Source organism: Streptomyces sp. NPDC049597 (assembly GCF_040675505.1).
Classification (GTDB): domain Bacteria; phylum Actinomycetota; class Actinomycetes; order Streptomycetales; family Streptomycetaceae; genus Streptomyces.
Map to the genome: position 1 here is coordinate 56,642 of NZ_JBFAOY010000011.1, position 114,949 is coordinate 171,590.

A 114,949-nucleotide genomic window follows, 5' to 3' on the forward strand; every position below is an offset into this window, starting at 1 on the left:
GGCCGGTTGCCCACGACCGGCCGGCGGTCGCCGGGGGGGGTCGTTGCGGCAGCCCCCCGGCCTGCCGCTGTCAGGCGAGTTGCAGAGGGATACCGGCTGCACGACATGGCCCTGTATGCCCCGCCGGCGAGCGGACGCGCCTGGTCTCGTGCATGAGAAGCTGATCTGTCACGGGTCTTCGGCGACATCGCGGCGGCCGCCGACCGGGAGCTGCCCGACGACGAGGACGTGAAACTTGACGGCGAGTTTGGTGATCTTTTGCGGGCAGCGGCTGGCACGCCTGTTCGGCGGACGTCGGGCACTGCAGATCTCTCTTGAGGGGACGCCCATCAGCCCGACCGAAGCCCATGAAATGGGGCTGGTGGGCAGGGACGTACCAACCGACGCGCTGCTCCAGGAGGCCATCGAGCACGCCGCCCGGCTCGGCCGGCGGCCGAAAGCGGCCGTCCGGGCTGTGAAGCGAGCCGTCCGTGAGGGAGGCTCCCTCCCGCTTGAGGAAGGGCTGCGGTTCGAGGGCGCCGAGTGGTTGTCGACCACTACGACGGCGGAGTCGCTGGATGCCCAGCGTGCGTACCTTGCCCGTACCAAGGAGCTCCGTGACGTTCCCGCCCTGGCCCCTGAGACGCTCGAAGAAACCGCGGCGCGCGGACGGTTCGCCTGACGTCGGGCTGGGTCGTACTCCTGCAACCCATCACGCCGGCCGTTCGCGCGCTCGGCACGGGGGATGTGACCTCATGTGCTGCACCAGCGTTCCGAGGAGCTGCCCGGCGATATCTGGACGGCCAAGGTGGCGGCGATGGTGGTCCCGGCGCCCGGCGCCGGTGCGCGGCTGATCGGTGCCGTCTTGCATGCTTCCTCCTGACAGGGCAGGGGTGACGCCCTGTGGTGTGACGGCGACCGTGGCGGCCTCGGTGTCGATGTCGCGGACAGCCACCACCAACTCGGCAATGCCGACCTGCTCGCAGGCGACCTCGGGGGCGGCGCCGCCGGAGATCTGTCAGGCACTCGAGCTCCGGGCCAGCCGGGCTGACCGGTGGGCCTGGTGCCGGGCCCTGAGCGCGGGGTCCGTCACCTCCGCCACGGATGTGCACCAGGTCCTGAGCACGCGCTGAGCCGGATGACCGTCACGGCGGACTGCCGGGACGAGGGCCACTCCGGGACGGCGACTTACGCGAACCACTGGTGGGCGCCGGCGTTCCGCGGGGCCGGATCAGGCGGTCCATGTCCGGGGCGACGACAATGGGAAGCCGATTCTCACTCGTCACAGAACTTCGAGGACTGCTTCTGAGGCTGGGCGCACCGAGTCCCGGTGCGGGGTGTCGGGCCGCCGGGAGTTCCCCCTGAACCAGAGGGCCGACGGACCGGAAGGGCATTCTTCCCGGTCCGGACGCCGACCTGCCGGTCAGCATCCGGACCCGTCGGTGCGGCTCAGCCGTTGGGCAGGCTGTAGGTCTTCGCCGCGGGGACCTCGTGGGCCGGTTCGACGTTCGCGAGGCCGCCGGGAGCCGTCTTCGAGGGCTTGTGGATGAAGGACTGGTATGTCGCCGGCTTGGCACGGTCCGAGAAGTTCAGGGGCACGCCGAGCACCGTGAGCTCGGACTGCTTGCGGTGGGCCGCCGCTATGCCTTCGCGGGTCAGGTCCTTGGCCTTGCAGGCCGCCTTCAGGTCTTCGCCGAGGACACTGATCGCGTTCCAGCCGCTGACGACGCCGGAGTCGAGCAGGTCCTTCGGGTACTTCGCCTTGTAGTCGTCGGCGAGCTTCTTCATCGCCGGGTTGTCGGCGCTGAACGCCGGGGCGGGGCTCACCACGTGGAGCATCTTCTCCAGGGCGGGGCCGACCGGGGTCGCCAGCAGCTGCGGAGCGAAGCCCGGCGAACTGGTGAGGACCGGGACGGCGAAGCCCGCGGCGGCCGCGGTGCCGACCAGGGCGGCCGTCTGGCGCGGGCCGGCGCTGATCAGAATCGCCTTGACGCCGGCCTGCTTGAGGGCGGTGAACTGGGCGGTCAGGTCCTGGTCGGTGGGCTTGATCTTCTGCCCGACGACGGTCAGCTTCTGGTTCTTGGCGGCGTACGTGGCACCGGCGAGCGCGTTCTCGCCGTACTCGCCCTCGAAGTAGACGTGGCCGATCTTGTCGCCCGCCTTCAGCTTGGCCGTGCGGACCACGAAGTCGACGCCATTGATCACGTCGACGTCGTAGGTCGAGCCGACGACCTGGACGTACTCGCGGCCGAGCAGGGTGGAGGCCCAGGCCATCGGGAACGTGAGCAGGTGCTTGGCCTCCAGCTCCTGTTCCAGCGAGGACACCACGGGAGAGCCGACCACCTGGGACAGCGCTGCCACGTTCGGCTCGGTCTCCGTGAACGCGGACACGGCCTTCTGCACGTCGTAGCCGTGGTCCTTGACCGTGATCTTGACGGTCCGGCCGCAGATGCCGCCGGAGGCGTTGAGCTGGTCCGCGTAGAGCTGCTGGGCGTTGACGATGCTCTTGCCGAGAGAGGCGTACGGGCCGGTGAGGTCGGTCAGCGCGCCCAGGGTGATGGTCTTCTCCGTCACTCCGGGACCGGTCTTGATGCCGTCGCTGCCGGCGCCGTTGGCGTCGGCACCGCTCTTGGTGCTGCAGGCCGTGGCGCTCAGGGCGAGTGCGGCGATGACGGCTGCGGCCGGGGCGAGTCGGGTGTGTCTCACGAGGTGTGCTCCTTCGGGGTGGTGCGGGTGCGGCGAGGGAAACGCCGGGTGCGGGGGGATTCGTCGCCCTTGCGGCGCGGCCGTCTGTGGGCCAGTCCGGCCAGGCCGCCGGGGGCGAAGATCAGGACCAGGACGATCGCGGTGCCGTAGAGGTAGCGGGCCGCGTCGCCCGGGGACACGCCCGATCCCGTGGTGCCGGGAGCGGTGAGCAGGGGCAGGTCGTCGGCGTACTTGGTGAGCAGGTGCGGGATCAGGGCGACGAAGACCGCGCCGCAGGCCGCGCCGCCGACCGAGCCGAGGCCGCCGATGACGATCATGGCGAGGTAGTCGATGGACAGCAGGAGCCCGAAGTGGTCGGGGACGACGCGCTTGAACACCAGGGCCAGCAGGGCACCCGCGGCGCCTGCGTACATCGAGGAGACGATGAACGCCGAGGCGCGGTAGCGGGTGAGAGGGACTCCCATGACGGCCGCGGCGACCTCGCTGTCGCGTACGGCGCCGAGTGCGCGGCCGGGGCGCCCGCGCAGGAGGTTGTGCGCGGCGAGCCAGGCCACGGCGACCAGGGCCAGGCCGACGTACCACAGGCGCTCCAGCCCCCCGAAGGGGACGCCGATGACGGTGAGACCGTCGGGTGAGCTGTCGGTGAAGGAGAAGCCGAGGATGTCCAGCGGCGGTACGGAGCGGCCGTTGAACCCGCCGGTGACCTGCGGGGCGTTGAGCATCATGTGGTGGCCCAGGAAGACCAGGGCGAGGGTGGCGATGCCCAGGTACATGCCGCGCAGCCGGCCGGAAATGGGGCTGAACAGGCCGCCCGCCGCACCGGCGAGGACGATGGCCAGCCCGAAGGCGAGCAGGGGCGGGAGCCCGAGGCCGTACAGGCTGCTGGGGCCGGTGCCGGACGGCTCGGACGCCAGCCACACATAGCCGTACGCGCCGACGGCGAGGAAGAAGGCGTGGCCGAGGGAGAGTTGTCCGGTCGTCCCGGAGAGCAGGTTCAGCCCGATGGCGCCGATGACGGCGGCCATGGCGAACAGGCCCGTCTGGAGCCAGAACGAGGTGACGTAGAAGGGCAGGGCCAGCAGGACCAGCACGCCTGCGGCCAGGGTGGCCGCACGCCGCCCGCGCGGGGAGACCGTGCCGGACCGCCTGCCGGGGGCGGACGGGGCACCGGGGGGAGCGGCCGAGGCCGTCACGGTGCGGGTGGTTTCGGCGGTGCCGGTGGCTTCGGTGTGACCGGCCGTGCCGGCGGTGTCGGTGGCGTCGGCGGTGCCGGTGGTTTCGGTGATGGCACGGGCGTCAGACACGGGTCAGCTCCTTCGATCCGAAGAGACCGGTGGGCCTGACCAGGAGCACGAGCACCATCACGAGGTAGGGGGCCACGTCGGAGAATCCGGCGCCCAGGACGCTAAGTTCGTTCTGGTAGCCGGCGGCCATCGCCGCCGTGAGGCCGATCACCAGGCTTCCGACGAGCGCACCGACGGCCGAGTCCATGCCGCCGAGGATCGCCGCGGGGAAGGCGCTCAGGGCTATGTGACTGGTCGTACGGTCGAGTCCCGGTGCGGGGAAGGCGGCGAGGAACACGGCGGCGACGGCGGCCAGTGCCCCGGCGACGCACCAGGCGATGAGGCGTACGCGGTCCAGCCGTATCCCCATCAGCGCCGCGGCCTCCGGGTCGGCGGCCGCGGACCGCATCGACAGGCCCCAACGGGACCAACGGAAGGCGGCGAAGAAGGCGGCGATGACGACGACCGCGACGACGATGCCCGCCATCCGCGCGTCGGCGACGGTGATGCTGCCGAGCCGGGTCACATCGGCGCCCCAGGGGTCGCCCATGGAGAGGTAGTCGGCGCCGACCTGCCGGTTGAGTTCGGTGCTGAGCAGGACGTCCACGCCGATGGTGAGGATCGTCAGCGTGTGGATCTCCGCGCCGCGCAGGCCGCGGGTGGCCAGAAGCTGCACCAGGCCGGCCAGTGCTGCGGCGAGCGCGGCGCCCACGAGGACGGCGGGGACGAACCCGATGACGTCGTGGAGGCGGGCCGTGACATAGCCGCCGAAGAGCAGCAGGGAGCCGTGCGCGAAGTTCATGACGCCGGACGCCTTGAAGATCACGACGAATCCCAGGGCTATCAGCGCGTAGACGGAGCCGAGCGCGAGTCCGTTGAGGACGGTTTCAGTGAGCTTGATCATGACTCTTCCTCCGAGGCGCGCTCGGTGTCCTTCGCGGGGTCCGGGGCGGCGGTCGTGGCAGGTTCCGGGCCCGGCCCGGTGTCCGGTTCGGTCTCCTCCACCGGCTCGGGTGCCGCGACGGGCTCTGGATCGCGTGCCGGACCGGGTTCTGGTTCGCGTGTCGGACCGGGCTCCGGACCCGGCTCTGTTTGCTGGACCGGGGTGCCGAGATACGCGCTGATGACCGCCGGGTCGTTCTGGATGCGCTCGGGCGGTCCGTCCGCGATGAGGCGGCCGAAGTCGAGCACCGTCACCGAGTCGGCGATCCGCATGATCAGGCCCATGTCGTGCTCGACGATGAGGATCGAGATGTCCAGGGCGTCACGGACCCGGGCGATCGTCTCGGCCATCGCCGAGCGCTCGGTCGGGTGCATGCCGGCGACGGGCTCGTCGAGCAGCAGCAACTGCGGCTCCATGCACAGCGCGCGCGCCATTTCCACCCGCTTGCGGTCGCCGTACGCAAGCCCGCCGACCGGCTTGTCGAACGCGGGACCCAGACCCAGGAAGTCGGCGATCTCAGCCGCCCGCTCCCGGTGGCGGCGCTGCTCGCGCACCGTGTGCGGCAGTCGCAGCGCGCTCGCCGTGAAGCCCGCCCGGGTCAGCCGGTGGCGGCCCAGCATGAGGTTGTCGGCGACGGTCCCGTGGGTGAGCACGATGTTCTGGAAAGTGCGGGCGACACCGAGCTGCGCGATGCGGTGGGGTGCGAGGCGGGTGAGGTCCTTGTCCGCGTACCGGACGCTTCCGGCGGTGGCCCGGTAGACGCCGGAGATGACGTTGAAGCAGGTGGACTTGCCCGCGCCGTTGGGGCCGATGAGGGCGTGGATCGTGCCGGGCCGGACCGTGAAGGACAGGTCGTCGAGGGCGACGAGGCCGGAGAAGCGCACGGTCAGGTTCTCGACCGTGAGGGCCGGGACCGGGCCGTGCACCGTGTCCGGTCGGGGGGCTGTGGCGGCCTCGGGGGTGGTGGCCGTCGCGTCGATGCTCATCCGTTCCACCTGCCGAGCTCGGTCAGGCCCGGTCCGGTCACGGACGCAGTGCCCGCGGACGTCGCGCACTGCGCGTCGGCGTCGGGCGCGCCGCAGCCCGTCTCGTAGGTCTCGCCGAGATACAGCCGCCGCACCTCGTCCGCCGCGGCGAGATCGGCCGAGGCACCCTCCAGCCGCACCTGGCCCACGTCCAGCACCGACGCGCGGTCGGACAGTTCCAGCGCCATGGCGGCGTTCTGCTCGACGAGCAGGATCGAGGTCCCCTGGGCGTTGATCTCGCGGATGATCTCCGCGATGCGCCGGACCATCAGCGGCGCGAGGCCCAGCGAAGGCTCGTCGAGGAGCAGCAGGCTCGGCCCGGCCATCAGCGCGCGGCCCATCGCGAGCATCTGCTGCTCTCCACCGGACATCAGCCCGGCAGCCTGCCGCCGGCGTTCGGCCAGTACCGGAAACTGCGTGAAGACACGTTCACGGGCGGCTCGCAATTCGGCGCGCGAGCGGCGTGCCGACCCGAGGAACCCCGCCTTGAGGTTGTCCTCCACGGACAGGGCGCCGAAGATCCGCCGACCCTCGGGCACCTGCACCACCCCGGCGGCGACGGCCCGCGCGGCGTCGCCGCTCAGCCGTACGCCGTCGAAGTGCACGGTGCCGCTGTCGACCGTGCCGCTGTGCAGCGCGAGGGTCCCGGAGACCGCCCGGAGCAATGTGGACTTGCCCGCGCCGTTGGAGCCGAGCACGGCGACGATCCGGCCCTGCGGGACGGTCAGCGACACCCCGTGGAGCGCCTGGACGGACCGTCCGTAACTGACGTGCAGATCGGTGACCCGGAGGGTTCCGGCCTCGGTCTCTGGTGGGCTCATCAGGGCGTTCTCCTTGCTGCTCGGCGAGCGGACGCCGGTCGGGAGCGCTACGAGAACACGGCGGGGGCAGGGCGTCCATGGACTGGGAAGGAGCCGCTGTCACTTCCCAGCCGGCGCGCGGCCCGCTTGTGAGGGGGCACAATCCGTACCTCCTGCTGTGCGCGGATCATCACGATTTGGCGGAGGTCTCGCTCCAGGGATGACCGACTGCTTAGCATGTGGACCTCGAAGGGTGCGCCGCCGCCACACGCCGATCGCCGACCGGTGGACCACCCGACCTGCGCCCCGCGCAGCACACGACATGGCGACCCGCCGTGGTGTCCTTGCACGCCCCGTCCGTCTGGAGGGTCCATGCACACCAGTTCCGTCGGTGGCGCGGTCCGCCCCCGCGTCGCCACCGTCGGTCCGCTGCCCCAAGCCGCCGCCGATTCCTCGTCGTCGCTCCAGCTGTTCGACCACGCCTGCCGGCGCCTCCTTGGGCGGGGCACCTCCTTCACCGACTCAGTGGTGCACCAGATCCGCACCGAAGTGCCGCACTACGCCGACCCGGTGCTCTCGCCGCCCGACCTCAAGCAGTCCACGGACACCGGCATCCGCTTCGCGCTGGAGGCCGCCCTCGACCCGGGCCGCATCGTGGACATCGAGCGCTACACCCGTGAGCTCGGCATACGCCGTGCCGAGGAGGGCCGCCCCCTCGACGAGGTGATGCGCGCCTTCCGGGTCGCCGGCTCGGAGGTCTGGAACGGGATCATCAGCGTCGTGGAGCGGGACGGGCTCGGCGACCAGCGTCACCTCGTGCACGTGGCGGCGCTGGTGTGGAAGATGAACGACCGCGACGCCGCCCTGGTCGCCGACGCCTACCGCCAGGTCGCCAAGGGCGTGGCCAGCCGGCACAGCGAGCGGGTGCGCCTGATCCTCGCCGCCGTCCTGGAGAGCCGTAGCGACCCGGCGTTCATCCAGGACGCCGCGGCGATCCTCGATCTGCCGCCCGACGGACGCTTCGCGGTGGCGGAGCTGCGGGCCACGTCGCCCTTCGACCGTGCACCCGACGCCGTCCCGGAGATCCGTGGCATGCGCGTCCTGCGCCACGTCGGCGCACAGCGCGATGTGCTCGTCGCCCACCTCGGCGACCGTCCGCTCGACGCGCTCGCCTCCGCCCTCGAGGCCGGACCCGGCATGCGCATCGGCATCAGCCCCGTCGTCCGCGGCCTGGAGAACCTGCCCCGGGCGCGGGAGATGGCCGGACTCGCCCTGCGCACCTGCCGCGCGAACGGGGAGGTCGCCCGGCTCGACGCCCGTCTGCCCGACGGTCTGCTGGTCTCACGGCCGGACCTGTCCGCCGAGCTCGCCCTGCGGGTGCTCCGGCCGCTGTACGCCCTGGATCCCGCCGACCGCGAAACGCTGATCGACACGCTCGGAGTGTGGATCGAGAAGGGCGGCTCCGCGGTCCAGGCGGCCCGGCACATGCTGTGCCACCGCAACACGGTGCTGAACCGGCTGCGCCGCTTCGAGCAGATCACGGGTCTCGAACTGTCCCGCCCCCGCGATCTCGTACGGCTCACGCTCGCCTTCGACACGCTTCAACTGCTCGGGCCGGCGGCCGTCCTCGGCTGCGGGGATGCCTGGGACTCCGACACGGAAAGCTGAAGCCGCACGGCAGTACGCCCGTCCGGCACACGTAGTCCGCACGGGAGTACGACCACCTGACACGCGTACGGCTTCACGTGGACAACCCCGGGCATGCGTATCACCGGGCCGGATTCCTTGCCGCGGATGGCCGAATGGGCATCAGCACAGTCGCGCCACCACGGCGTTGGGAGCGGACAACGGGGTGCTCGAAGCGCATGGACTGACCGGTCGGTACGTGCTCTGGTGAGCCCTCATCAGGGGCAATGCCGTCAGGGGCAATGCCCTCGCCAGGCATCGCCCGAGCGAGGCGATGCGCGCGCGTCCTCGCCCGCCAGGAGAGCTCCATGGCCCATCAGCACGCCCATCCGCACATCCGTTCATTCCGTCAAAGACCCCGGCCCCACCGGCCGGGCAGATCCTTCGCGCTCGTCAACGGACTGACCTTCGCGGTCCATCTCCTGCTTGCCTGCGCCGCGGAGGACCTGCTGGCCACCCGTGTCGCCGGACAGATCAACCTCGGCGTCGTCGCTCTTCTCGCGCAGGGCTCGCTCCTGTTGTGGTCGGCGGCGCGTTACGACCGCGCCGCCCAGGAGGAGGCCGCGCGCGAGCCGGAGGAGGAGCACTGATGCTTCCTCAGGTACTGCTCGCCGCGGGGCATCCCGGCACCCTCGACCTGGACACCGGCACCCGCTCCTGGGTTCTCGTCGGCTTCCTCGCCTTCGTCGTCCCGATCCTTTTCATCTGCGTGCTCAACGGCCCCGAGCGGGACCGGGTCGACGACTTCTACACGGCGGGTCGCACGATGCGGCCGGTCCAGGGCGCCCTCGTCCTCACCGGCGTCTATCTCTCCGCCGCGACCGTGCTCGGCACGACGGGAGCCGTCGCGGTCTTCGGCTTCGACGGCCTGTTCATCGCCCTGTGCACCGTGCTGTCGCTCGGTGTCCTGCTCCTGCTGTCCGGCCCGCTGCGGGAACGCGGCACCTACACCCTCGGCGACACGTTCGCCCTGCGGGCCCCGGGGCCCGCGGTGAGGATCGCGGTCGCCGTCGTCACGCTGAGCGCGTGCGTCCCGTATCTGATCGTCCAGCTCTCCGGTGCGGGCAGGACCACCGCCATGGTGGTCGGCCTGTCCGGTCCCGGCGCCGAGCAGACCGCCATCGTCATGATCGGCACCCTCGTCGTCTGTGCCACCGCCTTCGGCGGGATGCGCGGCATGATCGCGATCCAGGTGATCAAGACGGTGCTCCTGCTCGCCATGGCCGTGGCCGTGGCGGCGGTGCTGCTCCACCGCTTCCACTGGAGTGCCGACTCCCTCATCGAGGCCGCCGGGCGAGGCAGCGGCCGTCCCGAGGGCTATATGCGTCCGGGCCTGCGGTTCGCCGCCGGCAGCCCGGTCGAGGGGACGCTCGACTTCATCGGTCTGATGATCACCGTGGTGCTGGGCGTCGCGTGCATGCCCCATGTCGCCACCCAGCTCAACACCGCGCCCGACGCCGCCGCGGCACGCCGCACGGTCCGCCACACCATCGCCATCGTCGGTGTCATCTGCCTGCTCACCACACTGCTGGGATTCGGGGCCGCGGCGCTGATAGGCGCCCCCAAGATCCTCGCTGCCGATCCCGGAGCCACCAGCAGCCTGCTGATGCTCACCGCCGATCTGACGGGCGGCTCGTCGGCGCAGACGGGCGAGGCATGGCTCGTCGTGCTGGTCTCCTGCGCGGTGTTCCTCACCACCCTGGCAGTCGTCGCGAGCGTGACGCTGGCGGCCGCAGGCTCGGTCGCCCACGACCTCGTCACCAGCGTCGTCCGCCGCGGGCGCACGACCGAGGGCCGGGAAGTGGCCGCCGCCCGCATCGCGTCCGCCTCGGTCGGGGTGCTGAGCATCTGCCTCGCGGTGTGGGTGCAGGGGTGGAACATGGGCTTCCTGTCCACGATCTCCCTGGCGGTGGCGAGTTCCTGCCTGCTCCCGGCGCTGGTGTACTCGCTGTTCTGGCGCGGCTTCATGCGCAGGGGGCTGCTGTGGACGCTGTACGGAGGGCTCGGCTGCACCATCGGACTCCAGGTCCTGAGCCCCGTCTTCTCCGGCAGCCCGATGGCGCTGTTCCCCGAGTGGGACATCTCCTGGTTCCCGCTGCAGACGGTCGCCCTGGTGTCACTGCCTGCCGCATTCCTGTTCGGCTGGCTGGGGAGCGTCACGGGACAGCGGCGTGCGGCCGCGTTGCCGGAGCAGCCCGTCAGGGGCTGACGCGCGAATGTGGCGGCCGGGGAGCTCCCTCACACGCTCCACCGGCCGCCGCCTCCTGCCGAGTTCGGCCGACGGCGACGACGTCGACACGCCGGTGCGGCGCCGCATCCCGCGCAGCCACCGGTCGGTGTCAGTCGCGCGGTGGGCGTAGTGGCCGGGTATCTCCACGTGGGGAACGATCGGGAAGCGCCTGTCCGCGAGGCCTTCATCACCTCGTCGGCCACGTCCTCCGGGTCGGGCACCGAGGACCCGAGTGGCGGTTGACGACCGCTCAACGAACCGGCCGGATGCCGGGCGGATGAAGGCACCGGAGCGGCGTCCGGCCAGGTCGCACACATGAGCATGGTCATCGACCACGTCACCACAGCCTGGTGCTGTGACCGGCAAGTTCACCGGGTGGGGGTGGGGCCGGTCTGCTGGAAGCGCGCACTGCTGAGCGGAGTACTCGGCTGTCGGCGGCGACCATTACGATCGGCAGCCATGCAACTTGAAGCACAGATATCCCGGCTGGCAGAGCTCGGCCTGCCGCTCGCAGCCGACAGAACCGTCGACGACCTGCTTTACTCCCTGCCCCGGGACCTGTTCGAGCGCAGGCCGTACGAACTCCTGCTGTCCATCATGGGCGTCGAGGTAGAGCGGGAGCCATGGGGGCGGTGGTTCTGCGACCGGGTGTGGAGCTTCGACACCGAGTGCGTCCACGGGCCCGGCGCGTACGTCAGGATCGCCCGCGAGCTGTGCCGGATCGCCGGCCGTCCGGACGCCTTCACCGACCTGCGGGACCACGTCGACCTCGAATCGGGAGAGGCGTGGATCGAGTACACCATCGACGGCCGACGGCAGCGCTGGACCGCCGAAGTGCACGACGACTGGGCGGACACGCTGGTGGTCAGCTACCTGATGGACGACCTGCAGCAGGACGGAGGCCGCTTCTGGACGAGAGGCCATGGCCAGTGCATGAACCTGTACTTCCTCGACGAGGCCGCCGCGCACGAGATCAACGGGCTGCTCACCGACGGGCGACCGCTGGTACCCGTCCTCGGCGGGGACGGCTGACCGCAGGAAGCGGCAGTTGCCCGTGGCCGGCCTCGGCGACATGTGCCCGAGGTCTTCACCCTCTGTGCGTCCACCACGGCCGCGGACGGTTCCCCGCTGCGGCCCTGCGCGCGCCGGGCCGGCCGTGCTGGTCTCCCCAGCCAGGGGACCCATGCAGCACAGCGTTGACCGAGTCGAAAGGGCGTCGCCGGCCTCTGCGCGATCTCGGCCCGCCCGAACATCTCCGCGGTCCCGGGTCAGCAGGATCCGGCTGGTCTACAGGCCGAGCATCGACTGTTCGGTCCAGACAGTCTTGCCCTCGCGGGTGTAGCGAGTGCCCCAGCGTTCGGTCAGCTGGGCCACCAGGAACAGGCCGCGGCCGCCCTCATCGGTGGTGCGGGCGCGACGAAGGTGAGGTGAGGTGTGGCTGGCGTCGGCGACCTCGCAGACGAGGCATCGTTCACGGATGAGTCGCAGGGTCACGGGGCCGCTGGCGTAGCGGTAGGCGTTGGTGACCAGTTCACTGGCGATCAATTCGGTGCTGAATGCCAGGTGCTCCAGTCCCCATTGAGTGAGTTGGGCCGTGGCGAGCGCTCTGGCCTGGGCGGCGGCGGTTGGCTGCAGCGGAAGTTGCCAGGAGGCAACGTTCTCCGGTGGCAGCACACGGGTGCGCGCGATGAGCAGGGCGATGTCGTCAGCGGGCTGTGCGGGCACGAGGGAGTCGACAACCGCCTGGCACGTCTTCTCCAAGGCGTCCGCGGGGAGCGTGAGCGCTGTGCGCAGCCGTTGCAGGCCCGTATCGACGTCCATGTGACGTTCGCCGATGAGTCCGTTGGTGTAGAGCGTGAGCAGGCTGCCCTCGGCCAGTTCGATCTCCCGGGTTTCGAACGGCAGACCGCCCAGGCCGAGCGGCGGGCCGGGGGGCAGGTCGAGCAGGTCTGCCTGTCCGTCTGGTGTGGTCACGACCGGCGGAGGGTGACCAGCGCGCGCTGCGGAGCATTGCCGGGAGACGGGGTCGTAGACGGCGTACAGGCAGGTGGCGCCGACAATCTGCTCGCCCGCCGGTCGTTCGCCGGCTGTCTCTTGTTCCGCGGCAAGGAGGTTGACCAGGTCGTCCAGTCGGGAGAGGACCTCGTCCGGTTCCAGGTCGAGGGTGGCGAGGGTGTGCACGGCCGTACGCAGCCGACCCATGGTGGCAGCGGCGTGCAGTCCGTGGCCCACCGCGTCGCCGACGACGAGTGCCACCCTGGCCCCGGACAACGGAATGACGTCGAACCAGTCACCGCCGGGACCGGGGGCTGTACTGGCCGGGAGGTAGCGAGGAACCACTTCGACGGCCAGCTGGTGCGGAACCGTCCTTGGCAGCAGGGCCCGTTGCAGGGTGGACGCGGTCTGCTGCTGCTGGGTGAAGCGTCGGGCGTTGTCGATGCTGACGGCGGCGCGCGAGGCCAGTTCGTGGGCCAGTGTGAGATCGTCGGCCTCGAACGGCTCGGGGTGTCGCGATCGCCACAGGCTCATCACGCCCAGTACCAGACCGCGCGCGGCCAGTGGCACCACGATCAGGGAATGAGCCGAGAGATCCGGGGCGTGCTCGCCCTGGCGCGGTTCCGCCAAGAACCAGTCGGGCGAAAGCACCGGTTCGAGGAGGGGACGGCCGTCGGCCAGGCATCTGGCCTGTGGTGTGCCGGGTGCCAACTCCACCAGCGCCCCTTCCGGCTGCGCCGGATCAGGCTGCCGGGCCACGAGGCCGCTGACCGCAACCCGTGCGACGGGCCCCGCCAGCGCCTGCGCCGGCTCCTCACCGCGCATCACCGGTTGCAACAGGTCCACCGATACATGGTCGGCCAGGTGAGGGACCATCACCTCCGCGAGTTCGCAGGCCGTCTGTCGCACGTCGAGCGTCGATCCGATGCGGGCGCCGGCCTGGTCGAGGAGCGCCAGGCGAAGTCGAGCCCGATGGCGTTCGGTGACGTCCTCGACCGTCTCGGCGACCCCCAGGACCCGGCCGGATGGATCTTCCAGTCGGAAGGCCGAGACGGACGCAGCCCGAACGCGTGTCGGATCCCGCTCCAGGCGGGCGTACTGCTCCGTGGAGACCAGTGATTTTCCGCTCTTCATCACCTGGCGCACCCGGTCCACGGCCTTCCGCGCGTCCTCGGCGACCAGCAGGGCGCCGGTTGGCATTCCCCGAAAGGAGGCGGCCGGGACTCCGGTGAACCGTTCGATCGCCCTGTTGACCCGCAGAATCGTCATCTCGGGGCTGTGGACGGCCAGACCGATCGGGCACCGGCGGAACAACCCGTCGAGGACCGCGCGGTCCCTTTGCCACTCGAGGACCTCCGCCGCGGGTGCCCCGACGAGGAACCATTCGCGGACATGGTCACCGCGCAGCAGCGCACGTGCCCGGAAACCCATCTCCACGAGCCGCCCGCTGCGATGCCGCACAGCCAGCACGCCGAACCAGCCTCCGTCTCTCCTGCACGTCGCCGCCGCGTCCTCGGCGGCCGGCAGGTCGTCGGGATCGATCAGGACATCGAAGGCCGGACGGCCGATCACTGCAGACTCGGGGTAGCCGAGCAACTCCTGGGCCCGCAGGCTCCAGCCCACCACGACTCCCCGATCGTCGAGCACCGCCGAGGCGGCGTGGTGCAGAGCGAACGGATCGTCCCCGCTCTCGCTGAGCACCGTCATCCGCTTTTCCACCCCGGACACCACCTCGTATCGGATACCGATGTTCCCCCAGGCTCTTCGCACGCGGCTGGCAACGGCGTGCCCCGGGCCCGGGTGGGTCGCTCCCTGCTCCAACGCTTGGTGCGGGAATCAGGCTGATGCCATGCGACGTATTGAACTCGGTCAGGGCCGACAGCCCGCAGGGCGCCGGGTCGCGGCGTGGCGGCCATCACCCGCACGGTCCAAGATGGATTCCTCCTGCCCTCCCACGCCACAGGGGCTCGTACTCCGGCGGGAGTTCGCCAAGCGGCTCACGTGACGTACGGCATTCAGCGCACGCCCCCGTAGGACCACCCGAAGGTCGACCCGCAGACCATGGCGGGACGAGCAAGGCCGGTACGACGACCTGGGTGTCGCGGTCGGAGCCATCTCGGCCTTCGGTACCGGAACGGTGGGGTTGACCGCCGGCTCGACGGGGGTAGGCCTGGTCCGCACGCCGTAAGACGGACTCCTGGGGTGGACGCCTGGTCGACGAGGTTTTCAGCCGGCCTGCCGATCGGCCGGCCCACGGCACAGCCCCGGCGGTGGTCAGCCGCGTCAGTGCGCGTGCTTCCGTGCGGCAATCGCCAGGCCTGAGGGAGGCCGCCCGCGGGTTCGGCCGCCGTCCGCCCGAAGCGTGGCAGCGTTAGCCCTCCAGTGTGCTCGGGCGTAGGGTCGGTGTGTGGAGGGTTGGGATCGACTCAGCGTCGACGACGTCCGGCTGCTTGAGCTCGAGTCGGCGGCGATCGCCGGACACACGCTGAAGATGGTCATGCTCGAGCCGAGCGACGCCCCGCTCGACATCGACCGACTGCGTGAGAACGTCGACATGAGACTCGAGGCCGGATCACGCGGCCGCGAGCGCGTGGCGCTCTCCGATCCCCGCTGGGTGACCGACGACGAGTTCGACATCGCTGCCCACGTGCGCCGCCGCAAGGGCACCACGGGGATCGACGAGCGTGGCGTATGGGCGGTGGCGGGTGAGCTGATGGCCGAGCGCCTCGACCACGGACACCCGCTGTGGGCGTTCGACGTCATCGGCCCCCTCGCCGACGGCCGGGAGGCAGTCGTTTCGCGTATCCACCACGCAATGGCCGACGGGATCAGCTGCCTGCGGTTCCTCGACGAGGTCCTGTGGGAGCCGTCGGGCCACGGGCAGTCCCGGCCTTCTGGCGCTGCGGTACCCGCGGCAGCCGCAGGACCACGCGGTCACGAACTGCGTCGACTTCCGGCCACGCTGTGGCGCGAGCTGGGACACCGGGCAAAGGAGTCGGTGCTCGATCGCAGGATCGGGGCCGCGCGCGAGCTTGCCTTCACCACTGCACCGCTTGCCGAGCTGAAGGCGATCGGCGCTTCGCGGCCCAGCCGGGCCACGGTCAACGACGTCCTGCTCGCTTCGGTCTCCGGTGGGTTGCGGGCCTGGCTGGCGGCTGCCGGCGAACACGTCGGCGGGCTCCGGGCGCGGGTGCCGGTAAGCCTCCACCACCGTGACGAGAATCCGTCAAAGCTCGGCAACCGCGATTCCTTCCTCAACGTCGACCTGCCGCTCTCCGAGCCCGATCCGCTGGCCCGCCTCGATCGGATCAGCAGCAGGACCGCCGCGTGCAAGGTCGCCGGCGACGCCCAAGAGCTCTACGACCTCTTCCACGCGCTCGCCCGCTGTCCGCCGCTGGAGCGCGCCCTCGAGCGCATCGCCGCCCACCCACACGAGTTCAGCCTCGCGGTCTCCAATGTGCCCGGCCCCCGCGCAGTTCTCACGGTGAGCGGCCGACCGGTCGAGCGACTGTATTCGGTCGCCGAACCGTCGCAGCGCCACGCGCTGCGGATCTCGGCGATCTCTTATGCGGGGACGGTCGGTGTCGGGGTCTGCACCGATCCCGAGGCACTGCCGGGAATCGCGGGACTCGCCGACGCGATCAGCAGCTCGATCGCCGAACTGCGGCACGCAGCGCTCGCATAGCACCCGCGGCAAGGTCCGTCACAGAGCCCCGCGGCAAGGTCCGTCCCGGAGCGGCGATGAACCTTGCTTTCCGGCGCTTTGAGATCCGGTCGGCGCAGGCCGGCAGCACACCAGCCAGCAAGGACAACGGCGGGCGGGGGCGAGGCACGGCCTCCATCCCGAGCGTCGCGGCCGGCGTTCTCATCTTGTGGGAGCTGACGCTCGCCTGTGGGGTGCCGGTCACCTGGGCATGGGTACCCCTCGCGACGTGGATGCTTCTCCAACTGCAGGCATGGCACAGGCCGACGGAAAGCATGTTCGCGCGCTACATTCTCCGGCTCCGTCGGCCGAGTGGCTGTGACCAGCCCCGTCGCAACGACCTTCACACGACGTCGAATTCATTGCCCTCGGGGTCCTGCATGGCGGCGGCGTAGAGCCCCGTGTCCGGCTCATCCTTGATCCGCAGCACGGTGGCACCAGCCTTGACCAGCCGTTCCACCGCAGCCTTGACCCGCTGTATACGGACGTCCAGTGGGACGTCACGGCCCCCACCGACCTTCAGGTCGAAGTGCCACCGGTTCTTGGCGACCTTCGGCTCCGGAACCTGCTGGAACCACACCCTCGGTCCACGCCCCGCAGGATCGATGATCGACTCCGGAATGTCCCCGGCACCGGCCGGCAACTCTGCCTCGGGCACCCCCATGGCCGCCCAGTAGGCACGCCAGGTGGCGTGCCCGCCCGGCGGAAGCTCAGGCACGTAGCCCAGGGCCTCGGCCCAAAAGGCCACCATTCTCTGCGGATCGGAGCAGTCGATCGTCAACTGCACTGTCATCTCCATGCTCAGAGCATCCCAGGCAGGTCTGACAGAAGATCCACTTTCGCCACAGGCCAGAGGTTCCGTCATCGAATGTCACGCCCACATCAGCAATGAGGCGAGGGTGACGGCTGCTTCGTAGGACTCGTCCCCGCCGGTCGACGGCCGACGGGTGAGGTCGCGGACCCCGGCGGGGCCGGGGTCCGCGGCTTCAGCACGCCGGCGGCCTCACTCCGCCGCGGCGACCCAGTCGACCAGCTGGATGATCACGCCGTTCGGGTCGGTCACCTGGAAGAGCCGCTCACCCCACGGCTCCTCCCGCAGCGGCATGGTGATGTCGACCCGCTCGTTCCGCAGCCGCTCGTACTCGGCCTCCAGGTTGGCCACGGTGAAGGCCAGGATCAGTCCGGCGGCGCGCTGGTCCCGGAAGCCCTCGGGCAGGACCTCGATCCCCCGCCGCAGAAAGATGACGTTGGCCGCGTCCTCCCGCGTGAGCGAGGCGAAGCCGTCCGCCGCCATGGCCTCCTTGAAGCCGAAGTGCTCGACGAGGAATCGGGCGGAGGCGGCGACGTCGTCGACGTTCAGCGATACGGCGGTGGCAGTGATCTGCATGTTTCTCCTCCGAAGGTGACGGGACCGGGACGACCCGGCGGCAGGAGCTGGCGGCCTCTAACTCTATACGTTGTACATTGTACTGCGTATAGAGTTTCTGGGTCGGGTCCCGACCTGCCTGACACCGTGCGGAAGAATGGGGCCATGGCGAAGGCGAAGGACCGCACCGGCGTGGGCGACCCGGCCCGCACCCTCGAACTGCTGTGGCGCGAAGCGGCGCCCAAGCCCCCCAGGCGCGGACCGAAACAGCAACTCAGCGTCGACACCGTCGTGCGCACCGCGATCGAGCTCGCCGACCGCCAGGGGCTGGACACGCTCACCATGCGGGCGATCGCCCAGGAACTCGGCGTCACGCCGATGACGCTCTACACCTACGTCCCCGGCAAGGCCGAGCTCCTCGACCTCATGCTGGACACCGTCTACCAGCAGATGCCCCGCACCGAGCACGCCCCGGACGCCTCCTGGCGCACCCGCGTGACCGCCGTCGCCCACGACAACCGGGACCTCCTGCGACAACACCCCTGGGCGGCCACCCTGCCCCTCACCCGCCCCGTACTCGGGCCGGGCCACATGGCCAAGTACGAACACGAACTGTGCGCGTTCGACGGGACCGGTCTCGACGACGTGGAGCGGGACGCCGCGCTCACCCACCTCCTCGCCTTCGTGCAAGCCACTGTCCGCAGCGCACTCGACACCCAGGCCGCCGAACGGGACAGCGCCATGTCGGACGAACAGTGGTGGGCCGCCAATGCCCCGCTCCTGGCGCGCGTCTTCGACCCCGCCCGCTATCCGCTGGCCACCCGGGTGGGCAGCGCGGCCGGCGCGGCCCACCAGGGCGCCTACGACCCCGACCACGCCTACGCGTTCGGCCTGCGGTGCACGCTCGACGGCTTCGCGGCCCTTGTCGACGAGCGCAGCACTCGGCCTCCGGCTCAGGACGGCTAGGCAGTGTCTTCGAATCGACCGCTCGGCGATGGCGTGATCCCGGATGGGGACCAGGGCGCCGTCCACGACGAGCACGGCGCCTTGGCAGACCGCCTGCGGGTCAGCAGGGCGAGCGCGGGACCGAGGTGTGCTTCGACGCCACCGGGACGGAGCTCTTGGCGTGCAGCGGTGTCAAACGCTCTGTGAAGCCCAGCAGGAAGGACTCGTTCGAGCCCTGAGTGATCCACGGTGGAGCCGAGCATCAAGGGGCGTAGCGAGGATCTCCAGCCGGGACGGTCCCCGGTCCATGAGACGTCAGGTCGTCGCCTCAACCTCCCGCAAGACCCACCCCATGAACGCCGTCACATCGGCTGCGGGCAGATCGACGGCCGATTGCCTGGGCAGGGAGAAACTGTGCAGCGCAGCTGTGAGGAGGCCGGCGAAGGCGTCGGCGGACGACAGGACCTGTTCTGCCGCAGCCCTCTTCGACGTCCAGCGTCCCGTGCGGGCGTACACCAGCGAGCGGCAGCCGTTCAGGACCCGGTTGTCCGGCAGATGGCCGATGCCCGCGGCGTGGTCCCGCACTGACGACCTCACCGCAGCGAGCAGGTCTTGCCGGGAGCCGGGGGCGATGACGTCTCGTGGATGCCGCCCGAACAGAGGCCGTCCCGACTGGTGGGCGATCGAGCGGTCGATGACGTACCAGAACGCCGGCGAGTCCGCCGCGTCGAAACTCGTCTTCTCCGGCAGCAGGGGACCGGTGTTCAGGTCCAGGAGGTATCCGGCGTCCTGCGAAGGGATGGCGACGAACTCCGCTGGATACACCACCAGTTCCAGCCCCGCCGCCGGGCACCGCAGATCCGGGTGGCGCAGCACGGCGGCCAGCTTCCGCAGGGAGAGCGCAGGTGTCTCGTCGCCCACCACAACCATGATGTCGACGTCGCTTCGTCCGTGACGGTAGTCGCCGAGGGCGACGGATCCGACCGCGGCCACGGTCACCAGATCCCTTCCGCAGACGGCCTCGATCCGAAGACTCAACTCGTCCAGGTACGGCTTGAGTCCGGGGAACAGCCAGTCTTCTCCTGCAGTGGTTTCCTCCACCACGCCTCCTCGCGTGTTTTGTCGTTGGGGCCCCAACGGTGCGTACGCCGGTTCGTACACGCGGCAGCTGCTCTACGGCCGACGGCCCAGGAAGGGGTGTTCTCTGGATTCCCTGTTCACAGGGTTGCAGCCCCCAAAGCCAGGGCACAGTGGCGCAACTGCCAGGGTCCGGGAAGTTCGCGCCCTTTCCGCCGGGGCATCTTGTCCGGGGGCGTGAACGATGCGCTTCTGACAGCGCCCGGTTCGGTTGAGTGCTTCGTCGAAGCGTGGCGGCGGCGCACGCGGTCGGCGCAGGCCGTGACCCGCGACGGTGCGAGAGTGCCGCGAAGCGCGCGGTACCGCGGTGGGGTCGGAGGCCGTGTCGGGCGGCGAAGTGGTGGCCCAGGTCCTCGACCGCCGGGCTCGGCGGTACGGGCGGTGTCCAGCAAATTCCGGCACCCTGGCAGTTCTGCCCGTCCTCCTTCGGCTCTCCGTCCGGCAGGCTGCAACCCACGACCCGCCGTGATCACTCCGGGGTCATCGGCTGGTGTCAGTGATCGGCAGTTGACCACCGGGACCGCCGACCGGCGCAGGCGGATACAGACCAGGAGGCGCCGTGGCCACACATCCACGTTCCGACGGCGAGGGGCGAGTTGCGCTGGTGACAGGCGCTGCCCGCGACTGACGCCGGCAAGGGCGGGTGCATGAGCCCTTCTCTGTGCAGGCTCACCCTTATCGATCACACAGAAAGGACGGACGATTGCGATGACGGATGAAATGCGCGTCATTGACACCGTCAGGAAACAGGGTTACATCCTGGAATTCGATGAATCCTTCGATGACGCCAACCTGAATGACTCCCGATGGCTGCCGTATTATTTGCCGCACTGGAGTTCACGCGAGGCAGCGCGCGCCAGGTATCACATCGAGCAAGGTGCTTTGAATCTGCTCATCGAAGAAGACCAGAAGCCGTGGTGTCCTGAGTTCGACGGCGGCCATCAGGGTTTCTTCATTGCAGACCGGCCTGTTCGCCGGCCCCGTCGGTAGCCCGATCGGACAAATGCGTTTCAAGCCGTCCCTTCGCGTGCGGGAGGCGCAGGAGCCCAGCAAGCTCTACACCCCTCAGTACGGGTTTTTCGAGATGCGGGCCAAGGCGACCGCCGATCCACACTGCATGGTGGCTCTCTGGATGATCGGTCATGAGGATGTGCCGGAGCATTCAGCGGAGATCTGTATTTTTGAGATCTTCGGCCGCGAGATGACTCCGGACACGGCAACTGTCGGCATGGGACTGCACCCGGGGGGTGATCCCACCATTCAGGAAGAGTGGTCCGCAGAACGCCTCGCCATCGATGCCCGCAGTACCACACGTACGCCGTTGAATGGACTCCGGATCACGTGGCGTTCTTCGTCGATCACGAGCTGATAAAGATTTCGAACCAGTCCCCCCATTATCCCATGCAATTCATGCTCGGCATTTACGAGTTCCCTGAAGGTCGACAGGTCGCCGGCTCCTATCCCAAGCGGTTCACTGTGGACTGCTTCCGCGGCCATCGCCCCGCACCTGCCCCGGAATGACATGCCGCACGGGATGGTGTGCAGGTGGGCGACGCCCGTTCGTTGAGGCGGTGGACACGGAAGCGGTGGCGACCAAGGTGCCGGCTCCGTCGACCACTGCCCGGCCGGCGAGGGAGTCACCCCCCGTTCGGAGCCGCTCGAGTGCGCCGACGGGTGTTCCGTGCAACCAGGACGCCGCGAGCGCTGGTGGCTCGACTCCTGCGGGCGGGAGGGTGGCCGTGAACTGCCTCTCGTCGCCCCGCCGGACGATGTCGTGGCTGACGGTGTCGCCCAGGACGTGACGCTTGACCGACGAGTCGCGGACGCGTCGGTCCAGGCAATCTCGGGGCCGGACGCCTGATCGACTCTGACCACGCGCCGGGCCCCCGGCAGCCCGTCCATCAGACGCAACTCACTGATGAGTTGGGGTAGGCGGCGCTTTGCCGGGGAGCTGTCGCGATACGGGTTCTACGTGGAGCGGAAGGTGCGTCGGTGGGTCGCGGGTCCGACGCCGCGTCGGGCGGCGAAGTGGTGGCGCAAGGTGTCGGCGCTGCCGAAGCCGGCGCGTCCGGCAACTGCTTCGACGGGCAGATCGGTGCGCTCAAGGAGCTCCTCGGCGAGCTGAAGCCGCTGGTCCAGCAACCAGCGGTGTGGCGTTGTGCCGGTGACCGCCTTGAACCGTCTGGCGAAGGTCCGCGGCGACATCGCCGCCTGGGCGGCGAGAACCTCCACCGTCAGCGGCTGGTCGAGATGGGCCTGCATCCAGTCGATCAGATCGGAGAGGTGGTAGTCGGCGCTGAGGGCGGGGACGGGCATCTCGACGAATTGCGCCTGCCCACCGGAGCGGTGTGCCGGCACCACCATGCGACGGGCGAGAGCATTGGCTGTCGCGGCACCGTACTCACGACGCACCAGATGGAGGCAGGCGTCGATTCCGGCAGCTGCTCCTGCGCTGGTGAGGACCGGGCCGTCTTCGACGTACAGCACGTCGCGGTCGACCTGCACCTTGGGGTACAGCTCGGCCAATCGGTCGGTGAACTGCCAATGCGTTGCCGCTCGTCGCCCGTCGAGAAGGCCTGCCTCGGCCAGCAGAAACGCCCCCGTACAGACGGAGAGCACGCGGGCCCCGCGGGCGACCGCGCTCCGCAGCGCCTCCAGGAGCGGCGGCGGGGCGGCTCGGTCCAGCTCCGGCCAGGCCGGAACGGTGACCAGGTCGGCCTCCGCGATCCGCTCCAGCCCGTGGTCGACGTGGATCGGGAACCCCGACGTGGTGGGCACGAAACCCGGGTTCGGCGAGCACACCGCGAAGTCGTGGTTCGGCAGGACGGCGGCGTCACCGGAGCGGTCGAGGCCGAACACCTGACACACCACGCCCAGCTCGAAGGCTGCGGCCTTGCCTCCCACCACTGCGGCCACGTTCCTGATCACAGAGACCATTGTGGCAGAAACTGCCCGGATGGCAGCAGTCGTGCCACTGCTTCTTGGCCCCCCTGGGCGGCCACGCTGCTTTGCATGAGGTCGGGGCCGACAGCGGCCGGGGAGGTGAACCGCCCCAGGTTCAGCGCAGGCGCTGCCGGGCGATGGCCTCGAGCTCCCGCTTCATCCGGGCAATGGCCTCGTCGGTCGTAGCACGCTGGGCCATGGCGTCGTGCACCACGGCCTGGATCACGAGGTTCACCTGGTCGTACCGCGGGCTCTTGGGGCGCGGCTTCGCCGCGAGCACGGCCTCCCGGAGCGTGGGCAGGTAGGGGAACTGCCGTACCAGCGCGGGGTCGTTGTAGAGGTCGGCCCGAACTGGTGGCAGGCCGCCGTCGACGAGGACCCGCCGCTGCACCTTCTGGCTGGTCAGGTAGACCAGGAGGTCGGTTGCCGAGTCGCGGTGGCGTGAGTCCGTGTTGATCGCGAGATTGGAGCCGCCGAGGATGCCCGCCGCGTTCCCGCCCAGTCCGGGCAGCGGCGTCACACCGAACTTGCCTGCGACCTTGGAGTCCTTGCCGCTGGCCAGGGCGTGCACATAGGGCCAGTTGCGCAGGAAGAGGAGGTGACCGTCCTGGAAGGCCTTGCGCGACTCCTCCTCCTTGTAAGTGAGCGCTTCCTTGGGGATCCAGCCGTCGCGCACACCCCGGGCGAGGAGTTCGAGGCCCTGTCGTGCGGCGGGAGAGTCGACGGTCACCCGCCTGCCCTCGTCGACGAGGATCGTGCCGCCTGTGGACTGCACGGCCTCCGCGGCGTTCACGGTGAGACCCTCGTAGGGAAGGAACTGCCCGGCGTAGCCGCCCAGGCCGTACTTCGGTGCCACCGTCTTGGCCAGTCGCTCGAGCTCTGCCCATGTGCGCGGCGGTTTCTCCCCCTCCTTCTCCAGCACATCCTTGCGGTAGTAGAGCAGGCCGGCGTTGGTGACATAGGGCAGCGCATAGAGGCGGCCGTCGAACGTGGCGGTCTGCACCACCGGCGGGAGGAACTGCTTGATGGGGAAGCGGTCGGCGTTCAGCGGGGAGATCCAGCCGGCCGCGGCGAATTCCGAGGTCCAGGCCACATCGATGTTGAGCACGTCGTAGCGGGCGCTGCCGGACCGCAGGCTGGTGGCCATCTGGGCCCGGACCTCGTCGGCTGCCTCCGGGAGTTCGACGAGGGTGACCTTCTCGCCCGGGTGTGCCTGGTTCCAGTCCTTCAAGACCCCTTCCAGGTATCCGGTGAGATCCTCACCCGTCACGAGGGTCAGGGGGCCTCTCCTGGCAGCGGACTCGTCCGTCCCGCCCCCGGGACCGACGCAGCCGGCGCAGATCAGCGCAGCGACGAGGAGTCCCCGGCTGGCGGTTCGTGTCCACCGCATGGTTCCTCCTGAGCAGCAATGCCAACTCGCCGGGCGGGGCGTGCCCTGGATATCCGTTGTGTAGTGGAATGCTGGCGGCGTGGCGACGAGTGCAGCGATACAGCACGTCAGGCAGCCGTACGCTGGATACCCGTTATGTAAGCGGAAGCTCGACGGTGTGGAGCGGTCCGTAGCCTTCGGCCGCACGCCGGGCTGTGGGGCACCCGCGCCAAATCCTACGCCGGGAAGGAGGCGGGCGAACGTGCGTCTCCATCTTCTGGCGCTCCTGGCGAAGGGGCCCGCCCACGGCTACGAGCTCAAGCAGGCGCTGGAGAGCCTGCTGGGCGCCGCGTACCCTCAGCCGAACATCGGGCAGATCTACGTCACCCTCGGCAGACTGGAGAAGTCGGGACTGATCGAGGGCGAGGACGTCACCCAGGAGAACCGCCCGAACAAGCGCATCTACCGGCTCACCCCGGCGGGGCGCAAGGCGGTAGCGGAATGGTTCGAGAAGCCCACCGACGAGCCGCGGGTGCGGGACGAGTTCTTCATGAAGCTGGCCCTGGCGCCGGACTCGGGAGTGGCCGACCAGATCACGCTGATCAACCAGCAGCGCCGCCACTATCTGAACACCATGCGTGATCTGTCGAAGCTGGCGGCCACCGAGGACCGGGACAACCGGCTCGCACAGCTGCTCATCGAAGGGGCGATGCTGCACCTGCAGGCGGACCTCGACTGGTTGGAGCGCTGTCAGGAGGAGCTGGAATGAATCGCGAGGCGTCTTCCGGGGACGGCGCCGACGAGATCACCTCCCCGACGCACGGGAAGGAATCCACCGACGCCGAGCCTCTTCTGCGGGCCGAGGGCCTGGTGAAGACGCACCAGGCCGAGGGTGCCGCCGTCAGGGCCGTACGAGGGGTCGATCTGAGTGTGGGGCGCGGCGAATTCCTGGCGGTGACCGGCCCCTCCGGAGCGGGCAAGTCCACGCTCCTCCACCTTCTCGGCGGACTCGACCGGCCCGACAGCGGGCGCATCTGGCTCGACGGCCGACGGGTCGACGGCTACAGCGAGGCCCGGTGGGCCGTGCTGCGTCGACGCAGCATCGGCATCGTCTTCCAGTTCTTCAACCTGGTCTCGCACCTGACGGTGGCGGACAACGTCGATCTGCCCGCGCTGCTGGCCGGCAAGACCACGCGGCGCGCGCGGGAGGATCGCGCCGAGCTTCTCGCCGACCTCGGCCTGGAAGGCAAGGAGAACAGCACGCCCGGCGAGCTCTCCGGGGGTGAGCAGCAGCGCGTCGCTCTTGCCCGCGCTCTGGTCAACCATCCCGCCCTGCTGCTCGCCGACGAGCCCGCCGGCAGTCTGGACAGCAAGGGCACCCGTGAGGTGCTGCGGCTGCTCTCCCGCTTCCACCAGCGCGGCCAGACCATCGTGCTCGTCACGCATGACGCCCGGATGGCAAGTGCCGCAGATCGGGTCATCAGCCTCTTCGACGGCCGGGTCGTCGACGACGTCGTGCTCGGCCGTGAGGGCCCGCGTCGTGGCGGAGTGTCCGGAACGCTGGAACTCGGGGGCTGAACGATGCGTGCCGTGGCGCTGTGGGTACGGGCCGACCTGCGGGTGCGCCGCGGCGAGGCGCTGTTCCTGGTCCTGGCGACCGCCGGGATCATCGTCTCCCTGCTGCTCGCCGGGGCGTTCCTCACCTACGCGGCCAACCCGTGGCAGCGCGTGTTCACCCAGTCCTCCGGCGCGCACGTGTGGATCCAGACGAAAGCCGGCTCCGACCCCAAGGAGCTGGCCCGGCTCGAGGGAGTGCAGGCCACCTCGGGGCCGTTCCTCACCGGTCCCGGGACCGCCGACCTCGCCGGGAGCAGAGCGGCGGTGCAGCTGCGCGCCGCCACCTCGACCCGGCCGGAGGTGGCCAAGCCGCTGATCACCTCCGGACGCTGGCTCGCCACCGGGGCCAACGACGAAGTGGTCCTGGAGAGCTCACTGGCCCGCGCCCTGTGGGCCGAGCCCGGCGACCGGTTGTACGTGCGCGGGGAGGGCGCGGCCGCAGGCACCCTGCGCATCATCGGCATCGCCGACACGGCGGAGCCCCCGTACGAGCCGGGAGAAGTCCCCGGCGTGGCATGGGTGCCCACCGCCACATTCCTCCGGCTCGAGCCCGGCGAGCGTCATGAACAAATCATCGGGCTGCAGCTCGCCGATCCGAAGCACACGGACTTCACCGTCCAGCGTGCGGTCACCGCACTCGGCGCCGACCAGATCTCCGGGATCTCCACCTGGCAGGAGGCCCGAGCCGCCGCCCAGGGAAGCGACCGCCTGCTCGGACTGCTGCTGGGTGTCTTCGGCCTGGGCGCCCTGCTGGCAGCGGGGTTCGCCGTGGCGGGTGCCGTCAGCACCAGAATCCGCAGTTCGCTGCGCGACATCGCCGTCCTGAAGGCCATCGGTTTCACCCCCGGGCAGCTGGTCCGCATGTTCCTGGCCGAGTATCTGGCCCTCGCGCTGCTGGGCATCGCGGCCGGGACGCTCCTGACCGAGCTGCTCGGGCCCCAGTTGCCCGGCAGGGCCGGAGACGCGGTGCAGCTCTGGCAGGCACTGCCCGGCCACATCTGGGTTCCCGCAGGGATCGCGGCGGGCGCGATCCTCCTGATCACCGTCACGACCAGCTCGGCGGCCTGGCGGGCAGGCCGTGTGTCGCCCGTACCCGTCGCACGAGCCACCGTCCCCGCCACCCGGCGGATGTCCGGCACCACCCGGCGGGCTCTGGGCCTGCGCCTGCCGCCCGCCCTGGTCCTCGGCTGGCGCGGCGCCTTCCAATATCCCCTGCGGGCCTGCGGGGCGGTCGCCCGGCTGGCCGTGCCCATCGTGCTGATCACGATCGCCCTGGGCACCTGGACGACCCTGGACCGGTTCGAGAGCGACCCGCAGGGCGTCGGGATCACCGCCGCCCTCACCGCCCGCGGCGACGACCTCGACGACACCTCCATGCGGAGGTTGACGACTGCGGACCCCGCCATCACCGCGGCGTATCCCGGCACCGACGTCACGGCGCTGGTGCCCGGTCAGACCGGCACGATCACACTCCGGGGCCTGGGCACCACGGCCCACCCCTTTCCCTTTGCCGTGGCCGCAGGGCACCCACCGGACGGCCCCGACGAGGCCGTCGCCGGACAAGGACTGCTGGACCTGCTCGGCGTCGAAGTGGGCGACTGGGTCCGCATGACCGTCCGCGGCACTCCGCAGATCCTGCACATCGTCGGCCGCAACATCGAGCCCGAGGACAACGGACGGGTGATCTCCACTTCCCTGGACACACTGCGCGAGCGCGACCCCGCTCTCCGGCCGGATTTCTACTCCCTCGTACTCAAGCCCGGAGCCGACCCCTCAGAGGTCCGTGAGCGACTCTCGGACCGAACGTTGGGACGGCTGGACATCCGCGAGAGCGCCAACATCACCGACGAGCTGTCCTCCGTGCGCCCGGTGATGGCCGGACTGATCGGTGTGCTGGCGCTGATCGGCCTGGCGGAGCTGTCCACCACCATCGCCGCCGGCGTACGGGACAGGCGGCGTGACCTGCTGGCCCTCAAGGCCATCGGGCTGACACCCCGCCAGATCGTCGCGGTCATTGTCGCAGGCACCGGCTTCATCGCGCTGGCCGCCGCACTCGTCGGTACAGGCCTCGGGCTCCTGGCGTCCCAGTGGCTCATCGACCTCCAGGCCGCCTCCACCGGCATCGGCGCGGGCATCGCCCAGTTCCCGCCGCTCGGCGCTCTCGTCCTCCTCGGCGTGGCCGCAGTAGCCGGAGCGGTCGCCGTCTCGCTGCTGCCCGCGGTGCAGGCCGTCCGGCACCGCCTCGCCGACACTCTCAGCGACACGCTGTAACAGATGACCCGCGCAGAGCGTGACCTTCGGAACGACCCGCGCCGCTCACACCGCTCAGATCTACGCGGCCCGGGACGCGTCCGGGGCGACCGTCCGGGTGACACGCAGTCCCACGCGGCAGCGCCAGCTGTCGGGGTCGGGTCGGATGTCGATCCACTCGGCCAGATACTCGACGATGCCCAGGCCGCGTCCGTGTTCGTCGTCGGCCTCGGTTTCGCGGGGACGGGGCAGCTCGGTGGAGGGCCCGGTGTCCACGACGTCGATGCACAGATCCTGAGCGGACACGGACACGCTCACGGCCATCTCGGAACCGCCGTGCTGTGCGGCATTGCCGGCCAGTTCACTGACCACCAGGACAGCGCTGTCCCGGTCCGGACCGGTCACGCCCCAGTAGTTCAGGAGGCCGGAGACGAAAGCCCGGACGGTGCCTACCCGGCAGGCCTGCGCGGGCAGGGAGATCATCGCCCGCCGGAACATGTCCTCGCCCGGCCCGGTGGGAGCGGAAGGCGCCATGTCCGGCCAGGCCGGAGCGGAGGCCGCCATGGGCAGGGCGACAGACGCGGGCCCTGGCATGGGGCTGAACCTGCCTGATGTGATCGTTGAACTGGCCTGGGAAACCATGACGTGCCTCGCTGACCTCAGCCATCCGGGCGAACATCGACACGCGGTCCCGCGTGACACGCCGCTCGGCAGTGTCGGGCACGAGCGCCGGGAGGGCTCCCGGCCGGCTGCGATCAGCCGCTCATCTCGTGCGGGTCAAGCTGTTGTACATACATGTTAAGTAGGGGCGAGCGAGGAAGTCAACGTATTCCCGAAGAAAACCGCAGGAAACAGACTACGTGCCTGCCAGCGTTATCCGCCTATGAGCTACACGCTTACGTAAACCGATAGGCATCAGCGAGGCGACGCGCCGGGGACGGCACCAGGGGGCCGTCGGGGTCGCTGCGGCGATGATCATGCATCGGACTGCGGCCGCGATCGCGGTCGCCACCTACTGGAAGGTCATGCCATTGCAGGGCGCGGGTGACCGCGTACGGCTGTCCGCGCGCAGCGTGCATCCCGAGGCCGGCCTGCACGACTCCCCAGCTGCTCGCCAGGCTCTGTCAGGTGGGATCGAGAGCTCGATGACGTCATGACTTGGGGGTAGCCGTGGACGGCGGCGCAGCACGCCCAGGCTCTGACGCATGCCCCCTCTGAACATCAAGCCCATTCATGCTGGTCAGGTGGACTGGCTGCGACCCAGATCCGCGACCTGGGAGCCCTGCACTGGCTCCACGCCGGGGAGTCGGTCATCCTCTTCGGACCGGTCGGCGTCGGCAAGACCCACATCGCCCAGGCCTTCGGCCAGCTCGCCGTCCGCCGAGGAGCCCACGTCCGCTTCGCCAAGGCCGGCCGAATCCTCGTAGCCCGCCATGCCCCCAGAACCCGGTGGCTCCTCGCGCGACGCGGATCAACGCACGACTCAAATCTCATTCCGTCCGTCAGATCCTCTGAGGGTGCCACGCGACCGAGTCGAGTGATCACGCGCCGATTCTGCCACCTACCGGAGCCCTCCTCTGAAGGCCGTCTCAGCCCCGAGGGAGTCGAGGTCGTCGTCCTGCCCCCTGTCTCGTTCTCACGAGGTTCAAGATCGGCCACTCGGCCGAGTTCTCGCCGAGGCCTGCTCGCCATGCCGAGGCGAGCAGGCCCGGGGGCCGTGCAGGAGGCGGTTCGGCGACGGCAGCACTGACCGATACGGCGTCGCGTCAGTGCAAAATCCGGAGTCGCCATGATCACATGTCAGACGCCTCTGATCAGCGCATGGACAGCTCGTTGCCACTGACACCCGAACCCGGACGTCTCAGTGGCATCTTTCCTGAATCTCACAAGTGTCATCAGGTGACAGCACTGCGCCAGTCGCCCGCCGCACCCGCGACGAATCCACAGACGTAAAGGCTCAGGCGTTGTACTTGGCGAAGACGCGGGTACCGGCCGTCGCCGAGACGATCACCAAGCCGACCACCACAGCCAGCCCCGTCAGCACGGTATGTGAGCCGTACTGGCCGGCGAAGAATCCGCGCATGGCGTCCACCGCGTACCGCAACGGGTTGGCGGAGCCAATGGCTTTCAGCCAATCGGGGGCATATGAGAGGGGCAGGAGGATGCCTGACAGCAGCATGAGCGGCAGTGCGATGCCGTTGAGGACAGGCGCGAAGAGCCACTCCGACGTCAGCTTCAGAGCCAACGCGTAGGAGAGGAAGGCGAGGCTGATGCCGACGAGCATCATCATGGCGATGGCGGCCAGGACGCCCCCTAGGGGGGCACGCAGGCCGAACAGCAGGGCGATGAGGACGATGACGACCGACTGGATGAACAGGGCCAGCACGTCCCAGAGCACCCGACCCAGCAGCAGCCCGAGCCGGCTGGCCGGGGTTACCCGAAGCCGCTCCAGATAGCCGGAACGGACATCGGGGATCAGGCCGAACCCGGCGTAGCCGGTGGCGAACAGGCCCAGTTGGACGAGCAGGCCCGGAATGTAGACCTGCCAGGCGGACGCGCCGCTCTCCGGCAGCATCTTGACCAGGACCGGGCCGAACAGGGCCATGTAGAGGAATGGTTGGACGAGGCCGATGAGGAGGCCCGTCCTCTTTTGCGCCGCAGCCGAGGCCTCGTCCCGGAAGACGATTCCCGCGTCTCGGATCGTGTGCATCATGGGGCTCCCCTCAGGCGTGGACGGCGTCCGTGTCCTGCTGCGGACGGCGGTCGGTCATGGTCATGAAGACGTCGTCGAGCGAGGGTTTCGCCAACCGCAGGGACTGCGCCCGGATGTACGCGGTCTCCAGCTCGCGCAGCAGGTCGGCGAGGATGCGCTCGGCGCCTCGGCAACTGACCGACAGTGCGGTGCCGTCCACCGACACGCCGTGGACCTCGGGGTGGGCGCCGATCAGGTCGGCGGCTCGTGCCGCGTCGCCGTCGACCCCGATCTCGATGGTGTCGTGGGCGATGGCGGCCTTCAGGTTCTGCGGGCTGTCCTCGGCGATGATGCGGCCCTTGTCGATGATCAGAACCCGGTCGCAGAGATTGTCCGCCTCGTCCAGGTAGTGGGTGCTGAGGAAGACGGTGGTGCCGTGCTCGTCGCGCAGGCGGCGGATGTGTTCCCAGACGCCGTTGCGGCTCTCGGGGTCGAGGTTCGCGGTGGGCTCGTCGAGGAAGAGCAGCTTGGGTTCGTGCACCAGACCGAGTGCCATGTCGACGCGGCGGCGCTGGCCACCGGAGAGGGTCTGGATGACACGGTTCGCCAGCTCTTCCAGCCCGAGCTGCGCGATCACCTCGTCGGCGCGGGCTTCGGCCTCGGGGCGGGACATGCCGTAGAGGCGGGCCTGCAGGACGATGTCCCTGCGAACCGGGGAGCTGGGCTTGGATCCGCCTGCCTGGGAGACGTAGCCGATGTGCCTGCGGACCTTCACCGCCTCCTGGAGCAGATCGCAGCCGGCGATGGTGGCCGTGCCTGAGCTCGGGCCGAGCAGGGTGGTGAGCATCCGCATGGTGGTCGTCTTGCCGGCACCATTGGGGCCGAGGAAGCCGACGATCTCCCCCGCGTTCACGGTGAAGTCGACTCCGGCCACTGCCTCGACGCGGCCCTGCTTGGTGTGGAACGTCTTGGCCAGCCCCTTGGCCTGGATCATGGGTAACGCCTCCCGTGACGGATCGTGCAGGGCACGCTCGTGCGGTGCGGGTGGTGCGGTCATGCCTGCAGTCCTTCGCGTTCTTCCTGCGCTTCCTGGTCGGTCCACACCCGACGGCCGTCCCTGGTGGTGAGTTCAGGCCAGGTGAGGGTGCCGTCTTGGATCTCGCCGACGATTTGGCGGGCCCAGTCCCGTTCGGCTTCGGCCATGGTCAGGGCGTATTCGAGTTCGATCACGAACAGCCGTGGCGTCTGCTGGCCCAGAACCTCGGCCTGCGCCTGGCGGGCCTGGTCGATCTCCTCGTCCAGCCGGGCGATGCGTTCCCGCAGGGCCAGGACCGCGCGTTCGGGCCCCAGGGCACCGAGGTAGCTCACCGCGGCGAGGAAGCTGGGGTATTCCTTCACCGGGGTGCGGACGAGTTCGTCCAGCCAGCTCATGAACTCCTTGCGGCCCAGCTCGGTATGGGCGTACACCGTGCGCTCCGGCCGGCGTCCGGCGCGCTCGGTGCTGTGTTCGGCGATCCAGCCGGCACGGACGAGCGATTCGACGACGTCGTAGAGCGAACCGGTCTTGATCTTGAAGCTGGAGTCCTTGTCGCGTTCCCGAAGGGTCGTGGCCATCTCGTACGGATGCATCGGCTGCTCCAGCAGCAGTCCGAGGACTGCCAGCCCGAGCAGGTTGGAGACCGGCCGTTTGCGCGCCGCCATCTTTCAACCTCCCTTAGTCGGATCCGACTATACGGCGTCGACTGGTGTGTCGATCGACCGATGCATGGGCTGACACTCGGTCGTGACGGACTCTCAGACGAGCCGCGGCAGATACTCGGCCGCAGGGCCGGAGCCCGGTCGGAGGGCCTCCGGGCGGCCGCAGTGCAGGACCGTGCCGCCGGCCTCTCCGCTGCCCGGGCCCATGTCGATCAGCCAGTCCGCTGCGGCGGCCAGGTGCAGGTCGTGCTCGGCGAGTACGACGCTGTTGCCCGCGGCGAGGAGCACGTCGAACGCGTCGACGCCGACCACGACGCGACCTACGCGGCACTGGAGCGGGCGACGTTCGGCGGGCGGGCGGCGGTACGGCGAAGGCGGGCTGACCCCGCGCCGGGTGGGGGCGGCCGGGAGCCGCGAGGGCACAGGCGCTCAGCCGGTGACATCACCGGTTTCGCGCCGTGGTGGACGAGGCGCAGGAGCGGTTGGCCTGGCATGTCGGAAGCGGCCAGTAGCTTCATGCGTCATGGGAATTCAGATCGATGCAGTGGCGAATTACCCCGTCGACGATGAGTTGGAGAGGGTGCTCGGGCTGGCCGAGGTGGTCGGCCAGCCCGTCACCGTCACGTTCATGTGGGAGGAGTGTGAAAAGGCGGAGCGCGCCGTGCTGGTGCCTGCGGCCATGCTGGCGCTCTGGGAGCATTGGGCTCCCATCGCCTGTCCGGCGAGTGACGCCGGGGACGAGAACCGGGCTGAGGGGGAAAGGCCGGAACTGGCTCACCCAGCGGAATTCGGCGCGTTCACGCTCTTTCGTCGTCGCGTGGGAGGGCGCACGGCGGTCGCTCGCGGAGGTGTGGTGGTCGCCGAGCTTCTGGACCCCGAGGAGGCGCGCTGGCTCCAGGAGCAGGCCCACAATGTACGCCAGGGCTTCATGGATCCGAAGCAGAAGGCGGCGTTCGAGGAGTTCCTCGCCCGACAGTCATCCCTCGATGAGCAGTGATGCGCCGACTCGTGCTTCGGACGTGGCTGACAAGGGATGTCCAGGACCATGCGGGCGAAGGAGCGCACGTGCTCGGCGCGTGTCGCCGGCTCGGGGCAGTTGACCGGGACAGCTTGGAGCTGAAGCCGATCGCCTTCGGGCAAGGCATCTGGATGCGTGAGAATCCAGCGGGTGACAGCGCGCCGGTCACGGACTTCCTCGGCGGTCCGGCCGGACCGTGGCTCAGGCGTCCTCGGCGCAGGGTCTGCGGGTCCTCGGATCGGCAGGGAGCAGGTCACTTCGCCGGGTGAGCTCCCGGTCGCCGATGATGGCGCACAGCTCGCGGTACCACCGGGCCGGGCCGCGTCGAGGGACTGCGGGCCCGGGCCCACCGTACGCTCGGGCGGTAACGCGGGGCCCGTCATCCCGCCGCGTCCCCTGCCGGTTCGCCGGACGATGGATTGCGCCAGGTCAGGGTGACCTTGAAGTTGGCCTGACCGGTCGTCCGGGAGATCACCACGTCCGCCTCGGCCGACAGGGACAGGCCGAACTCGACGCAGATCTCGTCGGGTTGCCGTGCCATGTCACGGAAACCGTCGACGAAGTTCTCGGCGACCGGCCGGATCCCGGCGAGCATGTCGTTCAGCGAACGGGTCGCCCGCGCCACGACCTGCCCGGGGCGCGCGACCTGCACCAGCCCGTCCGCGGCCTCGTCGATCTGGACCTTGACGATGCCGGTCGCGTCCGACGGAGCGGATCCCTCCCCCTCGCCACCCGTTCTCGCGCCGCCCGCCCCGGACACGGGCAACTCGACCAGGTACGCCATGCTTCCCCCTTCGCGACACCTGCCACGCCAGCTCCGTACCCTACCGATTCGACGGCATGTCGGGACCGAAACGGTCTCGAACCGTCCCCTTGCACCGAGCTGGCAGTACGTCCAGGCATCGCGGCCCTGGCTCCGCTCGCGCCCCCTGGGGGGAGGCGATCTCGCGCCTGGGCGAGGACCGCCGCCTGCTCTCGTGCCGCCCGCTGCTGATCCCCCATGTCGGGGCCCGGCCGAAACGATCGCCGGGCCCCGCCCGGGAGGGGGCCGCCCCTACGGGCGACGATGGTGTCAGGCGGTCCTCCATTCCTGCGCCGCGTCCAGCAGCCAGTCCGTCAGGTAGCCCGCGAACGAGGAGCGGACCAGCACCCAGAACCCCGCCCGCGGTTCGTCACGCGCCACCAGCACCACCTGGGTGCGGCCCAGGGTCGTCTGGGCGCAGCGGCCCGCGGCGAAGGCGCGTGGGTGGAGGTCCAGCGGGCAGCCGTGGGCCAGCAGGTCGCGGGCGCGGGGGCCCGCGACGAGCAGCGTCGTGCGCTGGGCCGAGACGTCCGTGACGGACACGGGCTCGTCGCCGGCGGCCTCGCGGATCCGGGACTCCAAGGCCCGCTGCCCGCCCGGCGGGCCGACCACCAGCCACTCGTCGGGGCCGAGCCAGACAGCGGTCAGCTCGCCGGCGCGGACGACGGTGTTGGGTTCGACGGGCAGTTGCAGGCCCAGCGCGAGGCCGACCGCGTCCGCCGCCGCTCCCTTGGGATCCAGGCGCACGTCGATCTGCGTCAGGAAGGGGAGTTCGGCCAGGCGGACCGCGCCTGCGGACTCTCGGGTCGCGGCGGCCAGGCGGCCGGCGGCCCGTGACAGGGGGCTGCGGAGCGGGGCGGCAAGGGCGGTGTCAGCCGTCACGGCGGGCTCCTTCAGGGTCGTAGAGGACGGGGCTTGCGACGGTCACCGGGACCAGCCGGTCGCCGACGGGGGCGTAGAGCCGCTCGCCGATGCGGTCCCGGCCGCCCTTGATCAGGGCGAGCGCGAACGTCCGGCCGAGGGCGGCGCTGCGGTAGCTGGAGGTGACGTGGCCGAGCATCGGGACCGGCGGCGCGGGCAGCACGCTGTCGGCGACCAGGTGCGTGCCCTCGGGCAGGAAGGTGCCCGGGTCCTCGGGCAGCAGGCCGACCAGGTGCTTGCGGTCGGGGCGGACGGTGTCGGCGCGGGCGTACGAACGCTTGCCGATGAAGTCCGGCTTCTTCTTCGACACGACCCAGCTCATGCCGAGGTCCTGCGGCGTCACCGTGCCGTCGGTGTCCTGGCCGACGATCGGGTAGCCCTTCTCGGCGCGCAGGACGTGCATCGTCTCGGTGCCGTACGGGGTGATGCCGTACGGGGCGCCGGCCTCGTACAGCGCCTCCCACAGGGCGGTCGCCTGCCACGGCGAGACGTTGATCTCGTAGGCCAGTTCGCCGGAGAAGCTGATCCGGCAGACCCGTGCCTCGATGCCGGCGACGGTCGTGTCGCGCCACGCCATGAACGGGAAGTCGTCGTTGGCGAGGGCGAGTCGGGGTGCGAGCGAACCGAGGAGCTCGCGGGAGCGCGGGCCGACCAGGGCGACGGTAGCCCACTGCTCGGTCACCGATGTGCAGTGGACCGTCAGCTCCGGCCACTCGGTCTGCAGCCACTCCTCCATCCAGTCCAGCACCGTGGCCGCGTTGCCCGTGGTCGTGGTGACCAGGAAGCGGTCCTGGGCGAGACGGATGACGGTGCCGTCGTCGAAGACCATGCCGTCCGGGCGGCACATCACGCCGTAGCGGATCATGCCGACCTTCAGGGTGCTCATCATGTTGGTGTAGAGCCGGTCGAGGAAGACGCCGGCGTCCGGGCCCTGCACGTCGATCTTGCCGAGGGTGGAGGCGTCCATGAAGGCGACGCTCTCGCGGGCGGCCGCGCACTCGCGCAGCACCGCGGACTCCATGTCCTCGCCGTCCTGCGGGTAGTACCAAGGGCGCTTCCACTGGCCGACGTTCTCGAACAGCGCGCCGTGCGCGACATGCCACTCGTGCAGGGCCGTCGTACGGATCGGGTCGTGCAGCGCGCCCCGGTCGCGGCCCGCGAGCGTGGCGAACGAGACCGGCGTGTACGGGGGCCGGAACGTGGTGGTGCCGAGTGCTGAGATGTCGACGCCGAGCAGTTCGGCGACGACGCCACTGGCCAGGACTCCGGAGGTCTTGCCCTGGTCGTTGGCGGTGCCGGCCGTGGTGTAGCGCTTGGTGTGCTCGACCGAGCGCATTCCCGCACCCGTGGCCCGGGCCAGGTCGTCGACCGTGACGTCGCGCTGGAGGTCGACGAACCGCGGCGCGCCCTCCCGGCCCGGGACCGTGAACACCTGCATGGGCGGCGTCTGCGGCTGCGCGGTCACCCGGGGGAGGCCGGGTGTCCGAGGGGTGTAGCCCTCGGCCTCGATCGCACGCGCACCGGCGGCGGCGCCCTGCGCGAGGACCCCGGCCAGGGTGAAGACGCCGCTCGCGCTGCCCGCGACCTCGACCGCCTGACGGGAGGCGTCAGGGACGAAGGAGCCGAGCGCCTCGTCGTAGCGCAGCTTGCCCCCTGCCTGGCTGAACAGGTGGGCCACCGGGTTCCAGCCGCCGGAGACCAGAAGGAGGTCGGCGGCGAACTCCCGCTGTCCCGCGGACTCTCCGTACGGGGCGACGGCCACGGTGGTGAGACGCGGGTCACCCTCCGTGCCGGTGACGGCGTGGCCTGCCAGCACCTCGATGCCGGCAGCCCGGGCGCGCTCCGCCCACTCCCCCGGCTCGGTGCGCGTGTCGACGACGGCCTGGACGGCCACGCCTGCCGCGGAAAGGTCCAGTGCTGCGGCGTACGCGCTGTCGTTGGTGGTGAAGACGACCGCGCGGCGGCCGGGCAGGACGCCGTGGCGGTTGACGTACGTACGGGCCGAGCCGGCCAGCATCACACCGGGGCGGTCGTTGTCCGCGAACGCCAGCGATCGCTCGTGCGCTCCCGTGGCGAGAACGACACGGCGGGCGCGGATGCGCCAGACACGTTCGCGGGAGACGTTCTCCGGGGCGTCGGCGCCGAGGTGGTTGGTGCGGCGCTCGACGGCGAGGAGATGGTTGTCGTCGTAGTAGCCGAACACGGTGGTGCGGCGCAGCACGCGGACGTCCGGAGCGGCGTCGAGGCGGGCTCCGGTCTCGTCGACCCAGTCGAGGAGTTCGCCGGTGCCGAGGAGGCTGCCTCCGAGTTCCGGCTGGTCGTCGGCGAGGATGACGCGGGCTCCGCTGCGGGCGGCGGCGGCCGCCGCGGCGAGTCCGGCCGGGCCTGCGCCGACGACGAGCAGGTCGCAGTGTGCGTGGACGGCGTCGTAGCGGGCCGGGTCCGGTTCGGTGGCGAGGCGTCCCTGGCCGGGGAGGCTGCTCGCGACCAGGCCGTCGTAGAGCTCGACCGTCGTGGCGGGGAGCATCGGCTCGGGGAACGGCGCCTCGATCTGGATGACGGCGTTGGGTTCCTCGACGCCGGCGGAGAAGATGCCGCGCGGGCGGCCGAGCTTGATGCTCGTGCCGGCCTCGATGACGCCGTTGGCGAGGAGGGCGGAGGCGAGCGTGTCGCCCCGGTAGCCCTGGTATTCGGTGCCGTCGAAGCGGAAGGTCAGCGGTTGGTCCCGCGCGACCCGGCCGCCGGTGGTCAGGCGGAACGGCTGGGTGTTCTCCCCCACCCCGCCGGCGGGCCGGCTTCCGGAGCCTGCCGAGGGCTCCGCGTTGGGCCCTGACAGGGCCTCGTCCTCACACGCCGGCCGGGCCGGCACAGCCGCACGCCGCTCGACAGCGGCCGGCTTCGGCTCGTCGGTCCGGTACACCGCCAGGATCTCGTTCGTCGCCGTGTCCCGCACCGCGTTGAACCAGCGGCGGCAGCCCGCCGCATGGCTCCAGCGCTCGGCGAACGGGCCCTTGGGGTTGGCGCGGAAGAACAGGTAGCGCGCCCAGTCCTCGTCGGTCAGCGCCGCCGGGTCCTTGGGGTAGGGCACGTGCGCCTGGCCGCCGTAGTGGAACTCGGCCTCGTCACGAGGCCCGCACCAGGGGCATGAAATCAGCATCATCGGCAGGCTCCTAGTGAGCGACCGCGGCCGCGCCGTGCTCGTCCACGAGCGCGCCGGTGGTGAAGCGGTCGAGCGAGAAGGGGGCGTTGAGCGGGTGGGGGGTGTCGTTGGCGATGGTGTGGGCGTACACCCAGCCCACTCCGGGGGTGGCCTTGAAGCCGCCGGTGCCCCATCCGCAGTTGAGGTACAGGTTGTCCACCGGGCTGAGGCCGACGATCGGCGACGCGTCGGGGCTGACGTCCACGATGCCGCCCCATGTGCGCAGCACATGCGCCCGGGCGAAGACGGGGAACAGTTCCAGGGCCGCCGACATCTGCTCCTCGATGACGTGGAACGCGCCGCGCTGCGTGTACGAGTTGTACGCGTCGATGCCCGCGCCCATGACCAGTTCGCCCTTGTGCGCCTGGCTGACGTACACGTGCACCGCGTTGGACATGACGACCGTAGGGTGCACCGGCTCCAGCAGTTCGGAGACCAGGGCCTGCAGCGGGTGGCTCTGGATCGGCAGTTCGATGCCCGCCATCGCCGCCAGGACCGAGGTGTGGCCCGCCGAGCAGAGCGCCACCTTGCCCGCCGCGATCGGGCCCAGCGACGTCTGGACTCCGACGACCCGGCCGCCGACGACGTCGAGGCCGGTGACCTCGCAGTTCTGGATGATGTCGACGCCGGCCGCGTCGGCCGAGCGGGCCAGGCCCCACGCCACGTGGTCGTGCTTGGCGATGCCGGCCCGCGGCTGGTAGGTGGCGCCCATCACCGGATAGCGCACGTCCGGGGAGACGTTGACGATCGGGCAGACCTCCTTGACCTGCCGCTCGTCGAGCCATTCGGCGTCCACGCCGTTGAGCCGGTTCGCCTCGACCCGGCGCACGCTGTCGCGCACGTCCTGGAGGCTGTGCGCGAGGTTCAGCACACCGCGCTGGGAGAACAGGATCGGGTAGTCCAGCTCCTCCGCCAGTCCCTCCCAGAGCTTCAGCGCGTGCTCGTAGATGCCGGCGCTCTCGTCCCACAGGTAGTTGGAGCGGATGATGGTGGTGTTGCGGGCCATGTTGCCGCCCGCCAGCCAGCCCTTCTCCAGGACGGCGACGTTGGTGATGCCGTGGTTCTTCGCCAGGTAGTGGGCGGTGGCCAGGCCGTGGCCGCCTCCGCCGACGATGACCACGTCGTAGGACCGCTTCGGCTCGGGCGTGCGCCACAGCCACTCGGGGTGCTCGGGCAGGGCGGCACCTGGGGGGACGGTGCGGGTGCTCATCGCGTGTCTCCTGACAGGTGGGGGTAGAGCGGGTTCTTCGCGGCCAGCGCCTCGGTCCGGGCGCGCAGGGCCGCGACGTCGGGCTCGGGCTGGAGGGCCAGGGCGATGATGTCGGCGACCTCGGCGAAGTCCTCCTCGGTGAAGCCGCGGGTGGCCAGCGCCGGGGTGCCGATGCGCAGGCCCGAGGTCACCATGGGCGGGCGCGGGTCGAAGGGGACGGCGTTGCGGTTGACGGTGATGCCGATCTCGTGGAGCAGGTCTTCGGCCTGCTTGCCGTCGAGTGGGGAGTCGCGGAGGTCGACGAGGACGAGGTGGACGTCCGTGCCGCCGGTGAGGACCTTCACTCCGGCGGCCGCCGCATCCGGCCGGGTGAGCCGTTCCGCGAGGATGCGGGAGCCTGCGAGGGTGCGGGCCTGGCGTTCGGCGAACTCCGGCGACGCGGCCACCTTGAACGACACCGCCTTCGCGGCGATGACGTGCTCCAGCGGTCCGCCCTGCATGCCGGGGAACACCGCCGAGTTGATCTTCTTGGCGATGTCGGCCTCGTTGGTGAGGATGACGCCGCCGCGCGGACCGCCGAGCGTCTTGTGCGTCGTCGTGGTGGTGACGTGTGCGTGCGGCACCGGGTTGGGGTGCAGTCCGGCGGCGACCAGGCCGGCGAAGTGCGCCATGTCGACCATGAGCAGGGCGCCCACCTCGTCGGCGATGCGCCGGAAGGCCGCGAAGTCCAGCTGCCGCGGGTACGCCGACCAGCCCGCGATGATCATCTTGGGACGGTGTTCCTTGGCGAGGCGTTCCACCTCGTCCATGTCGACCAGGTTGTCCGCCTCGGCCACGTGATACGGCACGACGTTCAGCATCTTGCCGCTGTAGTTGATGCGCATGCCGTGGGTGAGGTGCCCGCCGTGCGCGAGGTCCAGGCCGAGGATCGTGTCGCCGGGCTGCAGCAGCGCGAAGAACACGGCGGTGTTCGCCTGGGCGCCCGAGTGCGGCTGCACATTGGCGAACCCGGCGCCGAACAGGGACTTGATCCGCTCGATCGCCAACTTCTCGGTGACGTCCACGTGTTCGCAGCCGCCGTAGTAGCGGCGGCCCGGGTAGCCCTCGGCGTACTTGTTGGTGAGGACCGAGCCCTGCGCCTCCATCACCGCTGTGGGCGCGAAGTTCTCGGAGGCGATCATCTCGAGGGTGGACTGCTGGCGGTGCAGCTCGGCGCGGAGCGTGGCGTGGACCTCGGGGTCCAGCTCCGCGAGGGGGGTGTTCAGCGCGTTCATACGGTGTTCGCGTTCCTCTCGGCGGCCTCGACGACGTTCGCGAGCAGCATCGCCCGCGTCATGGGTCCCACTCCTCCGGGCATCGGCGCGAGCCACCCGGCGACCGTGGCCGCGTCGGGGTGCACATCGCCGACCAGCCCGTGGTCGGTACGGGTGATGCCGACGTCCAGGACCGCGGCGCCGGGGCGCAGCATGTCCTTGGTGATCAGCCCGGGCGACCCGGCGGCCGCGATGACGATGTCCGCCTCGCGTACGTGCCAGGGCAGGCCCTTGGTGCCGGTGTGGCACAGGGTCACGGTGGCGTTCTCGGACCTGCGGGTGAGCAGCAGTCCGAGGGGGCGACCGACCGTGATGCCCCGGCCGACGACGCACACCCGCGCTCCGGCGAGCGGCACGTCGTGGCGGCGGAGCAGTTCGACGATCCCGCGCGGGGTGCAGGGCAGCGGGGCCTCCACACCAAGGGCGAGGCGGCCGAGGCTGACGGGGTGCAGACCGTCCGCGTCCTTGGCCGGGTCCATGCGTTCCAGGACGGCGTTGGCGTCCAGGTGGCGCGGCAGCGGGAGCTGGACGATGTAGCCGGTGCAGGCCGGATCGGCGTTGAGTTCGTCGATCACCTCCTCGACCTGCTCCTGCGTGGCGTCGGCGGGCAGTTCGCGGCGGATCGAGGCGATCCCCACCTGCGCGCAGTCGCGGTGCTTGCCGGCGACGTAGGCGCGGCTGCCCGGGTCGTCGCCGACCAGGACCGTGCCGAGCCCCGGCGGGCGCCCGTCGGTGGCGGTCACCTTGGCCACACGCTCGGCGAGTTCGCGGCGGATCTCCGCTGCGGTCGCCTTGCCGTCGAGCAGCTGTGCGTTCACCGGCGGTACTCCTTCTCTGCGGTCAGCCACGGAGGCGGGACATGGTCGGGTCGAACAGGGGCTCCTCGGCGACGACGGCCTCGACGCGCTGGTCGAAGTAGCCGATGTGCACCGAGGTGCCGGGGGTGGTGAGTTCCGTCGGGAGCCAGGCGTAGGCGATGCCCTTGCCGATCGTGTAGCCGTGGGCGGCGCTGGTGACGTAGCCGACCGCGCGGTCGCCGTCGTACACCGGCTCCTTGCCCATGACCACGGCGTGCGGGTCGTCGACGGTGAGGCAGGTCAGCTTCCGCCGTACGTCGGCCTTGCGGCGCTCCAGCGCGGCCTTGCCGATGAAGTCGTCCTTGTCGGACTTGACGGCGAACCCGACGCCGGCCTCGTAGGGGTCGTGCTCATAGGTCATGTCGGTGCCGAAGGAGCGGTAACCCTTCTCCAGGCGGAGGCTGTTGAACGCGCCCCGGCCGGCGACGATGCCGCCGAGCGGCTCGGCTGCCTGACGCAGGGTGTCCCACAGCTTCTGGCCCATGTCGGCGGTGGTGTACAGCTCCCAGCCGAGTTCACCGACGTAGGACAGGCGCATGGCGGTGACGGGGACTGAGCCGATGTGGGCGCGCTTGGCCCGGAAGTACTTGAGCCCGGTCGCCGAGAAGTCCGCGTCGGTCAGCGGCTGCAGGACGTCGCGGGCGAGCGGTCCCCACAGGCCGATGCAGCAGGTGCCGGCGGTGATGTCCCGCACCTGCACCGAGCCGTCCTCGGGCAGATGCCGGGTGAACCAGTCGAGGTCCAGGTTGCCGTTGGCACCGACCTGGAACAGGTCGCGGCCCAGGCGGGCGACGGTGATGTCGCTGCGGATCCCGCCGTCGTGGTCGAGCATCAGCGTGTACGTGACGGAGCCGACGGACTTGTCGACCTTGCCGGTGCACAGCCGCTCCAGGAACGCGGCGGCACCGCAGCCGGTGACCTCCAGGCGCTTGAGGGCCGTCATGTCGTACATCGCGACGGTCTCGCGGGTGACCTGCGCCTCGGCGGCGACGACGGGCGACCAGTAGCGGGCGGCCCAGTCGTTGGGCGTGACGATGGAACGGCCTTCGACCAGGCCCGCGTTGGCCTCGTACCACTGCGGGCGCTCCCAGCCGTTGGCCTCCAGGAAGAAGGCTCCCAGCTGCTGCTGGCGGGAGTGGAACGGGCTGGTGCGGATCGGGCGCGGCTCCCCCGTCGGCTGCAGGGGGTGCAGGATGTCGTAGACCTCGACGAAGTTCTGGCAGTCCCGGGCGAGGACGTACTCGGGGGCCAACTGGTGCGGCTCGAAGCGGTTGACGTCGCACTCGTGCAGGTCGAACGAGGTGCAGTGGCCGTCGACGATCCACTCGGCCACGGCCCGCCCCACACCGGCGGAGTGGGTGACCCATACGGCCTCCGCGACCCAGAAGCCCTTCACGTCCGGGGACTCGCCCAGCAGGGGCAGTCCGTCGGTGGTGAAGGAGAACAGGCCGTTGATGCCCTCCTCGAGGTCGGCCTCCTTCGTCGCGGGCAGCAGGGACTGCGTCTCCGTCCACGCCTCGGCGAAGTCGTCCTCGGTGAACTTCAGCACCGACGGCATCTCGTCGGCCTCGTCCACGGACAGGATGTCGTTCACGTCGACGGGCATGGGGCGGTGGCCGTAGTAGCCGATGCCGAGCCGGTCGAAACGGTCGCGGTAGTACAGGTCCGCGTCCTGGTGCCGCAGGATCGGACGCACCGCCTCCTGCGTCTGGCCTTCGAGGGCCGGCACCGGGCCGGTCCAGGCCAGCTGGTGGGCGAGCGGGGTCAGCGGGAGGTCCATGCCGACCATGCGGGCGATCTTCGGCCCCCAGATCCCGGCGCAGCACACCACGATGTCCGCGGGGATCTCGCCCTGGTCGGTGACGACGCCGGTCACGCGGTCGTCCTCCGTGCGGACGTCGAGGACCTCGTGACGGGCGAGGAAGCGTACGCCGCGCTCGGTGGCCCGCCGGATCTGCGCCTCGACGGCGAGGACCGCCTTGGCGAGGCCGTCGGTCGGAATCAGGAGACCGGCGAGGACCTTGTCCTGGTTCACGAGCGGATGCCGCTCGACGCACTCCTCGGGGCTCAGCAGCCGGCCCTCGATGCCCCAGGAGGTGAGCCAGCCGTGGCGGCGCTGGAGTTCGGCGACGCGCTCGGGGGTGGTGGCCACTTCGAGGCCGCCGACCTGGAGGAAACAGGGCTGCCCGTCGACGTCGAGCGAACAGAACTTCTCGACGGTGTAACGGGCCAGTTCGGTCATGGTCTTGGACGAGTTCGTCTGGAAGACCAGGCCCGGGGCGTGTGACGTCGACCCCCCGGTGGCGGGCAGCGGGCCCTGGTCGACCACGGTCACTTCGGTCCAGCCTCGCGCGGAGATCTCATCGGCGAGTGCCGCTCCCACGACGCCCGCTCCGATGATGACCACCCGGGGTCCCGCCATCGCCGCACCTCCGACTCAATAAGCCATTTAGTTGCTGTCTGCGCAACACGATTCAGGTTGCGCAACTCAATCTGCCTGCCGTGGGGATGGGTGTCAAGGGGTTGTGACGTTGGGAAACGGGCCGAGAACACAGGCGGAGTCCGGCAGGAACGCCACAGGGCCCGGCGGACTGCCGTCGCAGCCTGCCGGGCCCTGTGAGTCGCTTTTGCGCCGAGGCGCGGTCCCCGCTCAGCCGCCCAACCGGTCCAGCAGCGCGCGGCGCCAACGCTCGGTCTCGGCGATCTGGTTGAAGGTGAAGAGGTGCAGACCGGCCACGTCCGCCGAGGGTGTGGTGAGCACCTCGGCGCCGCGGGCCAGCAGCCGCTCGGGCGAGTAGCCGCCGGGTGCCGCGAAGCGCAGGAACCAGGAGGCGTGCTTGGTCAGGAAGCGGGTCGACTCGCCCACGCCGATCTTCGCCGCCATGGACAGCAGCTTCGCCCGTTGCACGGGCCCGGCGACGCCCACATGGACGGGCAGGGCGATGCCGCGGCGGCGTATCCGGCCGAGCCAGTCGCCCAGCACACGCGGCTCGAAGCACAGGTTGCTGACGATGTACGTGGCGTGCGCCCGCTTGTCCCACATCGCCTGGACGGTGAGGTCGTCGTCGATGAGCGGATGGCTCTCGGGATAGCCGGTGATGCCGACGTGGTTGAACGGGCTGCCGAGCTCGCTCAGCCTGCGCAGTGCAGGCAGTGCCCCGTCATAGGCTCCGGCCGGCGGGTCGGCGTCGCCCGCCGGCACGAAGACATCGTCGATTCCTGCCCCGCGGAGCCGGTCGACGACGTCCTTCAGGTGGGCGTCGTCCCGCAGCAGCCGCGCGGGGACGTGCGGGACGACGCGGTAGCCGTGCTCCGCGAGCCGTGTGGCGAGGTCGAGCGTCGGCTCCAGTCCCTTGACCGGCGACGCCGTCACGGTGACGACGACGTCCCGGGGGACATGGGCGGTGACCTTGTCCTCGGTGGCCTTCGCGGGCAGCACCTCGTAACGGACGCTCCGGAGCAGCGCGCGGAAGCGTTCGCCGCCCAGTCGGGGGCTAGGTACGCGGCTCAGCATGTGCCGACCTGCTTCCGGGCCTCGCGGTACCGGTGATACGCGACCGTGCACTGCAGGGAAGCCATGGCGCCTCGTCTCGCTCGCGCGCCGGATACGCGCGAGATGCTCGTAGGAGTATCGTTATACGCATCAGGTTGTGATACACGCAACCTTGGAGACGCGCGACACCCTGTGACGCGCGCCGCAGCCGCTGTTTTTACTGGCGGGTATGGTTTCGTCATGAGCAACTACACCCCAGAAATCGAAACGACTGGTTCGCAGCCCGGTGGGGTGCAGTCCGTCGACCGCGCCATCAGCGTGCTGGAAATCCTGGCCCAGCGCGGCGAGGCCGGCGTCAGCGAGGTCGCCGTCGAGATCGAGGTCCACAAGTCCACGGCATTTCGCCTGCTGGGCGCGCTGGAGGCGCGCGGACTGGTGGAGCAGGCGGGCGAGCGCGGCAAGTACCGGCTCGGTTTCGGCATCGTGCGCCTTGCCGGCGCGGCCACCGGGAGGATCGACATCACCCAGCAGAGCCGCCCGGTCTGCGAGCGTCTCGCCGAGGAGATCGGCGAGACCGTCAACCTCGCCGTGAAGCAGGAGCACTACGCGATCAACCTCTACCAGGTGCGCGGGCGCGGCGCCGTCACCGCGCACAACTGGGTCGGCCAGCTGACCCCGCTGCACGCCACCTCCAGCGGCAAGATCCTGCTGGCCCACATGCCCGCCAAGGAGCGCGCGGCACTGCTGGCCGAGGCCGGCATGAAGAAGATGACCTCGCACACCGTGACCGCGAAGACGAAGCTCGAGAAGAACCTCGCCGAGGTCCGGGAGCGCGGCTACGCCTGCACCCTGGAGGAGTTCGAGGTGGGCCTCCACGCCATGGCCGCGCCGGTCCGCAACCGGGACGGAGAGGTCATCGCGGCGCTCAGCGCCTCCGGCCCCGTGTACCGGCTCACCGAGGAGCGCATGCACGAGCTCGCTCCGGTGCTGGTCCAGGGCGCGGAGGAGATCAGCCATCGGATGGGCTACCTGGGCTGAGGCGGTGCGCCGCCGCCCGACGACCACGACGTCACGCCGATGCGGCCGTGAGCTGCCTGCGCCACCGCGTGAACAGCCGTGCCTGGTTCATCGCGAGCACGGCGACCGGGTGCCCGGCACGCCGGTAGACGGCCAGGAAACTGCGGTCGTCCGGAGCTCCTTCCTCGACGGTCACACTGTCGGAGCCCGCCGCATGACCGGCGAACTGGATCTTCACACCGTACTGGTCCGACCAGAAGTACGGCGGCCGCGGCGGCCCCGGTTCCGCCGCACCCGACGACAGCAGCGCCGCCACGGCCGCGTCGGGCCGCTCCCGCGCTCCGGTCCAGTGCTCCACGCGGCGATGGCCGTCCGTGCAGGGGTCGTACCAGGACGCGCAGTCACCGACCGCGACCACGGCGGCCAGGCTGGTGCGGCCGTCCGCGCCGCACTTCACGCCGTCGTCCAGCACGACACCGGACCCCTCCAGCCACTCGACGCACGGGCGCGCGCCCACACCGACGACCACGATGTCGGCGGGGATGCTGCGACCGTCCTCCAGCAGGACGGCGTCGACCTTGTTCTCGCCGCTCAGCCCCTTGACGCCCACACCGCACACCAGCCGTACGCCGTGGTCCGTGTGGAGGGCGGAGACGATGCCCCCCATGGTCGCGCCGAGCGGCCCTGCCAGCGGTGTCGGCGCCGCCTCGACAACGGTCACGTCGAGTCCGAGGGCGTACGCGGTGGAGGCGACCTCGGCGCCGATGAACCCGCCGCCGATCACGACCAGCCGTCCGCCCAGGGCCAGTTCGTCCCGCAGGGCACGGGCGTCGTCCAGCGTGCGCAGGGTGTGCACCCCGGCCAGGCCCTTGGCGCCGGGCAGGGTGCGTGCGGCGGCGCCGGTCGCGATGACGATCCCGTCGGCGCGGACCTCCTGCCCGTCGGCGAGCCGCACGGAGCGGTCCGCCCGGTCGAGTCCGGTGGCGCGGGCGCCGAGCAGCCACTGCGCCTGCAGGTCCTCGTCCTGCGTCTCCAGGGCGAGGTCCGCCTCGCCGAGGGTGCCGGCCAGGAACTCCTTGGACAGCGGAGGTCTGTCGTACGGGCGGTGGGTCTCGTCGCCGATGACGACCAGCCGCCCGTCGTAGCCCTGTTTCCGCAAAGAGCGCGCCGCCGACAGACCGGCCAGCGAGGCGCCCACCACGGCCACGGTCCTCACGCGACGCCGCCCGCGAGCCGGGACGTGATGCAGGGCGGCAGATTGGGGGCGTCCGTGGACAGCTGCACGTGGATCATGCCGTCCTCGACGTGCACCTCGTGCGTGCGGACCGGGCGCTTCGCCGGCGGGGCGTCGACGGTTCCGGTGCGGAGGTCGAACTTCGAGGCGTGCAGCGGGCATTCCACCTCACAGCCCTCCAGCCAGCCGTCGGCGAGCGAGGCGTCCTGGTGGGTGCAGGTGTCGTCGACGGCGAAGAGCTCGCCGTCGTCGGTATGGAACACCGAGACCGGCGGGTCGATGTCGAGCCGACGGGCTTCGCCTCGCGGCAGATCCGCGAGACGGCACACGGGAATCATCATGACACCTCGGTGCGTATAAAGAAACGGATTGCGATTGACGCAACGCCAGTGTGCGGGCGTCCCCGAACCCCTGTCAAGGGATTCAGAAGACGGGCGCATGCCCTCTTCCGCGTTGCTCTGGATCAGACCCTGTGCGCTACGGGCAACGCATCGTGGGAAGGCGTACGGGGTGGCGGGCCGGACGCCAGAGCCAGCAGCCGGGAGGCCTTCAGTTCGGTCTCCCGCCACTCCCGCTCCGGCTCGGATCCCCAGGTGATGCCGGCACCCGTGCCGAAGCGCAGCACCGGGCCTGCGGGAGCGCGGCGGTCCACCCAGAACGTGCGGATGCCCACGGCGAGTTCGCCGGTCCCGCGGTCGGCGTCGACCCAGCCGATGCCGCCGCAGTACGGCCCGCGGGGCGTCGTCTCCAGCGCCTCGATGATGCGCAGCGCACTCGACTTGGGCGCGCCCGTGACGGAACCGGGAGGAAATGTTCCGGTCAGCAGCTCCGGCCAGCCCGTGCCCTCCGCCAGTTCGCCGCGCACGGTGGAGACCAGGTGGACCAGGCCCGGATGCTGTTCGACCGTGCACAGGGCCGGGACGGTCACCGATCCGGTGGCGCAGACCCGCCCCAGGTCGTTGCGGACCAGGTCCACGATCATCACGTTCTCGGCGTGGTCCTTCTCCAGCAGGTCACCGGCGGTCCGTCCGGTGCCCTTGATCGGCCCGGACTCGACGGTCCGGCCGTCGCGCCGCAGGAACAGCTCGGGAGAGGCGGTGGCCACCTCGACGCCATGGGCCGGGAGCCGGACCGTGCCGGCGTACGGGGCGGGATTGCCGCGGGCCAGCAGGGCGGTCAGCGCATCGACGTCGGCCGTCTCGGGGTCGGGCAGCGGTGCGGACAACACGCGGCACAGATTGGCCTGATAGACCTCGCCCGCCGCGATGTGCTCGCGGATGCGACGTACTCCCGCCGTGTAGGCGGTGCGGTCCAGGGAGGAGGTCCAGTCTGCGGCCGTCGGGCCCCGCCAGGCCCCGGGCACGGGGTCGGGCACCGGCTCGAGGCGTACGTCCCCGAAACGGGCGCACACCAGGCGGCACTCGAAGTCGACGACCACCGCCCAGAAGCCGGAGGAGTCCAGGGCAGCGAGGTCACTGGTCACATCACGCAGATCGGTGGCGACGAGGTCGCCGAAGCGGGCCAGCGGGGCGAGGTCGGACACGGCAGTTCGTCCAGTGAGCGGCGGATCGGATGGTCAACGGCAGTGCGAGCGGCGAGTGACCGGCCGGCAGTTCCTCGGCGGCAGTTTCCCGGCCCGGGCGTGCCTCCGTGCCGGGGCTCTCGTCCGCGGTGAGCCCGGTGAGGCGCGGTCGCGGTCGAGAGCCCCGGCGGCGTGTGGCTGCGCCCGTGGTCACCAGCCGCGGGCCGCCCACTCCTTCAGGTGCGGTGCCTCGGCGGCGACGGTGGTCGTGTCGCCGTGCCCGGTGTGGACGACCGTCTCGCCCGGGAGCGTCAGCAGCCGCTCGCCGATCGAGGTGATGATCGTGCCGAAGTCGCTGTACGAGCGCCCGGTCGCACCCGGCCCTCCCGCGAACAGGGTGTCACCGCTGAACAGTGCGCCCAGGTCGGGTGCGTACAGGCACACCGCGCCCGGAGCGTGCCCGGGAGTGTGCAGGACACGCAGGCCGACACCCGCCACCGTGAGAACCTGGCCGTCGGCGAGAGCGCCGTCGGGCCGCCGCCTGGGGTGCGCCATCGTCCACAGCACGTCGTCGTCGGGGTGCAGGAGGACGGGCGCGCCGGTGGCGTCCGCGACCTGCGGGGCCGCGTTCACATGGTCGTTGTGCGCGTGGGTGCACACGACGGCCGTCAGGCGGCGGTCGCCCACGGCGGCCAGGATCGCCCCGGCGTCGTGCGCCGCGTCGATGACGACCGCCTCGTCGTCGTCGCCGACGATCCAGACGTTGTTGTCGACGTCCCAGGTGCCGCCGTCGAGGCTGAAGGTGCCGCTGGTGACGAGGTGTTCGATGCGGGGTGCGCCGGCCATCACAGCACCACCACGGAGCGCAGCACCTCGCCGCGGTGCATCTTCTCGAACGCCTTCTCCACGTCGCCGAGCCCGATGGTCTCGGAGACGAAGGCGTCCAGGTCGAAACGCCCGCCCAGATACAGGTCGATGAGCGCCGGGAAGTCCCGCGAGGGCAGGCAGTCGCCGTACCAGCTGGACTTGAGCGCGCCGCCGCGTCCGAAGACGTCGATCAGCGGCAGTTCCACCTTCATCTCCGGGGTGGGCACGCCGACCAGGACGACCGTGCCGGCCAGGTCGCGGGCGTAGAAGGCCTGCTTGTACGTCTCGGGGCGGCCGACCGCCTCGACGACCACGTCCGCGCCGAAGCCGCCGGTCAGTTCGCGCACCGCCTCCACGACGTCCGCCGACGTGCCGTCGACGGTGTGGGTGGCCCCCATGGTCAGGGCCCGCTCCAGCTTGCGCTGGTCGACGTCGACGGCGATCACCTTGCTCGCGCCGGCGAGCTTCGCGCCCGCGACCGCGGCCATGCCCACGCCACCGCAGCCGATGACGGCGACGGAGTCACCGCGGCCGACGGCGCCGGTGTTCACCGCCGCACCGAAGCCCGCCATGACGCCGCAGCCGAGCAGCCCGGCGGCGGCCGCCGGGGCCGCCGGATCGACCTTGGTGCACTGCCCCGCGGCGACCAGCGTCTTCTCCGCGAACGCGCCGATACCGAGGGCGGGCGACAGCGGCGTGCCGTCCAGCAGCGTCATCTGCTGCGTCGCGTTGTGGGTGGCGAAGCAGTACCAGGGCTTGCCCTTGCTGCAGGCCCGGCACTGACCGCATACCGCACGCCAGTTGAGGATGACGAAGTCACCCGGCGCGAGACCGGTGACGCCTTCTCCGACGGCCTCGACGCGGCCCGCCGCCTCGTGCCCCAGCAGGAAGGGGAAGTCGTCGTTGATCCCGCCCTCCCGATAGTGCAGATCGGTGTGGCAGACGCCGCACGCCTCGATCTTGACCAACGCCTCACCCGGACCGGGGTCGGGGACGACAATCGTCTCCACGGAGACGGGTGCGCCCTTCTCCAGGGCGACGACGGCACGAACCTCATGAGCCATGAGCTACTCCTCGAGCGGGAACTCTCCCGCACTTGTTGCTTAATTAGATACGCGCACCGCTATACGCAACCGATCATCGGACAGGAAGCGCCGGGGGTCAAGAGGTCGGCTCCGACCGCGTCGGCTCGGCCGGATCCGCCGAGGGGAAACCGGGGCGCAGCCCCAGGGATGCGCCCCTCCCCCGGGCCGATTCCGGCCCCCCGTTCGCTCCGGCCCCTCGGCTCAGCCCACGGCCTTCGAGTCCGCCATGGCCTCGGCCGGCCGCGCGCCGTCGTCCGGCTCGCGTTCGTCGCCGGCGTCGGCGGCACCCTCACGCACCGCGGCGGACTCCCCCTTCGGCTCGGCGCGCAGCGCCTTCACCAGGGAGACACACATTCCGATCATCACGAAGAGGAACGGGAAGGCGGCGATGATGGCCACTTGCTTGACCGCCTCCAAGCCGCCGGCCAGCAGCAGGACGGCCGCGACCAGACCCGTCAGCGCGCCCCAGAGGATCACGACCGGGCGACAGGGGCTCATACAGCCCCGGCTGGAGAGCATGCCCAGTACCACGGAGGCCGCGTCGGCGCCGCTGACGAAGAACAGGCCGACCAGGACGATCACCACGAACGAGGTGATGGGGAACCAGGGAAGCGTCTGCAGGGTGGCGAACAGGCCCGCCTCCTCGCCCTTGGCAACCGCCTCGGACAGACCGCCGCCGTGCATCTCCCGGTTCAGGGCGGTGCCACCGAGGATCGCGAACCACACGACGCTGACCACGCTCGGCGCGACGATCACACCGACGATGAACTCCCGGATCGTACGTCCGCGGGAGATGCGTGCGATGAACGTGCCCACGAAGGGCGTCCAGGAGATCCACCACGCCCAGTAGAAGACCGTCCATCCGGAGAGCCAGTCGCCGCCGCCGAACGCGCCCGTCGTGAAGCTCATCTTCGGGAGCGAGGCCAGGTATCCGCCCAGCGCCTCGGTCTGGCTGTTCAGGATGAACACCGTGGGGCCCACGACGAAGACGAACAGCAGCAGGACGCCGGCAAGGATCATGTTGCCGTTGCTCAGCCACTGGATGCCGCGGTGCACCCCGGAGAGGGCGGAGAACACGAACATGACGGTCAGCACCGCGATGATCGTGACGGCGAACGCGGTCGATTCGCCGATTCCCCAGAGCGTCTTCAGGCCGCTGTTGATCTGGAGCGCGCCGAGCCCGAGGGAGACGGCGGAGCCGAAGAGGGTGGCGAAGATCGCCAGAATGTCGATCGACTTGCCCAGCGGTCCGTCGACCCGGTCGCCGAGCAGCGGCCGGAAGGCGGAGCTGATCAGGCTGTTGCCGCTCTTGCGGAATCCGAAGTAGGCGAGCGCCAGGCCGGCGACGGCGTACATCGCCCACGGGTGGATCGCCCAGTGGAAGTACGAGTACTCCAGCGCCACCTTGGCCGCTTCCTCGCTCCCCGCCTCGGCGGTGCCCGGCGGAGGGCTGGACATATGCATGATGGGTTCGCTCGCCCCGTAGAACATCAGGCCGATGCCCATGCCGGCGCTGAACATCATCGCCACCCAGGAGGCGGTGCTGAACTCCGGTCGCTCATGGTCCTTGCCGAGCCGGATGCGGCCGAACCGGCTGAACGCCAACACGGCGGCCAGCAGCACGAATCCGGAACTCGTCAGGACGAAGAGCCAGCCGAAGTTCCCGATGATCCGGCCCAGCGTCGCCTCGGCCACCGAGGCGAGATTGTCGGTGAAGAACACCCCCCACGCCACGAAGAGGGCGGACAGCGTCACGGAGATGTAGAGGACGGAAGGATCCACCCGGTCCAGGGCCGATCGTGCTTTCTTCGTTGTTGCTGTACTCATCCGAAGCCTTCCCAAGGGGACGTGGGGCGATGGAGGGTCGCTCTGCGGGACCACCACACGATGGTGCGCTACACGCAACTGCCAGCTTGATGTGCAACACCGTCCCCCTAGGTTCCCGGTACGTCAAGCCCCGTACACCCATCGTTATCGCAGGGTGCCCGTACGCCCCGGGGCTCCCGGCCTACGGCCGGGAGGCGAGCACGCTGCCGACGCCGCCCCGGAACAACCGCAGATGACGCTCGTGTATCGCCTCCGTGTACGCCTCCGCCGTCGCGGACGCCGCCGTGTCCCAGCCGAAGAACCGGGCGTGCCGGGCAGCGGCGTCGCCCATGCGGTCGCTCAGCGACGGGTCGCGCACGAAGGCGCCCAACGCGCGCGCGTAGTCCACCGGATCGTGCCCCGCCACGAGCACGCCGCTCGTCCCGTGCCGTACCGCCACCGGCAGGCCGCCCACCTCGGCCGCGATCACGGGGGTGCCGCAGGCCTGTGCCTCGACGGCCACCAGGCCGAACGACTCGCTGCGCGACGGCATCACCAGGACCGATGCCGCCCGGTACCAGTCGGCGAGCTCTTGTTGGCCCACCGGCGGCCAGAACCGCACGACGTCCGCGATGCCGAGCGCGGCGGCCAGCTTCCGCAGTCCCTCCGGCTTGGCGAGTCCGCTGCCGCTCGGCCCGCCGACGACCGGCACCACCGTCCGCTCACGCAGCTGCGGCCGCTCCTCCAACAGCCGTGCCACAGCGCGCAGCAGGACGTCCGGCGCCTTCAAGGGCTGTATACGGCCCGTGAACAGCGGGACGAACGCGTCCTGCGGCAGCCCGAGGCGAGCGCGGGCCGCGGCACGGCCGTCGGCGGGGCGGAACACATCGAGGTTGACCCCCGGGTGGACGACGGCGACCCGTCCGGTGTCGGCGTCGTAGTGGCGGAGCAGTTCCCCGGCTTCCTTGTCGGTGTTGGCGATGAGCCGGTCCGCGGCGCCCACTATCTGCGTCTCGCCGATGACGCGGACCTCGGGTTCCGGGGTGTCGCCCTCGGCGAGGGCGGCGTTCTTGACCTTGGCCATGGTGTGCATGGCGTGCACGAGCGGGACGCCCCAGCGCTCGGCGGCCAGCCGGCCGACATGGCCGGAGAGCCAGTAGTGCGAGTGGACCAGGTCGTAGTGCCCGGGACGGTGGCCTGCCCAGGCCTGCATGAGGCCGTGCGTGAACGCGCACAGCTGGGTCGGCAGGTCCTCCTTGGCCAGCCCTTCGTAGGGCCCCGCGTCGACGTGCCGGACCAGCACACCGGGCGCGAGCCCGACGACGGGCGGGAGCGCGGCGGAGGTGGCGCGGGTGAAGATCTCCACCTCGATGTCGATCGCGGCGAGCCGTCGGGCGAGCTCGACGATGTAGACGTTCATGCCGCCCGCGTCGCCCGTGCCCGGCTGATGCAGCGGGGACGTGTGCACGCTGAGCATCGCGACGCGGCGTGGGCGGCGGGGAGTTCCGGGCTGTGGCGGTCGGGGCGGACCGGCAAGGGTGGCGGCGGGCCGGGTCAGGTACCGGCTCACCTGGCGACCTCCGCTTCCGGCGCCTCGGCCGCGGACCGGGCCCGCAGGTCGAGGCGCTGCTCGCCCGCGTACACGTTCATGGAGTCGCCGCGCAGGAAGCCGACGAGCGTGAGCCCGGTCTCCGCCGCCAGGTCCACCGCGAGGGACGACGGCGCCGAGACCGCCGCCAGCACCGGGACGCCGGCCATCACCGCCTTCTGCACCAGCTCGAAGGACGCCCGCCCGGACACCAGCAGAATGCTCCGGGACAGCGGCAGTTCGCCGGACCGCAGCGCGCGGCCGACCACCTTGTCGACGGCGTTGTGCCTGCCCACGTCCTCCCGCAGGTCCAGGAGTTCGCCCTCGGGCGAGAACAGCCCGGCGGCGTGCAGCCCCCCGGTCCGGTCGAACACCCGCTGCGCGGCCCGAAGCCGGCCGGGCAGTGCGGCCAGCAGCCCGGGCGCGACGCGGACCGGGGGCACGTCGGAGACCGGCCAGCGGGCGGTGGTCCGCACGGCGTCCAGGCCGGCCTTCCCGCACAGCCCGCAGGAGGAGGTCGTGTACACGTTCCGTTCGAGCGTGATGTCGGGCACCGGCACGCCGGGGGCGAGCCGCACGTCGACGACGTTGTACGTGTTGGATCCTCCCCCAGCCACCGCTGGGGGTGCCCCCGGCTCGGCGCCCGCGCAGTACACGATGTTCGCCACGTCCTCGGTCCGGCCGAGTACGCCCTCGCTCACCAGGAATCCGGCGGCCAGCGCGAAGTCGTCGCCGGGCGTGCGCATGGTGATCGCCAGCGGCTTGCCGTTCAGCCGGATCTCCAGTGGCTCCTCAGCGACCAGTGTGTCCGGGCGGGTGCTCACCGCACCGTCCCGGATGCGCAGCACGCGCCGTCGCTCGGTGACCCGTCCCATGGCCCAACTCCCGGTTCTGTACGTACTCGTGATCTGCGGGCGTCAACCTCCTCGGGCTCCCGAGGACGTCGACGCCCGGGGGTGTCAGCCGCCGATCGCCGACATCGGCCGCCCGGGCTGCAGGAAGGAGGGGTCGTCGAGCCCGGACCCCGCCTTCTTGCCCCGCATGGCCGCCTGCCACAGCCGCGCGATCTCCTCGTCCGCCGCCCCGGAACGCAGCGCCGCCCGCAGGTCGGTCTCCTCGGTGGCGAACAGGCAGGTCCGCACCTGGCCGTCGGCCGTGAGCCGGGTGCGGTCGCAGGCGCGGCAGAAGGGGCGGGTGACGGAGGCGATGACCCCGACGCGGGCCGGGCCGCCGTCGACGATCCAGCGCTCGGCGGGCGCCGAGCCGCGGGCCCCGTCCGGCTCGGGAGTGAGCGTGAATCGTGTGCGCAGGCTCTCCAGGATGGTGCCCGCGGTGATCATGCCGTCGCGCTTCCAGCCGTGCTGGGCGTCCAGCGGCATCTGCTCGATGAAGCGGAGCTCGTAGCCCATCTCCATGCCCCAGGCGAGCAGGTCGGGCGCCTCGTCGTCGTTGAGGCCGGGCATCAGCACGGCGTTGACCTTGACCGGGGTGAGACCAGCGGCGCGGGCCGCCTCCAGGCCGCTGAGCACGTCCCGGTGGCGGTCGCGGCGGGTCAGGGTCGTGAACACATCGGGGCGCAGGGTGTCGAGGGAGACGTTGACCCGGTCCAGGCCCGCGTCCTTCAACGCCCGGGCGGTGCGCCGCAGTCCGATGCCGTTGGTGGTCAGCGACATCCCGGGGCGCGGTGCGAGGGCGGCGACCTGCTCGACGATCCCGACGAGGCCGGGGCGCAGCAGCGGCTCGCCCCCGGTGAAACGGACCTCCTCGATGCCGAGACGGGTGACCGCGATGCGGATCAGCCGGACGATCTCGTCGTCGGTGAGCAGGTCGGGTTTGGCGAGCCACTGCAGGCCCTCTTCCGGCATGCAGTACGTGCAGCGCAGATTGCACCGGTCGCTGAGCGAGACCCGCAGGTCGGTGGCTACGCGACCGAACGTGTCGATGAGCACGGCCGATGCCCCGTCAGCACTCGATGACGTTGACGGCGAGGCCGCCACGAGCGGTCTCCTTGTACTTCACCTTCATGTCCGCGCCGGTCTCCTTCATGGTCTTGATGACCTTGTCGAGGGAGACGTGGTGGCGGCCGTCGCCGCGCAGGGCCATCCGCGCGGCAGTCACCGCCTTGACCGCGGCCATGCCGTTGCGTTCGATGCACGGGATCTGGACGAGGCCGCCGACCGGGTCGCAGGTCAGGCCCAGGTTGTGCTCCATGCCGATCTCGGCGGCGTTCTCCACCTGTTCCGGGCTGCCGCCCAGCACCTCGGCCAGGCCGCCGGCTGCCATCGAGCAGGCCGAGCCGACCTCGCCCTGGCAGCCGACCTCGGCGCCGGAGATCGACGCGTTCTCCTTGAACAGCAGGCCGATCGCACCCGCCGCGAGAAGGAAGCGGACGATCCCGTCCTCCTTCTCTTCCTCCAAGGCCCCGCCCGCCGCGAACGTGAGGTAGTAGTGCAGAACGGCGGGGATGATGCCGGCGGCACCGTTCGTCGGTGCGGTCACGACCCGGCCGCCGGCCGCGTTCTCCTCGTTCACCGCCATCGCGTAGAGGGTCACCCACTCCATCGCGCGGGCCGCCGCGTCGCCCTCGCCGCGCAGCGCCCGGGCCGCGGCCGCGGCCCGGCGGCGCACCTTCAGGCCGCCGGGGAGGATGCCCTCCTGGGCCAGGCCCCGGGAGACACAGGCCTGCATGACCCGCCAGATCCCCAGCAGGCCGGTGCGTATCTCGTCCTCGGTCCGCCACGCTCGCTCGTTCTCCAGCATCAGCGAAGAGATCGACAGGCCGGTCTCCTTCGTCAGGCGCAGCAGTTCGTCGCCCGTGCGGAAGGGGTGCTTGAGGACGGTGTCGTCCCGCTTGATGCGGTCGGCGCCGACCGCGTCTTCGTCGACGACGAAGCCGCCGCCGACCGAGTAGTACGTCTTCTCCAGCAGCGGCAGACCGTCCGCGTCGTACGCGAACAGGGTCATGCCGTTGGCGTGGTACGGCAGGGAGCGCCGGCGGTGCAGGACGAGCTGGGCCGACACGTCGAAGTCGATCTCGTGGGTCGCGCCGATCTCGGTGCCGAGGAGGCGGATACGCCGGGTGGTGCGGATCCGCTCGACGTCCAGCTCGGCCTGGGCGACGTCGACCGTGTGCGGCTCATTGCCCTCCAGACCGAGCAGCACGGCCTTCGGCGTGCCGTGGCCGTGCCCGGTGGCGCCGAGGGAGCCGAACAGCTCCGCCCGCACCGCGGCGGACTGGGCGAGCAGGCCGTCCTTCTTCAGCCGGGCAGCGAACATCCGGGCGGCTCGCATGGGGCCGACCGTGTGCGAGCTGGACGGGCCGATGCCGATGGAGAACAGGTCGAAGACGCTGATTGCCACGCCATACTCCGTGGGATTGGCGGGACCTGCCGGCCGGTCGACAGGCACGTCCCTGACGGGGTTGTCAGTTGAGGGCCCGGGCGGAGCGGGTGCTTGTCCGCCGGGGCGGTGACGCGGCCTTCACCGTGTCGGTGTCGTACGCCGGCCGCAGTACGCGGCGTACGCGTCGGCGGACAGGGCGCCGGCCATGTTCTCGACCCGCAGCCTGAACAGCCAACCGCCGGTGTAGGGAGCGGCGTTGACGACGCCCGGGTCGTCGGCCAGTGCCGCGTTGACTTCGAGGACCTCGCCCGAGGCCGGGGCGTACAGGCCGCTGACGGCTGTCGGCGACCTGATCTCCCCGCAGGTCTCCCGGCCTCGACCCGGGTGCCGACCCTGGGCAGCCGGAGGTGGACGACATCGCCGAGGGCCTTCGCCGCGAACGCGGTGATGCCGACGGTGGCGTTGCCCTCGTCCACGACCAGCCACTCGTGGTCCCATGTGTACCGCAGGTGCTGCGGAACGCTCATGGAGTCCTCCCGCAGGCACGTCAGAGGGAGCCGGGCCGGGGAGCTCATGACGTGGCGGCCGCGGCGGCAGGGGTGATCTTGCGGCGCAGCCGGTTGAACAGCTTCGGCTGGTTGAGGGAGAGCACGGCGAGGGTGGAGCCCTCGTGCTCGTAGACGGCCGTGAAGGAGCGGCTGTCGAGGTCGCCCTCGATGATCTGGGGCCGGGTGCCGGGGGCGACGTGTCCGGCGAGCTGGATGCGCACCTTGTACTGGTCGGACCAGAAGTACGGCGCGGTGCGCGAGGCGGGGGCCGACACGCCGGAGAGCAGTGTGCGCGCGGCGGTCTTCGACTGCTCGATGGCGTTGCTCCAGTGCTCGATGCGGGCGTGCCGCCCGGTGAACGGGCTGGGGCAGCGGGCGACGTCGCCGACGGCGACCACACCCGGGACGCTCGTCGCGCAGCCGGTGTCGCACACGACGCCGTCGCCCACCTGGACACCGGAGCCGGCCAGCCAGTCGGTGGCGGGCCGTACGCCCACGCCGACCACGACGACGTCGGCGGGCAGCAGACGCCCGTCCGCCAGCTGTACGCCGGTGACTCGGCCGTTGCCGGTGAGTCCGGCGACGCCGGTTCCGCAGAGCAGGTCGACGCCGTGATCGGTGTGGAGCGAGGAGCACACCAGCCCCATCTCACGCCCCAGTTGGCGCTCCAGCGGTATGTCGAGCGCCTCGACGACGGTGACGTGGAGCCCGAGCTGGTGCGCGGTGGAGGCCACTTCGGCGCCGATGAAGCCGGCGCCGATGACGACGACCCGGGGCAGGCCGTCGCGCAGTTCGGCGCGCAGCGCCTTGGCGTCGTCCAGGGTCCGCAGGGTGTGGACACCGGCCAGACCGTCGGTGCCGGGGAGCGTCCTGGGGCCGGCGCCGGTCGCGACGACGAGTCCGTCGGTGCGCAGTTCCCGGCCTCCGGTCAGGGTGACGGTGCGGGCCGTGGTGTCGAGGCGCACCGCGCGCTCGCCGAGGATCCACTGCACGCCCAGTTCCTCGTACTCGTCCGCGTCGGCGAGCGCGAGGGCGTCGGCGTCGATGTCGCCCTTGAGGAAGTCCTTGGACAGCGGCGGGCGGTCGTAGGGGGTGTGGCGCTCCTCGCCGACGACGGCGATCTCGCCGTCGTAGCCCTCTGCGCGCAGCGCGCGGACGGTGCTCAGGCCTGCCAGCGACGCGCCGACGACGGTGATGGTCCTCATGCCTGCTCCCCGGCGGTGACGTGGCGCAGAACGTGGCCGTCGGCCGGGGATGCCTGGTGGGTGCCCACCAGGTTCGCCGCCGGCGGGCAGGTGGTGCGGTGGGACTCGCCAGGCGGCAGGTCTTCGATCCGGCACACCGTGATCATGGGGAACCTCCGGGTTGCGGTGCCCGACTGGGACGGGGCCGTCGGCCGGGGGTGGCACCCGGTCTCTCGACGGAGCGGAAGAGACTGCTGTCTCAGATGGCACAACCGAATTCGTTATGCGCAACATGGTTTCTGTTGCGCCCGGAGGTTGTCAAGAGCGGAGCCGCATCCGTCACGGGGTCGGCTCGTCCCTCCCCCGGTTACCTCTCCCGGACTCCGTCCGGGGGTGCTCCCAGGGAGGCGCCCCCTCGTCCGGCAGCAGGTCGCCGTCGCTCCGGCGGGCGCAGGCAGCGCGGATGTCGGTGACGGCAGCGGGATCGGCGGGCAGCCCAATGGCCCGTCCACCTGCCGGAGGGGCCGTGCGGCAGGCGGACGGGCGGTACTGGGGTGGGGAGGTGTCAGCGGGTGGGGTGCGCGCCGAGCTTGTCCTGCAGCCAGGCGTGGAATGCGCCGATGTGGTGCTCGCTGGGCACCAGGACACCACCCTTGGTGTAGGCCCGGGAGCTCATCCCGGGCTGGGTACGCTCACACGCGTCGAAGTCCTGCTGGTTCACCCGGTGGAACAGCTCCACCGAACGCTCCACGTCCTTGCCGCTGTCCACGACGTGCGGCAGATACAGCCAGTCGCACTCCACGACCGTGCGGTCGTGCGCCATCGGGTACATCCGGTGGAAGATCACGTGGTCGGGGACGAGGTTGATGAACACCTGCGGCTTCACTGTGATCGCGTAGTACTTGCGGTCCTGGTCCTCTGCGACGCCCGGGATCCGGTCGAGACCCTCGGAGCCGTCGACGGTGAAGCCCTGGACGTCCTCACCGAACTGAGCGCCGTGGCCGACGTAGTACTGCGCCGCGTAACCGTCCGCGAACTCCGGCAGGACTTCGGTGAGTTCGGGATGGATGGTGGCGCAGTGGTAGCACTCCATGAAGTTCTCGATGATCAGCTTCCAGTTCGCCTTCACGTCGTAGGTGATACGGCGGCCCAGCTGGAGGTTCTCTACGCCGTAGCGCTCGATCGACTCGAGGTCGCCGAGCCGCTCCACGACCGCGCCCATCACGTCCGCCTCGAAGGAGGGCGGGTTGTCGGCCAGGCACACCCACACATACCCGAGCCACTCCCGCACATGGACGTTGACCAGGCCGTACTCGGTCCGGTCGATGTCCGGCATCGACGTCAGGTTCGGCGCGGCGACCAGCTTTCCGTCGAGGCCGTAGGTCCAGGCGTGGTACGGGCACTGGAAGGCACGCTTGACCTCGCCGGACTCCTCGGTGCACAGCTTGGCCCCGCGGTGCCGGCAGATGTTCAGGAACGCCTTGACCGAGCCGTCCCGCGAGCGGGAGATCAGCACGCTCTCGCGTCCGACCTGGTAGGTGCGGAAGGCGCCGGGCTTGGCCAGCTCGGCAGCGCGGGCCACGCAGAACCACATGGCCTCGAAGACCCGCTCCTGCTCCTGGGCGAAGACCTCGTGGTCGGTGTAGTACTCGCCGGACAGCGTGGGGATCAGGCTGGGCGGCAGGTTCGTGATGGTCATCGTGTCACCTTCGGAAAGTGTCAGACGCGCACGCGGCGGGGGTCGAAGAGGGCGATGGGGCGGTCCGTGGTGCCTTCGGTGCCCAAGTCGGCGGGGATCTCGCCGATGACGGGCACGAACGTGAACCCGTGGCCGGAGAATCCGCAGGCCACGGTCGCCTGCGGGGGCTCGGGACGGTGGGCGAGGACGAAGTGCTCGTCCGGTGTGTTGGCGTACATGCAGGCCGCGGCCTTGAGGAACCGGCCGGGCAGGGCGGCGGGGCAGGCGCAGGCCGTTGAAGGCGCTGCGGCCCGCGGCGATGATCCCCAGGTCCTGTCCGGGCTCCCACAGGGTGTTCCACAGCTTGGCGCCGAGATCCGTGCCGCCATGGTCTTCCTCCTGTTCCGTGTGCGGGGACGGGCGGGTCAGTGCCCGCGGGCGATCCAGTCGTCGAGGTGGGGCGCTTCGGCCCCGATCGTGGTGGTGCCCCCGTGGCCGGTGTGGACGGTGGTGTTGGCGGGAAGCGTGAGCAGCCGGTCGCGGATCGAGGCGATGAGGGTGTCGAAGTCGGAGAAGGAGCGGGCGGTTGCTCCGGGACCGCCCTCGAAGAGGGTGTCTCCGGAGAACAGGGCTTCCAGCTCGGGCACGTACAGGCAGACCGACCCGGGTGAGTGCCCGGGCGTGTGCAGTACATACAGTCCGGTGCCGGCCACGGTCAGCAGCTCGCCGTCGACCAGCTCCCACGGCTCCAGCTGCGGGTGCACCGCCTTCCACAGCACCGCGTCGGCCGGGTGGAGCAGGACGGGCGAGCGGGTGCGGGCGGCGAGTGCGGGTGCGGCGTTGATGTGGTCGTTGTGGGCGTGGGTGCACACGATGCCGACCAGGCGCCGGTCGCCGACGGCGGCGGCGATCGCGGCTGCGTCATGGGCGGCGTCGATGACGATGACCTCGCGGTCGTCGCCGATCAACCAGACGTTGTTGTCGACCTCCCAGCTGTCCCCGTCCGGTTCGAAGGTTCCGGAGGTGACCAGCCGCTCGATCCGCGCCGTCACAGGACCACCACCGAGCGCAGCACCTCACCGTGGTGCATCGTGGCGAACGCGGCTTCCACCTCGTCCAGGGCGATCTTCTCGCTGACGAAGCCGTTCAGGTCGAAGCGGCCCTGCAGGTGGAGGTCGATCAGGGCGGGGAAGTCCCGGGAGGGCAGACAGTCGCCGTACCAGGAGGACTTGAGTGTCCCGCCCCGGCCGAAGACGTCCAGCAGGGGCAGGTCGAGGGTCAGTTCAGGGGTGGGGACGCCGACGAGGACGGCGGTGCCGGCCAGGTCGCGGGCGTAGAAGGCCTGCTTGAAGGTTTCGGGGCGGCCCACGGCGTCCACGACGACGTCGGCGCCGAAGCCTCCGGTGAGGGCTCGGACGGCCTCGACGGCGTCGGTCCGGGAGGAGTCGACGGTGTCGGTGGCGCCGAACCTCTCGGCCCACTTCAGCTTCCGCTCGTCGACGTCGACGGCGATGATGCGGCTTGCGCCGGCCACCTTGGCGCCCGCGACGGCGGCCATGCCCACACCGCCGCAGCCGATGACCGCGATCGAGTCCCCGCGGCCGACGCCGCCGGTGTTGACCGCAGCGCCGAATCCCGCCATCACGCCGCAGCCGAGCAGTCCCGCCGCGGCGGCCGATGCGGTCGGGTCCACCTTGGTGCACTGGCCGGCGGCGACCAGGGTCTTCTCGGCGAAGGCGCCGATGCCCAGGGCCGGGGACAGCGGGGTGCCGTCGGCGAGGGTCATCGGCTGGGCGGCGTTGTGGGTCGCGAAGCAGTACCAGGGCTTGCCCTTGCTGCAGGCCCGGCACTGGCCGCCGCACACCGCACGCCAGTTGAGCACGACGAAGTCGCCGGGCGCGACGTCGGTGACGCCCTCGCCGACCGCCTCGACCACGCCCGCGGCCTCATGGCCGAGCAGGAAGGGGAACTCGTCGGCGATGCCGCCCTCCCGGTAGTGGAGGTCGGTGTGGCAGACGCCGCAGGCCTGCACCTGCACCAGCGCCTCACCCGGTCCGGGGTCCGGCACCAGGATGGTCTCCACCAAGACCGGAGCGCCCTTCTTCCGGGCGACGACGGCGCGTACCTCGTGTGTCACTGTCGATCTCCTCGCTGGGGAGACGGCCGAATGCGGTTCGGCCGGATGTGCTGGATGGCGGGGGCGTCGTATCGCTCCGCCGGAGCGATGACGGGGAAGGAGCGGGAACGTCGCTGTTCGTGGGCCCGCGGGGACGGCGGGCGATGTGCTGAACGATGTGGCGACCGGCGCCGGACCGGCGTGCCCGGGGCCTGGGAGAACCAGGGCCGAGCCTCGCGCGTACTGTTGCGTATTACGCGCTGCACTTCACTATAAGAGACAGTTTGCCTGATGCGCGACTGCTGTCAAGGGGGTGGCCGGGCGGACTTCCCCCTCCTGCCGGACCTGCGGCCGGTCGCGTGTCACCCCGTTCGCGCCTGCGCCCTCAAGAACGTTCGAGGTCGTCCTGCCGCAGGCCGGCGCGGTGCTCGCCCTCGGCCGCCGAGCGCTGCCGGGAGCGGACGGGAAGGCCACTGGTCTCCGCCAGCGTGCGGCCCCGCGTCTCCTCGGCCCAGACCACGGACACCAGCCAGCCCACCAGGGTGATGCCGGCGCCGATCAGCATGGTCGTGCCGATGCCCAGCCCGCTGATGGAGAGCGGCAGCAGGAAGGTGCCGGCGGCGGCGCCGATACGGCTGATCGAGGTGGCCACGCCGCCCGCCGTGGCCCGGATGCCGGTGGGGAACAGCTCGTTGGGATACGTCCACTCCAGCACCGTGGGACCGCCCGAGAAGAGGGCGTACGCACAGAAGCACAGGATGACCACCGAGACGGGGAGCGCGGAGCCGCCGCCGAGCACCGCGAGCGGGACCGCCATCAAGGCGAACGACCAGATGATGACGGGGCGGCGGCCCACCCGGTCCACCAGGCGCAGCGCGGGGAGGCAGCCCAGCACGAACACGACGCTGATCAGCGCCGAGCCCAGGTTGCCGGCGTTGCCCTCCCCGAGGCCGAAGGAACCCAGGATGGTGGGGCCGAAGGTGTACAGGGCGAACATCGGCGTGATCTGACACATGTAGAACAGTCCGCAGAAGAGCGTCCGCCGCAGATAGACGCCCTGGAACAGATCACGGAACCGGTTCTTCTCCACCGACTGCTCGACGGCCGAGGCCGCGAGCAGCTCCTCGATGGGGACGGTGCGGCCCAGTGCCCGCTTGATCGAATCCTGGGCGTCGGCGGTGCGGCCCTTGTTCACCAGCCACAGCGGGGACTCGGGCGTGCCGATGCGCATCAGCAGGATCACAGCGCTGAGCACGGCGCCGGAGGCGAGCATCCACCGCCAGGTGCCGGCGCCGCCGATCTCGGCCATGACGTAGCCGACCACATAGGCGGCCGCCGCGCCGACGTACCAGGCGAGGATGAGGACGCCGAGCAGGCGCCCCCGGTGCCGGTTCGGCACCCATTCGGCCAGCAAGGAGGTCGCGATCGGGTAGTCGGCTCCGATGGCGATGCCGAGGACGAAGCGCAGCAGGACGAACTGCCAGGTCTCGGCGGCGAACACCGACAGCACCGATCCGCCGACCAGAATCGCGAGGTCGATGGTGTACATCGCCTCGCGGCCGAGCTTGTCGGTGACGGCTCCGCCGAACAGGCCTCCGACGAAGATGCCGACCAGGGCGGCGGCACCGATGAGACTCTCGTCCGCCGTGCTCAGGTGCAGTTCGCCGCTCATGCCGACCAGGGCGACGCCGATGATGCTGAGCAGGTAGCCGTCCAGGAAAGGACCTCCGGCACAGGCCCAGGTGAGTTTTCGGTGGAACCTGTTCAGCGGCGCCTCGTCGATGGCACGGATGGACATCTGAACTCCCGGAATGGGGGACTGGGGGCTGCGTGGCCCGAGAACCGGGGCGGCGGCCTCGCGGTCAACGGCTCACACGTGAGCTGGGTTGCGCTCAGAAAAACGCGTTCCTGCATACGCAACCGAACATGCATACTGTGTCTTCGTCAAGACACGCGGCTGAAGCTCTTGTGACTTCGCCGCGCGTCCAGTCGGCGGATCCCCTCATCGGGCGACGGCAGGATCGTCAGCGGAACACGGGAGCGCGAACCCGAGACGTCGGCATGGGACTTCTCCGCGGGGAGGTCATCCACGTGCCGTCCGGGCGCATGACGCGCGAGGAGAAGGGCGGGACGACGACCGAGGTCGCCCCCGGCACCACGGCGGTGTTCCCCATCGGCCGGCAGGGCACATGGACGCTCCACGAGAGGCTGCGCAAGGTGTTCGTCATCTACCGCCCTTCACGGAGGCCCGCCGTATGCCGGCGCTGGACGGCCACCGCACGTCAGCGCCATAGACGCAACCTAATCCTGAAGACGCAACCCGCACCCTCACAGTCACAGGCGTCGCACAGCAGCCACCAGCCGAGCGCGGCAGTTGCCCGCCGACTCTTGACCAGCCGCCACCCACGCTGGACGATGTTGCGTATCACTCACCCTGTTGTGTAATACGCATCAACGGAGGATGTCATGTCTCCTCGACCGCAGCCCGGCCGCGAGTTCGTCCTCACCCTTTCGTGCCCCGACCGGGCCGGCCTCGTCCACGCGGTGACCACCTATCTCGTGCACCACTCCGGCAACATCCTGGAGAGCCAGCAGTTCGACGACCGACTGCAGGGCCGCTTCTTCATGCGGGTGCACTTCGACGTCTCGGATCCGGACGTGTCACTGACTCAACTGCGCACCGGCTTCGGCCCGGTGGCCGAGGCGTACCGGATCACCTGGCAGCTGCACGACGCCGCGACCCCGACCCGCACACTGATCATGGTGTCGAAGTTCGGCCACTGCCTGAACGACCTGCTCTTCCGCAGGTCCACCGGCGCGCTCAACATCGAGGTCCCGGCGATCGTCTCCAACCACCGCGACTTCGAGCCGCTGGCACAGAACTACGGCATCCCCTTCCATCACATCCCCGTGACGAAGGAGACCAAGGCCGAGGCGGAGGCGCGGCTGCTGGAGCTGGTGGACGAGCTCGACGTCGACCTCGTCGTCCTCGCCCGCTACATGCAGATCCTCTCCGACGACCTGTGCAAGCAGCTCGACGGCCGGGCGATCAACATCCACCACTCGTTCCTGCCGAGCTTCAAGGGCGCGCGGCCGTACGTCCAGGCACACGAGCGCGGCGTCAAGCTGGTCGGGGCCACCGCGCACTACGTCACGTCCGACCTCGACGAGGGCCCGATCATCGAGCAGGACGTCGTGCGCGTGGACCACTCGCGTCAGCCGGACGAGCTGGTCACCATGGGCCGCGACGTCGAGGCCCAGGTGCTCGCCCGCGCGGTGGAGTGGCACAGCGAGAGCCGCGTGCTGGTCAACGGCAACCGCACGGTCGTCTTCCGCTGACCGAAGCGGCCGAAGCGCCCGAAGCGTCCGCACCGGCCGTACTGACGTCGCCGGCTCCCGGGAGGGGCCGGCGACGTCGGCATGTGCGCCCGCAGACCCCTCAATCGCCCGCGGGGTCGGCGAAGACCTTGAGGACGCCACCGGAGCCTGCTATACCGGCTTCATCGCATACGGGTGGCCGGTTCCGAGGCACAGTTCCTCGCCGGAACCTCCCGCTGCACGCGCGAGATCTCTGGGCACCGGATGCGTATAGTTGCGCCATGAGCAACTACACGGCAGATGGCGAAACAGCGGGTCCCGCGGCGGGCGGGGTGCAGTCCGTCGACCGTGCCGTCAGTGTCCTGGAGATCCTCGCCCAGCGCGGGGAGGCCGGCGTCAGCGAGGTAGCCGCCGAGCTCGACGTCCACAAGTCGACGGCGTTCCGCCTCCTCGGGGCGCTGGAGGCACGCGATCTGGTCGAGCAGGCGGCCGAGCGGGGCAAGTACCGGCTCGGCTTCGGCATCGTGCGCCTGGCGGGCGCCGTCACGGGCCGCCTCGACCTCACCCAGCAGGGCCGGCCGGTGTGCGAGCGGCTCGCCGAGGAGATCGGCGAGACCGTCAACATCGCCGTCCTGCAGGAGCACTACGCGGTCAACCTCTACCAGGTGCGCGGCCCGGGCGCGGTCGGTGCGTTCAACTGGGTCGGGCAGCTCACCCCGCTGCACGCCACGTCCAGCGGCAAGATCCTCCTGGCCCACCTGCCGCCGAAGGAGCGCACGGCAGCGCTTGCGGGGTCCGGGCTGAAGAAGCTGACGCCGCACACCATCACCGCCAAGGCCAAGCTGGAGAAGACTCTCGACGAGGCGCGGGAGCGCGGTTACGCGGTGACGATGGAGGAACTCGAAGTCGGGCTGCACGCCATGGCGGCCCCGATCCGGTCCCGCGACGGCGAGGTCATCGCTGCTCTCAGTGCCTCCGGCCCCGAGTACCGCCTCACCGAGGAACGCATGCATGAGCTCGCCCCCGTGCTGCGCACGGGGGCGGAGGAGATCAGCCGCCGCATGGGCTACGTCGGGTGATCCGCGTGATTGCGTGATCACGCTCGGGCCGAAGGGCCGGACGAGGCCCCGCCCGTCCTGGGGTGGGGCCGGGCTGAGCCCGCGCGGGACGACGAGTTCCAGCTGGTTCGGGCCCGGGCCCCGGCGACGGGCTAAAGCCCGCGCGGGACGTTCCAGCTGGTTCGGGCTCAGGCCCCGGCGCTGGCTGAAGCCCGCTCCGGCCGGATGGTCGGGCCCAAGCCCGCCCGGACCGAAGGGCCGGGCCCAAGCCCGCCCGGACCGACGCGTCAGGCCGAAGCCGTCTGCGCCTCGCCCGCGCGGGCAACCGCATGCGGCTCCAGCCGGACCACGATGCTCTTGGACGTCGGCGTGTTGGAGATGTCGGCCACCGCGTCGAGCGGGACGAGCACATTCGCCTCGGGGAAGTACGCCGCGCAGCAGCCGCGGGGCGTGTCGTAGGCGACGGCGCGGAACGCCTCCGCCCGCCGCTCCGGGCCGTCCGCCCACTCGCTGACGAGGTCCACCAGGTCACCGTCGTCGATCCCGCGCTCGGCGAGGTCGTCGGTGTGCACGAACACCACTCTGCGTCCCTGGTGGACACCGCGGTAGCGGTCGTCGAGTCCGTAGATCGTGGTGTTGTACTGGTCGTGGCTGCGCAGTGTCTGCAGCAGCAGCCGGCCGGCCGGAACGCGCGGCACCTCCAGCGGGTTGGCCGTGAAGCGGGCCTTGCCCGTGCTGGTGGGGAAGCGCCGCTCGTCGCGGGGGCCATGCGGCAGGGTGAAGCCTCCGGGCTGCCGGACCCGGGCGTTGAAGTCGGCGAAGTCGGGCAGGACGCGGGCGATGCTGTCGCGGACGGCGTCGTAGTCGGCCTCGAAGGCCTCCCACGGCACGTCGCCGTCCGAGCCGAACAGGGCGCGGGCCAGCCCGCAGACGACGGTCGGCTCGGACAGCAGCTGCGGGGAGGCGGGCGGCAGCCCGCCGCGCGAGGCGTGCACCATCCCCATCGAATCCTCGACGGTCACGAACCGGTTCTCCCCGTCCGGCCCCCGGTCGCGTTCGGTGCGGCCGAGGACGGGCAGGACGAGGGCCTCCCGGCCGCAGACGGCGTGGGAGCGGTTGAGCTTGGTGGAGACCTGTACGGTCAGCCGGCAGTTCCGCAGAGCTCGCTCCGTGGCCACCGTGTCCGGAGCGGCGGAGACGAAGTTGCCGCCCATGGCGAAGAAGACCTTCACCTCCCCGGCGCCCATCGCGCGGATCGTGTCGACCGCGTCGAAGCCGTGGTGGCGGGGCGGGTCGAATCCGAACTCGTTCTGCAGCGCGTCGAGGAACTCGCGCGCCGGCTTCTCGTAGATGCCCATCGTCCGGTCCCCCTGGACGTTGGAGTGGCCCCGCACGGGGCACACTCCGGCGCCGGGACGGCCGATGTTCCCGCGCAGCAGCAGGAAGTTGACCACCTCGCGGATGGTGGGCACCGAGTGCTTGTGCTGGGTGAGGCCCATCGCCCAGCACACCACGACCGACTCTGCGGAGAGGACGTCGCGGGCGGTGGCCTCGATGTCGTCGTACGCGAGTCCGGTCGCCTCGGCGACCTCGTCCCAGTCGAGCTTGCGCAGCAGTTCGGCGAAGGCCGCGAAACCGTCGGTCTGCGCGGTGATGAAGTCGTGGTCGAGGACCGTGCCGGGGGCCTCGTCCTCGGCGTCGAGCAGCAGCCGTGACAGCGCCTGGAAGAGCGCCTGGTCGCCCCCGAGCCGTATCTGCAGGAACCGGTCCGCCAGGGCCGTGCCGCCGCCCGCGACTCCGCGGGTGTTCTGCGGGTTCTTGAAGCGGAGCAGCCCGGCCTCGGGGAGCGGGTTCACGGCGACGATGCGCGCACCGCGCCCCTTGGCCTTCTCCAGCGCGGACAGCATCCGCGGGTGGTTGGTGCCGGGATTCTGCCCGACGACGAAGATCAGGTCAGCGTTGTGCAGATCGTCGAGGTGGACGCTGCCCTTGCCGATGCCGATGGTCTCGGTGAGCGCCGAGCCGCTCGACTCGTGGCACATGTTGGAGCAGTCCGGCAGGTTGTTGGTGCCGAATTGCCGGACGAGGAGCTGGTAGAGGTAGGCGGCCTCGTTGGAGGTGCGGCCCGAGGTGTAGAAGGCGGCCTCGTCGGGGCTGTCGAGCGCCTTGAGCTCCCGGGCGACGATGTCGAAGGCCCTCTCCCAGGTGACCGGCACGTAGGTGTCCGAGTCGGCCGGCTTGTGCATCGGCTCGGTGAGGCGGCCCTGCTGGCCCAGCCAGTAGTCGCTGCGGCGGGCCAGTTCGTCCACCGGGTGCGCGGCGAAGAACTCCCGCGTCACCCGGCGGACGGTGGCTTCCTCGGCGACCGCCTTGGCGCCGTTCTCGCAGAACTCGGCCCTGCTGCGGTGGTCGCCCTCGGGCCAGGCGCAGCCGGGGCAGTCGAAGCCGTCCTTCTGGTTGACCTTCAGCAGCGTCAGCGCGGTGCGCCGCACGCCCATCTGGTCGTACCCCATGCGCAGCGCATGGGTCACCGCGGGGATCCCGGCGGCCCAGCGCTTGGGCTCGGTCACCTCCAGTGCGTCCTCGCCGGGGTCCACGCGCGGCGCCTTGCGTGCCATGACTGCCTTCCTTGTCGATGCCTGGTCGATGTCGGTGTGCGGGTGGGAGGGCGGCTATGCGCCCAGGCGGGTCTGGAGCCACGTGTGGAATTCGCCGATGTGGTGCTCGCTGGGCACCAGGACACCGCCCTTGGTGTAGGCACGGGAGCTCATCGCCGGCTGGGTGCGCTCACACGCGTCGAAGTCCTGCTGGTTCACCCGGTGGAACAGCTCCACCGAACGCTCCACGTCCTTCCCGCTCTCCACGACATGCGGGAGGTAGAGCCAGTCGCACTCCACGACGGTACGGTCCGCCGCCACCGGGTACATCCGGTGGAAGATCACATGGTCCGGCACCAGGTTGATGAACACCTGCGGCTTCACTGTGATCGCGTAGTACCGACGGTCCTGCTCCTCCGCCACACCGGGGATGCGGTCCAGCCCCTCACTGCCGTCCACCGTGAAGCCCTTGACCTCCTCACCGAACTCCGCGCCGTGACCCACGTAGTACTGCGCCGCATAACCGTCAGCGAACTCCGGCAGAACCTCCGTCAGCTCCGGGTGGATCGTCGCGCAGTGGTAGCACTCCATGAAGTTCTCGATGATGAGCTTCCAGTTGGCCTTCACGTCATACCTGATCCGCCGCCCCAGCTGCAGATCCTCGACGCCGTAGCGCTCGATCGACTCGATGTCGCCCAGCCGCTCCACGACCGCGCCCATCACGTCCTGCTCGAACGACGGCGGATTCTGCGCCAGGCACACCCACACATAGCCCAGCCACTCACGCACATGAACGGTCACGAGACCGTACTCGACGCGGTCGACGTCCGGCATCGAGGTCAGATTCGGCGCAGCGACCAGCTTCCCGTCCAGACCGTAGGTCCAGGCGTGGTACGGGCACTGGAACGCCCGCTTCACCTCACCCGACTCCTCCGTGCACAGCTTCGCACCGCGGTGCCGGCAGATGTTCAGGAACGCCTTCACCGAACCGTCCCGCGAACGCGAGACCAGCACACTCTCCCGCCCCACCTCAACGGTCCGGAACTGACCCGGCTTCGCCAGGTCCGCGCCACGGGCCGCGCAGAACCACATGGCCTCGAAAACACGCTCCTGCTCCCGCGCGAAAATCGCGGGATCGGTGTAGTACTCCCCCGGCAGCGTGGAGATCAGGCTCGGGGGAAGACTGGTGCTGGTCATCGGTTCTCACCTCGGAAGATGTCACACGCGCACACGGCGGGGGGATCGGGCCGTCATGGATGGCCCGCAACGTCGCGTTTCTCAATAAGCAACAGCTTGCGTATTACGGAACAAAGAATCTGGTGTGGGGGCACCGGTGTCAAGAGCGCGTCCGGATACGGGTGGGCCGGCGATTCCGGCCGGACACCAGGTGCGATCCGGCGTCGGGCACCGGGTGGACTCCGGGGCGCGGACACCGGGCCTCTCAGCGCAGGAGCCGCTGCGCCTGAGCCGCCGCCTCGACGCCCCAGCGTGCGGTCACCCGCACCGCGTCCAGCGTCGAGGCCACGTCGTGCGCACGCAGGCACCAGACGCCCTGCGCGGCGGCGAGTACGGAAACGGCGGCGGTCGCGGCATCCCGCAACCCGGCCGGGCGCTCCTGCCCCGTCGCCGGATCGGCCAGCAGGCGGCCCAGGAACGACTTGCGGGACGCGCCCACAAGGAGGGGATGCCCCAGCTGCTCTCGGACCTCCCCGAGACGCCCCAGCAGCTCCCAGTTGTGCTCGGGGGTCTTGGCGAAGCCCAGCCCCGGGTCGACGATCAGGCACCCGGGGTGGATCCCCGCCTGCAGCGCGGCCTCGACCCTCCGGCGCAGCTCGTCGACGACGTCGGTGACGACGTCTCCGTACGCGGCGTTCGCCTGCATGCCGGCCGCGTGCCCGCGCCAGTGCATCACCACGTACGGCGTGCCTGCCTGCGCCATCAGCGGCAGCATCGCGGGGTCGGCGAGGCCGCCCGAGACGTCGTTGATCAGCCGTGCCCCCACGTCGAGAGCGAGGGCGGCGACCTCGGCCCGCATGGTGTCGACACTGACGACCGCGCCCGCCGCGGCAAGCTCCCGGACGACGGGAAGCACGCGCCGCAGCTCCTCCTCGACCGGCGGGCGCGCCGCACCGGGCCGGGTCGACTCGCCGCCCACGTCCACGATGTCCGCGCCCTGCTCCAGCAGCGCGAGCCCGTGCGCGACAGCCGCCTGGGGGGTGAACGACTGCCCGCCGTCCGAGAACGAGTCGGGCGTGACGTTCACGACTCCCATGACGAGCGTCCGGCCGGGCCGCGGGAGCCCGTACGGATGGAGGTCCGGCACTCCCGGGCGCGATGGGGCCGCGCCGGAGGCCGCGGGGTGACCGGCCGACACCCCGACCAGTGGGGCGCCGACGACCGCCACGCTCGTCACGCAGCGCCTCCGGCCACCGGGACGGCGCCGAGCCGGGCGGCGACGCAGGAGGGCGGGAGGTTCGGCGGGGCGTCGGAGAGCTTGACGTAAACCATTCCGTCCTCGACCAGGACCTGATGGGTGCGCACGGGGAGCCGGGCCGGCGGGGCGTCCACGCCGCCGGTGCGCAGGTCGAACTTCGAGGCGTGCAGGGGGCATTCGACCTCGCATCCCTCCAGCCAGCCGTCGGAGAGCGACGCGTCCTGGTGGGTGCAGGTGTCGTCGATCGCGTAGAGCCCGCCGTCCTCGGTGTGGAACACGGCGACGGGCGGGTCGGACTCGTCGAGCCGGAACGCCTCACCTCGCGGCAGATCGGCGAGACGACACGCAGGAATCATCATGAGCCACCCCTCGGTGCGTATTACGGAACGGAATGCGTAACGTGCAACGCCAGTGTGAAGTCGCCCGTACCCCTTGTCAAGAAGTCGAGACGGGCGTCCACAGAGGTCTCCTGCGGCTCGGCAGGCGCGGGTTCGGACCTGGCCTCGCGGCTCGCTGGACTCGCTGCCGTCGCCGACTTCGACGGCACTGGACACCTTTGTTGCGACCCGGCGATCACGGCACTGCCCTTCGCGCGCACCACCGGCGGGAGCCGCCGCCTGAGTGCTGTCGTCGGCGCCTTCGGAGGAGGCCGACGGCTGGCGCCTGCTGGAGGCGCCAGCGGCCGCACGGGCCGGGACGCCGACCTCACCGGCCCATAGGCGGCGACTCCGACCAGGTCGGCATGAGCGTGCAGGAGGAAATGCCGCCGGACGGATGAACCAGGCACTTGTGATGAGTTTGATAATTGACGCTCCATCGCACACTGAGAATTCTGGGGCGCACCCAAAGAGCCCGATTTCAACAGGCGAGGAAGAAATGCAATCCATTTCGAAGTGGAGCGTGGTAGCAGCAACGGCGTTGTCGCTCGCGACTCTCGCCGGTTCCGCCTCTGCGTCCCATGAGCCGTACCCGCTCAAATGGGACATGGCTGTCAAGCGCACGGAAGTCATCAGCCTGACATCTGCGAGTACAGGAACCACGGTGGTCGACAACGGGACACCCGGACGCGGGGTCGGTGATCAGATCATCATCACCGCAAACCTCTTCCGCGGAGGTTCCGGTTATGGCACCGAGGGTGCGGTGTGCACCCGCGTGGCAGCGCAAACCACTCACTGCACAGGCACGTTCAGCCTTCCTCGGGGCCAGCTGACGTGGCAGCACCTGCAGACCACCCCTCTCGGCGGCCCGCCCAGCGACTTCGACCTCGCCATCACCGGCGGCACCGGCGCGTACGCCACTGTCCGTGGTCACGCCCACGTCGACAGCATCTCCGAGGCAGGTGGAGCCCTCACCCTCTATCTCGTGCACTGACCTGGGTGTTGTCTGGGGTCGGCGCAGGGGCTCGGTGTGCCGGCGGTACCGGGACGTGCCCTGCCAGGAGCGCCCATTCAGTCACGGTGGCACCTGACGAGGCTTCGCACGGCCTTGGGGACGGTGCTCCTGCCCCAAGCACCGCCAGCGGGACGACGACGTTCGCCCACAGGGCGGGATCGGCGGCCCGGCGGCCGACACGTCGGGCCGCCGGGCCGGCTGTGCGTGTCAGCGCACCGGGCACTTCTTCCAGGCGAAGTGGTACTTGGTCGTGAAGCTGCCGTCCGTCGAGTCCATCGCCATGAAGCTGGTGGTGTTGGTCGTGTCGGAGCGTCCTCCGTCCACGAGCAGCTCGGTGTTGATGTTGAAGTTCCGCTGCTCACCGCAGGGCTTGTGGACGAGGGCGTGGATGGCGGCTGTGTCGGAGACCTGCCAGTTGCCCTGGAGCGGGCCGTGGAACCGGTGGCCCCGGTACGCCGTCTGAGACATGCCCTGGAAGTAGTAGCTGGCCCGCTGCGTGGCGCTCGCGCCGTTCTGCAGACTGGCGAAGCCGCGATAGTCGGCCTTGGCGATGGCATAGGTGAAGCCCTGCGGGGCGTACACGTTCAGACCGAGCTGGCAGTTCTTGCGGAAGTCGGTCGGCTTGGCGCCCTTGCCCACCTGAGCGAGGTACTCGCTGTAGGTGATGGTGAAGGCCGTGTTGTCCGGCGCGACGGCCACGGTTGCGCTGCCGGGGCGGCAGCCCGAGCCGTTGACGGAGACGAGGTCGATCGTGACCTTGCCGGGCGGGGTGGGGGAGTTCACGACCGCCGTGGTCCCCCAGGACGGGGTGAAGGTGGCGACAAGTGCCGCCGTGGCGCCGCCGATGAACATTGTTCTGAACATGGGGTCCCTTCTGGTCACTCGGGGCGCCCGCTCGAACCACTTCGATGGGGCCGTCACCCATAGCGCCACAAAGTCGACCATGACGTGACTCCGAGCCGCCGGACCCACGCCGAACAGCTGCCATGTGGGCTACATGTCCTCCTCACCACACAGGACACGGTCTCAATTCCCAAATCCCCACCGAGCCGGCCGGAAATCGGGTGAGTGCCATCGGCGCGGTGGTGTGTGATCGGGGGTATGGCGATTGTGTTGGGAAACCCGGGAGTCAGCGGGTTGAGCGAGGCCGTGGGCGTGCTTCGGGAGTGGCAGGACGACGGGGCGCCGATGCAGCTGCACCCTGGGGACTTGGGCTGGTTCTGGCGGTTCGGTGCAGGGGCGACGGCCTCGGCGGTACGGACCTGGAGCCGGGACGCACAGATTCTCGCCGTCGGGCTGCTGGACGGTCCCGAGCTGTTGCGGCTCACGATCGCGCCAGACGCCCAGCAGGACGAGGAGCTGGCGCAGCGGCTGGTCGAGGACCTGGCCGAGCCGGAGCGCGGCGTACTGAGAGGGGGGAAGGCGTACGTCGAGGCGCCCAAGGACGCACTGGTCCAGGATCTGCTGTTCCAGGACGACTGGAACAGCGATGAGCCCTGGACGCCCCTGCGCCGCGACCTCACGAAGCCGGTGGAGGACCCGGGCGTGCGGATCGAGGTGATCGGGCCGGACCAGGCGCACGTGCGGACCGCCGTACAGCGGGCATCGTTCGACAAGTCGACGTTCACGCGCGAGAACTGGCAGGCCATGGCGGCCGGATTGCCGTACGCCGACGCCCGGTGTCTGGTCGCGTACGACGACCGGGGCGGCGCGGTGGCGGCGGTGACCGTGTGGTCCGCGGGTCCGGGGAAGCCCGGGTTGCTCGAGCCGATGGGCGTGGACCGGGAGCATCGCGGTCACGGCTACGGCAAGGCGATCACCGTCGCCGCGGCGGCCTCACTCCAGGAGCTGGGCTCGTCGAGCGCGATCGTCTGCACCCCGAGCTCCAATGTCGGCGCCGTCGCCACCTACAGGGCAGCCGGCTTCACGCCACTCCCCGAGGTCCGGGACCGACGCCGCGATGCCCAGTAGTGCTTTTGACAGCTGCCTGCTCGGGGCCGGGCAGCCTGCGCCAGCCGTCGGTGCCGGTGCCGAGCGGTGGTACCACGGCCCGTAGCGCAGGCGACGGTAATCCTGTACGTCAACACCGTCGAGCAGGTCCCTCGAGACTCCCGTACAGCAACAGACCGATGCTCCCAAGGTTCATCGAGGGAAGTCGGAGGGGGCCGGGCGGGTGGTGCATGTAGGCCCGTCGGCCGTGCGCACCTCCGTGTCGGCACGGTGCGGGGAGGCCCGCTCGCTACCTTCCAGGCACCTACACCCGAGACGTGAGGGGTTCAGCCATGGCCAAGTGCGAGATCTGCGGCAACGACTACGAGATGTCGTTCGAGGTACACGCCGCGGGAGCGGTGCACACGTTCGACAGCATCGAGTGTGCAGCCCAGCGGATGGCACCGATCTGCGAGAACTGCGAGTGCCGGATCCTCGGGCACGGTCTTCAGGCCGACGGACAGTTCTTCTGCTGCGCGCACTGCGCGCGACAGAAGGGCTTCGCGCAGCTCGCCGATCACGCCTGATCCGCTCCGGGCGCCACGACTCAGGTTCCGGCTCAGGTTTTGTGGTGCGTATCCGTCTGTCAGCTGATCAGGGCGGAATGATCACCCGTCACATGAGTGCGTCAGCAGTGGTCCTCGACGTAGAGCATGCGGCGCCCTGACTCAGCTCGGAACTCGTGCGCGAGGTAGCGGCCAGTCGAGCATGTCGCACCAGGCCCCTTGTACTCGTCCTTGATCCGGTCCCAGAGTCCGGGGCGCTCGCTGTCCCTCGTGAGGCGGGGGATGATCCCGCCCATACTCCCCCACACCACAGGTGCCGCAGCATCCTTGAGGAGCCGACGGACGATGCGCAGGTCCACCCGCCTGCGGTGGAGAACCCAGCAGGTTCCTTGCTCGTCGAGTAGCTTCACGGGATCGTTCAGACTGTCCGGGTTGGCGGGGAACGGCTGCATTCCGCAAGTCTCGCAGCAAGTCAGGACCACGGGACCCGCTTGCGCAGAAGGGTGAAGCCTGCGCGGACGGCAGAACGTGGGGTTCCAGGGCTGGTGGCCGCGCGGGATCCTGGCCGTGACCGTACGGCCGGCGAACGGGGATCGTTCATGAACTGCCCGAGGTGTGGAGGAACGGCCCAGCAGGGCCCGAACGGGTCGTGGTCGTGCCCGAACTGCGGACCGATCAGCGGATGCACGCCCGCACCGGCCACGAGCGCACTACCCTCGTCGAAATGAGCGCGCCACAAGAAGCACCGCAGCCGGCCGCCGCAGACGACGGACCGAAGATCACCCGTACCGACTGCGACCGGTGCGGGACCAGGGTCTCGGGGATCGACGGCCGGTACGCGTGCGGGGTGTGCGGCTGGGTGAACCACTGGTCCGAGGGACACCGGCCACTGCCGCCCGCGGAGGCCGACGTGGACTACCCCGGACCCGGCGCCGCCCCCCGGCGCCGGCGCTGACACGACGCCCAGGCGAGCCAGGAACTGGCCCGCATCGCCGACGGCCTGCCCCGCTGCCGACGGTGTCGCAGACTTCGCCGCCCAGCTTCTGCTGCATTCCCACGTGGAGCTCTCCGCTGAGCGGCTCGGGGCTGCCGCAAAGCCCGATGGTCATGAACGAGACGCCCCAGGCGTGCTGGTCAGAGCGTTGAGGCCGTCCCGGGGCAGCGGGCACCTACCAGAGCCGCGGGTCATCGCTGTGCATCCATGCGCAGGGTCAGGGGTAGGTTCAGTGGACGGCTCGTACAGGAGGGGCGACCTTGTTGGAGGGGAGCGAGCAGCGGGGCCAGGAATCACCTGGCCGGCTGAGATCACTGATGCTATGGGTGACGGCAGTGTCCGTGCCCGCTGCGGCCGTGATTGTCATCGCTGTGTGGGCGGGCAAGAATGCCTGCAAACTGATGACGGGCGAGTCGGCCACCGTTCGCAGTGTGACGCGGTGCGTTGAAGGCGGCGGCATGTCGCTGCCGGCTTCCCATTGCGACGGATCGTGGGAGTTCGCGGACGGCCGTACCAGCGTCGGGGAAATCACCAGTGGCAGAGTGTCCGTGGGCGACACGATCTTCGCGGGCGACGGGTGGGCGTACTCGTCGACCGCTCCGTTGCACAGGCTGGTGTGGATTCCGAGCGGTATCTTCTGCGCGATCGTCGTGGTCGTGGTCGTGATGTGGGTGGACCACCGCATGAAGCAGCGGTCAAGGCAGGGTGCTTGACGGTACAGGCACATAAACCGTGCTGCGGGAACAGGAGTACCGCAACCTGCGTCACTCACAGCGATTCCCAGCAGCGTCCTACAGGGGGCGGCACCACCACCTGGCCGTCGTGGTGAGCGGTGCCGCGCAGCCGAAGCTCTGGAGTTCCTCAAACCTCGATTGGCGATCCGATCATGCAGGGCAATCTCCCTTCCACAGACCGGAACGGACAGCAACGGGGGTAGGAAATGGAATACCTGTTGATCGTGGGCATCGCGCTCGTCGTCTTGGTGCTCATCTCGGTGACACGCGGACGCAGAAGTGCCGGTTCGTCGCGTGGGCGGTCTCGGGGAGGCGATGGCGGCGGACACGCCTGCGGGAGCGGCGGCTGGTCCTGTGGCGGAGGCTCGTCCTGCGGGGGTGGCGGAGGCGACTGACCACCGGGGAACCGACCGCCCTCGGCCACCGGGGACGGCTTCCAGCCTGTTCAACGCCCTCAGCCAGCCGGTGGCTTCCCCGGGTCTGTCGATTCGCGTGACATTTTCGGCCCGCCGGGCGGGAGGAGGCCCAACACCAACTGACACCCCGGTCCTCGCCGAATCGATGTCGGCTCGGCGTGAGCGGCTCGCCAAGGCGCGAGAACTCCTGCCACCGTGGGGGATCATCATGCGAGCAGCGCGTGGCGTCGTACTCCTCGGCGCGACGCGTGGCTCTGCGGCCTTGGGCGCCGGCCGTACCCGCTGGTGCCCGGGCCGTCCCGTCGGGACGGACACCTCACCCCCCGCGACGGGCCATCACGGCCCACATCGGCGGCGCTGCCCGCGGGAGCACGACAGCGGGGACCAGCCCGGACACAGGAAGTGCCGTAAAGCAGCGGCCTGTTCAGTGCGACGCCCTCGGTAGGCAGCTCCGCTCACGGTTCCGGCCCTTCGCGCTCTGGCCGTCCGGTGGGCACCGCGGACTCGGCCTACTGCCAAGACCCCGAGAGCGGCCGACAAGGTTGTTCATCGAGGGTTCACCGCGCCAGGCACTGGTATCCCCTCCGCCCCGCGCCATGGTTTCCAGGCTCCGCGCTGGGCAATGATCTCGCCCGGTGCGGGTCAGCTGACCCGCACACGCTCTGTGTGAAAGGTTGTCAGGCGATGTCCTCAAGACCGACACGGTCGTTGATAGAACGGGGCGTCACGCGCGCCACCACCGTCGGGGTGGTCTCGGCGCTTGCCGCCGCCCTCACCGTCGCACTGCCCATGCCCGCGTCATCCGCGGCACCCGACCCGGTTGAGCACCCCGCCACCTGGGTCGACCCCCTGATCGGCTCGGCGAACGGCGGCAACACCTATCCAGGCGCCGTCCTGCCGTACGGCATGATCTCCTGGTCCCCCACCAGCACGACCGGCGACCAGACCAGCACCGGGGCCGCCAACGGCTACCACTACGACGCCACGCGCATCCGTGGCCTGAGCCTGACTCATGTCAACGGCGCCGGGTGCCACCCCGGTGCCGCCGGCGACATCCCCATCATGCCTTTCGTGGGAGACGTCACCTCCTCCCCGTCCGCCGACACCAAGGACGAGGTCTACGCGGCGGGCTTCTCCCACGACAACGAGCAAGCCGTACCCGGCCGATACACGCTGGGCCTGGACTCGGGCGCCAAGTCCGACCTGGCCGTGTCCCGGCGCGCCGGCGTCGCCGACTTCACCTTCCCGGCCGGGAAACCCGCCAACCTGCTGTTCCGCGTCTCGAATTCGCTCAACGGGAGCGAGGACGCGCACGTCGACATCGACACCGCCAAGCGCAAGGTCACCGGTTGGGTCCACACCGGCGCCTTCTGCGGGCGGCGCGCCAACGGCGGCGTGAACAACCGCAAGAGCTACTACAAGCTCTACTTCAGCGCTTCCTTCGACCGGGCGTTCGGCTCCACGGGAACCTGGCAGGACAGCACGCTCTTCCCGGGCACCACCTCTGCCGGCGGCGGCGAGGGATACGCCACCGGAGCGGACCGGGCGGGCCGCGGCTCAGGCGGGTACGTCGGGTTCGACACCCGCCGCGACAACGATGTCCACATGCGACTGGGCATCTCCTATGTGAGCCTGGCCGGCGCCGAGGCCAATCTGCGTGAGGAGATCGAGCCGCAGGACGGTGTCGAGGACGTCGCCGCGGCCGGCTTGCGCACCTGGAACCGGGAGCTGAGCAGCGTCAGGATCAGCGGCGGCACGCCCGCCCGGCGCACCGCCTTCTACACCGCGCTGTACCACTCGCTGCTGCAGCCCAATCTGCTCAGCGACACCGACGGCCGCTACCCGGGCATGGACGGCGAACCCCACCGGATCGAGAAGGGCCAGAGGGCGCAGTACAGCAACTTCTCCGGATGGGATCAGTACCGCGCCCACGTGCAGCTCCTGGCGCTGCTCAAGCCCGACATCGCGGGTGACTACGCCCAGTCGCTGTACAACTTCGCTCGCCAGAACGGCGACGTGTGGGACCGGTGGGTGCACATCAGTGGCGCCACCCACGTCATGACCGGTGACCCCTCGGCGGCGACGCTGGCCACCTTCTACGCCATGGGCGTACGGAACTTCGACGCACGAGGTGCCTTCGACTCACTGGTACGCCAGGCCACCGTCTCTCATCCCGACGGCCTTCTTGACGCGGGCTGCCCGGGCCAGTGCGTCGGACAGCGGCCCAACCTGGAGCAGTACAAGGCCAGTCGCTACGCGGCACACGACGTCTGCCACTGCTGGGGCGGGGCCGCCGAGACCCTGGAGGCCTCGGTCGCGGACTCCGCACTCGCGCACTGGGCGCGGCTGCTCGGGCGGGAGAAGGAGGCCGACGAGTTCACCGAGCGGGCCGGCTACTGGCGCAACGTCTTCAATCCGCGGGCGACGGACGGCGCCGGTTACATCCAGGCCCGCAATCTGGACGGCTCGTGGGTGACCCCCTTCGACCCCGGCAGCGACCGGGGCTTCGCGCAGGGCACGAGCGCCACCTACACCTGGATGGTGCCGCAGGACGTCCAGGGCCTGGCCGACGCCATGGGCGGGCGCTCCGCGGCAGCGGCGCGGCTGGACGGCTTCTTCCACAAGCCCGACGGCTCCTGGTCGATCCGGGGCGGCGACCCGCTGCGCTACGACCCCACCAACGAGCCCGGCATCCATGCGCCATGGCTCTACAACGCGCTGGGACAGCCGTGGAAGACACAGGAAACCGTGCGGCAGATCGTCGACACGGTCTACGGCACCGGACCGAGGGGCCTGCCCGGCAATGACGATCTGGGCACCATGTCGGCCTGGTACGTCTTCTCCACGCTGGGCCTGTTCCCGCAGCAGCCCGGCAGTGCGGCGATGCTGCTCAGCGCCCCGGTGTTCACGCACGCGATCGTCGAACGGCCCGGGGAGCGCGACATCACCATCAGTGCTCCCGACGCCGGCGAATCGCACCGCTACATCGACGCGGTGCGGGTCGGCGGAATTCCGAGTGACCGCTCCTGGGACGACGGCGGTCTCGTCGCGTCGGGCGGCCGGCTGGACTATCAGCTGTCCGACCAGCCGGACAAGGGGTGGGCCACCACGCCGGCGAACCTGCCGCGCTGAACGCCTGCACCACCGGGTCGCACCGCGCACATGACGGCGGCGCAGAGGCTGTCCCAGGGCCGGGGGTCAGCAGCCCGCGCCGACCGGCCGTAGGCACCCCGGCGGACCGGACTGTGCCCCAGCCCCGGCCAGGACGGCTGGGGCACGGACCCGGTCCGAGGAACTCGCCGGTCTCTTCGGCCCGTTGGACACCGAGGAACCGGCACACCCCCCTGTGAACCACAGCCCGGGGCCGGCCACGTGGCCGGCCCCGCGTCTCCCCCAACGAAGGTCGGAGGCGCCGCCTGGCAGCGGCTCAAGCCGCCCAGGCGCGGAGCTGCTCGGCTACGGCGGCCGGGCGCGGCACCGGCCGACGGAGATGTCCGGCGGCCAGCAGCAGCGGGTCGCCCTGGCCCGCGCCCTGATCACCCGCCCCGACGTGCTGTTCGGCGACGAACCGACCGGCGCGCTCGACTCGCGGACCGGCCGCGAGGTGCTGACTCTGCTGCGCGGCATGGTCGACCGGGACGGCCAGACGATCGTCATGGTCACCCACGACCCCGTCGCCGCCTCCTCCGCAGACCGCGTCGTCTTCGTCGTCGACGGCCGTGTCAACGGCGAGTTGACCGGCTCCTCCGCCGAGGACATCGCGGCGCGCATGGCCAAGCTGGAGGCATCGCCGTGCTGAGCATCACCCTGCGCACCTTGCGCACCCGCTGGGTCACCTTCGTCGGCAGTTTCGTCGCCCTCTCCCTCGGTGTGGCGCTGATCGCCGTCATGGGACTGGCACTCGCGTCCTCGCTGGACGCACCCGACCGGAGGCCGGAACGGTTCGCTGCCGCGGCGGTCGTCGTCAAGGGCCGGGACACCCTCGAGGTGTCCACCGCGATCGGCGACCGCACCCACAAGCTCGCGCAGCCGCGTGCCGTGTCCGACGACGCGATCGCGAAGCTGCGCGGCCTCGGGACCGTCGTCGAGGACCGGTCGTTCGCCGTGCGGGCCGAGGGCGGGCCCGCCGATCTGGTGGGCCGCCCCTGGTCCACCGCGGCCTTCGCGCCGTACGAGTTCGACGCGGGACGCGCGCCCGTGGCCGCTGACGAGGTCGTCGTCGGCGGGGACTGGGCCAGTCAGGGCACCCGGGTGCGGACCGACGGCGGCACCGTGCGCGTCCTCGGCGCCGTGGCGGGGCTCGGCTTCGAGAACGCCGTGTTCTACACCGATGCCCGCGCCGCCGAACTGCAGCCGCGCAGCCACCAGCTCGTGGTCGGCGCCGATGCGGCGGCCGTGCGCGAGGCGGTGCGCGGCAGCGAGGGCGTCCAGGTCCTCACCGGGGACGCGCGCCGGTACGCCGACGCCGACCCCGACCGGGACGGCGAGGCCCTCACCGCGATGAACGCCATGTTCGGCACGGCCGGCGGTGTCACCGGGTTCGTGTCGGTGTTCGTGGTGGCTTCGACCTTCGCGTTCGCGGTGGCCCAGAGGCGCCGGGAGTTCGGGCTGCTGCGCACCGCCGGGGCGACCCCGGGGCAGATCCGACGCATGGTCGTCTCCGAGGCGCTCGTGGTCGGTGTGATCGCCTCGGCCGCCCGCTGTGTGCTCGGATCCCACGGGGCTCCGAAGCTCGCCGAGTGGGTGGTCGCCGAGCGCCTCGCGCCGCGCTGGTTCACCATCGGCGATCACACCTGGCCCTACCACGTGGCGTTCTGGACGGGTCTGTTGGTGACCCTGTGCGGCGTGATGGCCGCGTCATGGCGGGCGGGGCGCACCGGTCCCGCCGAGGCGCTGCGCGAGGCGTCCGTGGACAGCCGGGCGATGACATGGGGCCGCCGGCTGTTCGGCGGGGGCCTGCTTGTCACCGCTGCGGTGACGCTGGTCCTGGCCCTGGTGACGGACCCGGGCAGCCTGCTCCAGCGCAAGACCTATGTGAGCCGGCCGATGCTGCTGATCACGGCCGTCGCGCTGCTCGCGCCGGTGCTGGTGCGGCCACTGGCCCGGCTGATCGCCTGGCTGCCGGCCCGACTGCCGGGCGCCTGCGGGATGCTCGTACGGGAGAACGCCGCCGCCGGGGTGCGCCGCACCGCCGCCGTCGCGGCGCCCGTGCTCGTCACGGCCGCGCTGGCGGGCTCGCTGCTGGGCGCCACCGCCACCCTCGATGAGGCCAGGGCCACCGAGGTGCGCGAGCAGACGGTGGCGTCCTGTCCCGTCAGCGCAGGCCCGTGTCGCACCTGACGGTCGCGTCCGCGTAGGTGCCGGGACGGACGGTGACGTCGATCGGCTTGCAGAGTTCCGTTCCCGGTGCTTCGGCTGTCACGGTGTACTCGCTGGGGCGCAGCGACACCCGGAACCGGCCGTCCTGTCCGGCGCGTACCGTCGCCGCAACGTCATCCGTGGTGCGGTCGCGTACGTGCACGGTCGCCTTGGTCGGTTCGCCCCGGCAGTCGTCCTCGGCAGGCTCCGGGACTCCCTCGACGGGACACACCGGCCACAGGACGACGACGCCCGCCACTCCCGACCCGGCGCTCCTCGAAGGGGTGCCGGGTCCCTCGTGCGGCGTGTCCTCGCAGGAGACAAGTCCCGCCAGCGCGATCAGCGATGCGGTGGCGGACACCGTAAGGACACGGGAACGCACCGTGCTCCTCCTTGAGCCCGAACCGTCCGTGCGGACAGCTCGCAAGCCGTGTGGACATCTCCACTGTAGGAGGCCCGCGCCAAGCACCATGACCGACGGGGCAGAAACAAGGGCGGAGGGGCCGACACAGCGCCCCTCCGCCTCAACGGTCGTCCGGTCTCCTCTTCCCTAGCAGTAACCGAGACGTCCGAACCTCGAACCCCACATGGACGTGCTCACGTGCCGCTCGTTCACGAGCCAGGCACGCTGCCCGACCGCACAGCCGCTGACGGCCACGGGGTCGATGGTGACCGCTGAGTAGTCGCCCCAGCGCTCGACGGTGGCCGACGACGGGTTGTAGGGGCCGGTCGCCACCGCGAGCGTCACGCCTCCCGTGACGGTCGTGGGATCGGTCGCGAACCGTCCGCCGCCCTTGACCGCGGCCTGGTGGAGGCCGGTACCGACCGCGTCGGTCGACGACCAGGTGAAGAACATGCGTCCGATGGGGTTGGCCGCGGTGCCGCCGATCGGGGAGCCGACAACCGCGGGGTTGAAGTCGTCGGAGTCACCGGATTCGAAGACGAACCCGGATGCGGTCAGGGCGTTGGTGCCGGTGTTGATCTGATACCACTTCGGCGTCGGGCGCGAGTTGGCCGCGATGGTGTGGATGTTGAGGAGCTGATTGCCCATCTGGGTGCTGGCGTTCTGGAAACGGGCGTCCGACGAGTCCAGCCGGTCGACGATTCCCGGCTGGCGCGCGTCCGGAGGAGCGGAGAACGCCGGCACCGGCACGTTCACCGGCGCGGCGATGCTCGCGTTGCTCCGGCCGAGGCCCGTGGCCCGGAACAGCCGCAGCGCCCCGGCGGGGCTGCCCGCCAGGAGGAAGGCGTTCGCGTTGTTGTCCTCCACGATGGGAGGCGCCACCGAACCCACCGCCCCGAGGTTGAAGTACTGGAAGGCGGCGGCTCCCCCGTTGTAGATGTCAGCCTTGGCGAGGCCCATCACACGCGTGCGGAGGTAGGCGGTGAGGGACGAGTTGAAGACGTTGCCCGTGATGATCACGGCGTCCTGGTCCAGGCCCAGCTGCGGGAAGTCGAAGAAGTCGGTGCCCTCCGGGAGGTCGAACCGGTAGCGGAAGTAGGAGCCGGTCGGATCGGACGTCGTGGACACGGCGACGAAGAGGTGCTGGACCGAGGGGTTGGTCGGCTCGGGGAGCGCCTCGGCGACGATGACCCATCGGTTCCACTTCTTGTCGTAGACGACCCGTGGATCGAAGATCAGGGTCGTCGTGTAGTTGAAGAAGCTCGCGAACGTGACGTTCAGTACGTTGGCTCCGTTGGCCTTGTTGAAGACGCCGATTCCTCTGCCGTTGGTGACCTCCACGAAGTGGTTCAGGCCGACAGCACCGTGCGTGTCCGGTGGGCGAACGCCGGTGCTGCCCTGGTTCAGGCCCTCGAAGCCGAGCTGCCCCGCGGGCGGCGCCATGGGAGCGAGAGACCGTGAGCCGGCGACGCTCGGACGCTTCTGCGAAGGAAGCTCTCGGGCCGTGGCACGCAGCTCCTCTGTGTCGATGGGCAGCGGTGCCGGGGGCTGACGCCGGTCCTCGGACTCGGTGTTGCCCCTGGGCGTCACGGCCTTCGCCGGTGGCAGCCGGATGTGGTCGGTCGCCACCACGGCGTCCCCGTGGTCCCGTGCCGTGGCGCTCGGGGACGTCGCGGGCATGCCGAAGCCCAGCGTGAGTGCTGCCAGCACGAGTGGCAGGACTCGCCGAACGCTTCGTCTGGTCGTCAAGATGACCCTCTTTTTCTGATGCACAGCCGCAAGGCTGATGTCGGAAATCCCGGGCCATCATGGAGAGGGCGTGAGGCCGGTCGACGTACTGAAAGGCCGGGACACGCCGAACATCACCTGCTTGCCGCGTACGACGGGAAGAGGCGTCCTGCCATGCCCGATCCGCCCGCTCTGGCCGACCCGCGCAATGTCCCGCGGCGGTCACCAATAGAGCCGTCGGGATCGATGTCGTTCTCATGAAGTCGCCCACAACCAGCGGCGAGACGCCGCCTCTCACGACCGGCCCGGGACACCTCTGCCCAGTAGCCAGTCCCTGACGCTCGGGGCACTGTCCAGGAGTCGGCTGACCCGCATGCCCTCGTCACGCGAGGTCACTTTCGGGAGAGCGGCGAAGTCATCAGTCATGACGTCCAGCAGACTCATCACGCGGTCTCCTGTGCGTAGCGTGATGAGCAGCTCGCAGCGCAACTGGCCTGGGATGCCGGGGCGATGGGGCAGGCTTTTCCACAGGGCCGGCCACAGGTAGTGCGTCCCCTCGCGCGCTGCGTGCGCCTCCACCCATGCCGGGTCCAGCCGCTGGTTGGAGCGAAGTCCATATGCCCGCTCCTCCAGCCTGAGCAGCGAAGGCGTATCGAGGATCTTCAACTCCCGAGGCACCGGCTCATCCGAGTTCATCGCCCCATGCTGCCCGACAGCACCCCGACACCATGACCCGCCTCCCTGCCGGGCGGCGTTCTCCTCGCCGCGCCGGGAAGCCCGCGAGCGGTTCATCGCAACGCGGGTGCTGCGCCTGGCCGCGTCGGCGTCGGGTCACCACTGGGCGATGGGCGGCGTGTCCGGCTCGTGCCGCCGCCAGGCTTCGGTGATGCGGGTGAGGCGGGCGGGGGCGGCGATGCCGCGCACCGTTGCGATCCTGCCGTTGGTGATGTCGAACGTCACGGCGCCCACGACCTGTTCGCCGACCACGGCGAGGATGGCGGGGGCGCCGTTGACGAGCGCGTAGTGCATGGCGGGCGTGCCGCCGGCAAGTCGCCGTTTCGCGGGCGTGGGTTTGAAGCCGGCCCTCGCGACGGCGGCGATGCGCTGCGGGGTGTCGAACCGCAGCAGCGTCTTGGCCAGGCCGGCGCCGTCGGAGATCGCGGTCGCGTCGTCGGTGAGCAGCGCCACCAGCCGTTCGGTGCGGCCGGAGGAGGCAGCGGCGAGGAATTCCTCGACGATCCTGCGGGCGGACGCAGGGTCGGCTTCGTCGCCGTCGCGGCGGCGCGCGGCGGTGATCCGGCGCCGGGCCCTGTGGAGGTGCTGCTGGCTTGCGAACTCGGTGATGTCGAGGATGTCGGCGATCTCGGCGTGGGTGTAGGAGAAGGCCTCGCGCAGGATGTAGACGGCCCGCTCGTGGGGTGACAGGCGCTCCATGAGAGTCAGCACGGCCAGGGAGACCGATTCGCGCTGCTCGAAAGTGTCGGCGGGGCCGAGCATCGGGTCGCCGTCGAGGAGCGGTTCGGGCAGCCAGGCGCCGACGGTGCGTTCGCGGCGAGCTTGTGCCGAGCGGAGCCGGTCGAGGCACAGGTTGGTGACGACCTTGGTCAGCCATGCTTCCGGCACCTTGATCAGCTGCCGGTCGACGGCCTGCCAGTGCAGGAACGCGTCCTGTACGGCGTCTTCGGCGTCGGCGGCGGAGCCGAGCAGCCGGTACGCCAGCGAGGCCAGCCGGTTCCGGCTGGCCTCGAACCGACTGGTGTCGAAGCGATCAGTGACGGTGTTGTCCACGTGGATCACCCTAGGCGGCTACGCAACCGCCTTGGGGGCGGAGGCGTTTGGCGCGGCGGCCAGGCGGCGCTTGCGCTTGGGCAGGCCGAAGGTCGGGTGCGAGGTGGCCCACAGCGAGACCGTGAGGATGCCCGCCTTGATCCGCGCGGCCTTCCGGCCGCCCACGTACTTCGGCTTTGCCTGCGCTGCGTCGTCGACCATCTGCAGGATCCCGTCCTGCCGCCCGAGGCTGATGTGGTTGCCCAGGTAGACCAGCTTGCCGTTCGCGATCCTGCGGCCGGTCAGGCGTCCGACGACCGCGTCCGCGGCCTGCCGGCCGGTATAGCCGGCCGAAGCGCAGGACATCGGCAGCGGCCGGCCGTTGTCGCCGATGGCGTGGGCGCTGTCGCCGACGGCGTAGACGTTCGGGTGCGAGACCGACCGCATGGTGCGATCGACGACGATCCGACCGTTCTCGGTGACCTCGAGGCCGCTGGCGGCGGCGATGGGACTGACCGCGAACCCGGCCGTCCACACCGTCGCGTCGGACGCCAGGACAGTGCCGTCGGCGCACAGCACGCGCGTCGCTTCGACGGCCTCGACGACGGTGTGCTCCACGACGGTGACGTCCAGCCGGTCGCAGGCCTGGCGCAGGTGGTTGCGGGCTCCGGCGGACAGCCGGGCACCCAGCTCCCCGCGGGCGACCAGCGTCACCGACAGGCCGGGCCGGGATTCGGCGATCTCGGTGGCGGTCTCGATGCCGGTCAACCCGTCGCCCACGACCAGCACGCTCCCGCCTCCGCCCCGCGCCTCCAGGCTGTCCAGGCGCTCGCGCAGGCGCAGCGCCGAGGGCCGGCCGGCGACGTCGAAGGCGTGCTCGGCCACGCCCGGGACGCCATGGTGGGCGACGTGGCTGCCGAGCGCGTAGAAGAGCGTGTCGTAGGCGAGCTCGCCGCCGCCGTCCGCGTCGGCCACGGTGACGACGTGGCGCTCGGGGTCGACGGCGGTGACACGTGCCAGGCGCAGCCGTATGCCCGTGCCCGCGAAGACGTCGGCGAGCTTTTGGGCCTCGATCTCCTGGCCGGCCGCGATCTGGTGCAGCCGCAGCCGCTCGACGAAGTCGGGCTCAGCGTTGACCACGGTGATCTCGGTGTCCGCCGGGGACAGCCGGCGGGCCAGGTTCCCGGCCGCGTAGGCCCCGGCATAGCCGGCGCCGAGGACGACGATGCGGTGCTTCATGTGACGCTCCTGTCGGTTCGCTTGATCCCGGTGATTGAGCGGAACGGCGCCCCGATTGCTGACAGGAACCGCATGTGACATGGGTCACAGGCTCATCGCGAGGCCGCTCCGGGTCGCGCACTCGGCCGATGGAGCCGTAAACACCCTCGCTGTGCGCGGCGTGACGTGGCCCTCGGGACCGCTCCGGCCGGCTCCGTGCACCACTCGCCGACCGCGACGTCTTCGACGTCTGCCTCTGACGCGAAACTGGTTGCGGTATCGAACCTTATGGTTGTACGGTCGAACCATGTCCAGGGATCAGAGGGCTCATGACCCGGCCGCCCTCCAGGAGGTACTGGGGAACTTCGTACGCGCCTTCGGGCTGCATCAACCGGAAGCGACCCCCTGCGGCCGGCCGATCCCGGTCTCCGAGGCGCACGCACTGGGCGAGCTGGCCCAGGAAGGCGAGCTGCGGCAGGTCGAACTCACCCGTCGGCTGCGGCTGCAGAAGAGCACCGTGAGCCGCCTGGTCGGACAGCTGTCCGCCCGTGGCTGGGTGGAACGCGCCCCGGCGCCGGATGACGGACGCGGTGTTGTCCTGCGGCTCACCGCTTCGGGGCGGCGGGCGGCACGGAACCTGGCCGAAGCGCGGCAGGAGCGGTTCTCCCGGCTGCTCGCGTCGATCCCGGCCCATGAGAGAGCGGGCGTACTCCACGCCCTCGATGTGATGGTGGAGGCACTGGATGAATAGCAGCAGGCGCCGGGCCGTGGTGGCGGGCGTGGGCGTGACGATCGCCGGCGCGGTGACGGCGGTGGCCCTGGTGACAGGCGGCTCGCAGCAGGACCCGGGCAAGGACCGGACCGAGCGGCAGGCGGTGGTGGCTGAGCGGGGCAGGACCGTGATGCCCTTCGACCTTGAGCAGACCACCCACCGCTTCATCCCTGCAGCGACGGGCGGCACCCAGGATGTCGTGGCCGACCGGCCCGGCGATGCCGAGCAGATCGATCTGATACGTACTCACCTGCGCAAGGAAGCCGAGGCGTTCAGCCGCGGGGACTTCGCCGATCCCGCCCGCATCCACGGCTCCGACATGCCCGGCCTCGCCGAACTGCGGGAAGGGTACGACCGTGTCGAGGTGCGCTACGAAGACCGGCCCGACGGAGCCACCTTGACCTACACCACGCAGGACTCGGCGCTGGTCGACGCCTTGCACGACTGGTTCGAAGCGCAGACGGGCGACCACGGCGCGCACGCCGAGTCCGGCCACTGAGCCGGGGGGAACGGGCCAGGGCGCGTTGACCGATACCGCCAACGCGTAGTCGCCCCTACCCGCCTGGGCGCGGATCGTCGGCGCACCGGCGTCATGGGCCTCCCCGGCTCGGGTCAGCGTGCCCCGCCGGCCCTGTTCCTCCCCAGGCAACTCGGCCCCCCGCCTGGCAGATCGGCCCGGTCATCGGCTCGTCGGTGGTCTTCGCGGTTGTTCAGCGGGCGGCGGCGGGCAGGTGAAGGCGTCCGTCCTGGACTTCGGCGATCTGGTCGACGACGGCGAGGTGGGTGCGGTCATGGGTGACCAATACGGTGGCGATGGCCTGCTGGTGTGCGCGGCGTGCGATCAGGTCGACGACGGCGGCACCGCGTTTGCGGTCGGGGCGCTGGTGGGCTCGTCGACCAGAACGGCAGTGGGGTCGTTCATCAGAGCGCGGGCGATGTTGACGCGTTGCCGCCGGCCGCCGGAGAGCTGGTGTGGGCGGCGACCCACCCTCTCCCGAGGAGATTCTCGGTCGTCGGCTGGCCCGTGGGGAGATCGACGAGGAGGAGTACCGGCGCCGCTTGGATGAGCTGCGCGCCGACCCTCGCACTCATCCCTGAGCCGCCGGCGCCCCGGTGCGGGCGTCCCCTGCGGTGAAGGAGGCAGATCGCCGGATGGGCCACAAGAGGCGCGGCCGCACCGGCGGACGCAGCGGAATCGGTGACGTCTCGTCCCGGCGCACCTGTCGGGTGACTGCTCTGCGGAGCGGGACCATGGAGAGGAGGACGTTCACATGCCCAGGTCACCGCACACAGTCAGCGACGTCATGACGCGCACGCCGATCGCCGTGGGGCGTCGTGCGTCGTACAGGGAAATAGTCGAGCTCTTGGCTAGATGGAAGGTCAGTGCACTGCCCGTGCTGGAAGGCGACGGGCGCGTCGTGGGGGTGGTGTCGGAGGCGGACCTGTTGCCCAAGGAGGTGTACCGGGACGCCGAACCGCCGCTTCAGGACAGTCTCAAGGCCAGTGGGCTCTACGCGGATCAGCTCATGTCCAGCCCGGCGATCACCGTGCACGCGGACGCGACCATCGCAGAGGCGGCAAGGATCATGGCGAGGCGCGGTGTGAAGCGGCTGCCCGTAGTGAACAGCGCCGGACTGCTGGAAGGCGTGGTCAGCCGGGGGGATCTGCTGAAGGTCTTCCTCCGGCCGGACGAGGACATCGCTGCCGAGATCCGCGACGGCGTACTCGGCGCCATGCCCGCCGCGTCGGAGCTCCAGGTGGTGGTGGCGGATGGCGTGGTCACCGTCGGTGGACTGCTTACGGACCGGCGTCTGGTGCCGCTGCTGATGCGGGCTGCCCAAGCCGTGGAGGGAGTCGTCGACGTACGGCTCGATCTGCAGGCACACGCCATCGCGGGGTCTGAGAACGCACCGTGATGCCGGGACATGGCGAGGCATGCACGGCAAGGCCGGAGGGCGAGCCCTCCGGCCTTCTCGATGCGGCCGCGCGGGCAGAGGACAGACGCGGGCGAGGCGCGAGCGCGGACGCGGCCTGCGGAGAGCCCTTCCTCTGAGGACGCGGATCGCCGCCGGCGGGCGATTCCATTACACCGTCCGGTCGTTTGATTGAAGACTGCGGTCGATCTATTGTACGATTCAGTCGTTCCACTGCAAGGGGTAAGGGATATACGATTGTGATCGCTCTGCTGTTGGCCCTGGGCAGCTCCCTCGCCTACGGGTGCGCCGACTTCCTCGGCGGCCTCGGCGCCCGCAAAGCGCACGTGCTGCGTACCGTGATGGTCGCCGCCCCGGCCTCGCTCGCCGTCGAGTTGCTGTTGTGGCCGTTTCTCGGCGCCTCGTTCAGCAGCGGCGCTCTCCTCTGGGGCGCGGCATCCGGGGTCGCGTCGGCCGCCGCGTTCGCCCTGCTCTACCGCACGCTGGCGATCGGCCCGATGAACGTGCTCTCGCCCGTCACCGCGCTGGTCTCCGCCGTGCTGCCGGTCGGCATGGGTCTGCTGCAGGGCGAGCGCCTGGGTACGGTCGGGGTGGTGGGGCTGCCGCTCGCGCTGATGGCGGTCGTCCTGGTGAGCGCCGGACACGGCGCCGGAACGGCCCGTCCCTCGCGCACCGCGCTGCTGTTGGCCTTCGGCGCGGGCGCCGCCATCGCCCTTCAGCTGATCTTCCTGCACCAGGCGCCGTCCGACAGCGGCGTGGCCCCACTGATCGTGGGCCGCGCCGTCTGCTCGGCGGTCACCCTGGCCGCTGCCGGGCTGACGTACCGCAGGCTCGGTCCCGAGCGGCCCGCGTACGCGATCTCGGCCACGGCGGGTGTACTGGACGCCGTGGCGAACCTGCTGTTCCTGCTCGCCGCCCGCAGCGGGGACCTCGCCGTCGTCGCCGTGATCACCGCTCTCTATCCGGCCGGCACCGTCCTGCTCGCCCGCAGTGTGCTCGCCGAACGCATCCACCGCGGACAGCTCGTCGGCCTCGGCACCGCCGCCGTCGCCGTCAGCCTCCTCGCCCTCACCTGACCCCCTTCCGCCGCACCACCGCCCCCGCAAGGAGCCCCGCATGTTCATCCAGCCCTGGGACGCCGGCCTGGACGAAGCCGAATGGCAGGCCTGGATCGCCGACGGCCACGACTTCGGCCTCCTGAGCGTCAACGGCCTGCCCGGCCAGGCGCCCGCCACCGTTCCCACCCACTTCACCAGCGACACCGGCCACCTCCTGATCCACCTCGCCCGCCCCAACCCGGTCTGGACGGCGATCGAGAACGACCCGGACGTCACCTTTGCCGTCTTCGGCGACTACGCCTTCATTCCCGGCACCTGGCGCGCCAAGCCCGGCACCACGCCCACCGACGGCGTCCCCACCAGCTACTACACGGCCGTCCAGTTCACCTGCCGCGCCCACATCGTCGACGACCCCGAGGCCAAGGCCGAACTGCTGCGCCATCAGCTCGCCCACTTCCAGCCCGACGGCGACCACGCGCCCGTCGCGGTCGACCAGCCCCCGTACGGCCGGATGCTCTCCGGCATCCGCGGCCTGCGCCTCGAAGTCACCGAGGTACGGGCCAAGTTCAAGTACGACGACAACAAACCCGTCGAGCACCGCACCACCGTCGCCGACCACCTCACCGAACGCGGCCAGGGCCTCGACGTCCCCAGCGCACTGCAACAGCGCCGACGCCTGGACCGCGTCGGCACCTGGAAACCCTGAACCTCACCCCGGACGCCCGCGCAGAACGGAACCCAGCACATGACCGTCTTCCGCCTCGTCCCCGCCGTCGCGGAGGCCTTCCCCGACACCCTCATCGCCCTGGTCACCGCCACCGGCCTACGCGGCAACGAGCCGTGGCCCGACACCGCCGCCGCCGTGGACGACCTGGAGCGGCAGCTCGCCGACGGCACCTGGCAGCCCGCCGACGAGGCCGACCCCCGCATCGAGGCGTGGCACACCGCCTACCGTTCCTTCGGCACCAACCCCCGCCGCATCCGCCCCAGCGTCGACGCGCTCAGCCGCCGACTCGCCAAGAAGGGCACCCTGCCGCGCATCAGCCCGGCTGTCGACTCCTACAACGCCGTCTCCGTCCGCCACGGCCTGCCTGCCGGCGCCTTCGACCTCGACCACGTCACCGGCGACGTCGACATCCGCTACGCGGATGGCTCGGGCCGTCAACGACGCTCCCAGCCAGGCATTCCCAGCTTTACGGGGAGAGAGGGGACGCTTTCGCTCAGGTGCGGCAATAGGCACGCGCAGTAAGCGAGTTGACCGAAGTGCTCTTGCTCTGGACCTGCCACCCGTTGAGCGTCGGCGTTGCATCGCTGAACACAACGTCATCCGCTGGATCGTCGCCCGTGAAAGCGTAGCCTCCACCAACAACCGTGGTTCCGGCTGGACAGGTGGCAGTCGATGTCGCGCCAGGAGCGACCGTCACACCAAGAGCTTCCACGGTGGGGCCGCTGCCAACGCCCTGCTCGCCCTGGGAGCCCTGGGGGCCCGGCGCGCCCTGGAAGCCCTGCGAGCCGCGCGGCCCCTGGGGGCCCTGGTCGCCCTGGTCGCCCTCGAGGCCCTGGAAGCCCTGGGGGCCCAGCGCGCCTTGGGAGCCCTGGAATCCCTGATCGCCCTGGTCACCCTGCGATCCCTGCGGACCCTGGAAGCCCTGAACGCCCTGGTCACCCTGCGAGCCCTGGGGGCCCTCGGCACCCTGCAAACCGACGACGCCCTGGGGACCTTGCTCGCCTTGCGGGCCCTGGGCACCGACACCCTGGGGGCCCGTGGCGCCTTGCTCGCCCTGGACTCCCTGCCCGCCCTGAGTGCCTTGGAATCCCTGGTCGCCCTGGGGCCCCTGGGACCCCTGGGCTCCCTGGAGGCCTTGAGGGCCCTCACTACCCTGCAAGCCCTCGGCACCCTGGGCGCCTTGCTCGCCCTGCGGGCCCTGGGCACCGACACCCTGGGGGCCCTGGGCGCCGGTGGCGCCTTGCTCGCCTTGCGGACCGGGATCGCCGGCACCCTGGGCGCCTTGCTCACCCTGGAATCCCTGGGGGCCTTGGAATCCCTGCGTGCCCTGCAATCCCTGGGCACCCTGCTCGCCGACACCCTGCTCCCCCTGGGTGCCCTGCTCGCCCTGGGGCCCCTGTTCACCAGCGCCCTGGACCCCCTGGGTTCCTTGTGTTCCTTGATTTCCTTGAGTGCCCTGGACGCCCTGGGTTCCTTGGGTGCCCTGGGTTCCTTGGGTGCCCTGGGTTCCCTGGGTGCCCTGGGTTCCTTGGGTGCCCTGGGTTCCCTGGGTGCCCTGACTGCCCTGGTGGCCCTGGGTTCCCTGGTGGCCCTGAGTTCCCTGGGTGCCCTGGACACCCTGACTTCCTTGGTGGCCCTGAGTTCCCTGGTGGCCCTGCGGGCCCTGGGGCCCCCGCCTGCCCTGCGGTCCGCGCCCGTTGTCGTGATCCATGGCCCTGTCGCGGTCGGCACTCACAGAGCCGTTCGGGCCCGGCAGACCCGTGGTGTGCCCGGTGTCGGCCCGGTGGATCGCGTCGGCAACGGCGGCCGAGGCCGGGACGATGTTGAGAACGGCGACGAGCGCGCCCGCCGAGACCACAGCGGCCCGCTTCACCACATGCTTCGGCAGCGACCTTCGACTCATGAGAGAACCTTCCTGCGAACAATGTGAACTCGTAAAAGGAGCAACGGAGTGCGACCACGCGGGTCATTCGCGCCCATCACGCGCGAGATTGAGCGTGTGCCTATACCTGACCCGCTGCGTTCACGCAACATGCACGGCCTGGAGGGAGATCACCCGAGCGGTGGGCGCACGCTGAAGCGAGACTGTCCCGCGGTGCGCCGCTCCCCCACCCGCCAAAGCACCCGATCACCAGCACGCGACTGCCTCGTGTGCCGGCCGAGAGGGAGCCGTGTGCCGTCGGCGGCGTTCCAGCACCGGATTCGGCCGATGACACATCATCAGGCGAATGCTGCTACTGCTCACTTGGGGAAGGAAGGGCATGCGACGATCGAGGAATGGAGCTCGCTGATTCTTCGTTTCGTCGGCCTCTGCTGATCGAGTCGCTGACCGTGTTGGCGGCTGAGCCACAGGCACAGGCGGCCTGGCTGGACAGTCACGGCGTGGTGACGGACGAGATCGCTCTGGGCTTCGATCATGCCCTTCGCATGGCCGAAGCCCTGGTGGCCGGGGGCCAAATGGCCGACGGGGTCATGGTCGGCCTGCAGGAGATCGACGTGACCCTCAGCGCGATGAGCGATGGCCACAGCGCTGATCGATGGACGAAGCGTGCTCTGTCCACTGACGAGGGGTGGGCCCAGGCCCGGCGGTTGGCCTGCCAGGTTCTCGTTGCGGAACTCGGCGAATGGCAGCAGCCGCTTCCGCGGATCACCGTTGTCCGGTGACGGACTTCGTTGCAGGCTTCGTGACGTTCTCCCCGCACCGCAGCGCACCTGCACCGCCACCGCGGCCGGGCCCTCCGCGATACGCCCCCGGGTCACAAACGCTCAAGCGGACTTCCGGCCGCGTTCCCTCGGCCGCCGGTGTCGGCTTCGGCCTCCGCGACGGTCTCACAGATCCGGAAGAACTGATCGGTGCCCGTCATCACCAGAGTCCGGCTCAGATGCCGCGGCACGCACGCCAGCACCAGCTCCGCCCCGCTCACCCGGGCCTGCCGACCAGCCCTGAGCAGCACATTCAGCCCGGCTGAGTCGCAGAACGACACACCCGACAGATCCAGCACAACGAATCCGTCGGGACCGGCAAGCGCCTCCAAGCACCGCTCCCACAAGACCGGGGCGGTCACGTAGTCCAGCTCGCCGCTGACCCGGGCCACCGTACAGCCGCCCACAACGGCCGTCTCGATCGCGAGATCACCTGCCACAACGCTCTCCCCACCGTCTCACCAGGAGAACTGCAGAACCTCGCTGAGCCTATCCGCTCACCGACAATCAGCCCGCCGCCCCGCCGCACCATACGGGTTGTTCAGCCGACCGCGCTCAAGCAGCCGACAAGGCCTGGAACTGGAGCGGCCCGCTCATCCGGCACAGATCGCCTTCTTCCGCTGTTCCCCGCCCATCGCCGGACACGGATCCCTGTTCGGATTCATTACGCGCCAGTACGCTGCTGCCCCGTCACGAACTGCCGCGGAGGCGCGCATGGGGGAGCCGACGTTCGGAGTGCTGGGGGCGCTGCAGGTGCGGGCGCGGGGTGTGAGCGTACGCGTCGGCGGCCCCAAGCCACGGGCCGTCCTCGCCGCTCTTCTCCTTCAGCCGGGTGGCTTCGTCTCGCTCGATCTCCTGACCGAGGTGCTGTGGCCCGGCGGCGCCCCCCGGTCCGCGGTCGCCAATATCCGTACGTACGTGCGTACGCTGCGAAGTGCCTTGTCAGCTACGGATGTTGACACCTGCCGGCTGTCCACGCGGTCCTCGGGCTATGCGCTGGACGTCGGCCCCGACGACGTGGACACGCTGCTCTTCGAGAGGCATCTGGACCGGGCCCGCGAGGAGCGGGACCGGGGCAGGGACACGGCGGCGTTGCGTGCTTACGAGTCGGCCCTCGGCCTGTGGCGCGGCAGCGTGCTCCAGGACGTGCCGTCCAGCGTGGTGTGGGACCCTGTCGTCACCCGCCTCGAGGAGCTGCGCTCGGTCGCGGTCGGCGAATGCCTCGAAGTGCGGCTGCGTCTCGGGGACTTCGCGCCGCTGGTCGCCGAGCTGAGGGCACGGCTGGCCGAGAACCCCCTGCGCGAGGACCTGTGGCAGATGCTGGTGCGCGCACTGCACGGCTCGGGCCGCACCACCGAGGCCAGGGCCGCGTACACCGAGGCCGAGCAGGTCCTCGCCGCCGAGCTCGGCATCGAGCCGAGCGCACCGCTGCGTGCCCTGGGTGAAGAGCTGGGCGGGTACGGGTATGCCGGCCGGAGCCGGGCGACGGCGCCCGCGCCGGTGCACCAACTCCCCATGGACATCCCCGACTTCACCGGCCGCACCGAGGAGATCGCGGTACTGGAGGGGCTGCTGGCAGGTGCCCGGCGGCAGCCGGTCGTGGCGGTGCTCTCGGGCCCACCGGGCTCGGGCAAGTCCACGCTCGCGGTCCATGTGGCGCACCGAGTACGTGAGGCGTTCCCCGACGGGCAGCTCTTCGTGGACCTGGGCGGGCTGAGCGATCAGCCGCGTGGGACCGGTGACGTCCTGGCGGAGATGCTGCGCGGCCTCGGCGTCCTGGACAGTGCCGTCCCGGTCGAACTGAGCGAGCGGGCCGCGCTGTTCCGCTCGCGCCTGGCGCAGCGGCGGTTCCTGGTCGTGCTGGACGACGCCGCGGCTGCCGCCCAGGTGCGTCCGCTGCTGCCCGGCACCGGCGGCTCGGCCGTGCTGGTCAGCTCACGTCGCCGGATGCCGGGCCTGCCCGCGTACCACTGCCCCATCGGCCTGATGAAGCACGAAGAGGCCCGCGCACTGTTCGGTGCGATCGTCGGGGTGGACCGGCTGCGCGGGCAGGGGGCGGACGCCGAGCGGGTCCTGGCCGGCTGCGGTTCACTGCCGCTGGCCGTACGGATCGCCGGCTCCCGCCTGGCGAACCGGCCCGGCTGGACCGTGGGCACCCTCGCCGACTTCCTGGAGGACGAACGCGGACGCCTCGACCAGCTCCAGGCCGGGGAGATGGAGGTGCGGGCAAGCGCCGAACTCAGCCACCGGCATCTGCCCGTGTCGGCGGCGACCGCCTTCCGGGCGTTCGGCCGTCTTCCCGACGAGCCCGTGGCGGGCTGGCTGGTCGCGGTGGCGGCGGGCCTATCCGACGGCGCTGCCGAGGAACTGGAGACGCTGCTCGACGAGCACCTGGTCGAGGTGGTGGGCACCGACGCCCTGGGCCTTCAGCGGTACCGCATGCACGACCTGCTCCGCTGTTATGCCCAGGAGCTGTCCGAGGCGGACGACCCCGGCGTGCGCCGCGCGAGCCGACTTCGGATGGTCGACGCCTTGATCGCGCTGGCCCGGTTCGCGAACGCGGCGATGCCGACGCGTTTCCTCGGTGTCCTCGGCGAGCCGGTCCGCCCGGCCGGACCTGCCGCTGCCCTTGCGCCCCTGGTGCGGGCCCGGCCGGTGGAGTGGTTCGAGACGGAACGCCGCACGCTGGTCGCCGCGGTGGAGTCGGCGCTGCGGCTCGGATCCGTCGCCCGCGCCGCCGACCTGGCGATCGAACTGGCCGGCTTCTTCGACATGCGCTTCTCCTACGACGACTGGCTTCGCACGCATCAGCTGGTGCTCGATGCGATGCCCGACCCGTCCGACGCGCGCGCCGCGGCGCTGCTGCGCAACCTCGGCCAACTCCACCTCTACCAGGACCGCTACGCCGACGCGCTGGCCTGCTTCGACCGGGCGCGCGGGATCTTCGCCTCGCTCGGGCATCTGTCCGGCGAGGCGGTCGCCGGGCTCGGTGCGGGGTCGGCGTACCGGATGACCGGTGAGTCCGACGCCGCCCTGGAGGTGTTCGCCGACGCTCTGCAGCACTTCGGCAAGGCCGGTGACCGGCACGGCGAGGCGGTCGCCTGCAACGCCATCGCCTCCGTGTGGCTCCAGCGGCAGGACCCCCAGGCGGCGACGCCCTGGCTGGACAGTGCGCTTCAGCTGGCCCGCGAGGTGGGCGACCGGCACCGGGAGGCACAGGTGCGGCGCAGGATCGCCGTACTGCACGAGCAGCGAGGCGAACCGCACTGCGCGCAGGACGAGTTGGAGCAGGCCCTCGGCATCTTCGACGACCTGGCCGACAGGCACTGCGCCGCCTTCGTACGGCAGGCGCTCGGGGAGCTGTTCCTGCGGCAGGGCATGGCCCAACGGGCCTCGGCGCCACTGGTCGACGCGCTCGCGGTGCAGCATCGGCTCGGTGACCGCCCCGCCGAGGCGCGCGTCGCCTGCCTGCTCGGCGAGCTGCACCGGGCGACCGGCCGGGAGCAGACCGCACTGCGCTACTTCCACCGCTCGCTGTCCACGTGGCGCCGCCTCGGCGCCGGCGACCAGGCCGAACTCGTGGGCGCCCGGCTGCGGTCACCGCGCTGAACCGCCACCGCGCGAACGCAGGCGCCGGCCAGGGCGGGTACGTGGAGTCCGTCGTATCCGCCCCGGCCGTGCCGCCGACGCCGCGACCGCAGAGGCAGGGCCGCAGCGCGGCCAGGGCCGCCGTCAACAGGTGTCGAAGCCGCGGCCGTGCGGCATCCGGTACCTCGACCGCCGCGGTCGCGGTCGGCTCGTGCATCGGCGGTCGTCCGCGGGGCGGTGGTGGCTGGGCGGGCGCCGGGTCGGGGGTGAATCGGCCCTGCCGAGGGCGTCAGCGGCTTCCTCGGCGCCGAAGGACGACGCCTGGGCCCCGGCCGGCTGTACGACGACATGGCCCTCGCCGTCGGCGTCCACGGTCACGGAAGTCGCGGATCCCCCGTCAGCACCCGTTGGTGCTGGTCTGGTACCGCACGGTGTAGTCGGGGTACGACAGGCCCTGGACGACCGCGACCACGACCGAGCCGTCGTGGATCTGCTCGTAGTGCAGATGCGGGGACAGGTCGTAGATCGCGGACGAGGCGCCGACCTCACCGATGAGCTGGCCCTGGCTGACATGGGCGCCGCGCTCGACGGTGCGGGTCTTCAGGTGTGCGTAGCGAGTGCGCCAGCCGTTGCCGTGCGCGATCACGATCGTGTTGCCGTAGCCGGTTTCGGTGGCGTAGTACGAGGCGACGACCTCGCCCCCCGCGCTGGCGAGCACCCGGCGCCCGAAGTCGTCCGGGGTGCCGTTCGCGTCGTAGTGGTTCCAGTCGATCGAGTGCGCCGGGCTGTGTCCCTGCCAGTTGCTGCCGCGCCACTCCTGACCGCAGCGGAACGGCATCTTGAAGTGGGGACGGCTCGCGATCTGCGCGGCGTCCGACGTACTGTCCAGCGGCGCCGCGACGGCGACCGGAGCGGTGACGGCGAAGGCCACGGCCACACCTATGGCGGCCAGAAGGCGGCGTGAACGTCTCTGCATGGTCCTCCCCTTGTCCTCGGATGTCCTCGGTGGGTCCCTCGGTGACCGAGCGATTCAAGACGGAGGGCATACAGAGCGGATACAAACCGCGGACGCCCCGCTCCGGGCGGCCCCGCTCCTCGACGTCGCCGCCGAGGAGGAGAAGGAGACATCGGCACACGCGCCCGCGGGCACTGCGGGAGAGGTGCGACCATCCCCCGGCTGGTGATCACTGGGCACGGCACCTCGGTTGCCCAGCACGGGTCAACCGCTACCCGGCCCCGGCGAGTTCTTCGGCCTCCCGGCCCTGCCGGTCTTCGCGAAGCGGCAGCCTGCCTGGTTCGGGTGCCGAAGTCCGGCCGCGACCCTGGCTCAAACGGCCAGGGCCGCGGGGCCCGGAACCGGCCGGCGGTCAGGAGACGAGGGGCGCGGCCTCCACTTCGGTCAGCTTCACCGTGCACAGGCCGCCGCGCTCCGTCTTCACGTCCGTCACCTCGAGCTGGGTGCCCGGCGCGAGGATGTACTCCTCCTCCCCCGTGAAGGCGGAGAAGCTCCGGATCCCCACCGCCCGCGCGGGGGTCACCTCGAAGAGCGTCCGCTTGCCGCGGCTGCCCAGGAAGGACCGGGCCACGCTCAGCTCGGAGGTGCACGAGGACACGCCCCACCAAGTCACCGTCCGCCCGACCGGGTACTGCGCCCGCAGGTCCAGCGACACACCGCGCCACAGCGGCCGGGTGTGGGCGGGCAGCCCCGAGACCGCCGAGAACAGCAGGCGCAGGTACGGGAGGTAGGGCACGACCTTGGTCCGGTCCGGGGAGCGGAGGACGGCGTTGATCTCACGGTAGAACGCGGACTCGCAGGTGTAGAGGTAGAGCGCGGCGATCGCGTCGGCGGACAGGCCGCCGGCCGTCTCGTCGGCGCGCCGCTTGCCGAACTCGCGGGACCGGTCGATGTGCCTTCCGAGGCCGGACAGCACCTCGGCGACCGGGGCGGCGGCGTCCTGGAAGTCCATCAGCGGGGTGTCGAACACACCGGTGATCGCCGGGAGGACGAGCCCCTCGTCCTTGACGCTGGTGAGCCGCTCCAGGTACAGCTGGTGCAGTTCCATGGTCGACCCGATGAAGGCACCCATGCGCGCCGCGACGTCGCCGTCCGCACCCTGGGTGTCGGCAGCCTTCTCGTTCCACCCCTTGCTCGGCAGCCAGTCGATCTCCTCGGCGCCCAGCGAAGCGAGAGCGGAGTTGACCGTGGCGAAGTGGTCACCCTCGCAGAAGATGTCGCCCTGTGCCGCCGGGTTGGCGTGGTCGATGTGCCGGACCTCGACGTCCGGGTACCGCTCCTGGAGCCGAAGGACGACCTTCTTCAGGTTCCGGGCGTGGGCCCCCCACCAGGCGAAGACGACACCGCGGTCCTCCTCGTCGGCGTCCTGCTTGGCTTTGAGGATCTCCTCGACGATCCGTTCGGCGACGGGCCGCCAGAACGCGGTGTGCCGGTCGGCCCCCATCGCGCCGTCGCCGCTGGCGGTGAGCGAGGCGTTCAGCAGCAGCACGCCCTGCGTGAGCATCGCCTGGAACCACTCCGGCGGCTGGACCGTGTCCTGCTCCTTCAGGAGGGCGCGGACGTCGGCGATGGGCGTCTTCTTGACGATGCCGTGCTTCCACATCGCCGCCGCCTTGATGATGCAGCGGATGCTGACGACCCTGCCGAACTGGCTGTCCTTCCAGTCGTTGAAGGTGTTGTCGAACATGGCTATGCCGGTGGCGCTCTCCGGCCGCGGGTACGGGTTCTGACCGAAGACGACGACCTTCCACTTGTGCGGCGGGTGGGGCTTGAGCGCCTGGAAGGTCAGCTCCCGGACCGGGACGACCTCCGGGCTGCGGCCCTGGCCGATGAGGTCGGCGGCGTCCGGCTGCGCCTCGATGACGGGCTTCAGGAGCGGAAGCCAGGGTTCACCGCCGCCCTTGAAGAGTTCGCTGAGGCCCAGCGGGTCGTTCGCGTCGGGCTCGGCCTGGGTGGTGGAGGCAGCATCGCTCATGGGGGAAGGGCTCCCGGTCGTCGTACCTGAGGGATGGAGGTGGCCTGCGGGCTCACCGGCGGGGTGGCCGGCTGAGGGGAGATGGTCAGGGGCGAAAGGAATGCCCTTTCGGCGGCACGATGCGCACCCGCTTCGCGACCGGCGCGTTCTCGATGCCGTCGAGCTGCGCGGTGATCGTGGTACGCAGCTCGTCGTCGTCCTCGAACCAGTGGTCGTGGAAGAGCGTGTAGCCGGTCCACATCAGATTGGCGCAGACCCGGGCCGGAACCCGGCCGGTCTGCGCGCCCATCCCGACCAGCGCCACCGAGCGGATGCTGCCCGGCACCTGACGGTTCTGCCGGTGGACGGCCTGGAACGCGGCGGCGCACGCCATGGCCACGTTCAGCGTGGCACTCACGTTCTGCGAGGACTCCACCATGGTCGGCGTCGATATCAGGTACCGCGGGACGGTCGCCCCGGACGGGACGCAGACCGCGCTGCCCACCGGCAGGCTTCCGGCGAACCGGTCACGGATCGCCCGCTGCACGCGCAGCTGGATGCCCGCTCCGAGATGCCGCTTGATGACGGCGTCGGCCCCGCCGTCCATCCGGCCCCGGGAGTTGGTCGGAGTCACCCAGGCGTCGACGTCCTCGTTCAGGATCGAGCCCCGGCGGATCTCGATCCCGGGGGTGTCGGCGAACGCCGCCCGCCATGCCTCCACCACGCGCTCGTTGACGTCGGTCAGCACCACCCTGAGTGCGGGCTCCACACGGTTCTGGGTCATCGTCCACTCCTGTCGAAAAAACGGCCCTTCCAACACCTCCGACGCTATCGGCCACCACTGACAATGGCGCTGCGGAAGACGGGCTATGACGGTCCGTCACGGCTGCGCAGCCATCCACCGCCTTCCCTGCCCAGCGGCGCCGGCGACAGCTCACAGCCTCTCGGGGTGGGCAAGAGCTCCCTCAGCGCTCACATCAGCGGCGCGAGCGCCCTGCGTGTGGAGTCCGACCGGCCGGGCTCCGGCGTTGTGATCCTCGAGTACGCCGTCGGGGGCGGCCCCATGGCCCCGGCGTGCCGGGGCGGGGTCAGGCCGCCGGGCGGGCCGTCCGGGAGTCGAGAGCGGCACAGAGCCAGTCGTGGGCGGCGCCCGCGGTGGGCCGCGACGGGCCTCGGAGCTCGGCGGCCAGCCGCCAGTAGCCGTCGATACGGGGGTCCGCCGCAAGCCGGCCGGCGAGCCCGTGCCGGAACTCGGGAGTGTCGCGGGCGCCGCACGCGTGTGCGTAAGCGGAGACGAAGCAGTCGAGTGCTTCGCCCTGGTGCGGTGGCCGCTGCGCCAGCAGCTGCGCCGACGCCAGCGCGTACGCCTCGACGAGACCGTCGTAGAGCACGGCCGCGCGCAAGCCCGTCTCCGGCCGGTGCGCCGCGGGCTGGCAGGGGCCGGCTCCCGAGCAGTCCGCTGAGGTGAGGGCGTGCAGCCGGGCGAAGGCCAGCACCTGTTCGGGGGCGGGGTCGTCGGGCGGCTGCGGGACCGCCTCATCGACGATCGCGGAGACCAGCCGGGCCGGAAGCCGCGCGGGCAGCAGCCAGCGCCGCCAGAAGCGTGCCATCGGCGCGGTGCTCGGCGGGACGGACACCGCCCCGATCAGGCGCAGCCGCTCAGCGCGTTCCCCAGGAGTGCAGTCGCGCAGCAGTTGGAGGGCGGCCTCCCGCCAACGCAGCGCGGCCAGTTGCGAGCCGACCTCGCTCAACTGCCGTGCCACGACGTCCTCCAGCGCATCCTCCCGGTCCAGGATCCGGCCGACGTCCGGGACGGGCAGGTCGAGGGTGCGCAGCGAGCGGATCAGCCGGAGCCGGTCGACCGCCTCGGGGCCGTACCTGCGGTGCCCACCGCTGCTGCGGGTTGCCTCCGGCAACAGGCCGCGGTCGGAGTAGAAGCGGACGGTCTTGACGGTGACACCGGCACGCTCGGCGAGTTCTCCGATGCTCCACATGCCGTCGCGGGGCGCGTCGTCGTACAAGGCTTGAACCTCCCTCAGGGGGAGCTCCTACCGTACCGGCGACGGCGGCCGGCCGATGGGGCAGGTCGTGCGGAGCGAGGTATGCGAGGAGACGTTCATGACGGCATTCGTCCTGGTGTCGGGCACCTTCACCGGCGACTGGGTCTGGCAGGAAGTGGCCGCACGGTTACGGGAGTCCGGGGCGGAGGTCCATCCGGTCACCCTCACGGGTATGGGCGACCGCCGGCACCTGGCGGGCCCCGACACGGACCTGGAGACGCATGTCGACGACGTGGTGCGCCTGATCGACGAGGTGGCCGCGCCCCAGGTGGTGATCGTCGGCCACGACTACGGCATCCACCCGGTGCTCGGTGCCGCCGGCCGGCGTCCGGCGCGGATCGCCCGGGTCGTCCATCTGGACGTGGGCATCCCCCAGAACGGCGAACCGGCCGCCCGGTTGGTGAGCGACCAGGCGGTGCGCGAGCGCCTGGCCGGGCCGGCCGATTCCGACGACGAGTGGCGGATCCAGCCGCCGGCGGCCGACGGTTGGCAGCGCTGGGGCAGTACCGCCGGTGTCCCAGAAGACGCGCTGACCCTGCTTTCGGACCGTGCCGCACCCCAGCCGCGGGCCACGCTCACCCAGCCGCTGGAACTGTCCGCAGCGGCGTCCGGGCTGCCGTCGACGGGCATTCTGTGCACGGCGAACGGGTCGAGCATCGCCGTCGTCCAGGCCATGGTGGGACTGGGTGACCCTCACTTGAAGGCGCTCACCGACCCGCGGGTGACGTTCTTCGAACTCGCCACCGGGCACTGGCCGATGCTGTCCGCCCCGGGCGAACTGGCGGAGGTGCTGCTCCAGGCCGCCGCGGGCGAAGGGCACCGGCTGAAGGCCGAAGCGTCCGGCGAACAGCCCCCGCACCTGCGGCCCTTCCTGCTGGACATACCCGAGCAGCACCGCGAGCGGGTGGGCCGGCTCGACCTCCATCTGCCGGACGCCGAGGGTCCGCGGCCCGCGGTGGTGTTCGTCCACGGCGGCCCGGTCCCGGCCGAGATGCGGCCCACACCGCGTGACTGGCCCGGCTTCGTCGGCTACGCCCAGTACGTGGCGAGCCTGGGAGCGGTGGGCGTGACACTGGACCACCGGCTGCACGGCTTCGGCGACTACGAGCGGGCCGCCGAGGACGTCACCGCGGCCGTCGATCTCGTACGAGCGGATCCACGCGTCGACGGCGAACGGGTCGCGCTCTGGTTCTTCTCCGGCGGCGGACCGCTCTCGGCCGACTGGCTCGCATCGCCTCCGCGGTGGCTGCGGTGCGTGGCAGCGACCTATCCCGTCCTCGCTCCCCTGCCGAGCTGGGGACTGGCCGATACGCGCTTCCGGCCGGCGACCGCGGTGCGGAAGGCGGGGCGCCTGCCGATCGTCCTGACCCGGGTGGAGCTGGAGATGCCGGAGATCGCGGTGACGGTCGGGGAGTTCCTGGCCGCCGCCGAGGACTGCGAGGCGGCTGTCGAGATCGTCGACGTACCGGGCGGCCACCACGGGTTCGAGACGATCGACCACACCGACCCGGCACGCGATGCGGTGACCCGCGCCGTGCGGTCCGTGCTGGGACACCTGCGGAGCTGAGACGGGCGCGGTGGGACGGCGGCGCCCCGAGGTCGTACCCGTCCGTCGCCTCGTCGTCCCGGGGCGAGTTCAGTGCGACGCGCGCGGTCAGCTCGGCGCCTGCGGGCAGTTTGACCTGGATGGGCCTGCCTCAGGGCAACCCGGGCCTGGTGGAGCCTCGATTTCATGGGCGCGTTGCTCAGACCGAGCGACCGGACGACGAACGGGTCCGGGTACCCCTGGAGGTCCCTCATGATCAGCACTGCCGCTGGTCACGGGGAAGACTGCTGACCGCGACGGCGACCCGCTCGGCCTCCAGCCGCCGCAGGACCGAGTTCTCCGCGGAGGGCGCGCAGGGTGCAGGGTGGCTGCCGGCGGCCTCGGGGAGCGGCGACGGGGGACCACCGATGTGGCCCTACGTGGCCGGACCGTCGTTGCCGACATATCGTTCACATAGACGAACAGGCGCATGCGGGCGCTAAAGACGGACGACGATCAACGCGATGTCGTCGTCCCCGCCACCGCTGACCCCGAACCGGGACAACAGCGTGTCGGCCAGGCGCTCTGGGGACATGCGAGGGTTGCCCGCGAGGATGTCGGCGAGCCGGCGCTGGCCGGCGTCGATGTCCTCGCCGCGGCGTTCGATGAGGCCGTCGGTGTAGAGCACGAGGGTGTCGCCAGGGGTGTAGGGCACGGCGGCTCTGGGGCGTGGGACATGCTGGGGCCGGGCGCCCAGCGGGGGGTCGGTGGCCTGGTCGAGCAGGACGACGGTGCCGTCCGGGCGGGTCAGGACCGGTGGGGGGTGGCCGGCGCTGCTGTAGGTGATGTGGCGGCGGCGGGTGTCGATGACGGCTTCGACCGCCGTGGTGGCCAGTGCCCCGTCCACCGCTCGGGCATACAGGCCCAGGACCTCCATGGCCCTGGCCGGGTCGTGCAGGGCACGGACGGCGGCGGACAGCGCGCTGCGGAGCATGCCCATCGCGGCGGCGGCCTCCAGACCGTGGCCGACCACATCACCCACCGCGACCGAGAAGGCGTCGTCGGGCAGGTCCACCACGTCGTACCAGTCCCCGCACACGTTGAGCCCTTTGGCCGCGGGCAGATAGCGCACCGCGATGTCCGGGTGCCGGGCCAGATCCGGGGACTGCAGCATGGCCTCCTGGAGGGTGACGGCGACCTTCCGTTCCCTGTCATGAGCCTGGCGCAACTGATCGTTCAGTCGCTGGAGCTCCTGGGCTCGCCCGTACAGTTCGGCTTCCATGGCCTGCCACTCGCTGAGCGCCTGCCCCGGCTTCCCGTGGGCGGTGTGGGACAGCACGAACGCGGTCACGTCCTCCACCCGGTGGATGATCCATGCCACCTGCCCGTCCGGTCCGAGCACGGGAGTGTTGATCGGTGACCACCACCGTTCCTCGAACGCCCCCGATCCGGGCACGGGGATGTCGTACTTCTGTACCGCCATCGTGTCCGGCTCCCCCGAACGCAGAACCCGATGCAGGGAGGCACTCAGGTTCCGCACCCCGTCGGCATGGGGGTCCGCGGGGTTGTCGGGGAACGCGTCGAAGATGTACTGCCCGACCAGGTCTTCCCGGGAACGGCCGGTCGCGTGGCAGTACGCCGCGTTGACGTCGAGGATCACCAGATCGGGGCCCAGCACCAGATACGGACTGGGGGTGGCAGCGAACAGCGCCTGATAGCCGATCGGCGGTGTGGTCACAGGTCCTCTCCCGTTCCTGTGGGTGGCACCCTCCCTGCTTCCACTATGCGCGTTGCCGGTCGCTACAGCGTGTCAGAGCCGCCTAGGGGTGGTGGAACCCCTGTTCAGGACAGGGATGGGCCTCCTTGTCGGCGCCTGCGAGGAGCGCGGTCAGGCCTCGCGCGGGTGGTGAAGCGGCGTCCGCGGAGCGTCGGCACGGCGAGCTTCGGCCGGCACGACCGGGTACGTCCACGGCTGCTCGGCGTACGGCGAGGATCTCCACGCGTACGCCCGGTCGCCATCCACGCAATCGGCCGCGATCGGACCTCGTTCGGGTGAGGGGTGCCGCATGGTCCGGGACAGCGCCTGCGTGCCGGTGATGCTCAGGTACGTCGGTCGGTGGGAGCGAGAGGACTGGTTCTGCTCATGGGTCCGGACATTCCGGTTGGTGAGGGGGCGGACACAGCCGGCTCCCGGCACCGCACGCTGACGCTTGCCGGCGCGCTCATGCTGGGCGGCTTCCTTCTCAATGTCGTCCTGACCGCAGGTCTTCATCCTTCGGGAGAGGAAGACGACCATCCCGCGATCTTCAGCGAGTACGCGGAAAGCGGCAGCTGGGTCGCCGTTCATCTGGGCCAGTTCATCGCCGTCCTGGTGACGCTGAGCGGTCTGCTCGTGCTTTACCGCGTCCTGCGCGGTACCGAGAGGTCAGCCCTGGTGGCGCAGCTCGCGGCCGCGGCGGCTGTGGCGACCGCCGCCGTCTGGGCTGTCCTGCAGGGGCTGGACGGCGTAGGCCTGAAGCAGGCCGTCGACTCATGGGCCGGCGCCTCCGGCGCGGAGAAGACGATCCGCTTTGCCCATGCCGAGACCGTGCGCTGGCTGGAATGGGGACTGCAGAGCTACTTCCGCATCCTGCTCGGGCTGAGTCTCGCGCTGTTCGGGGCGGCGATTCTCGTGGGTCGCCGGATTCCTGGCTGGCTGGGCTGGACGGCCCTCGTGGCCGGCGCGTGCTCGGTGACCTTCGGAATCGACGTAGGCTACAGCGGCCTTGCCAGCGGGCTCCAGGACGTCCTCGGCATCGCCACCTTCGTCCTCGTCCTTGTCTTCGCCGGCGGAGTGCTCGTCACCGGAGTACGCGAGCGCGGCCACCCCGGCTGAACCAGAACACGCGTATTTTCCGGGCTCAGTCCAGGCGTGAGGGCGTCGCCCCGGTGGGCCATGCAGGGAACAGGTCCGCCGAGCGCAGCGGCCACACCGGGAACCGCACCGCGCCCTTCGCAGCCGCGGTCGCGGACGGCGCCCCCGCCTCCGCCGCGTTCGTGCTCCGACCCGGGGCCGCGGTGCCGGCGGGGGACTTCCCCTGCTCTGCGGGGGCGGCGAAGGGCGGGGTGTCCTGTGCGCACCGCGCTTCCTGCGGTGGCAGGGCCCCGGTGAGGAAGTACCGGACGACGTGCCGTTTCACGCAGGTGCTCGGGTTGTCCAACGCGGTGTGCCCGTAGCCGTCGAGCGTCAACAGCCGGGCGGCGGCGAGCTCTGCGGCCATCGCCCGCCCCGCGCGGTAGGGGGTGGAGGGGTCGTAGGCCGGATTGACCACCAGGACGGGGTGGGCGGTGGGGCGGTTCCACGGGCCGGTGCAGGGGTCGGCCGCGCGGGCCGGCCACGCGGTGCACGGCTCGTTGGCCCAGACCCACCAGCGCCCGAAGGCCCCGGTCTGCTCCACTGCCTGCCACTCCAGCGCCGTGTACCGGCTGGGCAGGGCGGGCTTGGGGCTCTCGGCGCACAGGACCGCGAGCGACTGCTCGAACCCGGGGTAGCCGGCGGGCCCGGCCGGTGGTTCCTGGGGCGCCCTGCCCTGCCAAAGGGTCTGCAGAACCTCGGCCAGCCCGGTCCAGCCCGGGTGCACGGTGTAGAGCTCGCCGCGGACCTCACTCACCACTCGCGCGTACGTCCAGCTGCCCACCGGCCGCTCGGCGAGGCGCTTCAGCAGTGCCTCGTACTTGGCCTGGGTGGCCCCCGGGCTTCCGGCGGAGAAGGCGCAGCGGGACACCGGCGCGCGTCCGCAGTGAGCGAGGAACTGGCCGAGTGTGTCGACGGAACCCAGGTGCGAACCGAGGCGCAGGAAGGTGTTCGTCGCGGGCTCACTTTCTGCGCCGTGGTTCACCCACACCTGCGGGTCGACGTTTCCGTCGAGCACGAGCCGCCCGGCCCGGCCGGGGAACATGTTCGCGTACGTCGCGCCGAGCAGCGTGCCGTAGGAGATGCCCCAGTAGCGCAGCCGGTCCTCGCCCACCGCACGGCGCAGCAGGTCCAGGTCGCGTGCGGTGTCGGCGGTCGAGAGGCACGTCGCCCGGCGGCAGCTCGCGTGCCGTGTACGCGACCATCCGGGGCGCTCCCGACCCGTCGGAGAACTCGACCAAGTCCCTGACCGGGCCAGGAGGGCGGACGGAGCGACAGCGCGGCGCCTGTTCCGGGCAACCGGCCGTATCGCGTGCCTTCGTCCGCCGGATCATACGGCGGGCAACGCGTAGATCCGCTTCCCGTGCCTCACGGCCAGCCGGTTGCCCGCCGCCACCACGTACCACTTCTCGCTGTCGCCCGTCTTGTCGTTGTAGGTCCAGCGAAGCCTCCCGCTCGTCGCGTCGAAGGCGTGCACGCCGCCGTCCTCGTCGAACTCCGTCGCGCCGTAGACGGTGTCGCCCACCTTGGCGAACTGCCAAGCCGACGTCGCCGACTCGAGCAGATCCTCGTTGTGCCAGATCTGCTTGCCCGCGCCGGGGTCCACCGCCCACATGCCGCGTACGCTGTCGGACGCGTACAGCACTCCGTCCAGGACGAACGGGTCCTTGAACGAGCTGAACTCCTCCGTGGGGAGCGACCAGCGTTCCTTGCCCCCGGCCAGTTCGAGCGCTCGCAGCCGCCGGCCGTCCGCCAGGATCAACAGGTCCTCGTGCACGGCGAAATGGCGGTCGTTGGACTCGCTGATCTTCTTCGTCCACAGCTGTCGGCCTGTCGCCGTGTCGCGGACGGTCACGTTCTCCCGGTAGTCCGTGTAGGCGATCCGCCCACCGATGACCGATGCGGTGATGCCGTACTCCTCGGTCCCCGCGTCGCGCCGCTCACGCCAGGCGATCTTTCCGGAGGTGGTGTCGATGGCAGCGATCACGTTGTTGGGCGTCGTGAAGTCCTTCTCCAGGATGCCGGCGACGACGTAGACATGCCGGTCGTCGGCCGCGATCGGACGCGGCTGGTCGTACTCCTTGCCCAGGCGACTGCGCCAGGTCTCCTTGCCCGTGACCGGATCCAGCCCCACCACGTCGCCGTCGTACTCGGCGCTGCCGAGGTAGAGCGTCCCGCCGCCGACGATGAGCCTGGCGTTGGGTGTGGTGACGCCGGCCCGAGACCACCTCTCCTTGCCGGTGGTGATCTCGCGTGCCACCAGCGGGTCGCCCGCGACCAGGACCAGGTCCCCGATCACCGCCATCGCGTCGGGACCGGTCACACCGTTGTCCACGGCATCCGCCTGCCACAGAGGCTCGGGGGCGGTGCCCGGCGGCGGGGTGGTGAAGCTGTCACCGTTCCTGTCCCCGCCCGGTGTCGGGCCCCCGCCCGACACGTCGGCCTCCTCGGGACCGCATCCCACGGCCCCGGCTCCGAGGACGGCCAGAGCCAGCCCTGTCCCGGCCATCCTGAACATCTGCCTTCGCGACATCGCGTGCCCGTCACGACTGTCCACGTCTTTTCCCACTTCCTCTTGCCGTTCGGAGACTCCTTGGACGTATGGAGCGCGGTCAGGCTAACCACGGGGCCTCGGCCGGACGCCGGACGGAACGCTGTCGGGACAGAGCCGTGAAGATCCTGATACTCCGTCAAGGCGACCCGTTCTCGTGGTGGTGGACGTTCACGCGTCGCGGGACGTGGGGTTCTGGCGAGCGTCCGGTGGGCCCAGCACGCGGCGTTGCTGCCGCAGGGCATCGAGCCGCACCGTCCACCGGTGTGAACCCGGCGACAGCCTGGACCCACCTCACGAAGTACCGTCGGCAACGCCGCAGCTCACGCTCCGATACAGGACAGGCCTTAGGATGTCGCCCGTTGGGTGACGGGCGGTCCCGCGTCACATGCGGTCGTACCTCATGTGCGGTCTTGCCGCCCATCCGGCTGTGTCCTGGCAGCTGTGACTACGGGGGAGAACTTCGGTGTTCGGAATCATCAGGCCATGCCGTCATCGCCTGGGCGAGGGCATGCGTACCGAGTGGATGGCGCATCTGTGCGGGCTGTGCCTGGCGCTGCGCGGCGAGTACGGGCAGTTCGCGCGGGTGGCGACCAACTACGACGGCCTGATCGTCTCGGTGCTGACCGAGGCGCAGTCGGAGCGTACCGGCGACTGGCGGCGAGGCGCCGGTCCGTGCCCGCTGCGCGGGATGCGATCGGCGGACGTGGCGCAGGGCGAGGGCGCCCGGCTGGCGGCGACGGTGTCGCTGGTGCTGGCCGCGGCGAAGATACGTGATCATGTGGCCGACGGCGACGGCCTGTTGGGCCGCCGCCCGGTGACGCTGGCGGCACACCGGATCGCCCATGGCTGGGACCGTGCGGGTGCCGCGGGCGGCGAACGGCTGGGCTTCGACACCGCGGTGCTGCTCGGCGCGGTCGAACGGCAGTCGGAGATCGAACGGCTGACCGGCCCCGGCGACTCGCTTCTGACGGTCACGGAGCCCACGGAGACGGCAACCGCCGCAGCCTTCGCTCACACCGCGGTGCTCGCCGGTCGCCCGGGGAACGCCGAGCCGCTGGCGGAGGCCGGCCGTCTGTTCGGCCGGCTGGCGCACCTGCTCGACGCGGTGGAGGACCTGGACGCCGACGAGGCGTCCGGCGCGTGGAACCCGATCGCCGTGACCGGAGCCGACCGTGCCGAGGTGCGCCGGCTCTGCGACGACGCCGCGCATGGGATCGGACTCGCCCTGTCCGACGCCGAGTTCGTGGACGGGCGGCTGGCGCGGGCATTGTTGGGCGGCGAGTTGGAGCGCGCTGTCGACCGCGTCTTCGACCCCCGGCATCGTCACCACCGGCACCGCCACCAGGCGCGGGGCCCGCGGATGCTTCCCTGGCTGGGACGCCGTACGGCGACGGAAACGCCCTCGGCGACCGGCACGGGCACGGGCACGGCCTGCGGCGTCGGGGCGCTTGCGGGCGCGGCCCCGGAGGGCGCCTCGATGGCGTCCGGCCGGCCCTCGGAGGGGCAGTGCCGGCGGTGTGGCCAGTGGCGCCGGTTGTGCCGCGACTGCAGGCTGTGTTTCAACTGCTGCACCTGCAGCGAGGACACCGGTCCAGACGACGGAGAGCCCTGGCAGTTCGGCGACGGCAACAGTGGCTCTCGCCAGGACGGTTCGGGCCGGGACGGTTCGGGCCGGGACGGTTCGGGCCGGGACGGTTCGGGCCGGGACGGTTCGGGCCGGGACGGTTCGGGCCGGGACGGCTGGTTCGGCGGCAACTCGGGTGGCTCCTCCGGCGGTTCGGGCGGCGGCGGTCGCGGGTCGGGAGGCTCCGGTGGTTCCGGCGGCGACTCGGGTGACGGCTGCTGCGGTGGCGGGGGCTGCTGCAACCCGTGCAAGTGCTGTTGCGACTGCTGCGACTGAGAGCCGGGACACCGGGCCGGGGCAGCCCCGTCCCCTGCGAGATCACTGCTCTGCCACACCAAGATCGATTGTCAGTGGTGGGTGCGAGGATTGGAGCATCTCGTCGGAAGAGGGGGAACGATCATGTCCGGAAACCAGAACTACATCAATCACGTTGCTCTTGTGCTGGATGCCAGTTCGTCCATGTCACACCTCAGCCGCAAGGTGGTCGAGGTCGCCGACCAGCAGATCGCCTATCTGGCCCGGCGATCGCAGGAACTGGACCAGGAAACCCGCGTCACGGTGTACGTCTTCGCCGACAAGGTGGAGTGCGTCATCTACGACAAGGACGTGCTGCGGATGCCGTCCCTGAAGCAGTTGTACCGGGTCGGTGGTATGACGGCTCTGCTGGCGGCCACACTGCAGTCGCAGCGCGAGCTGGCGCAGACTGCTCAACTGTACGGCGACCACAGCTTCCTGACGTTCGTACTGACCGATGGCCAGGAGAACGCGAGTCACCGCTGCCCCGGTGCCCCGGCCAGGACTCCGGGTGAACTGGTGAAGGCGGTGGCCCAGCTGATCGAGACGCAGGAGGACAACTGGACGCTGGCCGTCCTTGTGCCGGACCAGATGGGCAAGCGCGAGGCCATGCAGTGCGGTTTCCCGAAGGACAACATCGCCATCTGGGACGCCACGAGCACACAGGGTCTGGAGGAAGCCGGGCAGGTCATCCAGCAGGCCACCGAGAAGTTCATGGTGGGCCGCTCCCAGGGCATCCGGGGATCGCGGGCCGTGTTCTCCACCGGTGCGGAGGCGGTCAACAAGGACACCATCAAGGCAGCCGGTCTCACCCCGGTGAATCCCTCTGAGTACCAGCTGATCCCGGTGGCTCGCGCGGCGGCGATCCGGGACTGGGTCATCGAATGCGGGCACACGTACCGTACCGGTGGTGCGTTCTACCAGCTGAGCAAGTCGGAGAAGATCCAGGCGCGGAAGCAGATCGCGGTGCTGGAGAAGAAGACGGACCGGGTGTACACGGGGCCGGAGGCCCGAGCCCTGCTCGGCCTGCCGGACATGGAAGTTCGCGTCAAGCCGGACCACAACGACGACTTCACCATCTTCGTGCAGAGCACCAGCGTGAACCGGAAGCTGATACCGAACACGCGGCTGCTTCTCATGCTCTGACGCCTGGGAAGCCCCGCCGGCCC

97 protein-coding genes and 7 pseudogenes are annotated in these 114,949 nt (G+C 70.5%); 42 read left to right on the top strand and 62 right to left on the bottom strand.

Going from position 1 to position 114,949, the window contains the following annotated elements; translation table 11 throughout:
* The first annotated feature begins 250 nt into the window (after positions 1–250).
* Together AB0K02_RS15010 and AB0K02_RS15015 are read left to right on the top strand one after the other, a co-directional pair.
* The gene (locus AB0K02_RS15010) at positions 251–661 is read left to right on the top strand and encodes an enoyl-CoA hydratase-related protein (RefSeq protein WP_365992975.1); all 411 of its coding nucleotides are present in this window, start codon (positions 251–253) and stop codon (positions 659–661) included.
* Between the two features lie 75 nt (positions 662–736).
* Positions 737–862, top strand: coding sequence for a hypothetical protein (locus tag AB0K02_RS15015; protein ID WP_365992842.1), 126 nt, complete (start codon positions 737–739; stop codon positions 860–862).
* 566 nt (positions 863–1,428) lie between these two features.
* On the opposite strand, the gene AB0K02_RS15020 is transcribed toward AB0K02_RS15015, so the two are convergent.
* The 5 genes from AB0K02_RS15020 to AB0K02_RS15040 all read right to left on the bottom strand — a co-directional run bounded on the left by AB0K02_RS15020 (position 1,429) and on the right by AB0K02_RS15040 (position 6,757).
* On the bottom strand, positions 1,429–2,685 hold the full coding sequence (locus AB0K02_RS15020; RefSeq protein ID WP_365992843.1) for an ABC transporter substrate-binding protein: 1,257 nt from the start codon (positions 2,683–2,685) through the stop codon (positions 1,429–1,431).
* Positions 2,682–3,788 carry a branched-chain amino acid ABC transporter permease gene (locus AB0K02_RS15025; RefSeq protein WP_365992976.1) on the bottom strand — a complete coding sequence of 369 codons (1,107 nt, stop codon included), beginning with the start codon at positions 3,786–3,788 and terminating at the stop codon, positions 2,682–2,684. Before AB0K02_RS15025 ends, AB0K02_RS15020 begins: the two co-directional genes overlap by 4 nt.
* A gap of 193 nt (positions 3,789–3,981) precedes the next feature.
* On the bottom strand, positions 3,982–4,872 hold the full coding sequence (locus AB0K02_RS15030) for a branched-chain amino acid ABC transporter permease (RefSeq protein WP_365992844.1): 891 nt from the start codon (positions 4,870–4,872) through the stop codon (positions 3,982–3,984).
* Positions 4,869–5,837: an ATP-binding cassette domain-containing protein gene (locus AB0K02_RS15035; RefSeq protein WP_365992977.1), complete on the bottom strand. Its 969-nt coding sequence runs from the start codon at positions 5,835–5,837 to the stop codon at positions 4,869–4,871. Before AB0K02_RS15035 ends, AB0K02_RS15030 begins: the two co-directional genes overlap by 4 nt.
* 56 nt (positions 5,838–5,893) lie before the next feature.
* Positions 5,894–6,757 carry an ABC transporter ATP-binding protein gene (locus AB0K02_RS15040; protein ID WP_365992845.1) on the bottom strand — a complete coding sequence of 288 codons (864 nt, stop codon included), beginning with the start codon at positions 6,755–6,757 and terminating at the stop codon, positions 5,894–5,896.
* A 351-nt stretch (positions 6,758–7,108) separates the two neighbouring features.
* On the opposite strand from AB0K02_RS15040, the gene AB0K02_RS15045 reads away from it, so the two are divergent.
* The 4 genes from AB0K02_RS15045 (at position 7,109) to AB0K02_RS15060 (ending at position 11,684) form a co-directional block, all read left to right on the top strand.
* Positions 7,109–8,404, top strand: coding sequence for a helix-turn-helix domain-containing protein (locus tag AB0K02_RS15045; protein WP_365992846.1), 1,296 nt, complete (start codon positions 7,109–7,111; stop codon positions 8,402–8,404).
* Between the two features lie 326 nt (positions 8,405–8,730).
* On the top strand, positions 8,731–9,012 hold the full coding sequence (locus tag AB0K02_RS15050; protein ID WP_365992847.1) for a hypothetical protein: 282 nt from the start codon (positions 8,731–8,733) through the stop codon (positions 9,010–9,012).
* Positions 9,012–10,631 (top strand): cation acetate symporter, encoded by a 1,620-nt coding sequence (locus AB0K02_RS15055; RefSeq protein WP_365992848.1) that lies wholly within the window; start codon positions 9,012–9,014, stop codon positions 10,629–10,631. Before AB0K02_RS15050 ends, AB0K02_RS15055 begins: the two co-directional genes overlap by 1 nt.
* 480 nt (positions 10,632–11,111) lie before the next feature.
* Positions 11,112–11,684, top strand: a complete 573-nt coding sequence (locus AB0K02_RS15060; protein WP_365992849.1) for a hypothetical protein — start codon at positions 11,112–11,114, stop codon at positions 11,682–11,684.
* A gap of 255 nt (positions 11,685–11,939) precedes the next feature.
* Here AB0K02_RS15060 and AB0K02_RS15065 read toward each other — a convergent pair whose 3' ends face one another.
* Positions 11,940–14,354 carry a SpoIIE family protein phosphatase gene (locus AB0K02_RS15065; RefSeq protein WP_365992850.1) on the bottom strand — a complete coding sequence of 805 codons (2,415 nt, stop codon included), beginning with the start codon at positions 14,352–14,354 and terminating at the stop codon, positions 11,940–11,942.
* Between the two features lie 700 nt (positions 14,355–15,054).
* Here AB0K02_RS15065 and AB0K02_RS15070 point away from each other — a divergent pair.
* Positions 15,055–16,332: a wax ester/triacylglycerol synthase domain-containing protein gene (locus AB0K02_RS15070; RefSeq protein ID WP_365992851.1), complete on the top strand. Its 1,278-nt coding sequence runs from the start codon at positions 15,055–15,057 to the stop codon at positions 16,330–16,332.
* A 361-nt stretch (positions 16,333–16,693) separates the two neighbouring features.
* On the opposite strand, the gene AB0K02_RS15075 is transcribed toward AB0K02_RS15070, so the two are convergent.
* Positions 16,694–17,149 carry a VOC family protein gene (locus tag AB0K02_RS15075; RefSeq protein ID WP_365992852.1) on the bottom strand — a complete coding sequence of 152 codons (456 nt, stop codon included), beginning with the start codon at positions 17,147–17,149 and terminating at the stop codon, positions 16,694–16,696.
* A gap of 204 nt (positions 17,150–17,353) precedes the next feature.
* Positions 17,354–17,737, bottom strand: coding sequence for a VOC family protein (locus tag AB0K02_RS15080; RefSeq protein WP_365992853.1), 384 nt, complete (start codon positions 17,735–17,737; stop codon positions 17,354–17,356).
* Positions 17,738–17,881: 144 nt separating this feature from the next.
* Here AB0K02_RS15080 and AB0K02_RS15085 point away from each other — a divergent pair, with 144 nt between their 5' ends.
* On the top strand, positions 17,882–18,682 hold the full coding sequence (locus AB0K02_RS15085; RefSeq protein ID WP_365992855.1) for a TetR/AcrR family transcriptional regulator: 801 nt from the start codon (positions 17,882–17,884) through the stop codon (positions 18,680–18,682).
* A 294-nt stretch (positions 18,683–18,976) separates the two neighbouring features.
* On the opposite strand, the gene AB0K02_RS15090 is transcribed toward AB0K02_RS15085, so the two are convergent.
* Positions 18,977–19,762 (bottom strand): aminoglycoside adenylyltransferase domain-containing protein, encoded by a 786-nt coding sequence (locus tag AB0K02_RS15090; protein WP_365992856.1) that lies wholly within the window; start codon positions 19,760–19,762, stop codon positions 18,977–18,979.
* A gap of 744 nt (positions 19,763–20,506) precedes the next feature.
* On the opposite strand from AB0K02_RS15090, the gene AB0K02_RS15095 reads away from it, so the two are divergent.
* From AB0K02_RS15095 to AB0K02_RS15105, 3 genes are read left to right on the top strand one after another with little or no spacing between them, the layout of a single operon-like run.
* A complete protein-coding gene (locus AB0K02_RS15095; RefSeq protein ID WP_365992857.1) occupies positions 20,507–20,788 on the top strand; it encodes a hypothetical protein in 282 nt (93 codons plus the stop codon).
* Complete coding sequence (locus tag AB0K02_RS15100) at positions 20,754–21,167, top strand: glycoside hydrolase family 16 protein (RefSeq protein WP_365992858.1); 414 nt, start codon at positions 20,754–20,756, stop codon at positions 21,165–21,167. Before AB0K02_RS15095 ends, AB0K02_RS15100 begins: the two co-directional genes overlap by 35 nt.
* On the top strand, positions 21,140–21,319 hold the full coding sequence (locus AB0K02_RS15105; protein WP_365992859.1) for a hypothetical protein: 180 nt from the start codon (positions 21,140–21,142) through the stop codon (positions 21,317–21,319). Before AB0K02_RS15100 ends, AB0K02_RS15105 begins: the two co-directional genes overlap by 28 nt.
* A gap of 447 nt (positions 21,320–21,766) precedes the next feature.
* Here the strand turns inward: AB0K02_RS15105 and AB0K02_RS15110 are convergent, their stop codons facing one another.
* Complete coding sequence (locus AB0K02_RS15110; RefSeq protein WP_365992860.1) at positions 21,767–22,726, bottom strand: helix-turn-helix domain-containing protein; 960 nt, start codon at positions 22,724–22,726, stop codon at positions 21,767–21,769.
* Positions 22,727–22,856: 130 nt separating this feature from the next.
* A complete protein-coding gene (locus AB0K02_RS15115) occupies positions 22,857–24,131 on the bottom strand; it encodes an ABC transporter substrate-binding protein (protein WP_365992861.1) in 1,275 nt (424 codons plus the stop codon).
* Between the two features lie 241 nt (positions 24,132–24,372).
* Here AB0K02_RS15115 and AB0K02_RS15120 point away from each other — a divergent pair, with 241 nt between their 5' ends.
* From AB0K02_RS15120 to AB0K02_RS15130, 3 genes are read left to right on the top strand one after another with little or no spacing between them, the layout of a single operon-like run.
* Positions 24,373–24,879, top strand: a complete 507-nt coding sequence (locus AB0K02_RS15120; protein ID WP_365992862.1) for a PadR family transcriptional regulator — start codon at positions 24,373–24,375, stop codon at positions 24,877–24,879.
* A complete protein-coding gene (locus AB0K02_RS15125) occupies positions 24,876–25,688 on the top strand; it encodes an ABC transporter ATP-binding protein (RefSeq protein WP_365992863.1) in 813 nt (270 codons plus the stop codon). Before AB0K02_RS15120 ends, AB0K02_RS15125 begins: the two co-directional genes overlap by 4 nt.
* A gap of 3 nt (positions 25,689–25,691) precedes the next feature.
* Positions 25,692–27,998 carry an FtsX-like permease family protein gene (locus AB0K02_RS15130; protein WP_365992864.1) on the top strand — a complete coding sequence of 769 codons (2,307 nt, stop codon included), beginning with the start codon at positions 25,692–25,694 and terminating at the stop codon, positions 27,996–27,998.
* A 60-nt stretch (positions 27,999–28,058) separates the two neighbouring features.
* On the opposite strand, the gene AB0K02_RS15135 is transcribed toward AB0K02_RS15130, so the two are convergent.
* Positions 28,059–28,571, bottom strand: coding sequence for an ATP-binding protein (locus AB0K02_RS15135; protein WP_365992865.1), 513 nt, complete (start codon positions 28,569–28,571; stop codon positions 28,059–28,061).
* 688 nt (positions 28,572–29,259) lie between these two features.
* Between AB0K02_RS15135 and AB0K02_RS15140 the strand changes: the two genes are divergently transcribed.
* The gene (locus AB0K02_RS15140; protein WP_365992978.1) at positions 29,260–29,727 is read left to right on the top strand and encodes an ATP-binding protein; all 468 of its coding nucleotides are present in this window, start codon (positions 29,260–29,262) and stop codon (positions 29,725–29,727) included.
* Between the two features lie 207 nt (positions 29,728–29,934).
* Here the strand turns inward: AB0K02_RS15140 and AB0K02_RS15145 are convergent, their stop codons facing one another.
* From AB0K02_RS15145 to AB0K02_RS15160, 4 genes are all read right to left on the bottom strand, one after another.
* Complete coding sequence (locus tag AB0K02_RS15145) at positions 29,935–30,690, bottom strand: ABC transporter permease (RefSeq protein ID WP_365992866.1); 756 nt, start codon at positions 30,688–30,690, stop codon at positions 29,935–29,937.
* 10 nt (positions 30,691–30,700) lie between these two features.
* Positions 30,701–31,726, bottom strand: a complete 1,026-nt coding sequence (locus tag AB0K02_RS15150; protein WP_365992867.1) for an ATP-binding cassette domain-containing protein — start codon at positions 31,724–31,726, stop codon at positions 30,701–30,703.
* A complete protein-coding gene (locus AB0K02_RS15155) occupies positions 31,723–32,370 on the bottom strand; it encodes a PadR family transcriptional regulator (protein WP_365992868.1) in 648 nt (215 codons plus the stop codon). The genes AB0K02_RS15150 and AB0K02_RS15155 overlap by 4 nt, the downstream gene beginning before the upstream one ends.
* 93 nt (positions 32,371–32,463) lie before the next feature.
* Entirely contained in the window at positions 32,464–32,679 is a 216-nt protein-coding gene (locus tag AB0K02_RS15160) for a hypothetical protein (RefSeq protein ID WP_365992869.1), read from the bottom strand.
* Between the two features lie 211 nt (positions 32,680–32,890).
* On the opposite strand from AB0K02_RS15160, the gene AB0K02_RS15165 reads away from it, so the two are divergent.
* A complete protein-coding gene (locus AB0K02_RS15165) occupies positions 32,891–33,364 on the top strand; it encodes a hypothetical protein (RefSeq protein ID WP_365992870.1) in 474 nt (157 codons plus the stop codon).
* Positions 33,365–33,764: 400 nt separating this feature from the next.
* On the opposite strand, the gene AB0K02_RS15170 is transcribed toward AB0K02_RS15165, so the two are convergent.
* The 8 genes from AB0K02_RS15170 to AB0K02_RS15205 all read right to left on the bottom strand — a co-directional run bounded on the left by AB0K02_RS15170 (position 33,765) and on the right by AB0K02_RS15205 (position 45,201).
* Positions 33,765–34,169 (bottom strand): CU044_2847 family protein, encoded by a 405-nt coding sequence (locus AB0K02_RS15170; protein WP_365992871.1) that lies wholly within the window; start codon positions 34,167–34,169, stop codon positions 33,765–33,767.
* A 288-nt stretch (positions 34,170–34,457) separates the two neighbouring features.
* A complete protein-coding gene (locus AB0K02_RS15175) occupies positions 34,458–35,069 on the bottom strand; it encodes a sarcosine oxidase subunit gamma family protein (RefSeq protein WP_365992872.1) in 612 nt (203 codons plus the stop codon).
* Positions 35,059–38,268, bottom strand: a complete 3,210-nt coding sequence (locus AB0K02_RS15180) for a sarcosine oxidase subunit alpha family protein (RefSeq protein ID WP_365992873.1) — start codon at positions 38,266–38,268, stop codon at positions 35,059–35,061. Before AB0K02_RS15180 ends, AB0K02_RS15175 begins: the two co-directional genes overlap by 11 nt.
* Before the next feature lie 10 nt (positions 38,269–38,278).
* Positions 38,279–39,517: a sarcosine oxidase subunit beta family protein gene (locus AB0K02_RS15185; RefSeq protein ID WP_365992874.1), complete on the bottom strand. Its 1,239-nt coding sequence runs from the start codon at positions 39,515–39,517 to the stop codon at positions 38,279–38,281.
* A complete protein-coding gene (gene glyA / locus AB0K02_RS15190; RefSeq protein WP_365992875.1) occupies positions 39,514–40,791 on the bottom strand; it encodes a serine hydroxymethyltransferase in 1,278 nt (425 codons plus the stop codon). The genes AB0K02_RS15185 and glyA overlap by 4 nt, the downstream gene beginning before the upstream one ends.
* Entirely contained in the window at positions 40,788–41,648 is an 861-nt protein-coding gene (locus AB0K02_RS15195; protein ID WP_365992876.1) for a bifunctional methylenetetrahydrofolate dehydrogenase/methenyltetrahydrofolate cyclohydrolase, read from the bottom strand. The genes glyA and AB0K02_RS15195 overlap by 4 nt, the downstream gene beginning before the upstream one ends.
* A 22-nt stretch (positions 41,649–41,670) precedes the next feature.
* Positions 41,671–44,109 (bottom strand): FAD-dependent oxidoreductase, encoded by a 2,439-nt coding sequence (locus AB0K02_RS15200; protein ID WP_365992877.1) that lies wholly within the window; start codon positions 44,107–44,109, stop codon positions 41,671–41,673.
* 228 nt (positions 44,110–44,337) lie between these two features.
* Positions 44,338–45,201, bottom strand: a complete 864-nt coding sequence (locus AB0K02_RS15205) for a 5,10-methylenetetrahydrofolate reductase (protein WP_365992878.1) — start codon at positions 45,199–45,201, stop codon at positions 44,338–44,340.
* A gap of 219 nt (positions 45,202–45,420) precedes the next feature.
* Here AB0K02_RS15205 and AB0K02_RS15210 point away from each other — a divergent pair, with 219 nt between their 5' ends.
* Entirely contained in the window at positions 45,421–46,218 is a 798-nt protein-coding gene (locus AB0K02_RS15210) for an IclR family transcriptional regulator (protein ID WP_365992879.1), read from the top strand.
* 31 nt (positions 46,219–46,249) lie between these two features.
* Here AB0K02_RS15210 and AB0K02_RS15215 read toward each other — a convergent pair whose 3' ends face one another.
* The 18 genes and pseudogenes from AB0K02_RS15215 to AB0K02_RS15300 all read right to left on the bottom strand — a co-directional run bounded on the left by AB0K02_RS15215 (position 46,250) and on the right by AB0K02_RS15300 (position 64,965).
* A complete protein-coding gene (locus AB0K02_RS15215; RefSeq protein ID WP_365992880.1) occupies positions 46,250–47,413 on the bottom strand; it encodes an FAD-dependent oxidoreductase in 1,164 nt (387 codons plus the stop codon).
* A complete protein-coding gene (locus tag AB0K02_RS15220; RefSeq protein ID WP_365992881.1) occupies positions 47,410–47,772 on the bottom strand; it encodes a bifunctional 3-phenylpropionate/cinnamic acid dioxygenase ferredoxin subunit in 363 nt (120 codons plus the stop codon). Before AB0K02_RS15220 ends, AB0K02_RS15215 begins: the two co-directional genes overlap by 4 nt.
* A 122-nt stretch (positions 47,773–47,894) precedes the next feature.
* Positions 47,895–48,974 carry a chorismate-binding protein gene (locus AB0K02_RS15225; protein WP_365992882.1) on the bottom strand — a complete coding sequence of 360 codons (1,080 nt, stop codon included), beginning with the start codon at positions 48,972–48,974 and terminating at the stop codon, positions 47,895–47,897.
* Positions 48,975–49,163: 189 nt separating this feature from the next.
* Entirely contained in the window at positions 49,164–49,799 is a 636-nt protein-coding gene (locus tag AB0K02_RS15230; protein ID WP_365992883.1) for an MBL fold metallo-hydrolase, read from the bottom strand.
* Positions 49,799–50,884: an S-(hydroxymethyl)mycothiol dehydrogenase gene (locus tag AB0K02_RS15235; protein WP_365992884.1), complete on the bottom strand. Its 1,086-nt coding sequence runs from the start codon at positions 50,882–50,884 to the stop codon at positions 49,799–49,801. The genes AB0K02_RS15230 and AB0K02_RS15235 overlap by 1 nt, the downstream gene beginning before the upstream one ends.
* Before the next feature lie 222 nt (positions 50,885–51,106).
* Complete coding sequence (locus AB0K02_RS15240; protein WP_365992885.1) at positions 51,107–52,687, bottom strand: BCCT family transporter; 1,581 nt, start codon at positions 52,685–52,687, stop codon at positions 51,107–51,109.
* 226 nt (positions 52,688–52,913) lie between these two features.
* Positions 52,914–54,269: a D-inositol-3-phosphate glycosyltransferase gene (gene mshA, locus AB0K02_RS15245; RefSeq protein WP_365992979.1), complete on the bottom strand. Its 1,356-nt coding sequence runs from the start codon at positions 54,267–54,269 to the stop codon at positions 52,914–52,916.
* 8 nt (positions 54,270–54,277) lie between these two features.
* Complete coding sequence (gene fdhD, locus AB0K02_RS15250) at positions 54,278–55,174, bottom strand: formate dehydrogenase accessory sulfurtransferase FdhD (protein WP_365992886.1); 897 nt, start codon at positions 55,172–55,174, stop codon at positions 54,278–54,280.
* An 84-nt stretch (positions 55,175–55,258) separates the two neighbouring features.
* Positions 55,259–56,248, bottom strand: coding sequence for a GTP 3',8-cyclase MoaA (gene moaA / locus AB0K02_RS15255; RefSeq protein ID WP_365992887.1), 990 nt, complete (start codon positions 56,246–56,248; stop codon positions 55,259–55,261).
* A gap of 13 nt (positions 56,249–56,261) precedes the next feature.
* Complete coding sequence (locus AB0K02_RS15260; protein WP_365992888.1) at positions 56,262–57,659, bottom strand: L-serine ammonia-lyase; 1,398 nt, start codon at positions 57,657–57,659, stop codon at positions 56,262–56,264.
* A gap of 120 nt (positions 57,660–57,779) precedes the next feature.
* Positions 57,780–58,168: pseudogene (gene gcvH / locus AB0K02_RS15265) on the bottom strand (glycine cleavage system protein GcvH).
* A gap of 44 nt (positions 58,169–58,212) precedes the next feature.
* Positions 58,213–59,394, bottom strand: a complete 1,182-nt coding sequence (locus AB0K02_RS15270) for an FAD-dependent oxidoreductase (protein ID WP_365992889.1) — start codon at positions 59,392–59,394, stop codon at positions 58,213–58,215.
* Positions 59,391–59,540: a hypothetical protein gene (locus AB0K02_RS15275; RefSeq protein ID WP_365992890.1), complete on the bottom strand. Its 150-nt coding sequence runs from the start codon at positions 59,538–59,540 to the stop codon at positions 59,391–59,393. Before AB0K02_RS15275 ends, AB0K02_RS15270 begins: the two co-directional genes overlap by 4 nt.
* A gap of 398 nt (positions 59,541–59,938) precedes the next feature.
* Positions 59,939–61,072: an aromatic ring-hydroxylating dioxygenase subunit alpha gene (locus AB0K02_RS15280; RefSeq protein ID WP_365992891.1), complete on the bottom strand. Its 1,134-nt coding sequence runs from the start codon at positions 61,070–61,072 to the stop codon at positions 59,939–59,941.
* Positions 61,073–61,092: 20 nt separating this feature from the next.
* Positions 61,093–61,323: pseudogene (locus AB0K02_RS15285) on the bottom strand (FAD-dependent oxidoreductase); the annotation flags it as partial.
* Between the two features lie 153 nt (positions 61,324–61,476).
* Complete coding sequence (locus AB0K02_RS15290) at positions 61,477–62,103, bottom strand: MBL fold metallo-hydrolase (protein ID WP_365992892.1); 627 nt, start codon at positions 62,101–62,103, stop codon at positions 61,477–61,479.
* Positions 62,100–63,188: an S-(hydroxymethyl)mycothiol dehydrogenase gene (locus AB0K02_RS15295; RefSeq protein ID WP_365992893.1), complete on the bottom strand. Its 1,089-nt coding sequence runs from the start codon at positions 63,186–63,188 to the stop codon at positions 62,100–62,102. The genes AB0K02_RS15290 and AB0K02_RS15295 overlap by 4 nt, the downstream gene beginning before the upstream one ends.
* Positions 63,189–63,552: 364 nt before the next feature.
* The gene (locus AB0K02_RS15300) at positions 63,553–64,965 is read right to left on the bottom strand and encodes an MFS transporter (protein ID WP_365992894.1); all 1,413 of its coding nucleotides are present in this window, start codon (positions 64,963–64,965) and stop codon (positions 63,553–63,555) included.
* Between the two features lie 263 nt (positions 64,966–65,228).
* Here AB0K02_RS15300 and AB0K02_RS15305 point away from each other — a divergent pair, with 263 nt between their 5' ends.
* From AB0K02_RS15305 to AB0K02_RS15315, 3 genes are all read left to right on the top strand, one after another.
* Complete coding sequence (locus AB0K02_RS15305) at positions 65,229–65,612, top strand: cupin domain-containing protein (protein WP_365992895.1); 384 nt, start codon at positions 65,229–65,231, stop codon at positions 65,610–65,612.
* A gap of 21 nt (positions 65,613–65,633) precedes the next feature.
* Complete coding sequence (gene purU / locus AB0K02_RS15310) at positions 65,634–66,506, top strand: formyltetrahydrofolate deformylase (RefSeq protein WP_365992896.1); 873 nt, start codon at positions 65,634–65,636, stop codon at positions 66,504–66,506.
* 260 nt (positions 66,507–66,766) lie between these two features.
* Positions 66,767–67,564 carry an IclR family transcriptional regulator gene (locus AB0K02_RS15315; protein WP_365992897.1) on the top strand — a complete coding sequence of 266 codons (798 nt, stop codon included), beginning with the start codon at positions 66,767–66,769 and terminating at the stop codon, positions 67,562–67,564.
* A gap of 266 nt (positions 67,565–67,830) precedes the next feature.
* Here AB0K02_RS15315 and AB0K02_RS15320 read toward each other — a convergent pair whose 3' ends face one another.
* The 4 genes from AB0K02_RS15320 to AB0K02_RS15335 all read right to left on the bottom strand — a co-directional run bounded on the left by AB0K02_RS15320 (position 67,831) and on the right by AB0K02_RS15335 (position 72,933).
* Positions 67,831–70,161 carry an FdhF/YdeP family oxidoreductase gene (locus AB0K02_RS15320; RefSeq protein ID WP_365992898.1) on the bottom strand — a complete coding sequence of 777 codons (2,331 nt, stop codon included), beginning with the start codon at positions 70,159–70,161 and terminating at the stop codon, positions 67,831–67,833.
* Between the two features lie 54 nt (positions 70,162–70,215).
* A complete protein-coding gene (locus AB0K02_RS15325; protein ID WP_365992899.1) occupies positions 70,216–71,337 on the bottom strand; it encodes an aromatic ring-hydroxylating dioxygenase subunit alpha in 1,122 nt (373 codons plus the stop codon).
* A 244-nt stretch (positions 71,338–71,581) separates the two neighbouring features.
* Entirely contained in the window at positions 71,582–72,412 is an 831-nt protein-coding gene (gene folP, locus AB0K02_RS15330) for a dihydropteroate synthase (RefSeq protein ID WP_365992980.1), read from the bottom strand.
* A 137-nt stretch (positions 72,413–72,549) separates the two neighbouring features.
* On the bottom strand, positions 72,550–72,933 hold the full coding sequence (locus AB0K02_RS15335) for a bifunctional 3-phenylpropionate/cinnamic acid dioxygenase ferredoxin subunit (protein ID WP_365992900.1): 384 nt from the start codon (positions 72,931–72,933) through the stop codon (positions 72,550–72,552).
* Between the two features lie 517 nt (positions 72,934–73,450).
* Here AB0K02_RS15335 and AB0K02_RS15340 point away from each other — a divergent pair.
* Positions 73,451–73,945 (top strand): hypothetical protein, encoded by a 495-nt coding sequence (locus AB0K02_RS15340; protein WP_365992901.1) that lies wholly within the window; start codon positions 73,451–73,453, stop codon positions 73,943–73,945.
* A 228-nt stretch (positions 73,946–74,173) separates the two neighbouring features.
* Here AB0K02_RS15340 and AB0K02_RS15345 read toward each other — a convergent pair whose 3' ends face one another.
* Positions 74,174–74,830, bottom strand: coding sequence for a DUF4360 domain-containing protein (locus tag AB0K02_RS15345; protein WP_365992902.1), 657 nt, complete (start codon positions 74,828–74,830; stop codon positions 74,174–74,176).
* A gap of 237 nt (positions 74,831–75,067) precedes the next feature.
* Between AB0K02_RS15345 and AB0K02_RS15350 the strand changes: the two genes are divergently transcribed.
* The 7 genes and pseudogenes from AB0K02_RS15350 to AB0K02_RS15380 form a co-directional block, all read left to right on the top strand.
* Positions 75,068–75,937: a GNAT family N-acetyltransferase gene (locus AB0K02_RS15350; protein ID WP_365992903.1), complete on the top strand. Its 870-nt coding sequence runs from the start codon at positions 75,068–75,070 to the stop codon at positions 75,935–75,937.
* 311 nt (positions 75,938–76,248) lie between these two features.
* Positions 76,249–76,482, top strand: coding sequence for a hypothetical protein (locus tag AB0K02_RS15355; RefSeq protein WP_365992981.1), 234 nt, complete (start codon positions 76,249–76,251; stop codon positions 76,480–76,482).
* Between the two features lie 703 nt (positions 76,483–77,185).
* Positions 77,186–77,416 carry a hypothetical protein gene (locus AB0K02_RS15360; RefSeq protein WP_365992905.1) on the top strand — a complete coding sequence of 77 codons (231 nt, stop codon included), beginning with the start codon at positions 77,186–77,188 and terminating at the stop codon, positions 77,414–77,416.
* Positions 77,417–77,811: 395 nt separating this feature from the next.
* Complete coding sequence (locus tag AB0K02_RS15365; RefSeq protein WP_365992906.1) at positions 77,812–78,168, top strand: hypothetical protein; 357 nt, start codon at positions 77,812–77,814, stop codon at positions 78,166–78,168.
* A 1,121-nt stretch (positions 78,169–79,289) separates the two neighbouring features.
* Positions 79,290–81,737, top strand: coding sequence for a GH92 family glycosyl hydrolase (locus AB0K02_RS15370; RefSeq protein ID WP_365992907.1), 2,448 nt, complete (start codon positions 79,290–79,292; stop codon positions 81,735–81,737).
* A 319-nt stretch (positions 81,738–82,056) separates the two neighbouring features.
* Positions 82,057–82,404: pseudogene (locus AB0K02_RS15375) on the top strand (ATP-binding cassette domain-containing protein); the annotation flags it as partial.
* A pseudogene (locus tag AB0K02_RS15380) lies at positions 82,398–83,912 on the top strand (ABC transporter permease); the annotation flags it as partial. The pseudogenes AB0K02_RS15375 and AB0K02_RS15380, both read left to right, overlap by 7 nt.
* Before the next feature lie 7 nt (positions 83,913–83,919).
* Here AB0K02_RS15380 and AB0K02_RS15385 read toward each other — a convergent pair.
* From AB0K02_RS15385 to AB0K02_RS15405, 5 genes are all read right to left on the bottom strand, one after another.
* The gene (locus AB0K02_RS15385) at positions 83,920–84,345 is read right to left on the bottom strand and encodes a carboxypeptidase-like regulatory domain-containing protein (protein ID WP_365992908.1); all 426 of its coding nucleotides are present in this window, start codon (positions 84,343–84,345) and stop codon (positions 83,920–83,922) included.
* A gap of 168 nt (positions 84,346–84,513) precedes the next feature.
* Positions 84,514–86,076, bottom strand: a complete 1,563-nt coding sequence (locus tag AB0K02_RS15390; RefSeq protein ID WP_365992909.1) for a hypothetical protein — start codon at positions 86,074–86,076, stop codon at positions 84,514–84,516.
* 312 nt (positions 86,077–86,388) lie between these two features.
* Entirely contained in the window at positions 86,389–86,790 is a 402-nt protein-coding gene (locus AB0K02_RS15395) for a hypothetical protein (RefSeq protein ID WP_365992910.1), read from the bottom strand.
* Positions 86,791–86,925: 135 nt separating this feature from the next.
* The gene (locus tag AB0K02_RS15400; RefSeq protein WP_365992911.1) at positions 86,926–87,882 is read right to left on the bottom strand and encodes a sigma-70 family RNA polymerase sigma factor; all 957 of its coding nucleotides are present in this window, start codon (positions 87,880–87,882) and stop codon (positions 86,926–86,928) included.
* An 18-nt stretch (positions 87,883–87,900) separates the two neighbouring features.
* Positions 87,901–89,100, bottom strand: coding sequence for an FAD-dependent oxidoreductase (locus AB0K02_RS15405; protein WP_365992912.1), 1,200 nt, complete (start codon positions 89,098–89,100; stop codon positions 87,901–87,903).
* A gap of 286 nt (positions 89,101–89,386) precedes the next feature.
* On the opposite strand from AB0K02_RS15405, the gene AB0K02_RS15410 reads away from it, so the two are divergent.
* Both AB0K02_RS15410 and AB0K02_RS15415 read left to right on the top strand, forming a co-directional pair.
* Entirely contained in the window at positions 89,387–89,830 is a 444-nt protein-coding gene (locus AB0K02_RS15410) for a MarR family transcriptional regulator (protein ID WP_365992913.1), read from the top strand.
* 28 nt (positions 89,831–89,858) lie between these two features.
* Positions 89,859–90,350, top strand: coding sequence for an aspartate carbamoyltransferase (locus AB0K02_RS15415; RefSeq protein ID WP_365992914.1), 492 nt, complete (start codon positions 89,859–89,861; stop codon positions 90,348–90,350).
* A 211-nt stretch (positions 90,351–90,561) separates the two neighbouring features.
* On the opposite strand, the pseudogene AB0K02_RS15420 reads toward AB0K02_RS15415, so the two are convergent.
* Positions 90,562–90,836, bottom strand: a pseudogene (locus AB0K02_RS15420) (ATP-binding cassette domain-containing protein); the annotation flags it as partial.
* On the opposite strand from AB0K02_RS15420, the gene AB0K02_RS15425 reads away from it, so the two are divergent.
* The 7 genes and pseudogenes from AB0K02_RS15425 to AB0K02_RS15455 all read left to right on the top strand — a co-directional run bounded on the left by AB0K02_RS15425 (position 90,824) and on the right by AB0K02_RS15455 (position 96,234).
* A complete protein-coding gene (locus AB0K02_RS15425) occupies positions 90,824–90,949 on the top strand; it encodes an SHOCT domain-containing protein (protein ID WP_365992915.1) in 126 nt (41 codons plus the stop codon). The pseudogene AB0K02_RS15420 and the gene AB0K02_RS15425 sit on opposite strands and share 13 nt — an antisense overlap.
* A gap of 173 nt (positions 90,950–91,122) precedes the next feature.
* Positions 91,123–91,767, top strand: a complete 645-nt coding sequence (locus AB0K02_RS15430) for a CBS domain-containing protein (RefSeq protein WP_365992916.1) — start codon at positions 91,123–91,125, stop codon at positions 91,765–91,767.
* Between the two features lie 257 nt (positions 91,768–92,024).
* Positions 92,025–92,861 carry a DMT family transporter gene (locus AB0K02_RS15435; RefSeq protein ID WP_365992917.1) on the top strand — a complete coding sequence of 279 codons (837 nt, stop codon included), beginning with the start codon at positions 92,025–92,027 and terminating at the stop codon, positions 92,859–92,861.
* A gap of 40 nt (positions 92,862–92,901) precedes the next feature.
* A complete protein-coding gene (locus AB0K02_RS15440; RefSeq protein ID WP_365992918.1) occupies positions 92,902–93,549 on the top strand; it encodes an FMN-binding negative transcriptional regulator in 648 nt (215 codons plus the stop codon).
* Between the two features lie 39 nt (positions 93,550–93,588).
* Positions 93,589–93,999, top strand: a pseudogene (locus tag AB0K02_RS15445) (phenylalanine--tRNA ligase beta subunit-related protein); the annotation flags it as partial.
* A gap of 430 nt (positions 94,000–94,429) precedes the next feature.
* Positions 94,430–95,500, top strand: a complete 1,071-nt coding sequence (locus AB0K02_RS15450; protein WP_365992919.1) for a hypothetical protein — start codon at positions 94,430–94,432, stop codon at positions 95,498–95,500.
* 347 nt (positions 95,501–95,847) lie between these two features.
* On the top strand, positions 95,848–96,234 hold the full coding sequence (locus AB0K02_RS15455; protein ID WP_365992920.1) for a hypothetical protein: 387 nt from the start codon (positions 95,848–95,850) through the stop codon (positions 96,232–96,234).
* Positions 96,235–96,326: 92 nt separating this feature from the next.
* Here the strand turns inward: AB0K02_RS15455 and AB0K02_RS15460 are convergent, their stop codons facing one another.
* Positions 96,327–96,713, bottom strand: coding sequence for an STAS domain-containing protein (locus tag AB0K02_RS15460; RefSeq protein WP_365992921.1), 387 nt, complete (start codon positions 96,711–96,713; stop codon positions 96,327–96,329).
* Between the two features lie 274 nt (positions 96,714–96,987).
* On the opposite strand from AB0K02_RS15460, the gene AB0K02_RS15465 reads away from it, so the two are divergent.
* The gene (locus AB0K02_RS15465) at positions 96,988–99,882 is read left to right on the top strand and encodes a BTAD domain-containing putative transcriptional regulator (RefSeq protein ID WP_365992922.1); all 2,895 of its coding nucleotides are present in this window, start codon (positions 96,988–96,990) and stop codon (positions 99,880–99,882) included.
* A gap of 376 nt (positions 99,883–100,258) precedes the next feature.
* On the opposite strand, the gene AB0K02_RS15470 is transcribed toward AB0K02_RS15465, so the two are convergent.
* The 4 genes from AB0K02_RS15470 to AB0K02_RS15485 form a co-directional block, all read right to left on the bottom strand.
* Positions 100,259–100,837, bottom strand: a complete 579-nt coding sequence (locus AB0K02_RS15470) for a M23 family metallopeptidase (protein WP_365992923.1) — start codon at positions 100,835–100,837, stop codon at positions 100,259–100,261.
* A gap of 391 nt (positions 100,838–101,228) precedes the next feature.
* On the bottom strand, positions 101,229–102,851 hold the full coding sequence (locus AB0K02_RS15475) for an ADP-ribosyltransferase domain-containing protein (RefSeq protein ID WP_365992924.1): 1,623 nt from the start codon (positions 102,849–102,851) through the stop codon (positions 101,229–101,231).
* 85 nt (positions 102,852–102,936) lie between these two features.
* Positions 102,937–103,614 carry a macro domain-containing protein gene (locus tag AB0K02_RS15480; RefSeq protein ID WP_365992925.1) on the bottom strand — a complete coding sequence of 226 codons (678 nt, stop codon included), beginning with the start codon at positions 103,612–103,614 and terminating at the stop codon, positions 102,937–102,939.
* 304 nt (positions 103,615–103,918) lie between these two features.
* Positions 103,919–104,824 (bottom strand): MerR family transcriptional regulator, encoded by a 906-nt coding sequence (locus AB0K02_RS15485; protein ID WP_365992982.1) that lies wholly within the window; start codon positions 104,822–104,824, stop codon positions 103,919–103,921.
* A 124-nt stretch (positions 104,825–104,948) separates the two neighbouring features.
* Between AB0K02_RS15485 and AB0K02_RS15490 the strand changes: the two genes are divergently transcribed.
* Positions 104,949–106,457 (top strand): alpha/beta fold hydrolase, encoded by a 1,509-nt coding sequence (locus tag AB0K02_RS15490; RefSeq protein ID WP_365992926.1) that lies wholly within the window; start codon positions 104,949–104,951, stop codon positions 106,455–106,457.
* Between the two features lie 122 nt (positions 106,458–106,579).
* Here AB0K02_RS15490 and AB0K02_RS15495 read toward each other — a convergent pair.
* Together AB0K02_RS15495 and AB0K02_RS15500 are read right to left on the bottom strand one after the other, a co-directional pair.
* Positions 106,580–106,785, bottom strand: a pseudogene (locus tag AB0K02_RS15495) (sigma factor-like helix-turn-helix DNA-binding protein); the annotation flags it as partial.
* Positions 106,786–106,914: 129 nt separating this feature from the next.
* Positions 106,915–108,153, bottom strand: coding sequence for a SpoIIE family protein phosphatase (locus AB0K02_RS15500; RefSeq protein ID WP_365992927.1), 1,239 nt, complete (start codon positions 108,151–108,153; stop codon positions 106,915–106,917).
* Positions 108,154–108,558: 405 nt separating this feature from the next.
* On the opposite strand from AB0K02_RS15500, the gene AB0K02_RS15505 reads away from it, so the two are divergent.
* Complete coding sequence (locus tag AB0K02_RS15505) at positions 108,559–109,290, top strand: hypothetical protein (protein ID WP_365992928.1); 732 nt, start codon at positions 108,559–108,561, stop codon at positions 109,288–109,290.
* A gap of 25 nt (positions 109,291–109,315) precedes the next feature.
* On the opposite strand, the gene AB0K02_RS15510 is transcribed toward AB0K02_RS15505, so the two are convergent.
* Both AB0K02_RS15510 and AB0K02_RS15515 read right to left on the bottom strand, forming a co-directional pair.
* Positions 109,316–110,617, bottom strand: coding sequence for an alpha/beta fold hydrolase (locus AB0K02_RS15510; protein WP_365992983.1), 1,302 nt, complete (start codon positions 110,615–110,617; stop codon positions 109,316–109,318).
* A gap of 21 nt (positions 110,618–110,638) precedes the next feature.
* On the bottom strand, positions 110,639–111,865 hold the full coding sequence (locus tag AB0K02_RS15515; RefSeq protein ID WP_365992929.1) for a PQQ-binding-like beta-propeller repeat protein: 1,227 nt from the start codon (positions 111,863–111,865) through the stop codon (positions 110,639–110,641).
* Between the two features lie 460 nt (positions 111,866–112,325).
* On the opposite strand from AB0K02_RS15515, the gene AB0K02_RS15520 reads away from it, so the two are divergent.
* Together AB0K02_RS15520 and AB0K02_RS15525 are read left to right on the top strand one after the other, a co-directional pair.
* Positions 112,326–113,762, top strand: a complete 1,437-nt coding sequence (locus AB0K02_RS15520; RefSeq protein WP_365992930.1) for a DUF5685 family protein — start codon at positions 112,326–112,328, stop codon at positions 113,760–113,762.
* A 123-nt stretch (positions 113,763–113,885) separates the two neighbouring features.
* Positions 113,886–114,926, top strand: coding sequence for a vWA domain-containing protein (locus AB0K02_RS15525; RefSeq protein ID WP_365992931.1), 1,041 nt, complete (start codon positions 113,886–113,888; stop codon positions 114,924–114,926).
* The last annotated feature ends 23 nt before the right edge of the window (positions 114,927–114,949 follow it).

Coding starts and splice junctions, on each gene's coding strand:
- AB0K02_RS15030 (WP_365992844.1), bottom strand. CDS start 4,872: ATGATCAAGCTCACTGAAACCGTCCTCAACGGACTCGCGCTCGGCTCC.
- AB0K02_RS15040 (WP_365992845.1), bottom strand. CDS start 6,757: ATGAGCCCACCAGAGACCGAGGCCGGAACCCTCCGGGTCACCGATCTG.
- AB0K02_RS15045 (WP_365992846.1), top strand. CDS start 7,109: ATGCACACCAGTTCCGTCGGTGGCGCGGTCCGCCCCCGCGTCGCCACC.
- AB0K02_RS15050 (WP_365992847.1), top strand. CDS start 8,731: ATGGCCCATCAGCACGCCCATCCGCACATCCGTTCATTCCGTCAAAGA.
- AB0K02_RS15055 (WP_365992848.1), top strand. CDS start 9,012: ATGCTTCCTCAGGTACTGCTCGCCGCGGGGCATCCCGGCACCCTCGAC.
- AB0K02_RS15060 (WP_365992849.1), top strand. CDS start 11,112: ATGCAACTTGAAGCACAGATATCCCGGCTGGCAGAGCTCGGCCTGCCG.
- AB0K02_RS15065 (WP_365992850.1), bottom strand. CDS start 14,354: ATGACGGTGCTCAGCGAGAGCGGGGACGATCCGTTCGCTCTGCACCAC.
- AB0K02_RS15075 (WP_365992852.1), bottom strand. CDS start 17,149: ATGGAGATGACAGTGCAGTTGACGATCGACTGCTCCGATCCGCAGAGA.
- AB0K02_RS15080 (WP_365992853.1), bottom strand. CDS start 17,737: ATGCAGATCACTGCCACCGCCGTATCGCTGAACGTCGACGACGTCGCC.
- AB0K02_RS15085 (WP_365992855.1), top strand. CDS start 17,882: ATGGCGAAGGCGAAGGACCGCACCGGCGTGGGCGACCCGGCCCGCACC.
- AB0K02_RS15095 (WP_365992857.1), top strand. CDS start 20,507: ATGACGGATGAAATGCGCGTCATTGACACCGTCAGGAAACAGGGTTAC.
- AB0K02_RS15115 (WP_365992861.1), bottom strand. CDS start 24,131: ATGCGGTGGACACGAACCGCCAGCCGGGGACTCCTCGTCGCTGCGCTG.
- AB0K02_RS15125 (WP_365992863.1), top strand. CDS start 24,876: ATGAATCGCGAGGCGTCTTCCGGGGACGGCGCCGACGAGATCACCTCC.
- AB0K02_RS15130 (WP_365992864.1), top strand. CDS start 25,692: ATGCGTGCCGTGGCGCTGTGGGTACGGGCCGACCTGCGGGTGCGCCGC.
- AB0K02_RS15135 (WP_365992865.1), bottom strand. CDS start 28,571: ATGCCAGGGCCCGCGTCTGTCGCCCTGCCCATGGCGGCCTCCGCTCCG.
- AB0K02_RS15145 (WP_365992866.1), bottom strand. CDS start 30,690: ATGATGCACACGATCCGAGACGCGGGAATCGTCTTCCGGGACGAGGCC.
- AB0K02_RS15150 (WP_365992867.1), bottom strand. CDS start 31,726: ATGACCGCACCACCCGCACCGCACGAGCGTGCCCTGCACGATCCGTCA.
- AB0K02_RS15155 (WP_365992868.1), bottom strand. CDS start 32,370: ATGGCGGCGCGCAAACGGCCGGTCTCCAACCTGCTCGGGCTGGCAGTC.
- AB0K02_RS15165 (WP_365992870.1), top strand. CDS start 32,891: ATGGGAATTCAGATCGATGCAGTGGCGAATTACCCCGTCGACGATGAG.
- AB0K02_RS15170 (WP_365992871.1), bottom strand. CDS start 34,169: ATGGCGTACCTGGTCGAGTTGCCCGTGTCCGGGGCGGGCGGCGCGAGA.
- AB0K02_RS15180 (WP_365992873.1), bottom strand. CDS start 38,268: ATGATGCTGATTTCATGCCCCTGGTGCGGGCCTCGTGACGAGGCCGAG.
- AB0K02_RS15185 (WP_365992874.1), bottom strand. CDS start 39,517: ATGAGCACCCGCACCGTCCCCCCAGGTGCCGCCCTGCCCGAGCACCCC.
- glyA (WP_365992875.1), bottom strand. CDS start 40,791: ATGAACGCGCTGAACACCCCCCTCGCGGAGCTGGACCCCGAGGTCCAC.
- AB0K02_RS15200 (WP_365992877.1), bottom strand. CDS start 44,109: ATGGCGGGACCCCGGGTGGTCATCATCGGAGCGGGCGTCGTGGGAGCG.
- AB0K02_RS15205 (WP_365992878.1), bottom strand. CDS start 45,201: ATGCTGAGCCGCGTACCTAGCCCCCGACTGGGCGGCGAACGCTTCCGC.
- AB0K02_RS15210 (WP_365992879.1), top strand. CDS start 45,421: ATGAGCAACTACACCCCAGAAATCGAAACGACTGGTTCGCAGCCCGGT.
- AB0K02_RS15220 (WP_365992881.1), bottom strand. CDS start 47,772: ATGATGATTCCCGTGTGCCGTCTCGCGGATCTGCCGCGAGGCGAAGCC.
- AB0K02_RS15230 (WP_365992883.1), bottom strand. CDS start 49,799: ATGGCCGGCGCACCCCGCATCGAACACCTCGTCACCAGCGGCACCTTC.
- AB0K02_RS15235 (WP_365992884.1), bottom strand. CDS start 50,884: ATGGCTCATGAGGTTCGTGCCGTCGTCGCCCTGGAGAAGGGCGCACCC.
- fdhD (WP_365992886.1), bottom strand. CDS start 55,174: ATGGGACGGGTCACCGAGCGACGGCGCGTGCTGCGCATCCGGGACGGT.
- AB0K02_RS15270 (WP_365992889.1), bottom strand. CDS start 59,394: ATGAGGACCATCACCGTCGTCGGCGCGTCGCTGGCAGGCCTGAGCACC.
- AB0K02_RS15275 (WP_365992890.1), bottom strand. CDS start 59,540: ATGATCACGGTGTGCCGGATCGAAGACCTGCCGCCTGGCGAGTCCCAC.
- AB0K02_RS15280 (WP_365992891.1), bottom strand. CDS start 61,072: ATGACCATCACGAACCTGCCGCCCAGCCTGATCCCCACGCTGTCCGGC.
- AB0K02_RS15300 (WP_365992894.1), bottom strand. CDS start 64,965: ATGTCCATCCGTGCCATCGACGAGGCGCCGCTGAACAGGTTCCACCGA.
- AB0K02_RS15305 (WP_365992895.1), top strand. CDS start 65,229: ATGGGACTTCTCCGCGGGGAGGTCATCCACGTGCCGTCCGGGCGCATG.
- purU (WP_365992896.1), top strand. CDS start 65,634: ATGTCTCCTCGACCGCAGCCCGGCCGCGAGTTCGTCCTCACCCTTTCG.
- AB0K02_RS15315 (WP_365992897.1), top strand. CDS start 66,767: ATGAGCAACTACACGGCAGATGGCGAAACAGCGGGTCCCGCGGCGGGC.
- AB0K02_RS15320 (WP_365992898.1), bottom strand. CDS start 70,161: ATGGCACGCAAGGCGCCGCGCGTGGACCCCGGCGAGGACGCACTGGAG.
- AB0K02_RS15325 (WP_365992899.1), bottom strand. CDS start 71,337: ATGACCAGCACCAGTCTTCCCCCGAGCCTGATCTCCACGCTGCCGGGG.
- folP (WP_365992980.1), bottom strand. CDS start 72,412: ATGGGAGTCGTGAACGTCACGCCCGACTCGTTCTCGGACGGCGGGCAG.
- AB0K02_RS15335 (WP_365992900.1), bottom strand. CDS start 72,933: ATGATGATTCCTGCGTGTCGTCTCGCCGATCTGCCGCGAGGTGAGGCG.
- AB0K02_RS15340 (WP_365992901.1), top strand. CDS start 73,451: ATGCAATCCATTTCGAAGTGGAGCGTGGTAGCAGCAACGGCGTTGTCG.
- AB0K02_RS15345 (WP_365992902.1), bottom strand. CDS start 74,830: ATGTTCAGAACAATGTTCATCGGCGGCGCCACGGCGGCACTTGTCGCC.
- AB0K02_RS15350 (WP_365992903.1), top strand. CDS start 75,068: ATGGCGATTGTGTTGGGAAACCCGGGAGTCAGCGGGTTGAGCGAGGCC.
- AB0K02_RS15355 (WP_365992981.1), top strand. CDS start 76,249: ATGGCCAAGTGCGAGATCTGCGGCAACGACTACGAGATGTCGTTCGAG.
- AB0K02_RS15360 (WP_365992905.1), top strand. CDS start 77,186: ATGAGCGCGCCACAAGAAGCACCGCAGCCGGCCGCCGCAGACGACGGA.
- AB0K02_RS15370 (WP_365992907.1), top strand. CDS start 79,290: ATGTCCTCAAGACCGACACGGTCGTTGATAGAACGGGGCGTCACGCGC.
- AB0K02_RS15395 (WP_365992910.1), bottom strand. CDS start 86,790: ATGAACTCGGATGAGCCGGTGCCTCGGGAGTTGAAGATCCTCGATACG.
- AB0K02_RS15405 (WP_365992912.1), bottom strand. CDS start 89,100: ATGAAGCACCGCATCGTCGTCCTCGGCGCCGGCTATGCCGGGGCCTAC.
- AB0K02_RS15410 (WP_365992913.1), top strand. CDS start 89,387: ATGTCCAGGGATCAGAGGGCTCATGACCCGGCCGCCCTCCAGGAGGTA.
- AB0K02_RS15430 (WP_365992916.1), top strand. CDS start 91,123: ATGCCCAGGTCACCGCACACAGTCAGCGACGTCATGACGCGCACGCCG.
- AB0K02_RS15440 (WP_365992918.1), top strand. CDS start 92,902: ATGTTCATCCAGCCCTGGGACGCCGGCCTGGACGAAGCCGAATGGCAG.
- AB0K02_RS15455 (WP_365992920.1), top strand. CDS start 95,848: ATGGAGCTCGCTGATTCTTCGTTTCGTCGGCCTCTGCTGATCGAGTCG.
- AB0K02_RS15465 (WP_365992922.1), top strand. CDS start 96,988: ATGGGGGAGCCGACGTTCGGAGTGCTGGGGGCGCTGCAGGTGCGGGCG.
- AB0K02_RS15470 (WP_365992923.1), bottom strand. CDS start 100,837: ATGCAGAGACGTTCACGCCGCCTTCTGGCCGCCATAGGTGTGGCCGTG.
- AB0K02_RS15475 (WP_365992924.1), bottom strand. CDS start 102,851: ATGAGCGATGCTGCCTCCACCACCCAGGCCGAGCCCGACGCGAACGAC.
- AB0K02_RS15480 (WP_365992925.1), bottom strand. CDS start 103,614: ATGACCCAGAACCGTGTGGAGCCCGCACTCAGGGTGGTGCTGACCGAC.
- AB0K02_RS15485 (WP_365992982.1), bottom strand. CDS start 104,824: ATGTGGAGCATCGGAGAACTCGCCGAGCGTGCCGGTGTCACCGTCAAG.
- AB0K02_RS15490 (WP_365992926.1), top strand. CDS start 104,949: ATGACGGCATTCGTCCTGGTGTCGGGCACCTTCACCGGCGACTGGGTC.
- AB0K02_RS15505 (WP_365992928.1), top strand. CDS start 108,559: ATGGGTCCGGACATTCCGGTTGGTGAGGGGGCGGACACAGCCGGCTCC.
- AB0K02_RS15525 (WP_365992931.1), top strand. CDS start 113,886: ATGTCCGGAAACCAGAACTACATCAATCACGTTGCTCTTGTGCTGGAT.